Source organism: Paenibacillus liaoningensis (assembly GCF_059609455.1).
Genome location: NZ_JCAALU010000007.1, coordinates 230,687 through 346,029, shown reverse-complemented (window position 1 = coordinate 346,029; position 115,343 = coordinate 230,687). Strand labels below are relative to the sequence as shown.

At 48.1% G+C, this 115,343-nt stretch carries 92 protein-coding genes, 3 pseudogenes and 1 riboswitch (2 of these 96 running past the window's edge); of the genes and pseudogenes, 78 read left to right on the top strand and 17 right to left on the bottom strand.

The window, feature by feature from the left end:
• The 18 genes and pseudogenes from AC6B99_RS12740 to AC6B99_RS12655 form a co-directional block, all read left to right on the top strand.
• Positions 1-668, top strand: partial view of an SDR family NAD(P)-dependent oxidoreductase gene (locus tag AC6B99_RS12740; protein ID WP_494879172.1) — the 3' portion only. It extends 73 nt beyond the left edge of the window; only the last 668 of its 741 coding nucleotides appear in the window; its start codon lies beyond the left edge, outside the window; it ends in the stop codon at positions 666-668.
• Positions 669-761: 93 nt separating this feature from the next.
• Positions 762-1,463 (top strand): SDR family oxidoreductase, encoded by a 702-nt coding sequence (locus AC6B99_RS12735; RefSeq protein ID WP_056040528.1) that lies wholly within the window; start codon positions 762-764, stop codon positions 1,461-1,463.
• A gap of 40 nt (positions 1,464-1,503) precedes the next feature.
• Positions 1,504-1,773 (top strand): muconolactone Delta-isomerase family protein, encoded by a 270-nt coding sequence (locus tag AC6B99_RS12730; RefSeq protein ID WP_056040526.1) that lies wholly within the window; start codon positions 1,504-1,506, stop codon positions 1,771-1,773.
• 203 nt (positions 1,774-1,976) lie between these two features.
• Complete coding sequence (locus AC6B99_RS12725) at positions 1,977-2,114, top strand: hypothetical protein (protein ID WP_200931669.1); 138 nt, start codon at positions 1,977-1,979, stop codon at positions 2,112-2,114.
• Positions 2,115-2,165: 51 nt separating this feature from the next.
• Positions 2,166-2,414 carry a hypothetical protein gene (locus tag AC6B99_RS12720; RefSeq protein ID WP_496663476.1) on the top strand — a complete coding sequence of 83 codons (249 nt, stop codon included), beginning with the start codon at positions 2,166-2,168 and terminating at the stop codon, positions 2,412-2,414.
• Positions 2,415-2,447: 33 nt separating this feature from the next.
• The gene (locus tag AC6B99_RS12715; protein ID WP_496663494.1) at positions 2,448-2,672 is read left to right on the top strand and encodes a hypothetical protein; all 225 of its coding nucleotides are present in this window, start codon (positions 2,448-2,450) and stop codon (positions 2,670-2,672) included.
• Positions 2,673-2,684: 12 nt separating this feature from the next.
• A pseudogene (locus AC6B99_RS12710) lies at positions 2,685-4,981 on the top strand (Tn3 family transposase); the annotation flags it as partial.
• A 357-nt stretch (positions 4,982-5,338) separates the two neighbouring features.
• Positions 5,339-6,547 (top strand): MFS transporter, encoded by a 1,209-nt coding sequence (locus AC6B99_RS12705; protein WP_496663475.1) that lies wholly within the window; start codon positions 5,339-5,341, stop codon positions 6,545-6,547.
• Between the two features lie 70 nt (positions 6,548-6,617).
• A complete protein-coding gene (locus tag AC6B99_RS12700) occupies positions 6,618-7,952 on the top strand; it encodes an ATP-binding protein (protein WP_494860239.1) in 1,335 nt (444 codons plus the stop codon).
• A complete protein-coding gene (locus AC6B99_RS12695) occupies positions 7,949-8,593 on the top strand; it encodes a response regulator (RefSeq protein ID WP_496663474.1) in 645 nt (214 codons plus the stop codon). Before AC6B99_RS12700 ends, AC6B99_RS12695 begins: the two co-directional genes overlap by 4 nt.
• Before the next feature lie 120 nt (positions 8,594-8,713).
• The gene (locus AC6B99_RS12690; RefSeq protein ID WP_063892642.1) at positions 8,714-9,169 is read left to right on the top strand and encodes a thiol-disulfide oxidoreductase DCC family protein; all 456 of its coding nucleotides are present in this window, start codon (positions 8,714-8,716) and stop codon (positions 9,167-9,169) included.
• On the top strand, positions 9,159-10,094 hold the full coding sequence (locus AC6B99_RS12685) for a DoxX-like family protein (RefSeq protein ID WP_496663473.1): 936 nt from the start codon (positions 9,159-9,161) through the stop codon (positions 10,092-10,094). Before AC6B99_RS12690 ends, AC6B99_RS12685 begins: the two co-directional genes overlap by 11 nt.
• Before the next feature lie 19 nt (positions 10,095-10,113).
• Entirely contained in the window at positions 10,114-10,791 is a 678-nt protein-coding gene (locus AC6B99_RS12680; RefSeq protein ID WP_494879178.1) for a DUF4166 domain-containing protein, read from the top strand.
• 96 nt (positions 10,792-10,887) lie between these two features.
• Positions 10,888-11,181: a DUF3817 domain-containing protein gene (locus tag AC6B99_RS12675; RefSeq protein ID WP_056040512.1), complete on the top strand. Its 294-nt coding sequence runs from the start codon at positions 10,888-10,890 to the stop codon at positions 11,179-11,181.
• Positions 11,182-11,546: 365 nt separating this feature from the next.
• A complete protein-coding gene (locus AC6B99_RS12670) occupies positions 11,547-12,536 on the top strand; it encodes an HD-GYP domain-containing protein (RefSeq protein WP_162241933.1) in 990 nt (329 codons plus the stop codon).
• A 29-nt stretch (positions 12,537-12,565) separates the two neighbouring features.
• On the top strand, positions 12,566-13,456 hold the full coding sequence (locus tag AC6B99_RS12665) for a GGDEF domain-containing response regulator (protein ID WP_496663472.1): 891 nt from the start codon (positions 12,566-12,568) through the stop codon (positions 13,454-13,456).
• 60 nt (positions 13,457-13,516) lie between these two features.
• The gene (locus AC6B99_RS12660; RefSeq protein WP_162241932.1) at positions 13,517-15,283 is read left to right on the top strand and encodes a sensor histidine kinase; all 1,767 of its coding nucleotides are present in this window, start codon (positions 13,517-13,519) and stop codon (positions 15,281-15,283) included.
• Positions 15,283-16,965, top strand: a complete 1,683-nt coding sequence (locus AC6B99_RS12655; RefSeq protein ID WP_496663471.1) for a thiamine pyrophosphate-binding protein — start codon at positions 15,283-15,285, stop codon at positions 16,963-16,965. Before AC6B99_RS12660 ends, AC6B99_RS12655 begins: the two co-directional genes overlap by 1 nt.
• 550 nt (positions 16,966-17,515) lie before the next feature.
• Here the strand turns inward: AC6B99_RS12655 and AC6B99_RS12650 are convergent.
• On the bottom strand, positions 17,516-19,495 hold the full coding sequence (locus tag AC6B99_RS12650; RefSeq protein ID WP_496663470.1) for a methyl-accepting chemotaxis protein: 1,980 nt from the start codon (positions 19,493-19,495) through the stop codon (positions 17,516-17,518).
• 558 nt (positions 19,496-20,053) lie between these two features.
• Between AC6B99_RS12650 and AC6B99_RS12645 the strand changes: the two genes are divergently transcribed.
• The 4 genes from AC6B99_RS12645 to AC6B99_RS12630 all read left to right on the top strand — a co-directional run bounded on the left by AC6B99_RS12645 (position 20,054) and on the right by AC6B99_RS12630 (position 23,573).
• Positions 20,054-21,028, top strand: coding sequence for a ring-cleaving dioxygenase (locus AC6B99_RS12645; protein ID WP_496663469.1), 975 nt, complete (start codon positions 20,054-20,056; stop codon positions 21,026-21,028).
• A gap of 96 nt (positions 21,029-21,124) precedes the next feature.
• On the top strand, positions 21,125-21,373 hold the full coding sequence (locus tag AC6B99_RS12640; RefSeq protein WP_494860260.1) for a hypothetical protein: 249 nt from the start codon (positions 21,125-21,127) through the stop codon (positions 21,371-21,373).
• Positions 21,374-21,776: 403 nt separating this feature from the next.
• On the top strand, positions 21,777-22,910 hold the full coding sequence (locus AC6B99_RS12635; RefSeq protein ID WP_496663493.1) for a rhamnogalacturonan acetylesterase: 1,134 nt from the start codon (positions 21,777-21,779) through the stop codon (positions 22,908-22,910).
• A gap of 204 nt (positions 22,911-23,114) precedes the next feature.
• The gene (locus tag AC6B99_RS12630; protein ID WP_056040494.1) at positions 23,115-23,573 is read left to right on the top strand and encodes a GNAT family N-acetyltransferase; all 459 of its coding nucleotides are present in this window, start codon (positions 23,115-23,117) and stop codon (positions 23,571-23,573) included.
• Between the two features lie 147 nt (positions 23,574-23,720).
• Here the strand turns inward: AC6B99_RS12630 and AC6B99_RS12625 are convergent, their stop codons facing one another.
• Entirely contained in the window at positions 23,721-24,677 is a 957-nt protein-coding gene (locus tag AC6B99_RS12625) for a DMT family transporter (protein WP_056040493.1), read from the bottom strand.
• 195 nt (positions 24,678-24,872) lie between these two features.
• Between AC6B99_RS12625 and AC6B99_RS12620 the strand changes: the two genes are divergently transcribed.
• Positions 24,873-26,231, top strand: a complete 1,359-nt coding sequence (locus AC6B99_RS12620; protein WP_496663468.1) for an aminotransferase-like domain-containing protein — start codon at positions 24,873-24,875, stop codon at positions 26,229-26,231.
• Between the two features lie 20 nt (positions 26,232-26,251).
• Here AC6B99_RS12620 and AC6B99_RS12615 read toward each other — a convergent pair whose 3' ends face one another.
• From AC6B99_RS12615 to AC6B99_RS12595, 5 genes are all read right to left on the bottom strand, one after another.
• On the bottom strand, positions 26,252-27,034 hold the full coding sequence (locus AC6B99_RS12615; RefSeq protein ID WP_496663467.1) for an N-acyl homoserine lactonase family protein: 783 nt from the start codon (positions 27,032-27,034) through the stop codon (positions 26,252-26,254).
• 23 nt (positions 27,035-27,057) lie between these two features.
• Positions 27,058-27,870 (bottom strand): ABC transporter ATP-binding protein, encoded by an 813-nt coding sequence (locus AC6B99_RS12610; protein WP_496663466.1) that lies wholly within the window; start codon positions 27,868-27,870, stop codon positions 27,058-27,060.
• A 1-nt stretch (position 27,871) separates the two neighbouring features.
• Positions 27,872-28,672: an ABC transporter permease gene (locus tag AC6B99_RS12605; RefSeq protein WP_056040484.1), complete on the bottom strand. Its 801-nt coding sequence runs from the start codon at positions 28,670-28,672 to the stop codon at positions 27,872-27,874.
• A gap of 91 nt (positions 28,673-28,763) precedes the next feature.
• The gene (locus AC6B99_RS12600; protein ID WP_494879186.1) at positions 28,764-29,804 is read right to left on the bottom strand and encodes an ABC transporter substrate-binding protein; all 1,041 of its coding nucleotides are present in this window, start codon (positions 29,802-29,804) and stop codon (positions 28,764-28,766) included.
• Between the two features lie 113 nt (positions 29,805-29,917).
• Positions 29,918-30,021, bottom strand: a riboswitch (guanidine-I (ykkC/yxkD leader).
• Positions 30,022-30,294: 273 nt separating this feature from the next.
• On the bottom strand, positions 30,295-32,547 hold the full coding sequence (locus tag AC6B99_RS12595; RefSeq protein ID WP_496663465.1) for a heavy metal translocating P-type ATPase: 2,253 nt from the start codon (positions 32,545-32,547) through the stop codon (positions 30,295-30,297).
• Between the two features lie 197 nt (positions 32,548-32,744).
• On the opposite strand from AC6B99_RS12595, the gene AC6B99_RS12590 reads away from it, so the two are divergent.
• From AC6B99_RS12590 to thrS, 4 genes are all read left to right on the top strand, one after another.
• A complete protein-coding gene (locus AC6B99_RS12590) occupies positions 32,745-33,092 on the top strand; it encodes a hypothetical protein (protein WP_056040479.1) in 348 nt (115 codons plus the stop codon).
• Between the two features lie 259 nt (positions 33,093-33,351).
• Positions 33,352-34,560, top strand: coding sequence for an MFS transporter (locus AC6B99_RS12585; protein ID WP_056040477.1), 1,209 nt, complete (start codon positions 33,352-33,354; stop codon positions 34,558-34,560).
• Positions 34,561-34,623: 63 nt separating this feature from the next.
• The gene (locus tag AC6B99_RS12580) at positions 34,624-34,842 is read left to right on the top strand and encodes a hypothetical protein (RefSeq protein ID WP_155973426.1); all 219 of its coding nucleotides are present in this window, start codon (positions 34,624-34,626) and stop codon (positions 34,840-34,842) included.
• Between the two features lie 93 nt (positions 34,843-34,935).
• Complete coding sequence (thrS, locus tag AC6B99_RS12575) at positions 34,936-36,894, top strand: threonine--tRNA ligase (protein ID WP_496663464.1); 1,959 nt, start codon at positions 34,936-34,938, stop codon at positions 36,892-36,894.
• Positions 36,895-37,002: 108 nt separating this feature from the next.
• Here the strand turns inward: thrS and AC6B99_RS12570 are convergent, their stop codons facing one another.
• From AC6B99_RS12570 to AC6B99_RS12555, 4 genes are all read right to left on the bottom strand, one after another.
• Complete coding sequence (locus AC6B99_RS12570) at positions 37,003-37,767, bottom strand: MerR family transcriptional regulator (RefSeq protein WP_056040471.1); 765 nt, start codon at positions 37,765-37,767, stop codon at positions 37,003-37,005.
• 222 nt (positions 37,768-37,989) lie between these two features.
• Positions 37,990-38,481, bottom strand: coding sequence for a DedA family protein (locus AC6B99_RS12565; protein ID WP_056040469.1), 492 nt, complete (start codon positions 38,479-38,481; stop codon positions 37,990-37,992).
• Between the two features lie 7 nt (positions 38,482-38,488).
• Entirely contained in the window at positions 38,489-39,013 is a 525-nt protein-coding gene (gene pssA / locus AC6B99_RS12560) for a CDP-diacylglycerol--serine O-phosphatidyltransferase (protein ID WP_056040466.1), read from the bottom strand.
• Between the two features lie 174 nt (positions 39,014-39,187).
• Positions 39,188-39,574 carry a DoxX family protein gene (locus AC6B99_RS12555; RefSeq protein WP_056040464.1) on the bottom strand — a complete coding sequence of 129 codons (387 nt, stop codon included), beginning with the start codon at positions 39,572-39,574 and terminating at the stop codon, positions 39,188-39,190.
• Between the two features lie 181 nt (positions 39,575-39,755).
• Between AC6B99_RS12555 and AC6B99_RS12550 the strand changes: the two genes are divergently transcribed.
• The 20 genes from AC6B99_RS12550 to AC6B99_RS12455 all read left to right on the top strand — a co-directional run bounded on the left by AC6B99_RS12550 (position 39,756) and on the right by AC6B99_RS12455 (position 67,391).
• Entirely contained in the window at positions 39,756-40,748 is a 993-nt protein-coding gene (locus tag AC6B99_RS12550; RefSeq protein ID WP_494879190.1) for a Gfo/Idh/MocA family oxidoreductase, read from the top strand.
• A 257-nt stretch (positions 40,749-41,005) separates the two neighbouring features.
• Complete coding sequence (locus tag AC6B99_RS12545; protein WP_056040460.1) at positions 41,006-41,734, top strand: Crp/Fnr family transcriptional regulator; 729 nt, start codon at positions 41,006-41,008, stop codon at positions 41,732-41,734.
• Positions 41,735-42,018: 284 nt separating this feature from the next.
• Positions 42,019-43,086, top strand: a complete 1,068-nt coding sequence (locus tag AC6B99_RS12540) for a LacI family DNA-binding transcriptional regulator (RefSeq protein ID WP_056040458.1) — start codon at positions 42,019-42,021, stop codon at positions 43,084-43,086.
• Between the two features lie 12 nt (positions 43,087-43,098).
• Positions 43,099-44,955 carry a sensor histidine kinase gene (locus AC6B99_RS12535; RefSeq protein ID WP_056040456.1) on the top strand — a complete coding sequence of 619 codons (1,857 nt, stop codon included), beginning with the start codon at positions 43,099-43,101 and terminating at the stop codon, positions 44,953-44,955.
• 31 nt (positions 44,956-44,986) lie between these two features.
• Positions 44,987-46,495 (top strand): response regulator transcription factor, encoded by a 1,509-nt coding sequence (locus tag AC6B99_RS12530; RefSeq protein ID WP_496663463.1) that lies wholly within the window; start codon positions 44,987-44,989, stop codon positions 46,493-46,495.
• Between the two features lie 134 nt (positions 46,496-46,629).
• A complete protein-coding gene (locus AC6B99_RS12525) occupies positions 46,630-47,508 on the top strand; it encodes a carbohydrate ABC transporter permease (RefSeq protein ID WP_056040451.1) in 879 nt (292 codons plus the stop codon).
• Between the two features lie 3 nt (positions 47,509-47,511).
• The gene (locus AC6B99_RS12520; protein ID WP_056040449.1) at positions 47,512-48,348 is read left to right on the top strand and encodes a carbohydrate ABC transporter permease; all 837 of its coding nucleotides are present in this window, start codon (positions 47,512-47,514) and stop codon (positions 48,346-48,348) included.
• 76 nt (positions 48,349-48,424) lie between these two features.
• A complete protein-coding gene (locus AC6B99_RS12515; protein ID WP_496663492.1) occupies positions 48,425-49,351 on the top strand; it encodes a glycoside hydrolase family 113 in 927 nt (308 codons plus the stop codon).
• Between the two features lie 15 nt (positions 49,352-49,366).
• Positions 49,367-50,611, top strand: a complete 1,245-nt coding sequence (locus AC6B99_RS12510) for an AGE family epimerase/isomerase (RefSeq protein WP_496663462.1) — start codon at positions 49,367-49,369, stop codon at positions 50,609-50,611.
• A 52-nt stretch (positions 50,612-50,663) separates the two neighbouring features.
• Positions 50,664-51,869 carry a glycoside hydrolase family 130 protein gene (locus tag AC6B99_RS12505; protein ID WP_099520321.1) on the top strand — a complete coding sequence of 402 codons (1,206 nt, stop codon included), beginning with the start codon at positions 50,664-50,666 and terminating at the stop codon, positions 51,867-51,869.
• A 133-nt stretch (positions 51,870-52,002) separates the two neighbouring features.
• The gene (locus AC6B99_RS12500) at positions 52,003-53,325 is read left to right on the top strand and encodes an ABC transporter substrate-binding protein (RefSeq protein ID WP_056040445.1); all 1,323 of its coding nucleotides are present in this window, start codon (positions 52,003-52,005) and stop codon (positions 53,323-53,325) included.
• 174 nt (positions 53,326-53,499) lie between these two features.
• Entirely contained in the window at positions 53,500-56,085 is a 2,586-nt protein-coding gene (locus tag AC6B99_RS12495) for a beta-mannosidase (protein WP_496663461.1), read from the top strand.
• 218 nt (positions 56,086-56,303) lie between these two features.
• Positions 56,304-58,622: a glycoside hydrolase family 88 protein gene (locus AC6B99_RS12490; RefSeq protein ID WP_494860297.1), complete on the top strand. Its 2,319-nt coding sequence runs from the start codon at positions 56,304-56,306 to the stop codon at positions 58,620-58,622.
• 209 nt (positions 58,623-58,831) lie between these two features.
• Positions 58,832-60,697: a 3D-(3,5/4)-trihydroxycyclohexane-1,2-dione acylhydrolase (decyclizing) gene (gene iolD / locus AC6B99_RS12485; RefSeq protein WP_496663460.1), complete on the top strand. Its 1,866-nt coding sequence runs from the start codon at positions 58,832-58,834 to the stop codon at positions 60,695-60,697.
• A gap of 40 nt (positions 60,698-60,737) precedes the next feature.
• Complete coding sequence (gene iolE, locus AC6B99_RS12480; protein ID WP_496663459.1) at positions 60,738-61,631, top strand: myo-inosose-2 dehydratase; 894 nt, start codon at positions 60,738-60,740, stop codon at positions 61,629-61,631.
• Positions 61,632-61,783: 152 nt separating this feature from the next.
• A complete protein-coding gene (iolC, locus tag AC6B99_RS12475) occupies positions 61,784-62,791 on the top strand; it encodes a 5-dehydro-2-deoxygluconokinase (protein ID WP_056040435.1) in 1,008 nt (335 codons plus the stop codon).
• 27 nt (positions 62,792-62,818) lie between these two features.
• A complete protein-coding gene (locus AC6B99_RS12470) occupies positions 62,819-64,270 on the top strand; it encodes a CoA-acylating methylmalonate-semialdehyde dehydrogenase (protein ID WP_496663458.1) in 1,452 nt (483 codons plus the stop codon).
• 54 nt (positions 64,271-64,324) lie between these two features.
• Complete coding sequence (iolG, locus tag AC6B99_RS12465; RefSeq protein ID WP_056040431.1) at positions 64,325-65,350, top strand: inositol 2-dehydrogenase; 1,026 nt, start codon at positions 64,325-64,327, stop codon at positions 65,348-65,350.
• Between the two features lie 32 nt (positions 65,351-65,382).
• Positions 65,383-66,213, top strand: coding sequence for a 5-deoxy-glucuronate isomerase (gene iolB, locus AC6B99_RS12460; protein ID WP_496663457.1), 831 nt, complete (start codon positions 65,383-65,385; stop codon positions 66,211-66,213).
• A gap of 164 nt (positions 66,214-66,377) precedes the next feature.
• A complete protein-coding gene (locus AC6B99_RS12455) occupies positions 66,378-67,391 on the top strand; it encodes a LacI family DNA-binding transcriptional regulator (RefSeq protein ID WP_496663456.1) in 1,014 nt (337 codons plus the stop codon).
• A 33-nt stretch (positions 67,392-67,424) separates the two neighbouring features.
• Here AC6B99_RS12455 and AC6B99_RS12450 read toward each other — a convergent pair whose 3' ends face one another.
• From AC6B99_RS12450 to AC6B99_RS12440, 3 genes are all read right to left on the bottom strand, one after another.
• Positions 67,425-68,519 (bottom strand): GerAB/ArcD/ProY family transporter, encoded by a 1,095-nt coding sequence (locus tag AC6B99_RS12450; protein WP_056040425.1) that lies wholly within the window; start codon positions 68,517-68,519, stop codon positions 67,425-67,427.
• A complete protein-coding gene (locus tag AC6B99_RS12445; protein ID WP_494879202.1) occupies positions 68,516-69,685 on the bottom strand; it encodes a Ger(x)C family spore germination protein in 1,170 nt (389 codons plus the stop codon). The genes AC6B99_RS12450 and AC6B99_RS12445 overlap by 4 nt, the downstream gene beginning before the upstream one ends.
• A gap of 129 nt (positions 69,686-69,814) precedes the next feature.
• Positions 69,815-71,254 carry a spore germination protein gene (locus tag AC6B99_RS12440; protein WP_494860313.1) on the bottom strand — a complete coding sequence of 480 codons (1,440 nt, stop codon included), beginning with the start codon at positions 71,252-71,254 and terminating at the stop codon, positions 69,815-69,817.
• A 196-nt stretch (positions 71,255-71,450) separates the two neighbouring features.
• Between AC6B99_RS12440 and AC6B99_RS12435 the strand changes: the two genes are divergently transcribed.
• From AC6B99_RS12435 to AC6B99_RS12385, 11 genes and pseudogenes are all read left to right on the top strand, one after another.
• Positions 71,451-72,011 carry an NAD(P)H-dependent oxidoreductase gene (locus AC6B99_RS12435; protein ID WP_494860315.1) on the top strand — a complete coding sequence of 187 codons (561 nt, stop codon included), beginning with the start codon at positions 71,451-71,453 and terminating at the stop codon, positions 72,009-72,011.
• 49 nt (positions 72,012-72,060) lie between these two features.
• Positions 72,061-72,654, top strand: a pseudogene (locus tag AC6B99_RS12430) (hypothetical protein); the annotation flags it as partial.
• A 338-nt stretch (positions 72,655-72,992) separates the two neighbouring features.
• A pseudogene (locus tag AC6B99_RS12425) lies at positions 72,993-73,076 on the top strand (hypothetical protein); the annotation flags it as partial.
• A 132-nt stretch (positions 73,077-73,208) separates the two neighbouring features.
• A complete protein-coding gene (locus AC6B99_RS12420; RefSeq protein ID WP_496663455.1) occupies positions 73,209-74,912 on the top strand; it encodes an ABC transporter ATP-binding protein in 1,704 nt (567 codons plus the stop codon).
• Positions 74,909-76,654 carry an ATP-binding cassette domain-containing protein gene (locus tag AC6B99_RS12415; RefSeq protein WP_494860321.1) on the top strand — a complete coding sequence of 582 codons (1,746 nt, stop codon included), beginning with the start codon at positions 74,909-74,911 and terminating at the stop codon, positions 76,652-76,654. Before AC6B99_RS12420 ends, AC6B99_RS12415 begins: the two co-directional genes overlap by 4 nt.
• A 54-nt stretch (positions 76,655-76,708) precedes the next feature.
• Positions 76,709-77,689 carry an ABC transporter substrate-binding protein gene (locus AC6B99_RS12410; RefSeq protein WP_494860323.1) on the top strand — a complete coding sequence of 327 codons (981 nt, stop codon included), beginning with the start codon at positions 76,709-76,711 and terminating at the stop codon, positions 77,687-77,689.
• A 77-nt stretch (positions 77,690-77,766) separates the two neighbouring features.
• Positions 77,767-78,753 (top strand): patatin-like phospholipase family protein, encoded by a 987-nt coding sequence (locus tag AC6B99_RS12405; protein WP_494860325.1) that lies wholly within the window; start codon positions 77,767-77,769, stop codon positions 78,751-78,753.
• 192 nt (positions 78,754-78,945) lie between these two features.
• Entirely contained in the window at positions 78,946-79,923 is a 978-nt protein-coding gene (locus AC6B99_RS12400) for an alpha/beta fold hydrolase (RefSeq protein WP_494860327.1), read from the top strand.
• Between the two features lie 204 nt (positions 79,924-80,127).
• Positions 80,128-80,802, top strand: a complete 675-nt coding sequence (locus AC6B99_RS12395) for a response regulator (RefSeq protein WP_494879208.1) — start codon at positions 80,128-80,130, stop codon at positions 80,800-80,802.
• Between the two features lie 406 nt (positions 80,803-81,208).
• Positions 81,209-81,439: a hypothetical protein gene (locus AC6B99_RS12390; RefSeq protein ID WP_155973424.1), complete on the top strand. Its 231-nt coding sequence runs from the start codon at positions 81,209-81,211 to the stop codon at positions 81,437-81,439.
• Positions 81,440-81,454: 15 nt separating this feature from the next.
• Positions 81,455-81,757 (top strand): hypothetical protein, encoded by a 303-nt coding sequence (locus AC6B99_RS12385; RefSeq protein ID WP_056040405.1) that lies wholly within the window; start codon positions 81,455-81,457, stop codon positions 81,755-81,757.
• Between the two features lie 350 nt (positions 81,758-82,107).
• Here the strand turns inward: AC6B99_RS12385 and AC6B99_RS12380 are convergent, their stop codons facing one another.
• Positions 82,108-83,127: a zinc-dependent alcohol dehydrogenase gene (locus AC6B99_RS12380; RefSeq protein WP_496663454.1), complete on the bottom strand. Its 1,020-nt coding sequence runs from the start codon at positions 83,125-83,127 to the stop codon at positions 82,108-82,110.
• A 283-nt stretch (positions 83,128-83,410) separates the two neighbouring features.
• On the opposite strand from AC6B99_RS12380, the gene AC6B99_RS12375 reads away from it, so the two are divergent.
• The 3 genes from AC6B99_RS12375 to AC6B99_RS12365 all read left to right on the top strand — a co-directional run bounded on the left by AC6B99_RS12375 (position 83,411) and on the right by AC6B99_RS12365 (position 86,680).
• Positions 83,411-84,082, top strand: a complete 672-nt coding sequence (locus AC6B99_RS12375; protein ID WP_056040404.1) for a response regulator transcription factor — start codon at positions 83,411-83,413, stop codon at positions 84,080-84,082.
• Positions 84,079-85,146 carry an ATP-binding protein gene (locus tag AC6B99_RS12370; protein ID WP_494879210.1) on the top strand — a complete coding sequence of 356 codons (1,068 nt, stop codon included), beginning with the start codon at positions 84,079-84,081 and terminating at the stop codon, positions 85,144-85,146. The genes AC6B99_RS12375 and AC6B99_RS12370 overlap by 4 nt, the downstream gene beginning before the upstream one ends.
• Positions 85,147-85,417: 271 nt before the next feature.
• The gene (locus AC6B99_RS12365) at positions 85,418-86,680 is read left to right on the top strand and encodes a cytochrome P450 family protein (RefSeq protein ID WP_496663453.1); all 1,263 of its coding nucleotides are present in this window, start codon (positions 85,418-85,420) and stop codon (positions 86,678-86,680) included.
• Between the two features lie 96 nt (positions 86,681-86,776).
• Here AC6B99_RS12365 and AC6B99_RS12360 read toward each other — a convergent pair whose 3' ends face one another.
• On the bottom strand, positions 86,777-87,373 hold the full coding sequence (locus AC6B99_RS12360) for a TetR/AcrR family transcriptional regulator (protein WP_496663452.1): 597 nt from the start codon (positions 87,371-87,373) through the stop codon (positions 86,777-86,779).
• A gap of 616 nt (positions 87,374-87,989) precedes the next feature.
• Here AC6B99_RS12360 and AC6B99_RS12355 point away from each other — a divergent pair.
• From AC6B99_RS12355 to AC6B99_RS12315, 9 genes are all read left to right on the top strand, one after another.
• Positions 87,990-89,852: a non-ribosomal peptide synthetase gene (locus AC6B99_RS12355; protein WP_496663451.1), complete on the top strand. Its 1,863-nt coding sequence runs from the start codon at positions 87,990-87,992 to the stop codon at positions 89,850-89,852.
• 31 nt (positions 89,853-89,883) lie between these two features.
• Entirely contained in the window at positions 89,884-91,293 is a 1,410-nt protein-coding gene (locus tag AC6B99_RS12350; RefSeq protein ID WP_056040393.1) for a glycosyltransferase, read from the top strand.
• A complete protein-coding gene (locus tag AC6B99_RS12345; protein ID WP_496663450.1) occupies positions 91,286-96,865 on the top strand; it encodes an amino acid adenylation domain-containing protein in 5,580 nt (1,859 codons plus the stop codon). The genes AC6B99_RS12350 and AC6B99_RS12345 overlap by 8 nt, the downstream gene beginning before the upstream one ends.
• A gap of 26 nt (positions 96,866-96,891) precedes the next feature.
• Positions 96,892-97,086 (top strand): MbtH family protein, encoded by a 195-nt coding sequence (locus AC6B99_RS12340; RefSeq protein ID WP_056040389.1) that lies wholly within the window; start codon positions 96,892-96,894, stop codon positions 97,084-97,086.
• Positions 97,087-97,579: 493 nt separating this feature from the next.
• Complete coding sequence (locus tag AC6B99_RS12335; protein ID WP_496663449.1) at positions 97,580-98,713, top strand: serine hydrolase domain-containing protein; 1,134 nt, start codon at positions 97,580-97,582, stop codon at positions 98,711-98,713.
• 26 nt (positions 98,714-98,739) lie between these two features.
• Positions 98,740-98,946, top strand: coding sequence for a glycosyl hydrolase family 95 catalytic domain-containing protein (locus AC6B99_RS12330; RefSeq protein ID WP_496663491.1), 207 nt, complete (start codon positions 98,740-98,742; stop codon positions 98,944-98,946).
• A 129-nt stretch (positions 98,947-99,075) separates the two neighbouring features.
• Positions 99,076-99,555: a VTT domain-containing protein gene (locus tag AC6B99_RS12325; RefSeq protein ID WP_494860345.1), complete on the top strand. Its 480-nt coding sequence runs from the start codon at positions 99,076-99,078 to the stop codon at positions 99,553-99,555.
• A 142-nt stretch (positions 99,556-99,697) separates the two neighbouring features.
• On the top strand, positions 99,698-100,381 hold the full coding sequence (locus AC6B99_RS12320) for a response regulator transcription factor (RefSeq protein ID WP_056040384.1): 684 nt from the start codon (positions 99,698-99,700) through the stop codon (positions 100,379-100,381).
• Complete coding sequence (locus AC6B99_RS12315) at positions 100,371-101,459, top strand: sensor histidine kinase (protein ID WP_155973422.1); 1,089 nt, start codon at positions 100,371-100,373, stop codon at positions 101,457-101,459. The genes AC6B99_RS12320 and AC6B99_RS12315 overlap by 11 nt, the downstream gene beginning before the upstream one ends.
• 418 nt (positions 101,460-101,877) lie before the next feature.
• Here AC6B99_RS12315 and AC6B99_RS12310 read toward each other — a convergent pair whose 3' ends face one another.
• A complete protein-coding gene (locus AC6B99_RS12310) occupies positions 101,878-102,417 on the bottom strand; it encodes a class I SAM-dependent methyltransferase (protein WP_056040382.1) in 540 nt (179 codons plus the stop codon).
• Positions 102,418-102,813: 396 nt separating this feature from the next.
• Here AC6B99_RS12310 and AC6B99_RS12305 point away from each other — a divergent pair, with 396 nt between their 5' ends.
• From AC6B99_RS12305 to AC6B99_RS12270, 8 genes are all read left to right on the top strand, one after another.
• The gene (locus AC6B99_RS12305) at positions 102,814-104,577 is read left to right on the top strand and encodes a sensor histidine kinase (RefSeq protein ID WP_056040380.1); all 1,764 of its coding nucleotides are present in this window, start codon (positions 102,814-102,816) and stop codon (positions 104,575-104,577) included.
• Positions 104,552-106,186 carry a response regulator transcription factor gene (locus tag AC6B99_RS12300; RefSeq protein ID WP_056040377.1) on the top strand — a complete coding sequence of 545 codons (1,635 nt, stop codon included), beginning with the start codon at positions 104,552-104,554 and terminating at the stop codon, positions 106,184-106,186. Before AC6B99_RS12305 ends, AC6B99_RS12300 begins: the two co-directional genes overlap by 26 nt.
• 263 nt (positions 106,187-106,449) lie before the next feature.
• Positions 106,450-107,880, top strand: a complete 1,431-nt coding sequence (locus AC6B99_RS12295) for an extracellular solute-binding protein (RefSeq protein ID WP_056040375.1) — start codon at positions 106,450-106,452, stop codon at positions 107,878-107,880.
• A gap of 186 nt (positions 107,881-108,066) precedes the next feature.
• The gene (locus tag AC6B99_RS12290; RefSeq protein ID WP_056040373.1) at positions 108,067-109,764 is read left to right on the top strand and encodes an extracellular solute-binding protein; all 1,698 of its coding nucleotides are present in this window, start codon (positions 108,067-108,069) and stop codon (positions 109,762-109,764) included.
• Positions 109,765-109,836: 72 nt separating this feature from the next.
• The gene (locus AC6B99_RS12285) at positions 109,837-110,742 is read left to right on the top strand and encodes an ABC transporter permease subunit (RefSeq protein ID WP_494860724.1); all 906 of its coding nucleotides are present in this window, start codon (positions 109,837-109,839) and stop codon (positions 110,740-110,742) included.
• Positions 110,743-110,763: 21 nt separating this feature from the next.
• Positions 110,764-111,648: a carbohydrate ABC transporter permease gene (locus AC6B99_RS12280; protein ID WP_056040371.1), complete on the top strand. Its 885-nt coding sequence runs from the start codon at positions 110,764-110,766 to the stop codon at positions 111,646-111,648.
• Positions 111,649-111,675: 27 nt separating this feature from the next.
• Positions 111,676-114,756: a glycosyl hydrolase gene (locus AC6B99_RS12275; RefSeq protein ID WP_496663448.1), complete on the top strand. Its 3,081-nt coding sequence runs from the start codon at positions 111,676-111,678 to the stop codon at positions 114,754-114,756.
• Positions 114,757-114,767: 11 nt separating this feature from the next.
• Positions 114,768-115,343: the beginning of a family 78 glycoside hydrolase catalytic domain gene (locus AC6B99_RS12270; RefSeq protein WP_494860360.1), read on the top strand. 2,082 nt of this gene lie beyond the right edge of the window; 576 of the gene's 2,658 nt are visible here — the first part of the coding sequence; it begins with the start codon at positions 114,768-114,770; its stop codon lies off the right edge, out of view.

Sequence of the window (115,343 nt, the reverse complement as noted above, 5' to 3'; positions counted from 1 at the left end):
TTCACAAACTTGGAAACAAAGTTATTATCTCAGGACGGAGTAAAGAGCGTCTAGAGGAGACCATTCAAGCGAACCCTGGCATGTCTGCAGTGGAGCTGAATATACAAGACCCCGCAAGCGTAAACTCAGTTGCCCAGCACTTAATGAAGGAATACCCAGATCTTAATGTATTGTTTAACAACGCCGGTATGTATACGCCTGAAGATCCGTCGGGGTTGGTTGACGAAGATATACTGGTTCAAACAGTCACCACCAACCTGCTTGGTCCAATCCGTATGGCGGCTGCATTGCAGGAACATTTGAAATCCAAAAAAGAAGCTTATATCATCAATACGACTTCAATACTCGGATTCGTACCCGTGGCGCAGGGGGCTGTATATTCTGCGACAAAAGCAGCGCTTCATTCCTATACACTCACCCAGCGCTACATTCTGAAAGACACATCGGTGAAAGTACTGGAGATTGCGCCGCCATTGGTTCAAACACAAATGATCAATTACGATCCCAATGCGATGCCACTTACAGCATTCATTGAAGAAACGATGAAGGTACTTGGTACAGATACGAATGAAGTTCTGGTGGAGTCAGCGAAAATGTATCGTAACAATCCGGGCCCGAACGAGAGCGTTCTTGTAAACCAAGTTAACGATATGCTGTCTGGTCAGTAATTTACTTGTATGGTAAAGCACGCAGATGTATACAATGAAGGCGTGCACAAAAATTCAAGAACGATAATTCTAAAAACAAAGGAGAAATAAAAAATGAATATTTCAAAACAAGTTGCTATTGTCAGTGGTTCAAATCGTGGTTTAGGTAAACAATTGGCTCTTGAGCTTCTAGCAAGAGGAGCCAAAGTATACGCTGGAGCAAGAAACCCAGCATCAGTCGATCTGCCAGGTGCTATTCCGCTGCAGCTCGATATTACTGATCCGAAATCCGTCATGGCAGCGGCCGAGGTAGCTGGGGATGCAACCCTTCTGATCAACAATGCTGGTACCGCAACGGGTGCTTCCCTTTTCGCAGGTGAACTGGAAGATATTCATGTTGAATTCAACACCAATGTTTTCGGCACAATTTCAATGGTTCGTGCTTTTGCACCCGTTATTGAAAAAAATGGAGGAGGCTCGATCCTGAATATCCTATCTGCATTATCTTGGTTCAATACCGGTGATTCAGGCGCGTATTCAGCAGCAAAATCTGCTCAATGGGGAGCAACAAATGCATTACGCTTGGAGTTAGCCCCTAAAAACATTAAGGTTGCCGGATTGCACGTAGCGTTCATGGACACGGATCTGACAGCTGGTATCGAAGCACCTAAGGCTAGTCCAAAGGAAATCGCCAAGATCGCGATTGATGGAATCGAAGCTGATCTATACGAGATTATTGCTGATGATACGAGCCGGAATTTACAACAAGGCCTTGCCGGAGGAGTACCTTCCCTATACCCGCAATTGTTTCAATAGAATTTTCAAGTAGTAAAGTAATGCTTAGGAGGGATACAACATGCGTTTTCTCGTTCATGTCAAAATTGATCCAGCAGCATCAAAGGAAGAAATTGCTGAACTGTTACCTGCGGAACAAACACGATTTGCCGAATTAGTGGAACAGGGGCTGATCAACACGTTTTATCTCTCCCACACAAGGGATGAGCATTGGTCCCTTTGTATTGCTGACAGCGTTGACGAATTAAAAACGGCTTTGAAATCATTGCCGTTATATAAATTCATGAAAATAGAACATACCCAACTGATCGACGATACGAACCAGGCGTAAACGAAAGTAGTACCGGAATCAGACTTTTTAAAAGAGCCATAAATAATGCCTAATCTCTCAGTTTAAACTAGTTGCAACATATGAAGTTGAAAAAAATTTAGAATCTAATTAATGACCGCTAATTAAGATTAGCGGTCATTTGATGTTTTCAGAGCCTATAGTTGATGTCCGCTAATGTAAGTCAAGATTTGGAGGCTTTGCTAATGAGAGAGGCGACCGGGATTTCGGAACAGGGCGAGCAGACGATTCAGGACTTTATTCACGCTCTCACCACCCACGAAGATTTGAATCCCAAAACATTGAAAGAGTACGCAAGCGACTTGAAGCATTTTATTGGCTAGTTTGAGACAGCCGACCACCAAGAGGAAGAGGTCATATTTCAAATTGAAGATGTGGCTACTCCAACATTAACACGATACCGGGAAGCTGCACAAAAAATAATGGAATTGAAACCGACGACCATTAACCGGCGGCTTATAACCCTGAAACGTTTTTTCGAGTGGGCCACGCAGGAATCCAAAATTCGTCGCGACCCTTCGAAGCCAGTCAAATTGGTCCCGGAGGAAAAGGTAAGCCCTAGACAGATGACAGACAAAGCAGACAAAGAAGAAGCTGCACTGATCGCTGCGGCTGAATACTGAGGTTCTTTACGGGATCAGACGATTCTAATCGTGATGTTTCACACCGGCTTATGGACAATGGAAGTGTGTGACCTGGCTCCAGGAGATATTCAAATCGGTAAACGCAGCGGCCAGCTTACGGTCCGCTCCGGAAAAAGGAATAAACAGCGAGAAGTTTCTTTGAACGCTACGTGTAGAACTGCTTTAGAAAAATATCTGCAGAACTCACTCCGGACAGTCATTATCTGTTTCCATCGGAGAAAACCGGTGATCGATTAACCGAACGTGCTTTACGTCTCGAGCGAGTATCGTTCTTTGTGCAAGCGTCTTTTTAGCCATGCCATGGCAAACGGTAATCCCCTACACCTGATTCAGCTCGCACTCGAAGATTTACGTAAACGTAAAATCATTCTACCCTCAATGGCCACGATTGAAAGAGCAGTTTGGCAAACTCGCAAACGGGCAGAAGAAAAAATATTCAGGATGCTCAGCAGTTCATTGACAGAATTACAAATTGTTAAGCTGGATCGCGTCTTAACCACCATGCCGGAAAGCAGCAAAACATACTTGGCATGGTTAAGGGAAATCCCAGGTGCCAGCTCTCCGGATTCCTTTTTGAAGGTTATTGAAAAGCTTGAATACATACGGGATTTGCAGCTGCAAGTCGATACGAAAGGCATCCATCCGAACCGGCTGCGGCAGCTTTCTAAAATTGGTACGCGTTACGAACCCCATTCCTTCCGCCGCTTTAATGATCCAAAAAAGTACGCAATTTTAGTAGCGTACCTATTGGAATTAATTCAGGATTTGACAGACTTGTCTTTCGAGATTCACGACCGGCAAATCATGATACTGCTTTCCAAAGGGAGAAAAGCCCAAGAGGAACTTCAAAAACAAAACGGTAAATCGATCATCGAAAAGGTTGTTCATTTTGCCGATCTTGGAGCCGCTCTTATTAAGGCTCGAAGTGAAGGTATTGATCCGTTCGTTGCGCTTGATGCCGTTATGCCGTGGGAGCAGATCGTCGCATCTGTAGAAGAAGCTAAACGGCTGGCGCGGCCCGTAGATTACGACTATTTGGACTTGCTGGAAAAGAAATTCTATGCGCTCCGGAAATACACGCCAACGCTGCTAAAATCGTTGGCGTTTAGGTCAATCAAGTCGGCAGAGCCGCTAATGAAGGCGGTCGATATCATCCGGGATATGAATGAAACCGGAAAGCGAAAGGTTCCGGAAGGCGCACCGCTGAACTTCGTATCCAACCGCTGGCAAAAGCACGTTTACGACGATGACGGAACGATCAACCGGCATTATTACGAAATGGCTGTCCTGACAGAGCTGCGGAATTACGTTCGTTCCGGGGACGTATCCATTGTCGGAAGCCGTCAGCATAAGGACTTCGAGGAGTACCTTGTACCGAAAGCGGATTGGAATAGCATCAATCCTAACGCTACAAAGATTGCCGTTAGTTTGTCCGCAAAGGAATATCTTGAAGAACGGACTGAATCACTTCTTCAAAGATTAAACTGGGTTTCGGACCATATCGACGAGCTGGATGGCGTTAATTTGGAGAATGGGAAATTGCACATCGACCGATTGGTGAAAGATTCTCCCGATGAATCCCGGAATTTCAGTCTTTCTCTCTACGGACTACCTCTTCATCTGATGGAATGCGTGTCCAGATCGGTGTTTCGGCGCTTCATGCAGACGCCAACCCCCACTATGGGACCGGAAAAGGAGCTACGATTTATCGATTCGTAAGTGATCAATTCTCCACGTTTTACACGAAAGTCATCAATACGAACGCGCGGGATGCCGTACATGTCATCGACGGTTTGCTCCACCATGAAACGGATTTGGCCATCGAGGAGCATTATACAGATACAGCCGGTTACACCGACCAGGTCTTTGGTTTAACGCATTTACTTGGTTTTCGCTTTGCGCCGCGTTTACGTGACTTGGCTGATTCCAAGCTCTACTCTATCGGTAAACCTTCTGATTTCCCCAAATTGGAGAAATTGCTGCGCGGACAGATCAAAACAAGGATCATTCAGGAGAACTACGACGATGTTCTCCGGCTGGCTCACTCCATCCAGGAAGGAACCGTTTCGGCATCACTCATTATGGGGAAAATCGGTTCCTACGCAAGACAAAATAGTTTGGCCACCACGCTCCGCGAAATGGGCCGAATCGAAAAAACAATATTCATCCTGGATCACCTTTCAAGTGAGGCACTACGTCGAAGAATCCACCGGGGGTTGAACAAAGGGGAAGCCATGAACGCTCTTGCCAGAGCGATCTTTTTCGGCAAACATGGAGAGCTACGAGAACGGGCGCTTCAAGACCAACTCCAAAGGGCAAGTGCGTTGAACATTATCATCAATGCAATTAGCGTTTGGAATACCGTCTATCTCCAGCAAGCAACAGAACACCGCAAAAAGCAAGGAAAGCTTCAGGAAGAACTACTAAACCACATTTCTCCACTCGGATGGGAGCACATCAATTTCTTAGGCGAATACAAATTCAATTTCAGGCAGAGTACGTCTCTCAATTCATTACGACCGCTGAAACAACAGGAAGTTGAATGACCGGTTGGTTCGGGTTATGCCGCCCGGACTATTGGGCTTAGAGTAAGAAAAAACGCTAAGCCAGTCAGATCCGAAGGCTTAGCGTATATTTTCGTTAAAATGTTGGCGGGACCCCATCGAGGACTAACGCAAGCTATTGCTTTTTGCCAATCATATAGCCACACAACGGCAAACTGCCGCTATGACCGAACAGGTCACAGCGGCAGTTTTTTTGCATTTAGCGGGCAAATTTGACGGGGTGACGATAACCAGCTAAAACAAAGTTATTGACTAAAACCAAACTAAATAATATCATGTCTAATTAATAGACAAACAAAACTTAATTTTGTCTAATAAAAATCTAGAGGAGTTGCAAAGATGTTTAGTAATCGATTTTTCCGTACGATCATCCTGTCCAGAGTTTTGCTCCAATTGGGTATTTGGATTAGGAACTTTGCGATCTTGCTGTATGTGACGGAAGTCACGAACAACGATCCCTCAGCCGTATCGCTTATTTCGGTGGCAGAGTTTGCGCCGATTTTTGTCTTTGCCATCATTGGCGGCACGTTTGCAGACCGCTGGAAGCCTAAACGGACGATGATCGGCTGCGATTTCTTGTCCGCTTTTTCCGTCCTCGGCGTATGGATCGCATTGCTTAGCGGCTCATGGCAAGGACTGCTGCTGACGACGCTAGTTTCGGCCGTGCTGTCGCAATTTTCCCAGCCATCAGGCATGAAGCTGTTCAAGCAGCATGTACCACAAGATCAGCTGCAAGCTATGATGGGCATGTATCAGACCATAATGGCTGTATTTATGGTTATAGGACCGCTGCTCGGTACATTTGTATATCAGCACTATGGCATTGAGGTGGCGATTACGGCTGCAGCGGCGCTGTTTTGCGGCTCAGCAGTCATATTGATGCTTCTGCCGCGCGATGCACAATCAGAGCGTACACAGCAGGCAGCGAGCTTCAGGCAAGAGCTTACGGCGGGACTTCATTATGTATGGGGCCAGCATGCCCTGCGCTCTCTGGGACTCACGTTTGCAGCAACCGGCCTCGCTTCTGGACTTACCCAGCCGCTGGCTTTGTTTATTGCTATCGATAATCTAGGACAGGATAAGTCGTTTTTACAGTATTTATTAGTGGTTAGCGGGGCGGCGATGCTAGTTGGCGGAGGTGTGGTTATGTCGATCGGGAAAAAGGCAAGTACGCGCAAGCTGCTCCTATTCGGCTTGTCGGCAAGTGCACTGGCTACGCTGGGCACCGGATGGTCGGAGAGCATTCCGCTAACGCTCGCTTCTCTTATGGTCGGCGGCTTCTGTGTTCCGCTTATTCAGGTGGGCATTAACACCATTATTCTTCAAAATACCGATGCAGCCTTCATCGGCCGGGTAGGAGGAACGATTACGCCCATGTTTACCGGCATGATGGTCATCGGAATGTCGCTATCCGGCGTATTAATGGCAGCCTTGACGCTGCCCCTTGTTTACAGCATAAGCGCGTTCATCTTTGTTATTGCCGTCTTTACGGTAAAACTCGGGAATAGGGCAAGGCCAAGTGTTTCAAAAGCGTCAACGCAGGTTTGAAAATAGGACCTTAATCGATGAATTATGGTAAAATAAAGCGATCACACGCTTTTTTGGGGAAGGATACCGTATGCTTTATTATTTTGCAGCGCTGCTTGCCGCTGCTTTACTGCTGCTGCTGACAAATCCGAGGAGCGAGTCGAATCGCTGGGCCGCTTTTTTTCTCGGATTTGCGTCCATAGGCGGGCTGGCAGATACGCTTGCCGCAGCAGAAATGAATACGTTAGCGCATCTCGTTCAAATGATGAATCACACGTTCACGCCTTACGGCGTACTGGTATTCAGCATCGTTTATTCCGATAAAGTGGCGAACGAGAAGATGCGCCTGCTGCTTAAAGGACTGCTGCTGCTTCCTGTAGTCGGCATGCTGCTGTTCACGCCGATCACTCCAAGGCTGGAGCTGGATTACCCTATATTGCTAGCCTGGACAGCGCCTTATTATTTAGCCTCCTGCTATTTGCTGCTCGTCTCGCTATGGAGCGAGGAAAATAGCCGCCGGAAGCGGAATCGCTTTATAATTGCCCTTATTATGGTGCCGACGCTGCTGGCGGTGCTTGTTCTTATTAATGTAGCGAACGTCATTTCGCCTGCATTCGATTATTTCCGTTACATTTCGCTCTTCATCTTTTATTCGCTTACTGTAGCTGTGTTATGTACATTTGCTTATGGCGTGCTTGGCGTCAAGCTGCGGTTTGAACGCGATCAGTGGGAAAGCACTCGCAAGGCGGTCAGTTCCGGGACGACGATACTTAACCATACGATTAAGAACGAAATCGGGAAAATCGCGATCAGCACAGAAAATTTAAAAAGCGAGCTATCAGCCCAATCGCCTGAGGCAGCGGAGCAGCTGCGCATCATTGAAACGGCTTCAAGCCATATGCTTGCGATGGTGACGAGCATTCACAGCCAGACTAGAAGCATTGTGCTGCGCGAGCAGCCTGTCCGTTTGGATGAGCTGGTCGAGCGCTGCTTGCAGCAGCAGCAGGTGGAAGGAAGGCCCATTCGGCTCAAGCTGCATTCGTTATGTAGGCCAACCGTGCTGTGCGATCCGCTTCACCTGCTGGAAGCCATGAATAATCTGGTGCAAAATGCGATTGAAGCGATTCCCGAAGGAATAGCTGGAGAAATAACCGTGACGCTGAGCTCGCACAAAAAGGCGGTGCGACTCCTCGTGAGCGACACAGGCACTGGAATGAATGAGGAACAGCTGAAGCAAGCGCTGGAGCCTTTTTATAGTACGAAAAACCGCAGCCGCAACTTTGGACTGGGGCTCGCTTATGTGTATAATGTCGTACACCAAAGCGGATGGACGATCGAGCTGTCCAGCATTCTTAATGAAGGAACAGAAGTGCTGCTGCATGTTCCTGCCCGCAAAGTGATGGAAATCAAGGAGGGAATTCGATGAGCCATATACGGGTGCTGCTTGTAGAGGATGATCCCGATTGGGTGAAGGCGATGACGCTCTTCTTGAACAAGGAGGCGGATTTGCTCATAGTAGGGGCGGCTTCTACGGCGGAAGAAGCGCTTAGCCTGGCTCGAACCTTGTCGTTTGATGTCGCATTGCTTGATATTCAATTAGCTGACCATCAGCAAAATGGAATCTATACGGCCGTAGAAATGCATCGCATTCACGCCGCCAAAATCATCATGCTAACCTCAATGAGCGAGGAGGAAGTGATGACCCAGGCGTTCACGGCTGGAGCGATTAATTATATTGAAAAAACAAATTTTCGCCAACTGCCGGAAGCGATTCGCAGCGCTTATCATCATCCTGCACCGATGGAGGCGCTGCTTAAGGAATTTGCCAGGTTAAAGCGTGAGGAGCAATTAAAGGATTTAACGTCTGCCGAACGGGAAGTATTCGAGCTGATTGAGCAGGGCTATACGCAGACGCAAATCGAGCAGAAGCTGTATAAGGCGGAGAGCACGCTGAAAAATCAAGTGAACAAAATGCTCAAGAAGCTTGGCGTCCGCAGCCGCAAGGAAGCGGTGGAGAAGGTATGGCGCAAAGGGCTGACCGCCGGCATGGAGGAATACAAAGAATAACCGCATAAACGAGGGGAGGGTACTACGATTTGTAGTACCCTTTTTCGTATGCCCGCTACAAAAGTTAGCACTGAGCAAACTTCGCTTTTACTACTACAATGAAGTAAGAACGGAGGGGGCATGATGCAGGCGCCTAGAAAAAAACAACCAGGACGAGCGCTGCTGCTCGTTGACGGACAATGCCAGCTGTGCAGCAAAATCTCGCAATTCGTTATTGCACGTGATCCGGAAGCCTACTTTCGCTTCGCTGCGCTGCAATCGCCAGCAGGGCAATATGTGCTGGAAGCGTATTTGCTGCCTCCGAGCGACTTGGACACCTTCATCATGATCGAGGATGGCTGCTGCTACACAAAATCGGAAGCAGCACTGCGCGTCTTGCGGCAATTAAAGGGACTTTGGCCACTGTTATATGGCCTAATAATCCTTCCTGCTTTACTGAGAAACGTTGTTTACGATTGGATTGCGGCTAAGCGCTATGGTTGGTTTGGAGAAGTGGAGCATTGCTTGCTTCAAAATGCAGATCAGCGATTCCTTTTAATAGAAGAAAGAGAGGAGGCAGCTCCCTATGTCAAATAAGCGAAGAGATAAGTCGATCTATGTCGAAACGACCATTCATACCGATCTGGATACGCTTTGGAACTACACGCAAATTCCGAGCAATCATGTACAGTGGGATATGCGCTTTACAGAAATTTTATATTTGCCCCGCCATACGGAAGAAGAAATGCAGAAATTTCATTATCAAACACGCATCGGCTTTGGACTTGCGATAGCGGGCACAGGAGCGACTCGGGCAAGGTGGATAGAAAAAGAAGAAAATCAAACCCGCCTGTCTACCCTTTCCTTCAGCTCGGAGCAGAAGCTGTCGCTGATTAGCAAGGGAAGAGGCTACTGGCAATATACCGAGCAAGGAGACGACGTCATTTTTCTCACCCGCTACGATTATCAAACGCGCTTTGGAGCTGCCGGTCAAATGTTTGATCGCCTCCTATTTCGCCCGTTATTCGGCTGGGCAACCGCCTGGAGCTTCGATGTGCTCAAAATATGGCTGGAGCAGCACATTCCGCCTGCGGCAACGATTCAGCGCGCACTCATTCATTATGTGAGCCTGGCGCTGCTCGCTGTTCTATGGCTTTATCAGGGCATTGTGCCCAAGCTGCTTTACCCGGAGACGGGAGAGCTTGCACAAATACACGCCTCGGGGCTATTTTCAGGCTGGGAGCAGCAGGCGCTCGTCCTTCTTGGGCTCGGTGAAGCGGCGCTGGCCATTATTTTCGTTGTATTTCATCGTTTTCCGATCCTTTATTGCTTGCAGCTGGTCCTGCTTCTGCTCTTGCCGGCCGTTGCTCTGGCGAACAGTCCAGAACTGCTGCAAGCCTCCTATAATCCGGCAACCATAACGATTCCGATGATTGGCCTATGCTTTGTAGCGTGGAGGACATGCAAGGATCTGCCCAATGCGTCGCGCTGCTTACGCAAACCTAAGGCAAAAGCTAAATAATAGAAGGGGGACATTTACGATGGCTTCGATTTATGAGCAAGTGTTAGGAGCGGACTTTGCAAAGCTGCATCCCCGCATTCAAGAGCGGTTTGGCTTTAGCAGTACGGAAGGCATTGCTTCGATTGGCGTAGGCGTCATGGAGGAAATTTGGTACAGCAAGCGGGTAGCCATCCCGCTTTATATTGGCAGCTCGCGCCATATTATGTTCCCGCAGGGAGGCAGACAGATTCCGTTTACGATTGGGAATTATGCCTATGCAGACCGATTCGGCCGGGAAACGGTAACATGGAACAGAACCTTCAAATTCCCGCAAAAAATACGAAGATTCGACGCTACGATGATTTATAGTCGAAAAAACAATAAAATTGTCGATTATTTAGGAACGAAACAGCATCTCGCTGTAGACCTCGATATTTCTGCCGTACCGGGAGGAGGCATTCGCATCCGTTCAGGCGAGCAGCGCTTCTATGAGCGATTTCTGCAGTTTCGTTTTCCGCGCCTGTTTACTGGCGAAGCCAATGTAACGGAGTGGTATGATGATGAGCAGGAGAAATTTCGAATTTCGGTGCAGGTGGACAATCCGCTGCTGGGTACGATTTTTCGTTATACGGGCTCCTTTCAGGCTTATTTCATCGATACCGGCAAGCAGCCGATTCCGCTTGATGCGAAGCCTCTGCGCGAGGAGCGCAGGGAGTAGATTCACAACTTGTTCAAAGTATGAATGCGTATTTCTCCCGCCTTGCTGGTATGATTAGGATGTGTCTGAAGATCATTTCGCCAGGAGGTAACACAGATGTCAACCCATACGATGAAAACAGCGATCGGACGGCTGCGCCTGTTCGGCATAACGGAAGGGATTTCGTTTTTGGTGCTGCTCTTTATTGCCATGCCGCTAAAGTACGGTGCAGGCATTGACGAAGCGGTTGCAATTACAGGGATGCTGCATGGCTGGCTGTTTGTCATCTATCTAATCGGCATAGCCAACGCTTTTTTCGTCAAGCAATTATCCTTCTTTCATTCTTTTTTGGCAGTTGCTGCTGCCTTTGTACCATTTGGCCCATTTCTACTGGATCGCAAGCTGCGTTAATAGAGGTAAATGCGATAAATGTCTCATTTGTACATGCAGTCTGGTGCCCCGCACTCGGGGAGCCAGACTTTTTCTTATATGCCGTGCACTTTTAGTAAAATTTTTTGAAAAACGGTGTCTTAAGCACTAGTACGATTAAACCGAGATATGCTATGTTATTTCTATGATTCATCCAACTCCCAATAGAGAACGAAGAAGTATTTTTTGGAAATACATCCAAAAGAAGAGGATTTCGCTAAATCGTGTGGAAACTTACTTAACCAGTATTTGAGACATGACGAATAAGAATCCGAGGTAAATGAATGCAAAATTCAGTATTTTTCAAAAGTGTGATAAACTCTGATTCGATCTTGGATTCTATTGGGTTGTTAGGGCAATACCTGGAGACATTGATCGGTTGCCAGCATATTTGTTTATTGCTGCCGCACGATAATGGGCGAAATAAGCTTATACCATATTCTTTCAAAATCAATCAAACGGATCTGAAGCTGCTGCAGCAAATGGCGATAGACACCGATTTATTTTCAGACATGTCCTCGGGCATGCACCTCTGTATAACGATGAGCAGCGCCAAACCTGCGATTAAACTCCTGTCCATGACAACTTTCCAATCGCTATATACCTTTCACCTAAACCGTTCTGTCTATGGCGCAATTTTATTGTGCTTCCGTTCCCCAGTTCAGTTGACAGACGAGCAGCTTCACATCTGCCAGATGGTTACAATGCAAATGGAACAGTTAATCGAGAAAATTTATTTTCGCAAACAGGTGTTGAAGCAGCAATCCTACGAAAATTTGGTCAACACATTGCGGATGAAGGATGGCTTTACGCTTAATCACTGTTATAATGTGGCCTTCTACGCATCTTTGTTGGGCGCCAAAGTAGGGGTTGATGCTGAGCAGCTGGAGCAGCTCAAAATCTCGGCACTGCTGCATGACATTGGTAAAATTGCCATACCGGATTCGATACTGCTCAAGCCTGATCGACTGACGGATGACGAATTTTCGGTCATCAAACAGCATCCTGCAATCGGTTACGAGCTGCTCAAGGATTTGCCTGATGTTCAGAAAATATTGCCTGTCGTACGCTGGCATCATGAGCGTATTGATGGCAGTGGCTATCCGGACGGACTCAGCGGGGATGATATTCCTTTGCTTGTGCGGATTGTCAGTCTGGCAGACGCCTTCGACGCCATGACTTCCACGAGAGTGTACAGGCACTCCCTGCCTGTCTTCGAGGTTCGCAGGCAGCTGGAAATCAACGTAGGCAAGCAGTTTGACGGGCGGCTTGTGCAGGCATTTCTGCAAATGCTTGATGATCATATGATTATGGACAGATTGGTTTGGGATGAGTGATTTTATAGTGAAGAAGGTTGGGGACATATATGCGCAAGAGGATTTTTATTGTCGACGATGAGCCTCACAACATCCATATACTCCGTGTTTTCTTGACATCGCTGAATTATGACATTTATGTAGCCGAGAACGGCAGGCAGGCGGTGGAAATGATTGACGCTGTTGCGCCGGACTTGATTTTACTGGATGTTATGATGCCGGATTTGTCGGGATTTGAGGTTTATAAACGCTGGCTGGACAAAGATGATTTTGATGTGCCGATCATTTTTCTGTCTGCCAATGTGCAGAAGAAGGCGATGCTGGAAGGCCTTCAGCTGGGCGCATTCGATTATTTAACCAAGCCTTATGATCTCGATTTGCTGGAGATGAAGGTGTCGATTGCCTTGCAGCAAAAAATGAAGCTGTTCAATTTGAAGAAGGATAATGAGCAGCTTGCAGAGCTGGCTTATGTGGACGCACTAACGGGGCTTTACAATCGTACATATTTGGAAGTGGTCGCTCAGCAAATTAAAGACGGAGATAAGCATTATGAGTCCGTTCTGATGATCGACATGGATAATTTTAAAACGATTAACGACACCTTCGGCCATATGATCGGCGACCAGACGCTTCGCGACATTGGAAACATCCTGTACCAGGTGCTGTCTCCTTATGTGCATGTGACTTTCCGCTATGGGGGAGATGAGTTTCTCGTTATATTGCAGGATAGCGGGGCAGCGCTCGAGGCGGCGGAAGCCATTATTGCGGCTGTTGATCAAATACAGGTCGGCCATCCTTCTCAAAAGCAGATTCAAGTTTCCGTTAGCATCGGAGTGTCACACAGCTTAGACTCTAGCACCCTTCATCAGATGATATCGCAAGCGGACTCTGCATTATTAGGCTCAAAACGAGGCGGCAGGCACCAAATAACGGTGAAGTAATCTACGATGAATGGATGATGTGAAGTGATGGAATTAAAGAGCTTCAAGAAGCTTTTCCATATGACCAAGATTATTAACTCGCAATATGAGCAGTCCGAAATTTTACAAGTGTTTGTTGATGCAATAGCGAGCGAGATTACCCAGGCCGACCTTGTTGGCTTTTTTCTCAAGCAGCCGGATGGAACGTACAAGGGCTATAAAGGCAATAAAATGCCTGTCGATATAACAGAGCTAATCATTGATCCATTGAAGGACGCTTTCGTTCACGATATTATGGAGAATCGTACGATTGGCTACATTCCCGATACGAGCAAAGACAATCGCATTGACGATACGAAAAAAAATCTGCTGAGCATCAAGTCGATTCTCGGGATTCCGGTTATTGTCGATGATAAAATATTCGGCCTTGTGTTCGTTCATGACTTTGGCAAGCCTATGAATTTAACGCAGGAGCAAATGGATGTAACGGAAGCGTTCGTCAATATGGCCAGCGTGGCGATCCGCAATTTGCAAATGTTCGAGCAGTCGCAGGAGCTGCTGGAGAAGCAGCAATTGCTGCTTGATGCAACGAAGTCGCTGTCCAAATCGCTGTCCGTGCGCGAAGTTTTGAAAACCTGCTTTTATTATATGCAGCGTGCCAGCGGCTCCGATGATGTTGCCATTCATCTGTTCAATGAGAAGGATCGGACAGTCGAGCCTTTCCATCTCTCTTCTCTGAATGTGAAGGAGGAGGACTGGCGCGGGAAGCATCGTGATGTAATCAAGCTGAACATCGACAGCGACAAGCTGTTTTACGAAGTCATTATGCACAAGAAGGCGATTTTCATTCCGGATGTTTTTGCGGACGAGCGTCCTAATCATAAAGCGTGTGAAATGTTTGGTATTAAAAGCTTGCTCGCGATTCCGCTTGTTGCCAAGGGCAGCGTATTCGGCATTATTGCTATTCCGTCAATTCATAAACCTACAGCATATGAGGAAGGCAAAATAGAGTTTTGCCATTCCATTGCTGATGTAACGGCAACGGCTTTGTCTAATGCTCTGCATACCGAGCATTTGGATCAGGCGGTGAGCGAGCGCTCGATGGAGCTGCAGCAGGCGAACTTCAAGCTGGAGGGGCTTGTCAAGGAACTCGAATACTTAAACGAACTAAAAAATGATTTCATTGCAACGCTGTCGCATGAATTGAGAACGCCAATCACTGCAATCAAGGGCACCGTCGATATTTTGGGCAAAGGGCTGCTTGGTCAATTAAACGATGCGCAGCATGATTTGCTTGATACGGCGGGCAGATCCATTGAACGTTTATTAAATCAGGTAAACGAGCTGCTTGATTTTGCCAAGATGGAAAATGGGAAATTTGAGCTCAGCTACAAGGTTGCCGATTTCAATGATTTAATTCATGAGGCTGCACGGATCGTCCAGTCGCTGGTCAATAAGAAGAAAATCAACCTGGAAATAGAAATCGAAGAGACGGCCGACATGATTATTCAGGCCGATCGGGAACGCATTTTGCAAATATTGCTGAATTTGTTGTCCAATTCGGTGAAATTTACGCCGCAGCAAGGCCAAATTACGATCCGTGCTTCTTCTGACGATGAACATTTGAAGCTGGAAGTATGCGACAATGGCATCGGCATACCGCTTGAGAAGCAAAAAAATATTTTCACGAAATTTTACCAGGTTAACAATCAAATTAATGGCACGGGGCTGGGGCTTGCTATCTCCAAGCAGCTGATCGAACTGCATGGCGGTCAAATCTGGTTTGAAAGTAATGAAGGAGCAGGCTCCATATTTACGTTTATGCTGCCAAAAAGGGGGCGGAGATAATGCGTGCTATCGAAGCGGGTCTGCGCTTTTTGATCAAGCAGGGGGTTAAATATATATTTGGCATTCCTGCGGGTTCGATTAATGCCCTTTACGATTGTTTATATGATTTGCCAGAGCTGCAGGCGGTAGTCGCCAAGCATGAGACAAGCTCGGGCTATATGGCGGCAGCTTATACGCGAATCACCGGCATCCCGGCAGTTTGCGTGGGCTCCAGCGGCCCGGGAGCGACTAATTTGGTGACACCAGCAGCGAGCGCATGGAAAGAGAAGCTGCCCGTCATCTTCCTCACTGGCTCGGTACCATCGACGAAGCTGGGCAAAGGAGGCGCACAGGAGCTCGGAGCTGATCCGATTTTTGCGCCTGTCACAAAGCTCAGCCGAATGGTAACGAATGCGGAGGAGCTGCCAGCGGCTATTGCCGAGGCGTATTGGACGGCGATTAGCGGGGTTCCGGGACCCGTGCACCTGTCAATCCCTATCGACCTGCAAATGGCTGATATAGGCGAAATGGTACTGCCTCAGCTGCCATTAATACAAGAGCAGATGGAACCGGTAAATAAAGTGCTCATCAACGCGGCCTTGCAAGCCGTGCTGCAAGTTGGCGAGCGGGGAGCAATCTTGCTCGGACATGGAGCGAAAAGCGCCCCGGCGGAAGTGCTCGAATTTGCGGAGCGGGCAGGCTGGATGGTCGCCACGACGCCGCGGGGCAAAGGAGCGTTCCCTGAGAACCATCCGCAATCGCTTGGTGTGTACGGACTGGCCGGCAATGATAAAGCGGTTGAATTTCTAAACAGCGATGGCCATAAGCTTCTTCTGGTGCTGGGGTCAAGCCTCGGCGAGCTTGCAACCTGCAATTGGGAAGCACGGCTGGCCGCAGGCAAGCAGCTTATTCATGTTGATTATGATGAGCGGGAGCTTGGACGCTGCTATGAAGCGGACATTGCGCTGCATGGTGAAATTGCAGATGTATTGCGCGAACTGAGCGCAGGGCTTGCCCACGCCGGAAGCGGTTTGACCGCAGAGAGAAAAATGCTGCTGGAGCAGCTGCATCTTGCACGGTTAGAGGCGGCGGCGGATGCTTCGGCGATGGAGACGTGGAATACACGTACAGCGATCCATCTGCTTGGGGCAAACGCTCCGGAGCAAACCCGCTTTTACATCGATATCGGCGAATTCATGACCTATTCGATTCAAAATTTGCTTATTCGTGAGCAGCAGCAATTCGATATTAATATTAATTTTGGCGGTATGGGTTCAGGCATAGCGGGCTCGCTAGGTGCGAAGCTTGCAGAGCCTGATCGTCCCGTGCTTTGCATAACGGGGGACGGCTGCTTTTTCATGCATGGCCTTGAAGTAATGACGGCGAAAGAATACGGTTTGCCAATCGTTTTCGTAGTCATTAACAATGCTCGACTGGGCATGGTATACCATGGTCATATGCTGCAATACGAGCGTTGTCTCAGCGATTTCTCGCAGCAGCGCGTCAGCATTGCAGCAGTCGCACAGTCGCTTGGCATCCGCCATGTGCAAGTTGAATCCACGGAGCAGCTTCAAGCCGAGCACGTGCAGCAGTGGTTTGCTGAAGGCAAAAGTGGACCTATCGTCGTAGAAATTATCGTGGATGGCAATGAAATTCCGCCAATGGGCGAGCGAGTGAAGTTTTTGCAAGGCGCGACGTATTAAGGCTCAAACAGGAAATGGTCAATCTGAAAATAAAAACGCTAAGCCATCGGACGATGAGGGCTTAGCGTTTTTTATTGTGGACTAGGGTGTGTATTCAAACCGGAGTCAGCCTGCAACTCCTTGCTCTAAGCTTATTCGCTGCTGGAGAACCGATGCCAAACTCATCTGGTGACTCAAAAATTAGACTTGAGAACCAAAACATGCGATTGTTACTGAAAACACGATTGCTTAGACCACACAGCTACTTGGGGCCGCTCCCCCTTTTTTGGCGGACTGAGGTTCCGCTATTCTGGATTTTGGCCCGGTTTCAGGCTTTAAGCGGACAGGAAAGCCTTAATCCCTCTCATTATCCCGTCAAAATGGTCATGTACAGCGCAATAGCGGCTCCTGAGTCCGCAGCCTGTGCCTTAACCCATGATTCTGTTGAAATAGCGGCTGCTGTGTCCGCCAAATCTATCTTTGTTCAGGGTATATTCACTAGCAGAGGCCAAACGTTTGACGCTAAATTTGATCACGATCTGGCTTGCTTACGTTTGCATACACGCCCTAGCTAAATTTTAAACTTTTTCACTTCTTCAAAGAGTGCATTGGCATGCTGGGTCAACTCATTTGATCGCTCAGAAATGCTCGAAATAAATTCAAACTGCTCCTGCGTCGAGGAAGCAACTTCTTCCGTCGAAGCTGCGCTTTGCTGCGACATGGCTGCTACACTGGCTATGACCTCCGAAATTTTGCCGGCATTATCGTCCAGCTCCATCGTCGAGACAGAGACGGCTCGAATTTGGCTGCCAATACCGTCAATGGATTGTTGAATTCGCTCGAACGAATCCCGCGTCTCATTTACCGCTGCTACTTGTTGCTCCACAAAACCTTCCGCATGCGACACCTCGCTTACACTCTGACGGCTAGCCGCCTGAATTTCATCCAGCAGCACAATGATGTCGCCAGCGGAGCCAGTAGACTGCTCAGCAAGCTTCCTGACCTCGTCTGCCACGACTGCAAACCCTCGTCCGTTCTCGCCAGCCCGCTCTGCTTCAATAGCCGCATTTAAGGCAAGTAAATTCGTTTGGGAGGCGATGCCGCGAATAATACCGACAATAACTTCAATTTTTTGCGATTTATCTACAAGCAGGGCGATAGACTTGCCAACGCGATCAATCGACTGGCGGTTGTCTGCTGCAAGCTTCACCTGATGATCCACGGCCTGCAGGCCTGCATTCATTGCGCTTCCTGCTTCATTTATCATCGCGACGGATTGTTCCACACTGTGGCTGATGCCGCGGGCAGATTCGCTCATTTCAGACAGCCGCTCGGAGCCTGCATAGACGGAATCGGCCTGCGAGCTTGAGCCTTTCGCCAGCTCTTCCGTTGCCAAGGCAATTTGCTCAGATATCCTGCGCGTATTATTCGTATGCTCGTCCATTTCAATGGAGACGCTGTGAACTTGGCTCGCAGACTCGGCAACCTGCTTGAGCAGGACACCTAATTTATCTGACATGTGGTTAAAGGCTGTGCCCAGCTCAGCAAATTCATCCTTGCCTTTTAAAGTCACCCTCCCGGTAAAATCGCCTTCCGACATTTGCTGGGACGTTGCCCGCAGCCTTTGCAGCGGTTTGACGAAGCGCGTGGCTATAAAGTAAGATGCCGCCAAGACGATAAGCAATGTAGCAAAAATAATGACAATATATTGATTACGAAGCTTGTAATAATCGGCAAAAGCAACCTTTTCTGAAATGACGGAGCCTACAATCCAGCCGGTACTAGGTATTTGGTTGTAGTAAAGCAAATAGGTTTCACCTTCAAAGCTGAAGGTCTGCTGGCCCATTTCATTAGCTTGCATGCCTGCAAGAAACGGCTTCAGCTCCGCATTTTCCGCAGCAGATGTATTGACCTGCTGTTCATCAGGATGTGCTAAAATCATGCCCTTCTTATCCAGCAGAAAAGCATAGCCAAGATCATCCAAATTAATTTTTTCTACCGTTTCCGTAATAGTCGAAAGCAGCAGGTCGCCTGCAACGATGCCTTGGATGCCGCCATTTTTGCCGCTTACCGGCATAGCAATCGATACGGCGAATTGTTTGGTCATCGTATCCTGATACGGATCAGTAAAGATGAGCTTGTTCGCTTGTTTGGCCTCTATATACCATGGACGCTGGCGAGAGTCGTAGCCAGTATTCGGCGACCAAACAGCGCCATTCATGAATGTTCCGTCCGATTCGCTGCCAAAGTAAAAGTCAGACATGTTTTCTTTGTTCGTACCGAGATTCATAATTGAAAAATAATTTTCAGTGAGTTCGCCTTCGGGAATGCCTTCCTGAATTGCAAAACCGAGCGTTTCTACTACTTTTGCATTGCTGCTCAGCCAGCTGTCAAGTTGGTTGGCAGCGGAAGCCATTGCTCCATCGAGCTTGGCATCTACCCCGCGGGCAGCCTGCTTCTCAATTTGATAAAGCCCCACCGCAACTAATGGGGTGGCAGCAAAAAGGACTGTTATCGCAAACATTAACATTAATTTCATTTTGAGTTTCATTCAGTCACCTCTATTGAATTGGTAAATTTGTGAATTTGTTACTTAAGGACTATATCGTCAAAGCATGCAATAATATTAATACTAATTTTGCAATAAAATAAATTTTCATTAAAAATCTAATGAAAAATCCGTGTAATAGGATGCTTGATCCATTATTGGAATACTTAAGGTAACCACTTTCTGAAAGCAGGGTCATATTGACCACAGCTGCCGCATACATATAAAGTGGGAGCGAAGTTTCAAGTCACTTGCAGAGGAGAAGCCGGAACGAAGGAGCATTTTGAACAGCAATGGAGGTATGAAAATGAGCGCTGAGCTACTCATTCAATTACTCGTGCTTGTCATCATGATCATCGGGCTGGCGAACAAATCGGGAAAGTCCTGAATGCAAAATGCATAAGGAGGACGGAAAGCCGGAGCATGCGAACGTGCTGCTCCGGCTTTTTGACGTGTTTATTAGCAAGCGGGCATGGGCAGCGGGGAAGACTTGCTTTTCTAACCGAAAGGTTATATACTTACAATTATAAAGTTACAATATAACTCGAAAGGGTGTTTATAATGAACGTAAAAGGAATCCACCATCTATCTGCCATGACAGGCAGCGTATCCTTAAACTATAGCTTCTACACGCAAGTGCTTGGCATGAGACTGATTAAGAAGACGGTAAATCAGGACGATACCTCGGCTTACCATCTCTTTTATGGCGATGAGAGAGGCAATCCGGGTACGGAATTGACGTTTTTTGATTTCCCCGGCATTGGCAGCAATCGTCCAGGCGTTAGCAGCATCTCCGGTACATCGCTGCGTGTAGCAAGCGACAAGGCGCTGGAATATTGGCTTGAGCGTTTTGACCAGCACGAGGTTAAACATTCGGAAATTACGCCATTTGCCGGTCGCAGCGTCATCTTTTTTGAAGATCCAGAAGGGCAGCAGCTTGCTCTTGTCTCGGATGAAACGAACAGCGGGGTTGCAGCCGGAACACCTTGGGATCGAAGCCCTGTGCCGGTAGAATACGGAATTACCGGTCTTGGTCCTGTAAAACTGACCGTCCGCAAGCCTGATTCAACTGTTGACGCACTTAAGCTGCTGGGCTTTGAAGAAACAGGCCGCGTTCCTGCTCTCGTCGAAGGACAGGACGATATTATTATTATGCAGGCTCATGAGGGTGGCTCTGGCTCTGAAATACAGGTAGAGCCGCGCAGCGATTTATCCGTTGCTGGCCTTGGCAAAGGCGGTGTTCACCATGTTGCCTTCCGCATAGAGGATAAGGAAGAACTAATGGCGTGGATCGACGTGCTGAATAAGGCGGGCTTGCAAAACTCCGGCTTTGTGGAGCGCTACTACTTCCGTTCGTTATATTTCCGCGAACCGAATGGCATTTTGTTCGAATTGGCTACAGACGGTCCAGGCTTTGTAACCGACGAGCCTTTCGAGACGCTTGGTGAATCGCTTGCGCTTCCTCCGTTTCTGGAACCGCGCCGCGAAGCAATCGAAGCACGGTTGAAACCGATTGATACGACGCTAAAGTCATAAGGCATAAGGCCTACTGAAATGAGGCTTGCTGAGTTGTCATTGTTCTCCAAATTCTTTTATACTAATGTGTAAAGCGAATGGAATGGGGGAAAAGCATTGAAGCTGACTGAAAATGCGGTACTGATCGTTGACGAAGAAGATGTTTCCGGAATGTATTGTTATCGTGATCGTGACGCTATAGATTTCGTTGATGGCTTTAAATTTGAAGTGAAGCTTCAGGACATTGTCGTTAAGCCAGGAAGCATTGCCTCTGTGCAGTTTCCAGAAGATTTGTACAATGAACCCGAAGAGATTAAGCAGGCTGTATATACGGCGATTAAGGAATTAGAACAAGAAAATGGGTAAATACTTGCCCAAAAGCTAATAAACACGCAACCCATTTATTAGGTTGGATGGAGCATTCGGAAGCTCTTCCGGATGCTCTATTTTATTTTGCGTTTAAATATAGGATCACCAGCAAAACGCAGAACTTGCCAAGTTAGTTGCCATTCCAGTTCTACAAGATGTCAATTTTACAGGGCTTAGGTCTGGGAAAAAAACTAGACTCGTAATAGCGGGGGCTTTTTGTCATATGGAGATAAGAAAATATTATATTTTTTGTAACCATGTAGAAAATGAAGGGTATTTATGGTAAAGTTCCTATAAGGTCCTTTTTGAATACGCTTCCATATCGTCGCATCTGTATAGGACAACCTATTAAAAAGGAGGAATTGAAGTGACAAAGAAACGCTGGTCAAAAGCTTTTTTAATGTGCTTGGCATTTACTTTGCTGCTTGGGGGGATAAGCTTGGGGCAGGGGGAGCAGGCTAGCGCAGCGGACAATTATAAATTTGATTTCGGCAATGGCGGTGTGGCCTCTGGCTACATTGGCGTCTCCGCTACGCTCGGCTATTCGGCTTCGACCGGTTATGGCTTCAACACACCAGCCAATATGCAAAATGTAAGCGCTTCCGGTACGGGTATAGGCAGTGATGCAGTACGCTTCCTGACATTCGGTACGAAGAGTACAAATACATTTAATGTAGATTTGTCGAACGGCCTGTACGAAGTGAAGGTTATGCTCGGCAATACGTCGAGAGCGAGTGTGGCCGCAGAAGGCGTTTATCAAATTATGAATATGACAGGCAATAATGCGACGGACTCTTTTCAAATTCCAATTACCGATGGTCAGCTTAATATTTTGGTAACGGAAGGCAAGGCGGGTACTGTTTTTACGCTTAGCTCGCTGGAAATTACGAAAATCTCGAACAATCCGGTAACGAACCGGACGATTTATATTGGCGGCGACTCCACGGTCGCGAATTACTATCCACTGGCAAGCAGCGTACAGGGCGGCTGGGGGCAAATGCTGGAGCAATATGTAAACGGCAGCACGTTCAAGGTGCGGAATATGGCGACAGGCGGGCAATTCGCGCGAGGGTTCCGGGATGATGGACAGCTGGAAGCGATTTTAAAATATATTAAACCGGGCGATTATTTCATTCTCCAGTTCGGCATAAACGATACGAATGCGAAAAATGAAACGACCGAAGCTCAGTTCAAGGAAATTATGCGCGATATGGTTACTCAGGTCAAGGCGAAGGGAGCGACCGTTGTCCTTTCCACGCCGCAAGGCCGCGCTACTGATTTTAATGCGAGCAATGTTCACAGCTCAACGGGAAGATGGTACAGAGCCGCGACAATGGCGCTGGCTGCCGAGGAAAATGTGACGCTCGTTGATCTCAATGTGCTGAGCTCGGCCTATTTCACCTCCATTGGCCCTGCAGCGACTTTGAACCTATACATGAGTGGCGATTCGCTGCATCCAAACTACGCAGGTGCCCAGAAGCTCGCCCAGCTTGTGAAAAACAATCTAAGCAGCCAAGGCTTGAGCGGTTTTTAAGAAAATAGCCGGTGTGCAGCGAGAAATTCGCGGCATGCCGGCTATTTTTCATTTAAAATAAAGGAAAGTATATAATTTTTCTATTCTTTCTCTATATTCCACCCTCGAAACGGTAGCTTTGCCGCCAAAGGTCGGCGAAAGCCGTTTACGCTTGTTTTCTCCTGCATAGAGATTTGATATACTACTCAGACAGGAGGCTGAAAAATGGAAAATACTTATGTTGTTGAGCAAGCAGGGATAGAGCAGTTGGATGAAGCGGCTATGTTATTTGATTTGTACCGTATGTTTTATGGACAAGCCCCGGATGTGCAGGGAGCGCGCCGCTTTTTATTCAATCGCTTTGAGCAGCGGGATTCGGTCATCTTTATGGCCAAGCATTCCGGGAGTGGGGAGGCAGCCGGCTTTACCCAGTTGTATCCTGTATTCTCCTCGATATCAATGCAGCGTTCCTATATTTTAAACGATCTATACGTTTTGGAATCCCACAGAAAGCAAGGCGTAGCCCAATTGCTGCTGGACCAGGCAAGAAGCTATGCCAGCCTGCTGCAAGCGAAAGGCATTGAGCTGTCTACCGCTGTTATGAATGTGCAGGCTCAGCGGCTGTATGAACGCAATGGCTATACACAAGATGCAGAGTATAAGCATTATTATTTAACGTTATAAACTAATTAGTTAATGCCATGAATTATTTATACAGATTCGCCAAGCAGCTTGTTTTTGCCTTATTTAGGCTTGAGGCACTAGCACAGCCGCTCTGGCGGATTTTTTAATATAAGAATGTATAAGTTTCACCCTTATAATCGCCTTATATTACACCCTCGAAACGGTCGCTTCGCCGCCCTCTGGCGGCGACAGCCGTTTACGCTTGCTGCCCAGCAGATTAGTGCCGACAACCCCCGCAATAATGAACAGCGAACCGATGACATGATACATCGTCAGCTCTTCCCCGAGGAAAAGGGCACCGCCCGCCATAGAAACGATCGTCGATAAATTGGTAAACACACTCATTTTCGAAGCTTCGATCCGTCCCAAAATGTAATTGGACGTCAGAGAAGTGATGAGCGAGGAAATAACGCCCAAATAGAAGATGGATAGCAGGAATGATCCGCTGCGCAGCGGCGTAAGGAAGCTGTCCATCGTCCCTGCAGTCGTGTGCTGCACCAATGATATAGAGAGAAACACGCCAAAACCAATTCCAAGCATTAAATACGTAAGTTCAGCTGGGCTAAAATGCTTGGAAAGCGAGCGTGCAAGCACGCTATAGCCGGCAAACGCGAAGCAGGTCAGAAACAGCAGGGAAATGCCAAGCATATTGGATAAGTCGATGCTGCTGCCCTTCATCATGAAAATGAACACAACGCCAAATACCGAGAGGAAAATCGATAGCTTTTGCAGCAAGGACGTCCTTTCTTTCAGAAAGATGGAGGCGATGATCATCGTCACAACGGGCGTAAAGGCATATAAAATGCCGCCTTCAGCGGAACTTGCATGCAGCAGGCCAAAAGCCTGAAGGGTGAAAAAGCCGAGCGGATACATCGCTGCGAGCAGCAGCGCTTTAAAAAGGGGCTTGCCGCGATAATTCAGCTTAATCATGCCCAGTGCTACAGGGATTGTCATGATGAGAAACGAAAATGCAAACCGGAACGTGAGCGTGTCTAGCGGCTGGGCGCTTCCGAGCGACAGCTTGGCGAATAAAAAGGAGAATCCGATAATGACGGCATTTAATACAGCGAATATATAGGCGAGCTTAATACTTTTATCTTTCATAGGTATGACTTCCTTCCTAAGGTTAAGCGAGGTCGTGTTCGCGAACGGCTCATCTGTTAATTTAAAGATAAACCATTCGGCAGTGCCGCACGATAGCTGATTTTGCGAACTGTATCAATACAGTTGGGAGATATACGGTATAATCATGGGAGAAGGAAGACAGCTAGAGCAGTAACAGGAGCAGGGAGGGACAGCATGAAAAAGTATTTTGCGATTTTGTCCGACATGGAAGGGAAAATTCGCGACGGGCATTACCGTCCAGGCAGCAAGCTGCTGTCTGTTCGCAAAGCTGCGGAGCAGTACGGATGCAGCACAAATACGATTACCCGTGCGTATGCAGAGCTGGAGAAGCGCCATGCGATTTATTCTATCCCGCAGAGCGGCTATTATGTGGTGGACAAGGATGGCGGCGGAAGCGGGAAAAATGAAGTCGACATTCAAAGAGAGGGCATCGATTTTTCATCGGCATCGCCGGATTTGTTTGTGTTTCCGTATTTGGATTTTCAGCATTGCTTGAATAAAGCCATTGATACGTACAAATATCATTTGTTTACGTATGGCGATCCTCAAGGAATGGCTGAGCTTCGCGAAACGCTCGTTCGCCATTTGGCTAATGATCAGGTGTTTGCGAAAACCGAGCGGATTTTCGTGACGTCAGGCGCTCAGCAGGCGCTGGAAATATTGGCGAAAATGCCTTTCCCAAACGGCAAGCATACCATTCTCGTCGAACAGCCGACTTATAATCTGTATTTGCGATTTCTGGAAATCGAGCAGCTGCCGACAGCGGTCATTGCCCGCACCACGGCTGGGATCAGCTTGCAGGAGCTGGAGCGGTTATTTCGCAACGAGGATATTAAATTTTTTTACACGATGTCGCGTTATCATAATCCGCTGGGCACCTCCTACACAACCGAGGAACGGAAAGCAATTGCTGCCTTGGCGAAAAAATACGATGTCTACATTGTCGAGGACGACTATATGGCAGATCTAGGGGTGGAACGGGGGTTTGATCCGATTTATAGCTATGATTTGACGGAGCATGTCGTTTATTTAAAAAGCTTCTCGAAAATCATTTTTCCCGGCTTGCGCCTTGGGGCTGCTGTATTGCCGGAACAGCTCATTGAAACGTTTTACCGCCATAAAAAATACGGAGATACGTCATTCCTCTCCCAAGCGGCATTGGACATTTATATTAAAAATGGGATGTATGAACGCCATAAGCGCGCCATAAGCAGCCTGTACACCTCGCGAATGCTGTTGCTGAACGAAGCGCTCGATCGGCATAATGGAGCAGGGCTTATTCAAGCTTCTGGAGTGAGTTCGGGCATCTACACCCAATATAAACTGCCTATTACCGTCAATATGGAACAACTCATGGAACGGCTATCAGCAAAGCATATTCGGACTGTCGACGGGAAAGGCTTTTATTTGCCAGGGTATCTGGAGCGGGAGAAGTTTTTGCGAATCAGCATCTCCCGGGCCAGTGAAGGGCAAATCGATGAGGGCATAACGGCTATTGTGGAGGAAGTAAAGCGGGCTAATCATTTTTATTAACACGAATGAGCTATATTCCTCTATTCATAATAGAGTGGGGCGAGCTTAACACCTTGAATAAAGACGGGATCATGAAAGGGAAAAAGCATGCTCCCAGGCTGTTTGGCCAGCTCATTCAGCCTGCGGATGGAGGCGAGCGCCGCCTCGTCGCCACCGCTTGCTGAGCCCGGCAGCTGTTCCTGCTCAAAGTTTTCGAGGAAATCGCCAGCATCGAACGTGAGCACGAGCCTTGTCCCGCTTGGAAGCGTTGCGACAGCAGATTGATGGCCCGGCGTATGTCCGGGTGTTGAAATGATTTGCAGGCCAGGCACCAGCTCGGCGTCGCCATCGAAAAGCTGCCAATCGATATCTGGAAAGTCATAATCCTCCGTAATATTGCCCAAGAAGGGCGGCGTCTCCGTGGCGAAAATATACTCTGCGCGTTGAACGTACACTTTGGCATGCCGGAAAAGCTTCAAATAACCAGTATGATCGGCTTCCATATGAGAAAGAAACACGCGGGTAACATCGGCTGGCTGAACACCAATGGCGTTCAACTGATCCAGAAGCGAGTGGGCGGGACGGACGACAGGAAGGGCGCTCCAGCCGCGGCTCGTATAAAATTGCTTCGCGAGCTCGGGATCGCGGAGCCTCGATTCATCTAAGCCTGTATCCATTAAAATCCATCCTGTATCGGTATCAACCAAATAACAGCATATCGGCTCTGCAATCATAATGCGGCTATCGCCGCCTCGCAGCGACAACGACTTGGGCACCATTTCATATCCTACTAGCAGGACATAGAAGCGTTTAATTGATGTCATTAAAGATCCTCCTTTTTCATCGGTCAGGCATGAAGCAAATCTACAATTTCCCGTTTTAATTGAATGAAGGGCTCTGAATCTCGGAGCGCTTTATTTTGGCGCATAGCAGCCGGAATTTCAATTTCGCGGACGATGCGCCCCGGGCGGCTTTTCATCACATATAGACGCTCAGATAGAAAGATGGCCTCATCAATATCATGCGTAATAAACAAAATAGTGGCGTGCTCATGCTTCTGAATGTTCATGAGCAGCTCCTGCATATCGCTGCGTGTCTGGGCGTCCAGAGCGGCAAAAGGCTCATCCATTAGCAGCATTTCCGGAGAATTGGCTAATGCTCTGGCGATGGCGACGCGCTGCTTCATTCCGCCCGACAGCTGCTTCGGATAAGCATCAGCAAATTTCGTCAAGCCGACCAGCTCCAAATATTTATCCGACACTTCGCGCCGCTGCAGCTTGGGAGTTCCTTTCAGCTCCAAGCCAAATTCAATATTGTCGCGTACGGTGAGCCAAGGAAACAGCGTATAGGATTGGAAAACAACGCCGCGGTCTGCGCCAGGCCCGGTTATTCGCCTGCCCGCTATGGAGGCGCTGCCGGAGCTTGCTTCCTCAAGGCCCGCAAGCACCCGGAGCATCGTTGATTTGCCACAGCCGGACGGGCCAACGAGCGTCACGAATTCATTTTCTAAAATATGTGCCGAAACTTGATCCAGCGCAGTAAAGCTGCCGGATTTGGTTGTGTAGGTTTTGGACAGGCTGTCGATGATAATTTTGCTGGATCTGGCTGCTTGGCTTGCGCTGGCTGTATGCGGCTCCGTTTGCAAGGGGAAAGTATTCATCTTAGCGACCTCCTTCTGCCCATGGAAATAGCTTCTTGTTGAGTAAAGCAAACAAACGATCAATGATGAGTCCGAGCATGCCGATAACGAGTATGCCCATGAAAATCATATCCGTCTGCAAATAGCGCTGCGCTCTAATAATCATGAATCCTAGCCCGGAGCTGGCGGCAAATAGTTCGGATGCGATGAGGTAAGACCATGCCCATCCCATTATAAGGCGCATCGTATTCATAAGCTCCGGCAGCAGTGCAGGGAGGAGCACCTTGCGAAGCACCTGTAGCTTATTGGCGCCAAGCGTATAGGAGGCCTGCAGCAAATCATTGGATACTGCGCGGGCATTGTCGGCAACCATCAGCAGCATTTGAAAGAAGCAGCCTACGAAAATGACCATAATTTTTGCGGGCTCCCCAAGCCCAATCCAAACAATAATGAGTGGAATAAAGGCAGTGGCGGGCATATAACGAATGAATTCGGTAAGCGGTACAAGCACAGCTTCAGCAAATTTAAACGTACCTGCCAAAATGCCGAGTGGAATAGCAAGAAGGCAGGTGAACAAATACCCCATGAGCACCCGGTAGGAGCTAATGCCGACGTAGCTCCAGAAATCAGCGCTCTGGACGCTGCTCCAAAAGGTTTTGCCGACTGTGCCAGGCGTTGGCAGAAAGGTCGGATCGACCAGCTGAGAGTAGCTTAATAAACTCCACACCACAAACACGGCGGCGAAGGTACCGACAACAGTAGCCAAATAAGCTTTACGGCTCATCTCCCCACGGATTTTAAAAAGGTTGGATAAGGTGTCCATCAACGTTATTCCTCCTGCTTATGCGAACAGGCGGCAGGCGGATTCGTCCGACTGCTGTCCATTCGCATCGATATTTTACATAGCTAGCTGTTTATTTAAACAGGAAAGGATTAATGGCACCGCTTGTGTCAAGCGACTCGGTCAATATTTTTTGTTCGATAAAAAATTGTACGAATTCAGACATTTGCTTCTCCCAAGCTGTCTGATCCTCCATGAGCATTTTTTGGGAATCCGCAAGTGTAGCTAAATCAAGCGTTGCTGCTGTACTTTTAACAGCCTCGAGGTCCATACCAAGCTCATCGCCAACAAGCTGCTTGCCTTCGTCTCCATTGTTGAACAACGCAAGGCCTTCATCAAAGGCTTCCGCCATTTTTCTCAGCTCATTTGGATATTGGTCAATGATGCTTTTCTTGGTTACGAGAGTATCGACAATGAGATCAGGTGCATCAGCTGTGGAGTAGAGCAGATGTCCATTTTTTTCTACCGCCTGAGATAGGTAGGGCTCCCATGTTACCGCTGCGTCAACTTGTCCGGACATGAAGGTCGAGCCGGCAAGGTTGTTGTCCATATTTACAATTTTGACATCCGATTCTTGCAATCCAACCGTATCCAAGGCGTGGAGCAGCAGAAAGTGGGCGAGAGAGCCAATGGATACGGCTACGCTTTTGCCTTTAAGCTCGGCCAAAGAAATAACGGACTGACTGGCAATAATGCCGTCTGCACCTTTGGATTTGTCGACGACCGCAATAATTTGGATCGGGTCATCAGCCTTTTCCTTCGATTTCATCTGCACGACAGCATCGAGCGACTGCACGACTACATCCAGTTTGCCTGACATAAAGGCATCCTTTGTGCTGCCTTCCATTTTTACAAATTCGACGTTAACGCCTTTCTCCGCAAAAAGGTTTTTGGCTTGGGCGATGATCGCCCCTGCAGAGCCGATCCAGGGACTATAGCCGAAACGAATCGTTTTGGAGCCGCCTTCGCTGTTGTTACCCGCGGTTTGTGCGCCGGATGGGGAAGCTGTAAGAGCGGGGGATTGGCTAGGTGTGTTATTGCTTCCGCATCCAGCAATGAGGAGCATTACGGAGAAGAGAAGTGACAGCGTTGTAAACATATGCTTTTTTGTCATGGGTGATTCCTCCAAGTGTTCGTTATCGGCTTGCTTATCCAATCGTTCTAAAAGACTGAAGCACAGGCACCTCCCTAATAAAAATAAAAACCCGGGAGATTATTTATGAAATAATCTCCCGGGTTTTTATCCCTCCGTGTCACTGACGCATTAAGGTAGCGGCAGCGGTTTACTCTCGGACCTGACCCAAATTGGCGGAACCCTAGTAAACTGTAAAACCGTTATTCAGTTAATGTAATGTATACTAACATTTAAAAGTTGATTTTGACAAGAGTTTTTATGAAATATTAAATTTATTTAAGAGAATAACCAATTAGTTAACTCAATATGTTATCTATAAGTTATGTTTTGCGTTGGATAATTTCGTTGTTTTTCTATATTCATAACGAAATAGGAGAGAAAAAAGAGAAAAGGCAGAGGAGAGGGCCTTGCGCGCCCGTTCCTCTGCCTTTTTAAAAATGGCCAGCCAATCAACAACGAAAATTTGTCTCTATTTCAGCGGCTTGCTGCTGCTTAATTTTACCGCATGAGCTTTGCGCAGCGGGATGAGAATAGTCAAGCTGACCAAGGTGACGAAAATAGTGGCGCCCATATCGGATAAAATGGCAATCCACAGCGTGAGCCAGCCTGGTATGGTCAGCAGCAGCGCAAGCACCTTAAGCCCGAGTGAAACCGCAATGTTGAAGCGAATCACCCGGTTTACCTGCTTGGCAACGGATATAGCCTCGGGCAGCTTGCCCAAATGATCCTGCATGAGCACAATGTCCGCTGTTTCAATAGCGCTGTCTGTGCCCTTGCCCATGGCAATGCCAAGCTGGGCAGAGGCAAGAGCGGGAGCATCATTGATGCCGTCACCGATCATAGCGACTTTGCCGCTTTCCCCAAGCTCTTTAATGCGCGCTACTTTATCCTCAGGGAGCAACCCTGCGTAGAAAGTAGATACCCCGACAGCCGAAGCTACCTTATCGGCCGTTTTTTGGTGATCGCCCGTCAGCATGACCGTACGTTTAATGCCCTGCTGATGAAGCGCAGCAATGACCGCACGGCTTTCCTCGCGAATTTCGTCAGCGATTCCGAACACGCCAAGCACTCGATTGGCATTTGCAACAATGACGAGCGTGAGTCCAGACGCTTTCATCTGCTCGATCGTGTGGCGCACCTGATCAGGAAAACTTAAATGCGCGATGCTTTTCTCATTGCCGAGCCAGTAGCGCTCTCCATCAATGACAGCTTCCATTCCACGGCCGGCTACATTGATCATTTCCTCTGGCTCTGGCAAGCTGACTCCGCTCTCTTGCACAGTCTTCATAACCGCTTTAGCGAGCGGATGGGAGGAGGAGCGCTCCATCGCGCCGGCAACCTTATAGAAAAGTGCATCCTCATAAACTTCCACCTGTACGACATGCGGCTCACCTTTGGTTAAGGTGCCTGTTTTATCAAAGGCAATCGTATCGATTTTACCAAGCTGCTCCAAATATACGCCGCCTTTAATTAAAATGCCGTTTCGGGCATTGCGCGTAATACCCGAAACGATGGCAATGGGCGAAGAGAGAATAAGGGCGCATGGGCAGCCAACAATCAGCACAGAAAGGCCTTGATAAAGCCATTTTGTCCAATCCCCTTGCAGCAGCAGAGGAGGAAGCAGAGCCACAAGCAAAGCAATGGCCATAATAAGCGGCGTATAATATTTGGCGAATTTATTAATAAACAGCTCGGTTGGCGTCTTTGTTTCCTGGGCTTCCTCAACCAAATGCAAAATCTTCGCTAGCGAGGAATCCTCATAGGCTTTATCAATTCGAATGATCAGTACGCCTTCATTGTTAATGCTGCCGCCAAATACGGTATCCCCAGCTGCTTTGTCGACCGGAAGCGACTCGCCAGTAAGGGCAGCTTCGTTGACCGAGCTTTTCCCCTCCGTAACAGCACCGTCCGATGGGATTTTCTCGCCCGGCTTGACGCGGACGATGTCTTGCGCCTTCAGCGAGGTAATGGGAATAACCAATTCCTTTCCATCTATCAGCTTGGTCGCTTCCTTTGGCGCTACCTGCAGCAGCGTCTCCATTGAACGCCGCGCCTTCTCCATGCCGTAGCCTTCCAGCCATTCATTGACGCCGAACAATACGGCGACGAGCGTCGCTTCCTTCCACTCGCCGATGGCGATGGCGCCAACAAGCGCAATGGTCATTAGCGTATCAATGTTGAATTTTAACTTGAACAAATTGCGCAGTCCGCGCCAAAAGGTCGTATAACCGCTGATGGCAATGGCTGCCAAGTATAAAGCGATTAACAGTGGTGCGCTTAGCGCCTGCTCCAGCAGCAGCGCTCCGCCATAGAGTACGCCGGAAGCAAGCAGCAGCTTCAGCATATGGGAGTTTCCGCCTCCATGGCTATGATCATGTCCATGGTCGTCGTGAGCATGGCTGTCGCCATGCGAATGAGCAGCTTCCTCATGGCAATGACCGTCATGGCAAGCGTGGTCATGAGCCGAATGAGCATGAGAATCAGCGCTATGGGCCGATCCCGATCCTTTAACGGCAGCGGGAGCAGAAAGCTTCTCTAAATAAGCGCCTTCCGACTTCAAAATTTGTTCAACCTTCTGCATCGAAATTTGCGCATTGACAAGCAGCTTGCCCGAATTATAGCTGAGCTTGGCATCTTCGCCAAACGTCAATTTTTGAATTTCCGTCTCCATCGTATGGGCGCAATGGCCGCAGGTCAGACCTTTAACACGATACTCAACCATGATTCAGCCCTCTTTCCTATCAATGTATGAATAAGTGCTCATATATAAATAATATGCCTCGATGACAGCATCTGTCAAACCTATCTTTGCCAATTAGCTCCAGAATCATGAGGCAAAGCTGTTTAAAAGCAGATTATGCAAGACATGGAGCGGCGTGTCTAATGCATATAAATAGGGAGTAGAAGGAGCGTGATGAATTGAACGAGAAGGTGAAGAAATATTACCAGCTTAAGCAGAAGCAAAAGGAACTGGAGCAGGAGCTGGCTGGCCTGCGAACGGAAATTTTAGCTTATTGTGCAGAGCAGGAAGCAGGGGAGCTGACTGTAGGGCGCTATAAAGTAAAAATTGTCGCACAGGAGAGGCGGGAATACGATGAGGCGAAACTGCTTGCAGCACTTCCCGAGCCCGATGCCTGGCGCCTCGTTTCCAAAGTGGACCCAGCAAAGGTATCCAGCCTGCTGCAGCTAAACGTCATTAGTGAAACCAGTCTGCAGGATACCTTTACAACGAAAAAAATCTCTTTATTGCAGGTTGATAAACTATAATTTCCACCCAAAAAGGCGATTGCAACCGTTGGACTGAGATTGTTTATGCTCAGACTGCCAACGCTGCAAACGTCTTTTTTTATTTCTTTTCATAAATTAATTTCCATATATATCATAATGTAAATGGATTGCACGATTAAATAATAATCCGTTTAGCGGTATTTAGAATCCGTTTTAAGGTAGCCGCTATTTTCGCATTGGATTACGCTTTAAGCAGAGCAGCGCCAAAACAACAGCTGCGAAAGGAGAAGTGGTGAAAATGGTACGAATTAGACTCAGTATATTTTTTAGCGTTTTTGTTGCCATGGTTGGATTGATGATTATAGCTCCTGTCATGCCGCCGCTTATCCGCGAATTGGGACTAAGCGAAACACACTCGGGCTTAATTATTTCCTTAGGTTCCATTGCCATGGCCGTGATGGCTCCGGTATGGGGGCGAAGAAGCGATTCGTTAGGGCGGAAGCCGGTCATTTTAATCGGTTTTATAGGCATGTTTGTCAGCTACATTTTGTTCACGGTCATCATGTATGCTGGGCTGTCGAAAATGATAAATGGAACGCTGCTGGTTGTGCTGCTGATCGCAGCGCGTGCGATGGTTGGACTATTCATTCCAGCCGTACCTTCGTCGGCACAAGCTTATATGGCGGATGTGACCGATGAAAAGGGGCGTTCGGCCGGCATGGCCTTAATCGGGGCTGCCAATGGGCTGGGACTGGTGCTCGGACCGGCAATTGCGGGTGTTTTTGTCCTGATTGGGCTGCTATGGCCGTTATATATCGGTGCTGCGCTGCCGCTTATTGCCTTTGTTGTCGTCCTCTTGTTAATTCCCGCTCAAAAACCGGTCATTCGAGAGAAGCCGCCCAAAGTTAATCCGTTCGCCAAAGGGCTTCGTCTGTATTTGTTTGCTGGACTTGCCACGATGCTGAGCATCGTCACTTTGCAAGTCATTGGCGGCTTTTATTTTCAGGATCAGCTCGCTTTGACGACGCAGGAAACCGCACGCGTGGTATCGCTTGGCCTCATATTTAGCGGAGTCGCGATGATTATTACCCAAGGGCTGCAAATGAAAAATACAAAATGGCAGCCAAAGCCGCTCATTCTTGCTGGCGCTTTGCTTTTGCTCGTCAGCATGGCTATTTTTCTTTTTGCTATGAGCTTAATTGGTTTTTATACGGCTTTCTTTATATTCGGAATTGGTGCGGGATTGATGATGCCGGGCTTTATGGCGGGCGCTTCGCTTTCCGTTTCACCAGAGCAGCAAGGCGGCGTCGCAGGCATGGTTGCATCGGTTCAAGGAGTGTCCGCTGTGATCGCGCCGATACTAAGCACGACCTTATATCAGGTGGATAAACATCTGCCTTTTATCGCGGTTGCCGCGATTGTGCTCATTATGGGAATTACACTGCTTTCCGTGAAAAATAAAGCGGCTGCAGGCCAGCCAGCCTCCGAAAAACATTTTTCTACTTGACTTTTTTAAACCAGCAGTCGTAATATAATACCTACATCTTCATAACTGGCATTGACCAAAGACATGATTCCAATTTCGGGCCGCCCAGAGAGAGAAGCGATTGCTGCAAGCTTCTTCGGATACCGGATATGGTTTTACCCCTTTGCAGCCGTGCTGCTGAACCCGCTCCCTTGTGCGAAAGTAAGCTTCACCGCTTTATCTGCGATAACGGATACCAATAAGGGCCTTTTATCCGGGGCGCTGCAGCAAGGGCTGTGGCAAGCTGGCGATAAGGTCGAATAAGGGTGGAACCACGAGCCGAACGCACTCGTCCCTTTCCGGGATAGAGGCGTTTTTTTTTGCGTTCATAAATAGGCAGAAGTGGAGGCTCAAGCGATGAAAAATCAAAGCGAAAATCAAAATCACATACAAATCAAGCTGCCGGATGGCGCAATTAGAAGGTGCCCAGTTGGGACAACAATGGAACAGCTCGCTGAATCAATCAGTCCTGGGCTGCGAAAAAAAGCCGTCGCTGGCAAAATCAATGGGGAAGCTGTTGATTTAAGCTATTCCATAGAGGCAGACAGCGACGTGGAAATCATTATTTTGGACAGTCCGGAGGGGCTGGAAATTTATCGGCACAGCACAGCGCATCTTTTGGCGCAGGCATTGAAGCGGCTGTATGGCAAGCAAGAGGTTCAGCTCGGAATTGGGCCTGTCATCAGCGACGGTTTTTATTATGATATTGCCATTGCAAGCCCGCTGCCGAATGAACAGCTCGCCGTCATTGAGCAGGAGATGGCCCGAATTGCAGAGCAAAATCTGCCGATCATTCGCCGTGTTGTCAGCCGGGAGGAAGCGCTGCAGCTATTTGAGCAGCTAGAGGAGCCGCTAAAAGTCGAGCTGATTCAAGCTTTGCCGGAAAATGCTGTTATTTCGCTTTATGAACAGGGCGAATTTATCGATTTATGCCGCGGGCCGCATTTGCCAGCAACTGGCTGGATTAAGGCGTTCAAGCTGCTGCACACAGCGGGAGCCTACTGGCGTGGTGATTCCAATAACCAAGTGCTGCAGCGCATTTATGGCACAGCGTTTCGGAAAAACAAGCAGCTGGAGGAGCATCTCCATATGCTCGAAGAAGCGAAAAAGCGCGATCACCGCAAGCTGGGCAAGGAGCTAGGGCTATTCATGTTTTCGGAGGAAGCGCCTGGCATGCCGTTTTATTTGCCGAATGGCATGATTATACGTAATGAGCTGGAGGAACTGGAGCGCGGCATTCATCGCGAACGGGCCTATGATGAGGTTCGTACACCGCTGATGCTGAACAATCGGCTATGGGAGCAGTCCGGTCATTGGGAGCATTACAAAGACAATATGTATTTTACACATGTTGATGACGCGGTTTTTGCCCTCAAACCGATGAATTGTCCGGGACATATGCTTATATTTAAAAATGAGCTCCGTTCTTACCGAGATTTGCCGATCCGCCTTGCCGAGTATGGACAGGTGCATCGCCATGAGTTTTCAGGGGCGCTCAATGGGATGATGCGGGTGCGGACGTTTTGTCAGGATGATGCGCATTTATTCGTCCGGCCCGATCAGATCGAGGAGGAAATCGCTAAAGTAATGGCGCTCATTGACGATATTTATTCGATCTTTGGCTTTACTTATCGGGTGGAGCTGTCCACTAGGCCAGCCGATTCCATGGGCTCGGCACAATTATGGGATCAAGCGGAGGAAGCGCTCAAAAATGTGCTGGTCCAGCAAAATGTCCCTTATATGCTCAATGCAGGAGACGGCGCCTTTTATGGGCCGAAAATCGACTTCCATATTCGCGATGCGCTTGGCCGCAGCTGGCAATGTGGAACAATCCAGCTTGATTTTCAAATGCCTGAAAAGTTTGATTTGACTTATATCGGCGAGGATGGAGGAAAGCACCGACCTGTCGTCATCCATCGTGCCGTATATGGCTCCATTGATCGGTTTATGGGCATATTGACAGAGCATTTCAGCGGCGCATTCCCGCTGTGGCTCACACCCGTACAGGTGAAGCTGCTTCCTGTTTCAATCGTACATTTGGATTATGCCCTGCAAGTCAAGCAACAGCTTCTGAAAGCAGGCCTTCGTGTGCAAGTCGATGCTCGCAGCGAAAAGCTTGGCTACAAAATTCGGGAGGCGCAGCTGGCGAAGGTGCCTTATACGCTCGTAATCGGGGACCAGGAGGCGAGCGAAGGGACGGTTTCGGTTCGCAGGCGCGGCGTGAATGAGCAGCAGGGGATGTCTATTGCGCAGCTAGTGGAGCAGCTTTCCCGGCAAGTTGCAGCTAAAGAGCTGAACGCTAACGAGAGCGTATAGCGGACTTGTGCTGCCGGACTTTCTACTGGCGATAAGCTAAAAAGCAGGAAAGAGCTAAAGGACGGCATCCAGGCTATAAAGCTTGGTGTGCCGTCCTTTTTCATTGGATTAAGAGGGCTGCCTTGTGTAAACGAGCACCGCATCGCGTAAAAATGCAGCAGAACCGGGCTGCTTCTCATCATAATAGGCAGTGAAGCGCTCATCGTCAACGTACATTTGGGCAACGCCAGCATGCGCTTCCTTCGAATAGCTGCCCCAGTAGAAGCTCAGCCATTGCTTGTGCAAGTCAGCTGCTTTCTGTGCCAGCTCGCCCGCAGGATCACCTGTCAGGAAGGCTGCCGCCAGCGTCGTCAGCACATCCTCGCCGAGCTTTTCCACTTCAGCGTGCTGCGCTTCTGTCATATTTTTAATAGCATCGTTTGAGCGGTTGACGGCTGCTTCCCCATATTTGGCCCTGATTTCTTCGCCATACTTGGCCTCATTGTCATCCAGCAGCTGCTGCTTGAAGCCTGCGAACTTTTCTTTATCGTTCATCGTTTGTTTCCCTTCCTTCTGCAATAATGTTTGGTCGAGATTGGCAATGAGCTGATCGAGCTGCTGCCTGCGCTCAAGCAGCTTGCTGCGATGCTCCAGCAGTGCCGCATGAACGTCGAAATTAGGCGACGTAATAATCGCTTTAATTTCCTCCAAGGTGACGCCAAGCTCCTTGTAAAATAAAATTTGCTGGAGCAGCTCTACCTCGCTCAGTCCATAAATCCGATACCCTGAAGAGTTGATGCGTGCCGGCTTCAATAGGCCGATTTCATCATAATAACGCAGCGTTCTCGTACTAACGCCAGCCAAATAGCCTAGCTTCTGAATGGTGTATTCCATATGCTCACCTCCTGACAAATTTATCGTACACGTTGACGGCGCGTGAAGGTCAACCGTTATTTTTCCCTGATGGAGAAGGACACTTAAAAAGCATCTGAATCCGCTATAATGAAGAGGTAATGGGAAGATTTACTTGGCCTGAAATACAACCAAAAGCCCCGTCAGAAGAGAGTGTTCTTCTGATGGGGCTTAATCGTTTTGATTTTACATTTATGTTTTGATTTAAAATTTAATGCTGGCGCCTAGAAAGTAGCCGATCGTAACAAAAATAAGCACCCATGTAAGTGAGCCGAGACTCGTAATGAGCAAATACTTGCGGAAAGGCATTGAAGTAATGCCGGAAATGTAGCTGGTCATGCTCCTAACACCCGGAATGAAATAGCCGAAAAACAGCGTCCATATGCCAAAGCGGGCAAACCAGCCCTTTACCTTTTCAAAACGTTTGGTTGTGAGTCCGACCCACTTGCCATGCTTGTCGATTAAAGGCTGTCCAAATGTTTTGCCCAGCGTGTAGCTTAAAAGCATGCCCGTTATAGCTCCCGTGAAACTAACCAGCAAGGAAATGGAATAATTTAACACCATAATCGAACATAAATATCCGATAAATAACATTAATAATTCGTCTGGAACCGGAAGCCCGATAATGCCGAGAGCAAGCAGCCCGAAGACGGCGTAATACCCGTACTGAGAAATCATTTCTATGGCAAAAGTCATAACCGGCTCACTTCCTTGCGTAGTCTTTTTTGAAGGCGGGAAATGGAATTCGGCTGACCATTAAGACAGAAAGCAGACCCATTAAGGCGAGAGCAGCAGCAGGCTTCATTTGACTATTTAAAAAAGGAGCAAGCGCCAAAATAACCCCGGCGGCTGTAATCGGCAAACCAACAAAACCTTTCACTTGGCCTTTTATATTGAATCTTGCCAGACGCAGCGCGCCGCAAGCTAGAAATAATACAGCGGCAATCGGCCCTAGCCACAATGAACCGTCGAGCTTGTACAGCAGGACCAGAAATACAGGCGCGATTCCAAAGGAGACCAGATCAGCCAGCGAATCCAGCTGTTTGCCGAAGTCGCTTGCACAATGAAGCCATCTGGCAAGCAGTCCATCAAGTACATCCCATAAAGCTGCCGTCATAACCATGGCGAAAGCAAGCTTATACTCGGCTTTTATCGTAAAAAGTAAAGACAAAGTCCCGGCTCCCAAATTCAATAATGTACAGAGGGAGGGCAGCCAGTTTTTATTCATGTCAATCAGCCCCTTGATGAATGAAATCCTTTTTTTACTTGCAGGTTAATAATGTAACAGGCGGCTGTGACTTTTATGTGTCCACTTGTCCCTCTTTTATATCTTTAACGACAAAATCCCTATTAATTCACTTTATTAAACGACAATGTTAAATTTTAATGTCGATTTTCATCTTTACATAAATGAATAGGCGCCTCCGCCAGCAAGGGCGACACCAAGCAGCGATGCCATCATCACTAAATTGTACTCAAACCCGCCGTTAACCGACCAGAGTCCTTTGCTGCCATGTACTTTGACGATGGCAACAATCATCGTCAAAATCAGCAGCACTGCACCCGCCACAACCGATAGACCGGAAGCAAATAATACTCCGCCGATCAGCTCGGCAAGTCCAGCGCATACGACCATCATTGCGCCAGGACGGAGGCCAATCGCCTCAAAAAAACCAGCTGCTCCTTGAATCCCTTCGCCGCCGAACCAGCCGAACAGCTTCTTGCAGCCATGGCCAATCATAAGGAGTCCAATAACTAAACGGATTATTAATAACCCTAAATCTAACATTTATAAATCATCCTTCCTCGTATACATACGCCATTACACTCGTTCTAAGGAGCAATCATACTGAAATCTCATTTTTAAGTCAATATCGTGCAGAAAATAATTTATTTTTTCCGCTTGCTTGTATCAGAGTATGGAAATGTGCTAATGTCGTTGTCGATATGATGAACAGGAGAGATAAATGATGAGCCAAGCAAAACTTTGTTTTATCGGTGCAGGCTTTCATGCCTCGACGAATATTTTTCCATCCGCAGTAGAAGCAGGAGCTGAAATTGCAGCAGTATCCACCCGAAGCCTTGAGCGTTCGCAAGCCGCGCTTACACGCTTCGGCAGCAGCGGGACACCGTATGATGACTACAAGCAAATGCTGCAAAATGAAGAGTGCGATGGCGTTATTGTTGTAGCCCAGCCTGGCGATCAAACGGAAATCGTTATGGACTGCATTAGAGCGGGTAAACATGTATTCGTCGACAAGCCGCTAGGCTGGACTGCCGAAGAAGCGGCAGCCATTGCGGAAGCAGCTGAGAAGGCTGGCGTCGTGCTGATGGTCGGCTTTATGAAACGTTATGCCCCGATCTATCTGAAGCTTCAAGAGCTGATTGAGTCTGGCGAGCTCGGAGCAGCGCGCTCGTTCCAAATTCGTTTTGCCTGCGATAGTACAGGCTTTAGCAAAAACGAGGAGCAATTCCTGAAGCTTGCTGCCATCCATCTCGTTGATCTCATGCGCGGCTTGTTTGGCGAAGTGGCGCAAGTTGCAGGGTTTAACAACAATTTGGGCGAAAATATATCCCAGTCGTTTTCTTTGAAATTCGACAACGGTATTTCCGGCAGCGTTTATTTTGCAGGCATGACCGCTTGGTCGAGCGAAAGTGAAAGCGTGCTGGTTACCTTCGACAACGGCCATGTCGTAGCCGAAGATTCCAAAAAGCTGTCGATTCACAAGTCGCTTATGTCTGGCTCCTCGTCGTACCAGACGCTGTCCGAGGAAACAACGGTGCTGACGCCGTCGATTTCCACGATGTCCGGCTGCTTTGGCGACCTATATACGCGCGGCTTTGTCGGTGAAATGGCCCATTTCATCGCCTGCTGCAAGCAAAATTTGACGCCGAATTCGAGTGGTCGGGACAACATTGGCACAATGGATTTATGTGGCCGCATTTTGAACGCACTGAACTAGTATTAATCACTGTAAATCTGCGAGGATCACCAGCATGAACGCTTCCAGCTCCGTCTAAAAGTTTGAAAAAGCCTTGATTGCCGCGATGATTCGCGGCTTTTTTGCTGTCTTTTTGCCATGCAGGCCTCAGCATTCAGTATGAGAGCAAGTGACGGCTGAAAAAACTTTGCCAAAAAGGACATATGTCCTTTTTAAAAGGGTAAAATAGGTTTACATTTAAGAAACTGAGGATGAGCGACAGCAGAGAAGGTGCCATATTGCGTACAGAATTGCGTACAGATACAGATTCCATTGAACGGATCATTCAGGGACATGGCTGGCTGAAGGAGATGTTTGAGGAGCTTCCGAAGCAGGTGCAGAACTGCTGGGAAGTGCGCCGCTTTCATCCGGGCGAGACAGTATGTGATCAAGCCAGCGACATGGTCTATGTGTATATTTTGATTTCCGGCGAGCTTGCCGTAGAACGAAAGCTATCTGACGGAAAAATGTTCCGGCTCGCCATGCTGATGCCAGGTGACGTTATTGGCGATATTGAGATTAGCCTAGATATGCCGTTTATTAATCAGGTCGAGACGACACGCGAGTCTACGCTGCTTGCCCTCGATAAGCAGCGCTTCAAAAAGTGGGTCATCAACAGTCCCGCTTTTCTGCACCGATTGAACGATCAGCTAGCGAATAAGCTTTTCCAGCAGGGGAGAAAGACGCTTGAAAACAGCTTTTATTCAATGGAGCATAAGCTGCTGGCCTATTTTTACGAGGCATTGGGCCATGCTGATTTTCAGAAAAAGCCCGTGTTTGAGCTCTTTGCCACTCGTGAGGAAATGGCGCGGCAGCTTGGCGTAGCGGTGCGCAGTGTCAATCGAATTATGAAAATGCTGAAAGAAGAGAAGCTATTCGTCGTAAAAAAAGGGCGATTGCTGTTTACCCAACAAAGCAAGCAGTCGATTGAGCAAAAGCTGAACAGCAGCAACCGCGCGATGTTTTAATAAATGGGGATAGCACAGAATGGACGGCGTTAAATGCTGCTAGCATTTAGGCTTGCCATTTGAACAGTGTGCGACGTGTTTCTTCTATATATAATAGAGTGCTGTTAGAGAGGCCTAATTTATCATTTTGATCTGCTGAAAGATCCGCTGCTGAAGCGGGTCTTTTTTATTTTGCAAACAAGCTTTTCAGGAAGTCGTTCGTATGCTAATGTTAGCTTATAAATGATTAACGAAACCTAACAAAACTAACCGATATCTCTATTTTAACTAAAGGATGTGCAGCTATGGCTAACAAGGTGACGATGCAGCAAATTGCTGACTATTTAAATGTTTCAAAATTCGCTGTTTCTAAAGCGCTTTCAGGAAAGCCGGGCGTTAGTGCGGAGACGCGCGAGAAAATAGTCAGCGTTGCCACGCAGCTCGGCTATTTTTCCGGACAGAAGCTCAAAGCTCCTTCCGCCAGCTTAAGCGGCGACAAAGCAAGCGAGCGTCAAACACGCGATACAGTCATTTTGCTTGTGCCTAACGTGAGATACCAGACGCGGGACTCTTTTTTCTGGGGCAAAATTTTGGATGGCATTACGATGGAGCTGGAGGAGCGGGAAATTGGCACGATGATGATTACGGAGCAGTTCAAAAATCATTTCTCGCAGTTCATTAACCCGAGCAGCATTTGCGGCATTATTGGCGTTGGCCAAATCACCTCGCAAATGCTGCTTGAAATTAGAAGTCTGGGCATTCCTTTCGTGCTGGTGGATCATGAAGACCCGCTGATTCCGTCGGATACGCTCTTTATGAACAATATGGAGTGCATGCGCAGAGTGACCAATTATTTAATCGGCTGCGGTCACCGCAAGCTGCAATTTGTCGGCAACACTCACTATTCGCGCAGCTTTCTTGACCGTTTTCTCGGGTATAGCTCCATGCTGGAGGAGCATGGGCTTGTGCAAGAGCAGGAGTCTGAGCTGTTGACGTTCGAGGGAAATAACCGATCAGAAATGACAGAGGCACTGGAGCTGATTGTGAAAAAAATGGTCCAGGAAGCAGCGCTGCCGACCGCCTTCATTTGCGCCAATGATTCCATTGCCATCTGCATCATGACGGTGCTGGCTAAGCTACATGTTGCCGTTCCTGGCGAATGCTCCGTTGTCGGCTTTGACAATATTGAGGATGCGGCTTGGTCAAAGCCTACGCTCAGCACCGTCGATGTGCAGAAGGAGGCTTTCGGCCGCCGTGCTGTGGAAATGCTGCTGCGCCGGCTGAAGCACCCGAGCAGCCCGCAAGAGAAAATTTTGCTGTCGGGCGATTTCGTCATGCGTGAATCGACTTCCAGCTCCATGACGCAAAGCTAAGGGGCGAATGCGATGGGAGACTCGAAATTTGGGCTGCGGCGCTGGACTTTCTTTCCGGCAACCCGCATGGAAGCAAAGCTGTTTATCGTGTTCGTACTGCTGATCATTATTCCGGTTGGCGGGCTTACTTATATTTCTTCGCTGCGTTATACGAATACGATTGAGAAAAATACAGTTACCTATGCAGCGGAAATTTCCGACAAAATGGTCAGCAAGCTCGACGACTATACGAAGGATATGAAAAAAATTTCGATTATACCTTCCTATCTCGGCGAAATTCAGGAGGGGCTTAAGCTCTCTAATCATTATTATTCGCAGGTGGAAGCCGAAACAGGAGGCAACCCTAATCTGCATGACGGAAAAAATATACAAATGAAGCTGCAAATCCAGCGCAAAATCGAAAGCAGCATTTATTTTATGAACAATATTAAGGAAGGCGCCAGCAGCGTCTATTTATTTGATGCGTACGGCAATCCCTATTATGTCATGAAGAGCGGGGGCGCCCGCGCCAATCTGCCTGAGTTTTATAATCGCTGGCATGAAACCGCTGCTGCTGCAAATGGCAAGCCTGTGCTGATCAGCACGCAGGAGGTAAGCGGCGATACGAATCGCAAGCGGTATGTATTCACGATCGTACGCAATATTATTGACAGCACCTACCACTCCGTCGGCATAATTGCGGTCGATGCCAGCATTGAAGTCATTGAGAACGTTGTGAATGATCTGGATGAGACGACGAAAGGCACAACGCTCATATTGGATGAGGCGGGTACCGTTATTTATGACAGCGAGCAAGCCTTTCTTGCTGAAAATTTATCCGGCGATGCGCTGCTCCAGCAGGCAGAAGGACAAAACGGCAGCTACATCGTCGATAAAAATGGCAAGGAGCAGCTCGTCATTTATCGTAAATCCGAGGAATCCGGCTGGCTCACTCTTATTCTCATTCCGAAGGAGCAGGTGGAGGCCGAAGCGATTCAGACGCGTAATTACACGGCAGCGGCAGCAATCGCCATTATGACGCTGGCTCTGCTCATTTCGATTGTGCTGATTTTTGCGCTGACGAAGCCGATGCGCGAAATGGTGAAGCTGATGAAGCAGGTACAGGCGGGCAATCTCGATGTCGCCTTTCCGGTGCGCCGCCGCGATGAAGTCGGCATGCTTGGCAATGCCTTTAACCGCATGATGGTGAGAATCCAGCTGCTGATTGAAAACATTTACCGCATGGAGCAGCGTAAAAACCAGATCGAGCTGGAGAGCTTGCAGCGCCAGATTAATCCTCATTTTATATACAATACGCTGGAGTCGATTCGGATGACCGCTGTGCTGAACGATGATCCTGAGGCAGCTGAGATGGTCCAGCTTCTTGGACAGCAGCTCAGGTACAGCATTCATGCAGGAGATGAAACGGTGACGGCCAGCCAGGAATTTGAGCATTTGCGCATGTATATGCGGCTGATTAACGACCGCTTCGGCGATCGGTTTCAACTGGAGCTTCCGGAGGGAGAAGCAGCCTGGGGCATAAGGGTTATGAAGCTGCTGTTCCAGCCCATTGTGGAAAATGCCGTCAACCATGCGTATGAGGATTCACGGGAAACGATGCTCATTCGCATTGACTGGGGAATCGTCGGCAGAGAGCAGTGGTTTACCGTTGCCGATGATGGCTGCGGGATGGAGGAAGCACAGCTGCTTCGGGTACGCAATGCCTTGTCTGCTGCCGAGCCGCTAGAGCCAAACGGAAGAGGCATTGGACTGCGCAATGTGCATGAGCGCCTGAAGCTGCGTTTTGGCGTCAGCTATGGCTTAACGATCGACAGCGAGCAGGGGAAGGGAACACGGGTAACGATTCGGATGCCGCTGGAACAGGAATGAAAAGCGCAGCGAAAAGGAAGGAGTGGCAACGATGAATATAGTTGTTGTAGACGACGAGGAACGAATTAGGCTGGGATTATGCAAGCTCATTGAGCAGGCAGGCGAGGAATACCGAATTATTGGCGCATTTGGCAGCGGGCAGGAGCTGCTTGACCAACTGGATCATCTTAATCCCGATTTTGTGCTGACGGATATAAAAATGCCGCAGATGACAGGGCTCCAGCTCATTGCCAAAGTAAAGAAGCTAGGTAAAAATATTAAATTTGCTGTGCTGAGCGGATTTAATGATTTCGAATTTGCCAGAGAATCGCTGCGGCAGGGAGCAGAGGATTATTTGTTGAAGCCAGTAAACCTGGATGAGCTCATTCGCCTGCTCGCCAAGGTGAACAGCAAGGTGAAGCAGGAGCGCAGCCGCAGCCGCCTGGAGTCGGGCGATTTAATCAGCCTGCTGCTTTACGCGGATGAGAAGCAGCTCCCTTCCTATGTCGTGGAGGATGTGTGCGGAACGCTTGATCAGCTGCCCTTGTTTCTCCATCACTACGCGGTGCTGCTATTAACGACTTCCCCTGAGCTGGACGAAGTTCGGTTGGAGCGGTTTATGGCTGACTGGCTGCGTGAGCGAATGATTATTACTGGTGAAGGCGGCAGACGGATTATCCTCATCGCCATTCACGATTCCGACCATGCCGAGACCGTCAGGGAGCTCGCTGTTATACTGCTTCAGCGAATGCCAGCCTTTACGCGTGCAAAAGTAGGCTTTAGCAGCATTTTTCGCGGCAGCAGCTGGCTGACAAATGCTTATAGCGAAGCTTTTTCCGCCTATCAGCATGCTTGGTATAATACGGAGCCGCGCTGGTGCTCCGGCGCTGTTAGCCGTGTTGCACCTGTTGATCATTTGCTGCGTTTGACGCATATTGTGGGCAAGGAGCTGCTGCCGGCACTGCAAATGAATGATTTCGCCTTGGCGCAGACTGCATTTGACAGCTGGCTGCAGGAGGCTGCCGCCCAGCGCATTTGCTGGAAGGAGCTGCAGGAGGCATGCTTTGGCATTAGAGCACTCATTGCCGAGGAGCTGAAAAAACGCAGCGTTCAGCTTGCATATGGGCAGGTGAATATGCCGATCGACCCGGAAGCTAGCGAAAATTGGGAAGCTTTCGCCCAAAGTATGCGGACGGGCATGGAGGAAATTAGCGCCTTGCTAAGCAGCGCGCGATCGGATAATAGAGCTATAGATAAAGTTAAATCGTATATCCAGCAGCATTTTACCGAGGAGCTTGAGCTGCAGCGCCTTGCGGATATTGTATATTTGACGCCAAGCTATTTAAGCAAGCTGTTCAAGACGGAGACGGGCGAGACGATTACCGACTACATGATTTCTGTACGGATTGAGGCAGCAAAGCAGCTGCTGCGGCAGGAGCAGGGGCTGAAAACGTATATGGTCGGTGAGCGGGTAGGGTATGCCGATCCGGCATATTTCACTAAAGTGTTCAAAAAAATGACCGGCCTAACACCGAAGGAATATCGCGATAAAGTTAGGTGAAGAAAGTTAGGTTCCCGTTATCCAAATTGAAGACAATAAAACATAACAAAGACCATTATAATCGGGCCCGGCATCTCCTATAATGATGAAAACGCTAACAACGGTGTTCATTAAAAGAAAGCGAGGGTGGCCTTATGCATCAGTTCTCTTACAAAACGCAGCGATATTTAATTTTGTTCGGGTTTTTGACAATTCCCGTCCTACTGTCGCTGACCTTCTCGTATTACCCGGCCGTATCTTTGCTGTATTACAGCTTGACGGATTGGAGCGGTCTTGGCTGGGATATGAATTTTATTGGCCTCGACAACTACAAGGAGATTTTCACCAAGCCCGAAGTATTCGGAGCACTTAAAAACAATGCTTATTATTTCATCGGTGGTTTAATACAAGTCGTCTTTTCCTTGTATTTTGCCGTCATATTGACTGGCAAGCTGCGGGGACGCAATGGGTTTCGGGTCATTTTGTTTCTGCCCTATGTGCTGCACAGCGTAGCAACGGTCATTATGTTCAAAAACGTTTACCATGTGGAATACGGCTCGCTAAACACGCTCCTTGGGGCCATTGGACTTGAATCATGGCAGCAAAGCTGGCTGGGCGATAAGCATTTGGTCAACTTCTCGCTTGCCTTCATCTCCATGTGGAAGTATATGGGGCTGAACATGGTTATTTTCATCGGCGCCTTGCAGTCGATTCCAGACGATTTGTATGAAGCGGGTTCGATCGATGGCGCATCGGGCTGGCAGAAGTTCAGATTCATCACGCTGCCAAGCATTCGCAAAGTGCTGGAGCTCATGCTTATTTTAACGCTGACAGGAGCGCTTGAAGCATTCGATATTCCTTATGTCATGCTGCTAGGTGCGAACGATACGTCAACCTTCGTCATCAAGACGGTGGATACGGCATTCAAATATCAAAACTTCGGCCTTGCCTCGGCGATGGCGGTTGTGCTGCTATTGATGGTTCTGCTCTTTATCGTTATCCAGCGCAAATTTTTGTTCAAAGGAGGGGAATAGAGGATGGGGCAGAGTAGAGAAGGTTCACCATTATTTACAATTTTCAAATATGTAACGCTGGTTCTTGCGCTGTTCGTCGTCTTATTCCCACTGTACTCCATTGTAACCGGGGCGTTTAAGACACAGGTCGAGTATTATCAATCCGGCCTTGCTTTGCCAGCAAACTTCTTGAATTTTGATAATTTTCAAAAGGTGTTCGACATCGGCAAGCTCGGGCTTGGCTTCCGCAATATTGCGATCATTTTGGTCATCGCTGTAGCGGGCAACATTATGTTCGGCACGATGGTGGCGTACGCGCTGGGAAGATTTGATTTTAAGCTGAAAAAGGGAATTATGGGCATGTACCTCGTGGCCCAAGTCATTCCTATGGTTACGACGCAGGTTGCTACATTTAGCGTCATTAAGTATTTCTCGCTTTACAACACGATGGGGGCGCCAATCATTCTTTATTTGGGAGCCGACGTGCTGCAAATCGTCATCTATTTGCAATTCGTCAACAGTATTCCGAAAGATTTGGACGAAAGCGCAATGATGGAAGGCGCATCGCTGTTTAAAATTTATCGCTCGATTATTTTCCCGCTGCTCGGGCCAGCAACAGCGACGCTCGTTATTTTGAAGACGATCTCGATTTACAATGACTTTTACACGCCTTATCTGTATATGCCAAGCCAGAAGCTAAAGGTTGTATCGACGGCTATTTATGCCTTTGTCGGGCCGAATGCCGCTCAACTGAACGTGATATCCGCGGGCATTTTAATAATTTTCATTCCGACGGTAGCGATTTTCCTCTCGATGCAAAAGTTTATTTTCGCCGGGGTAACGAGCGGTGCGGTCAAATAACAGGGCGATCCAATACAAGGTTAGCGAATTGAAGGGGGAAGCACATTTGCAGCAGTGGAATGAGCAGGTTTTTGGAATGACGTGGGGCTGGACGGGAGTTCGTGGTACGTGGGCGGGGCCTGCGGCGGCGGCTTCCATCGCTGAAATGGCCAAGCTGAACGTTAACTGGACGGCGATTGCGTTCGCAGCAGTTCAAGATACGCCGCAATCGACGGAAATTCCCTATTGGAGCGAGCCGACGGTTAGTGATGAGGAAATACGCTGGGCGATTCGCGAGGCGAAAAGGCACGGCATTAAAGTATGCCTCAAGCCAGTAGTCAATGTTGGAAATGGCACTTGGCGGGCACATATCGGCTTCTTCGACCAGGACACGCCAGGGGAGCCGAGCTGGGGGGAATGGTTCGCTTCCTACGGAAAATTCATTGCCTATTATGCAGCGATAGCCGAGGAAGAGGGCTGCGAAATGTTTTGCATCGGCTGTGAAATGGTCCAGACGGACAAACGCGAGCAGGAATGGCGCGATTTAATTGCTTTGGTACGGACGCTATACAGCGGACCTATTACTTATAACTGCGATAAATATCAGGAAGAGCGAGTGGGCTGGTGGGATGCCGTCGATATTATTTCGTCCAGCGGCTATTATCCGATTGATCAATTCGAGGAGCAGCTTGATCGTATAGAGGCGGGCATTGCGAAGTGGAATAAGCCGTTTTTCTTCATGGAAGCGGGCTGTCCGAGCCGTGATGGCTCGGCTGCAAAGCCGAATGACTGGTCGCTGCCAGGCGCGCCGTCTGAAATCGAGCAGGAGCGTTATTATGAAGCGATGTTTGCTGCTTGTGCCCAGCGCGATTGGATGCTCGGCTACATGCTGTGGGATTGGCCAGCTCAGCTTTACGATGCGAAAGATGCTGCCCGCAACGATGATTATTGCATGTATGGCAAACGTTCGGCAGCGGTCATCCGCGCTTACTATGCCAAGGGACAAGGACAGCCAGTAGGCTAGGGAGGCGAAAGAAAAATGAGCAACGTAACAGGAACGCAATACATGCTGGATTTCGTCCAGTGGCAAAAATCGCTGACGGAGGAAGTGCGCGAGCAAATTCTTGGCTTCTGGATGAAGCATGCGGTAGATGAGAAGAACGGCGGATTTATTGGCCATATGGCAAGCGACGGGTCCATTTCGGAAAATGCAGATAAGGGCCTCGTGCTCAATGCACGGATTTTATGGTCTTTCTCGTCGGCGTACCGCCTTTATAAGGAAGCGCCTTATTTGGAATTGGCAGAGCGGGCACTTGGTGCGCTGCGGGAACATTTTCACGATCAGGAGTATGGCGGTTTGTATTGGATGGTCGATAAGGACGGGCAGCCGGTTCAGACGAAAAAGCAAGTATATGGGCAGGCCTTCGTTATTTATGCGCTAGCGGAATATGTACGGGCTACTGGCAAGCAGGATGTGCTGCCGTGGGCAGAGGAGATTTACAGATTGCTGGAGAAGCATGCCTTTGATCCGGTTCATCTGGGCTATATTGAAGCGCTGGCGCAAAACTGGCAGGAAACGGATGATTTGAGCCTCAGCGGCAAGGATCTCAATGAGCGTAAATCAATGAATACGCATTTGCATGTGCTGGAAGCTTATACGAATTTGTATCGGGTATGGAAGCCGCAAGGGCTTCGCGACAAGCTGAAGACGCTCATTGAGCTGCATTTGGATTACATCATTGATCCGCAAAGTCATCACTTCAAGCTGTTTTTTGATGATGCATGGAACTCCAAATCCCGCCATGTCTCGTATGGCCACGATATTGAAGGAAGCTGGCTGCTGTGGGAGGCGGCTGAAGTGCTGGGCGATAAAGCGCTTGAGGAACGCGTGCGGGAGGCAGCTATTCAAATGGCGCACGTGACGCTTGCCGAGGGCGTAGATGCGGATGGCGGCGTTTATAATGAAGCCGACGGAGACGGACATCTGGATGCAGCGAAGGATTGGTGGCCGCAGGCGGAAGCGATGGTTGGGTTTCTGAATGCTTATGAGCTGACGCAGGAGGAGCGGTATTTGAATGCCGCTTGGGGCAGCTGGCAGTTCATTGCAGCTTGCGTATCCGATAAGGAAACAGGCGAATGGCACTGGCAAGTATCCCGTGAAGGTGTGGCAGACACAAGCTATCCAAAAATCGATCCATGGAAATGTCCGTACCATAACAGCCGGGCTTGCTTTGAAGCTATCGAACGCTTGGAACGAATTAAGATTAATGGCATTAATAATTAATGCGCAAAAATAAAGCAGACATAAATAAGACATGAATAATAAGGAGGCCCTTATGAATCAATGGTTGGAACAGCTTAAAGCAATATCGGATCGGCATGAGCAGCTGCTTCATGCGCCTAATAAACAAGTTCAGCAGTCCAATGGTGTATTTGCAAGATTCGAGCATCCCGTTATTACGAATGAGCACACGCCTCTGTACTGGCGTTATGATTTGGACCCGGAGACTAATCCGTATTTAATGGAGCGAATTGGTGTTAATGCCGCTTTCAATCCGGGAGCCATTGAGCTGGGTGGGAAGTTTTATTTGATGGTTCGGGTAGAGGGTGCTGACCGCAAGTCCTTTTTCGCAGTTGCTGAAAGCGACTCTCCCGCAGAAGGCTTCCGCTTCTGGGATTATCCCGTACTGCTGCCGGAAACGGAAGATCCGGATATAAACGTGTATGATATGCGGCTTGTGAAGCATGAGGATGGCTGGATTTACGGGTTGTTCTGCACCGAGCGCAAAGATCCGGAAGCGCCAGCTGGCGATACGTCAAGCGCGGTTGCCCAAGGCGGCATTGCCCGCACGAAGGATTTGCGCACCTGGGAGCGTCTGCCGGATCTTGCTTCTCCGTCGCCACAGCAGCGAAATGTCGTGCTGCACCCTGAATTTGTCGATGGTAAATATGCCTTTTATACGCGTCCTCAGGACGGCTTTATTAATACAGGCGCAGGTGGCGGCATCGGCTGGGGCTTGTCAGAGAGCATGAACCCAGCTGTCATCGCCGAAGAAACAATCGTCGACAGCAAGCTTTACCACACGATTAAAGAAGTGAAAAATGGACAGGGTCCAGCGCCGCTAAAAACGGCTGAAGGTTGGCTCCATATTGCTCACGGTGTGCGCAATACAGCGGCAGGACTTCGTTACGTCCTGTATGCGTTCATGACGGATTTGAATGATCCGAGCAAAGTTACGTACGCACCAGGTGGTCATTTGCTTGCCCCGGAGGGAATTGAACGGATAGGCGATGTATCCAATGTCGTATTTTGTAATGGCGCTGTCCAGCTTCCGGGCGGCGAAGTGTACATTTATTATGCTTCCTCCGATACAAGAGTACATGTTGCTGCAACGAGTATCGGCCAGCTTGTCGATTATGTGAAGCAAACGCCGCCGGATCATCTGCGTTCCCGGGCAAGCGTCGAGCAGCGCACGGAGCTGATCAGCCGCAATCTCCAATTGATGGAGCAGGCGGAATACGCTTTTCTGCGCCGCAGCTAAGCAAACTAACAAACGTTGACGCTGTTAGCATAATTCATGACAATAAAAACAAAACAGCGTCATATTATTTTGCTTTCATAGCGTATATGATTACGATGTAAGCGATACCAAATATGACTCAGGGGGAAACAAAATGAAAAAAAGCTTGGCTTTATCTTCCGCAATTTTATTGATGACTTCCATTCTCGCTGCCTGCGGCGGCAATAATACGCCGGCCGAAAGCGCTCCAGCAGCCTCTGCTTCGGCAAGCCCTAGCGATTCCGCGGCAAGCCCGGAAGCAAGCGCAGCTAGCGAGCTGAGCGGCAAAATTAAAGTTTTGACGCATCGTACCGATTTTCTCAACGATGGGACGCTAGATAAATACGCAGCAGCTTTTAAAGAAAAATATCCGAAAGCTGAAATTGAGTTTGAAGGCTTGACGAACTATGCGACAGACATCCAAGTTCGCCTAACAACGGGCGAAGCAGGCGACGTATTGATGCTTCCGGCTGGACTTGCCGTTTCGGAATATCCGAAATATTTTGAACCGCTGCCGGATGATTTTTTCACCAATACTTTTTTCGCTGACCTGTCGCTGTTCGATGGCAAACGTTATGGATTGTCGACCGGCGTAAATACGCAAGGGATCGTGTATAACAAAAAAGCTTTTGCAGCAGCAGGCATCGATAAAGTTCCAGCTACGCTTGATGAGCTGTATGCGGATGCGGAAAAGCTGAAAGCTGCAGGCATCATTCCACTTTATATGAACTATGGCGCACAATGGCCAATGGGCAACTGGGGTGACGGCTCTGCATGGTACGTTGCGGGCGATCCGCAGTTTGTATCCAAGCTCGTAACAGATGAAGCACCATTCAAAGTGGACAACGCTTGGGGTATTCTTGCCAATATCGGCCGTACTTTCATTGAAAAAGGCTGGGTTGAAAAAGATCTGTCGACAAACAACTGGGAAATGTCGAAAGGCGAGGTTGCATCGGGTAAAGCGGCTATGTACTTCCTTGGCAACTGGGTCATTCCACAAATCGTAGGCGCTGGCGCATCGTCAGACGACATTGGCTTCTTCCCGCTTCCATACGACAATAGCGGCAAATACAATGCACCGCTTGGTTCGGATTATTTGGTTGGCGTAAGCAAAGACAGCAAAAACAAAGAGCTTGCGACAGCTTGGGTCAACTTCTTCGTGAAAGAGTCCGGTTATGTAGAGCAATCCGGATTCATGCCAATCGACAAGTCGGCACAGTCGACAATTGCTCAATTGGCTGAGTTCCAAGCAACTAACCCAACACTGCTGGAAAGCGAAGCTACAGATCCAAAATTCAATGAAATTGCCAATAAAGCGCAAATCGGCATCGGTACTGGCAACTATGTACAAGAGTATCTGGTTGCTGACGATCTGCAAGCAGCTTTCGACAAGCTGAATGCGAAATGGAAAGAAGCTAAAACAGCTTTGGGCTACTAAGTATAGCAGCTTCCACTAGCTGATTTATCTTAATAGAGCAACACAAGTCATAAACAATATATTTATTAGTGTTAAATTAGCGGTAAAATGCATGGCAACCTTGCTTCGGCGGCTCAGTCCCCGGAGTAAGGTTTCATGTGTTTAGCTGACTTTTTTCATTTTCAGGAGGATACGATGAAAGAGCAATGGACGATTGGGAATTGGAGATTTAAGGAACAAGAGCAGGGAGAATGGCTGCCTGCTGCCGTGCCAGGCTATGTACATACGGATTTAATTCAAAATGGCCGGCTGACAAATCCTTTTTACGGAACGAATGAGAAGGACGCGCAGTGGGTGGACAAAAAAGACTGGGAATACGTATCGAGCTTTCAGCCTTCACCGGAGCAGCTTGCTGGGGCGAAGCAGGATCTCGTGTTCGAGGGCCTCGATACATATGCGGATGTGTATTTGAATGGTTCACATGTACTGGCGGCAGATAATATGTTTCGTACGTGGAGAGTTGATGTTACGGACAGGTTGACAGCTGGCGACAATGAGCTGCGTATTTTGTTCCGCTCGCCGATTAAAGAAGATTTGCCGAAGCTGGCTCAGCTTGGTTATGCGCTGCCGGCACCAAATGATCAATCCGAAGTAGGCGGACTTGACGATAAGAAGATTAGCGTATTTGCCCGTAAAGCCCCCTACCACTACGGCTGGGACTGGGGCCCGCGTTTCGTAACGAGCGGTATTTGGCGTCCCGTATATTTGGAGGGCTGGTCCTATGTCCGGATTACCGATGTATACATCCGTCAGGATGAGGTGCGGGCAGAGCTAGCGAAGCTTACAGCCGTCATTGAACTGGAGGCTGAGCGCGAATGCGATGTCCTGCTGAAGCTGGCAGCATCCGATAATGGCATGTTCAGCGGGCATTCTGCTTCTTTAGCCGCAGGCAAACAGATGATTGAAATTCCGTTTGAAGTTGAAAATCCGCGCCTATGGTGGTGCAGAGGTCTGGGCGAGCCGGAACTGTACACGTTCCAGATCGAATGCTGGCATAGCAATAACGAAGTTCGATATGATTCGCAAAAGGTAACGACGGGACTTCGCACAATCCGGCTCGTTAGGCAGCAGGGCGATGTCGGCACTTCCTTTTATATGGAGCTGAATGGGGTTCAGGTTTTCGCCAAAGGCGCGAATCATATTCCAAATGACAGCTTTACGACGAGAGTCGGCTACGACCGTTATAAACATGAAATCGTAAGCGCCGTACAATCAAATATGAACATGCTTCGTGTCTGGGGCGGGGGCTTTTACGAGGAAAAAGCCTTCTATGAGTTGTGTGATCAATATGGCCTCCTCGTGTGGCAGGATTTCATGTTTGCATGCAGCATGTATCCGGGTGACGAAGCGTTTCTGCGCAGCGTGCAGCTGGAAGCTGAAGATAACATTAGGCGTCTGCGCAATCATCCGTCGATCGCCCTATGGTGCGGCAATAATGAAATCGATACCGCATGGTCGCATTATATTCCAGATGGCGGCTGGGGCTGGAAAAAATCGTACACGCAGGAGCAGCAAACGAAACTATGGGCAGACTATGAGGCGATTTTCCATCGCATTTTGCCAGAAGCTGTAGCGTCCTTGACGGTAGGAATCGATTATTGGCCTTCCTCGCCAATGGTTGATTTGACCGGCGACCTTACGCAGCACTCGGATTCTTCCTCGATTAGCGGAGATATTCATTATTGGGGCGTCTGGCATAATGTAGAGCCATTCGAAAACTATAATCGCTACGTCGGGCGCTTCATGAGCGAATATGGCTTCCAGTCGTTCCCGGAATACAAATCGGTGCGCAGCTATGCGGAAGAGGCGGATATGGAGCTGGAATCCACAGTCATGCTCGCCCATCAGAAAAATGGCGCCGGCAACCGACTCATTAAGCAATATATGGAGATGTATATGTCCGAGCCGAAGGATTTCCCTTCGTTTTTGTATATGAGCCAAATATTGCAGGCAGAGGCGATGAAAACGGCTATTGAAGCACATCGCCGCCGCAAGCCGTATTGCATGGGCTCCTTGTATTGGCAGATGAATGATTGCTGGCCTGTAGCCTCCTGGGCGGGCATGGATTATTACGGTCGCTGGAAGGCGCTGCAATATTATGCAGCACGAAGCTTCGCAGACTGCCTGCTGTCGGTAGACGATCGCAAGGAAGCAGGGGAAATCAGCTTCCACATCGTATCAGATCAGCTTGTTCCCGTACGAGGCCAGCTGCGCCTGCGCCTGTACAGCTTTAGCGGTGAGCTGCTGGGCGAGCAAAGTACTCCTGTCCGCGTAACAGCAAATACTGCGGCTAATGTGCTGACGCTTCAGCGCTCCGAGCTGCTTGGAGCTGCCGACACCGCGGCAAGCGTATTGCTGGCAGAGCTGCTGGATGAAGCAGATGGCCACACTCTGGCAAGCGAGCTGCATTATTTTGAGGCAATGAAGGACATTACGCTGGCACAGGCCGAGCTCAAAATAACAGAGTCCGAGCACAACGGCGTTGCACAGTGGACGCTGGAGACGAATACGCTGGCCAAAGGCGTCTGGCTGACATGTGAGCGTGAAGGCCGCTTCAGTGATAATTTCTTTGATTTGCTGCCAGGCACGGTGAAAACGGTCACGTTTATACCGCATGAACTGGGAGATTTCAACGCAGGTGCAAGCACGGGCGGAACAGAGCAGGATAGCCGCGTGACGGCCCGTTCAATGGTCGATTTTATTGTTCAAGCGAATGAATAAATAGCCTGAGCAAAAAAATAGCGGCGTTTTTTTTAAAAAAAGAGATGACAGAATGAAGCGCTTTCAGCTATAATGGCTGCATAAGGTTTAAATTTCAATACCGCGTCATGTAAATTGCCCGTTCATTGGCGATTGCAAGCGCGGTTCATTTTCACCAAGTTAAGCGCTATACCTAATCGCTTTTTCATAAAATAGATTAACGGATAGCAAGCTACGCCATGGAAAGGATTTGTGATCATTCGATGTCGATTTATTTTCAAGCAGAGGAAAGTGCACAGCATCGTTTTGGCGACAAAGATACCGCTATTTTGAAGCTGCTGGCCGACCGTTATGTGGGTGCGAATCCGCAGGCAGGATTTATTTTCCGCGCTTTCAACAAAAATGGCGTTTTGCAAAATGCAGAGGGACTGTATGAGCTGGATCTTGCTTCACGGTTTCCTGAGGCAAAACCTGGGCAGCTGAGCTATGGAGCAGGGCTCGTATGGAGCGATGAGGAGCGCAGCTTGGATATTAATGTACGCTGCCTTGGTCCTGTGAGACTGTATTTCAATGGCGAGCTAGTTTTTCGTTCGAATGTAATAGAGGAAATTAGCCCGGATGCAACGGTTAAGCTGAGTCTAGTATTTGCAAAGGGCTGGAACAGCTTATGGCTGTCGATGACTTGCACGCCAGCGGGCTTCGGCTGTCAAATCGGCTCCGACGAGGCCAAAGTAAGGATCATGAATGTTCGTGCACCATTCGAGGAGCGTTATGGGCAGTCGGGATGGATTTTCTCGCAGCCGGTTGATTCAGCCCTTGAGGCCGGCAAGCGGGTAGAAGTGGCGCAGCCGGATTTAATGGGATCACAGCAGCAGGAGCCGGGTCTGGACTGGCTGCCGGTTATCGATTGGACAGAGGAGGAGCGCAGCCTTGGCCAGCTGGAGCGGATTTTCGGAGAGCAGCATGGCAAAGCTGCCTATGCGTGGACGACATTGTATCAGCCGCAGCCTGGGAAACAAGCAGTCGTGCTTGAAGGCGAGTCCTCTGGCGAGCTTACCTTGTGGCTTGAAGGAAAACAGGTAGGTGAAAGCACAGCGGCAGGATCGTTTCGCATTGAGCTTTTGCTGGAAGCTGGCAAGCATCATTTCGTAGCTCGCAGCGTGTGCGGCCAGCAGTCTTGGGGCTTTGAGCTGACGGCGGCTAACGCCAATGATGGCAGCGCTGTCACAATGAGCCTGCCGCAGCAAGTGCATGGTTCGGGAGCAGGACAATGGCTATATGTCGGGCCGTTTGAAGCTGGGGCGGCTAACCCTACATGGGAGCAGCTTGTTCGCACGGATTGCCTATATGCTCTAAACAAGGCATCGCAGCCTGTTCAGCAGGGACAGATGTTGCACACCTACTGGCAGCTCGACCAACCGAACACTTGGGTACGTCCTTATTACGAAAATGCCATGCTAAGCAATAAATGGACAGTCGGTACGGTATCCAATTATGCGCGGTGGGATTATCCGCTTGGCGTCACGATATACGGCTTGCTGCAAACCGGTCGTTTTCTGGATCGTCCAGATATCGTCAGCTATGCGACTCAGCATGTTGAGGCATGTACGGAAATGTACGACTATTCCTTCTGGGATCGTGAGCAATATGGGTTCCCAGCCATTAATCAGCAGCTCGTCATGATGAAAATGCTCGATAATTGCGGCTCATTCGGCTCGGCTATGCTGGAGTCTAGACAAGGGCTCGCTACTGCAAGCGTAGAGCCAATTGCCGAGCGCATCGCTGATTTTATGCTAAATAAGCTGGAGCGCAAGCCCGATGGCGCATTTTATCGCACCTGCGAGGGCGAGTATGCTGCCAATACGATGTGGGCCGATGATTTGTACATGAGTACGCCATTTCTGTGCCGCTATGCTCGCTTAACGGGCAATCGGGAGGCGCTGGATGAAGCGGCGAAGCAATTTTTGCGCTTCAAAAACTATTTGTTTATGCCCGGTGAGAAGCTAATGTCCCATGTGTATGATTTTAAATATGACAGGGCGACAGGCATCCCTTGGGGGCGGGGCAATGGCTGGACGATTTTTTCACTGACAGAAGTGCTGGAAGCTTTGCCTGCGGCTCATGAGCTGCGCGATGAACTGCTGGACTTCTTTAATGAGCTATGCGAAGGCTATGCCGCTCGTCAATCAGATCGCGGCTTATGGCATCAGGTAGTCAATCGTCCAGATACTTATTTGGAGGCGTCCTGCACGGCAATGTTTGCTTATGGCTTCGCTCGGGGCGTTCGCTTCGGCTGGGTGAAGCAGCCAGCCGCTATCACGAATGCTGCGTTCCGCGCCTGGGACGGCTTGACGCGTTACGCCATTGACCGGCAGGGCAATGTGCATGGCGTATGCAGCGGCTCGCGCTACGCTTTCACAGCGGATTATTATGATCAGGATTTGCGGACGGTTGTCAACGACAATCACGGTATCGGCATTATGATGCTTGCCGGCACAGAAGTTGCCAAGCTGAAGCGGCATTTGCAAACGCAAACAAACGACGATAACGCAAAATAAGATGTGGTAAAAGCAAGGCCAAAAGAAAAAACTTGTCAGCGGCTCTATGTTGTAGTAGCCTATGGGTGAAGCGCTTAATCTAAAACATTAGGCGCCATTCCTCTGGTGAGTTAAGCGCTTAATCCAAAGCGTAAAACGAGCAGAAGGCAACTTATTATAACTGTGGTGAAAAGGATAAAATCATACATTTGCGATAGGAGGAAATGGGCATGACGACGATTCGACTGACGATGGCGCAAGCGCTGCTGCGGTTTCTGGATCAGCAATACATTTCGGTAGATGGCGAGGAAACGAAGTTCGTTGAAGGGGTATTCGGCATCTTCGGTCATGGCAATGTGACCGGCATGGGAGAGGCGCTGGAAAGAAGCGCAGGCCGCTTAACCTTTATTCAAGGCAAAAACGAGCAGGGCATGGTGCATACAGCAGCAGCCTTCGCCAAGCAGCGTAACCGCAAGCAGATTTATGCCTGCACGACCTCGATTGGCCCAGGTGCCCTGAACATGGTAACGGCTGCGGCAACAGCGACCGTTAATCGCATTCCGGTGCTGCTGCTGCCCGGCGATAACTTCGCTTCGCGCCAGCCGGACCCGGTGCTGCAACAGCTTGAGGTAAGCAGCGACTATACCCTTTCGGCTACGGATTCCTTCAAGGCCGTCAGCCGTTACTGGGACCGCATCGTTCGTCCAGAGCAGCTGATTACCGCAGCGCTGCAAGCGATGCGCGTGCTCACAGATCCGGCAGAGACTGGAGCGGTTACGCTCGCGCTGCCGCAGGATGTGCAGGCGGAGGCTTATGACTATCCAGAAAGCTTCTTTGCAAAACGCGTGCATTATGTTGACCGCCGCGAACCGACGAAAGATGCGGTAGCCCGTGCAGCAGAGCGCATTGCAGCGAGCAAGCATCCGCTTATCGTAGCAGGAGGCGGCGTCTTGTATGCGTCTGCGACCTCCGAGCTGCAAGCCTTCGCCGAAGCTTTCGGCATTCCGGTTACGGAAACGCAGGCCGGAAAAAGCGCATTCGATTGGCGCCATCCGCTGTATGCAGGAGCCATTGGCGTCACCGGCGCGCTGGCAGCGAATGAATGGGCCAAACAGGCTGATCTGGTTATTGGCGTCGGCACGCGCTACTCGGATTTTACAACCGCCTCCAAGTCCGCATACGCGAACCCGGATGTGCAGTTTATCAACATTAACTTAAATGGCGCTGACGCAGCGAAGCTGGGCGGTGAAGCGGTAATTGCCGATGCCCGAACTGGTTTGCAAGCGCTGCAAAGTGCGCTGCAAGCAGCGAATTACAAGAGCAGCTACACCGATGCGGAAGTGGCGCAGCGCAAAGCGGCTTGGGATGCAGAGGTTGATCGTCTTTATAAGGAAGAGCATGAAGGCGGCTTCTCCCAAACCCGCGCGCTCGGCGTTATTAATGAAACGATTGATTCGTCTTCCGTCGTCGTTGGCGCTGCCGGAAGCCTGCCCGGCGATTTGCACCGCTTATGGCGTTCGACCGAGCCGAAAACATATCATATGGAATATGGTTTTTCCTGCATGGGCTACGAAGTTAGCGGCGCTTTCGGAGCAGCACTCGCCGAGCCGCAGCGCGAGGTGTATGCGATGGTTGGCGATGGCAGCTACTTGATGCTGCATTCCGAGCTGGTGACGAGCTTGCAGGAACAGCGCAAGTTTACGATATTGCTTTTTGACAATCATGGGTTCCAGTGTATTCATAACTTGCAGCGCGAGCATGGCAGTGATGGCTTCGGCAATGAGTTCCGCTACCGCGAAGCGAGCACAGGCAGATATACCGGACAGCCGCTGCCGATTGATTTTGCTGCCCATGCCCGCAGTCTTGGGGCCAGTGCATACAAAGCAACCAATGCGGAGGAGCTGCGTGAGGCTTTGCTTCTGGCGAAACAGGAAGAGCGCACGACGCTGATCGAAATTAGCGTATTGCCGGGCACGAACTCCGGCGGCTATGAATCCTGGTGGCATGTTGGCGTTCCTGCTGTATCAGAGAGCGACAAAGTTCTCAAGGCGCATGAAGCGATGCAGGCAAAGCTCAGCAAGGCAAAGCAGCTGTAACAGGTTGATCCTATTTTTGAATAAGGAGCTGGGGTAAGCGATGAAGCCATTTACATTTTCACTCGGCATTCACCCGATTAACTGGGTTGGCGAGGATGTACGGGAGCATGGGGCGGATACGACCTATGAGCAGATTTTGGATGATATTCAGCGGCTGGGGCTGACCGGAACGGAAATGGGGCGCAAATATCCGGCCGACACTGCCGTATTGCGCGAGGAATTGGGCAAGCGAGGCATTCAGCTCGTGTCCCAGTGGAAATCGGTGCTGTTCTCTGATCCCGCTTACCGCGAGGCTGAGCTTGAGGGCTACCGAAAGCATGCCGAGTTTTTGCAAAGCATGGGGAGCAAGGTCATTAGCACGGCTGAGGTTGGCGGCTCGCTGCATTTTGATCCGCGGCGTACGCCGAATGAGACGGAAGTGCTGCGGCTGGATGAAGCGGGCTGGCAGTCGCTGGCGACAGGCCTTAACGCTGCCGGAAAAATAGCGGCTGAATACGGCTTAAAGCTGGCTTACCATCATCATGGCGGAACCGTAGTTGAGCAGCCGGAGGAAATCGACAAGCTGATGGAGCTGACGGACCCGGCCTATGTGCACCTGTTGTTTGATACAGGTCATGCTTATTATGGCGGAGCGAAGCCGCTGGATGTGCTGAATAAACATTATGACCGCATCGCATATATTCATTTGAAAGATATTCGCCAGTCAGTACTCGATGAAGCCCGCTCAGAGCAGGCCGATTTCGTCACTTGTATTCGCAAAGGCGTATTTACGGTGCCGGGTGACGGCTGCCTTGATTTTGCGCCAGTTATTCAGGAGCTCACGGCTCGCGGCTATAACGGCTGGGCGATGCTTGAAGGCGAACAGGACCCTGCGACTCATAATCCATATGAATATGCGAAGAAAGCGATTCGTTACTTAACTTCGTTAAGGTGAAACGGCTGTCACCGTCCTTTGGCGGCTAAGCTACCGTTTCGAAGGTGAAATATAAGCAGATGATACGTGTGAAACTTATACATGCTTATATTTTAAATAAATCTAATTAAGTATTTCATAACATTAAATAACTTTAGGAGGTGGGCCCTCGAATGGCTTATATCACTTATGACGCAGCGAAGCCCCTGGATTTTACGGCCATTGGCCGCTTGTGCATCGATCTGAACGCGAATGAAGTTAATCGCCCGATGGAAGAGACCATGACGTTTACCAAATACGTTGGAGGCTCTCCGGCGAATATTGCGATTGGCATGTCCCGTCTCGGGATGAAAACATCGTTTATCGGCAAGGTTGCCGATGACCAAATGGGCCGTTTTATTACGACGTATTTGGAAAATAATCAAATTGCCACCTCGGGCGTCGTTACGGATGACAGCGGTGCAGTGACAGGGCTTGCTTTTACCGAAATTAAAAGTCCGTCGGAATGCAGCATCTTAATGTACCGCGACAACGTCGCTGACCTGTTGCTTAAGCCGCAGGAGGTTAGCGAAGAGCTGATTGCCCAGTCTAAAATGCTCCTTATCTCGGGTACGGCGCTGGCGCAAAACCCTTCACGCGAAGCGGTGTTCCTGGCCATCGATTATGCCCGCAAGCATGGCGTCGTTATTGCCTTTGATCTTGACTACCGTCCATATACGTGGAACTCGCCGGAGGAAACGGCGATCTATTACAACCTGGCTGCTGAAAAATGCGATATTATTATGGGTACTAGAGAAGAATTTGACAATATGGAAACATTCGAGCCTAATCCGGAGCGTGATGACCATGTGACCGCAGCGAAATGGTTTAATTATGCCGCACAAATTGTCATTATCAAGCATGGCAAGGACGGCTCCATTGCTTACACGAAGGATGGCGCTTCGCACCGGGCCAAAAGCTTCCCTGCCAAAGTCATTAAAACGTTCGGAGCAGGCGATTCGTATGCGGCAGGCTTTTTGTACGGCAGCATGCAGGGCTGGTCGATTGAGAAAAGCATGGAGTTCGGCAGCGCCGCTGCTTGTATCGTCATTTCCAGCCACAGCTGCTCTGACGCTATGCCGTCCGCCGAGCAGGTTCAAGACTATATTGACCGCTGCAACCGCGGCGAAATCATCATTTAATTTTAAAACAGAGAGGATTGAGTGGATATGACAGCAACATTAAGCAATTGGATTGGTGGAAAATGGGTAGCCTCCGTATCACAGCAGACAGAAGCCGTTTACAATCCGGCAACGGAAGAGGTGCTGGCTTATGTGCCGCTATCTTCGAATGAAGATGTGGAGCAGGCTGTAGCCAATTCGAAGGAAGCATTCACTTCATGGAGCCGCACACCTGTACCGAAACGGGCACGCGTATTGTTCAAATACCAGCAGTTGCTCGTTGATCACTGGGAAGAGCTGGCACAGCTTGTAACGAAAGAAAACGGCAAAAGCTACGCCGAAGCTTATGGCGAAGTGCTGCGCGGCATTGAATGCGTTGAATTTGCGGCGGGTGCGCCTAATCTGATGATGGGCAAGCAGCTTCCTGACATTGCGACTGGACTAGAATCTGGCATGTACCGCTATCCGATTGGCGTAATCGGCGGTATTACACCGTTTAACTTCCCTATGATGGTGCCGTGCTGGATGTTCCCGCTTGCGATCGCCTGCGGCAATACGTTTGTGCTCAAGCCATCGGAGCGGACGCCGCTGCTCGCGAATCGTCTTGCTGAGCTTTTTCAGGAAGCGGGTCTTCCGGATGGCGTGCTGAACATCGTTCACGGTGCGCATGATGTCGTTAACGGCTTGCTGAAGCATCCCGATGTAAAAGGCATTTCCTTCGTTGGCTCGCAGCCGGTAGCGGAGTATGTCTATCGCACAGGAACGGCGGAAGGCAAACGCGTTCAAGCGCTCGCTGGCGCGAAAAACCATTCTATCGTTATGCCGGATGCCGACCTTGATCTGACGGTTAAAGAAATTACGAACGCTGCCTTCGGCTCGGCAGGCGAGCGCTGCATGGCTTGTGCGGTTGTCGTCGCTGTCGGTGACGTGGCTGACAAACTCGTAGCCAAGCTTCTGCAAACAGCGGATTCGCTAACGATTGGCAACGGTTTGGAGGAAGGTATTTTCCTCGGTCCGGTCATTCGTGGACCACATAAAGAGCGGACGCTTCGCTATATTGAAATCGGCGAGCAGGAAGGCGCACAGCTGCTGCGCGACGGACGCAAAGATGCTGCGGCTGCGGCAGATGCGAAGGGCTATTTTGTCGGCCCGACCTTGTTTGACGGCGTACAGAAGGAAATGACGATCTGGAAAGATGAGATTTTCGCTCCGGTACTGGCGATTGCACGGGTTGCGACGCTGGAAGAAGCGATTGAGCTTGCCAATGCGTCGGAGTTTGCAAATGGCGCCTGCCTATTCACGAAGGATGGCAGCAACGTCCGTACATTCCGCGAAACGATTGAAGCGGGCATGCTCGGCGTCAACCTTGGCGTACCAGCGCCAATGGCGTTCTTCCCTTTCTCTGGATGGAAAAAATCATTCTACGGCGATCTGCATGCCAACGGCACAGATGGCGTCGAATTTTATACGCGCAAAAAAATGGTGACCGCTCGTTGGTAGCCTGATAGGTAGCTTATTGAAAAACGGATAATCGCATAAAGGAGACCAATCAAAATGGTACAAAAAATTAAAATCGGCATTATCGGCGCAGGCCGCATCGGAAAAATCCATGCCGACAACTTGCTGCGGCTCCCGCAGGTGGAAATTGCCGCAATCAGCGATTTGTTCGCAAACGCGGAGCTGGAAGCATGGGCTGCTGAACGCGGCATCGCTACCGTTACGAAAGACAGCGCTGCGCTTATCGCAGACCCAGCAATTGACGCCATTTTCATTTGCTCTTCAACAGATACACATGTGCCGCTTATTAAACAAGCTGCGGAAGCAGGCAAGCATATTTTTTGCGAGAAACCGGTCAGCATGACGCTTTCACAAACAGAGGAAGCAGTCGAAGCGGTACAGAAAGCGGGCGTAAAGCTGCAAATCGGCTTTAACCGCCGCTTTGACCACAACTTTAAACGGATTCGCGAGCATGTGGAACAGGGAACGATTGGCGAGACGCATATTATAAAAATTACGTCGCGCGATCCGAACCCGCCTCATAAAGATTACATCAAGGTGTCCGGCGGTATTTTCATGGATATGATGATTCATGATTTTGATATGGCCAGATTTTTGGCAGGCAGCGAGGTTGAGGAAGTTTTTGCGCAAGGCAATGTTCTCATTGATCCTGTATTCGCGGAATGCGATGATCTCGATACTGCGATTGTGACGCTGCGCTTTCAAAACGGGGCGCTTGGCGTAATCGACAACAGCCGTCAAGCCGTATATGGCTACGATCAGCGTGTCGAGGTATTCGGCTCCAAGGGCAGTGCCGCCGCAACGAATGATCACCCGAATACAGCGGAAATTAGCACAGCCGAGGGCATTGTGCGGGATAAGCCGCTGCACTTCTTCCTTGAACGTTACAATGCTGCTTATGTAGAGGAAACCCAGTTGTTTATCGAAGCGCTGCTGCTGGATAAGAAGGTAAAGGTCGATGGTCACGATGCGCTGCAAGCCGAGCGGATTGCAAGAGCGGCGAAGCTGTCAGTAAAGCTTAGACGGCCAGTGAAGCTAAGCGAGCTGCACGAGCTTACGTAAGTAGACGGATACAAGAAAGGTTGTGTGCGCAAGTGTCTGATTTAATCGTAAAACCAAGCGCTGCTCCGGGCGAGCAGGGCGAGCTCATGAACATAACGCCGCAAAGCGCAGGATGGGAGTATGTTGGTTTTCGCATCGTCCATCTGGAGCCGGGCGAGCAGCTTAAGCAGAATACGGCTGAAAATGAAGTATGCCTCGTGCTGCTGAGCGGACGCGCGGATGTGCGCACTCAGAAAGAAGAGTGGAGCAACATCGGCCAGCGGATGAGCGTATTTGAGAAAATTCCGCCATATTCGGTTTACGTGCCCAATGATGATTTTTATGAAATTGAAGCCGTAACTGCGCTGGATATCGCCATTTGCTCTGCTCCTGGCCAAGGCCAGCATCAAGCGAGACTGATTGCCCCGGATGCTGTAGGTGTAGAGCAGCGCGGATATGGCAATTTGGAGCGGCAAATCCATAATATTTTGCCAGAAACAGCGCCAGCGGACAGCCTGCTCGTCGTTGAAGTGTTTACGCCAAGCGGACACTGGTCCAGCTACCCGCCGCATAAGCATGACCGGGATGCGCTGCCGGAAGAATCGCTGCTGGAGGAAACGTATTATTTTCGCGTAGAGCCTGAGCAGGGCTTCGCCATTCAACGTGTGTATACGGACGACCGCTCGCTTGACGAGACGCTTGTCATTCGCAATGGGGAAGCGGTTCTCGTGCCGCGCGGCTACCACCCTGTAAGTGCGCCTCCTGGCTATGAGGTGTATTATTTAAACGTGATGGCTGGACCTACCCGCATTTGGAAATTTCATAATGATCCGGACCATGCCTGGATTATGACGACGCCTGCTGAAGATACGGCTAAAGCCTAGAAAGCAGCGCCGTTTTACAAGGGCAACAACTAATAGTAGAAACCAGCTTTCGTTTTGCGGAGGCTGGTTTCTATCATTTTAAGCCAATTACACCAATTTCATTGCAAGATAACATGCTGTGATACATAATAAGTCTACCAGTTCAAAAGTAACGGAGGTCGTTTATGAAAGCTACTATTTATGATATCGCCAGAGAAGCGGGCGTCTCCATTGCGACGGTCTCCCAAGTCATTAACGGCAAAGGGAAAATCAGCGAAGAGCGGCGAAATGAAGTGATGCGCATTATGGAGCGGCTTAACTACCAGCCTAGTGTAATCGCTTCCGCGCTTACCGGGAAGCGGACGTATACACTTGGCCTGCTCGTTCCAGACATATCCAACCCCTTTTTCGCTGAAATTGCCCGCGCCGTTGAGGATCAGAGCCGCCGATTAGGCTACAGCCTCGTCATATGCAGCACGGACAATAAAGACGAGCGGGTAGAGCGTTATTTGTCGCTGCTGCGGCAAAAAAGCGTGGACGGCATCATTATCGGTACCGGAATCGATAACGAAGATATTATTAAGCCGCTGCTGACACAGTCCATCGCTGTAGCGCTCATTGCGCGGGACATGCCTGCCCTGGCCGTGCATACGGTCATCGTGGAGGATTTTAAAGGAGGAGCGCTTGGCGCCCGGCATTTGCTTGAGGAAGGGCATCACCGGGTCGCGGTGCTTGCCGAGCATATGAAGGTCAGCAGCAGCCGCGAGCGGGTTAGCGGATTTAGAAGTGTCGTCGATGCAGCGGGGCTGCCTTGGTCCGACGCCTCCGTCAAGTTTTGCGACTATACGCTGGAGGACGGCAAGCGCAAAGCGCTGGAGCTGCTGAAGCTCACGGAGCGGCCAACCGCATTGTTCTGTTGTAATGAGCTGCTCGCCATCGGCGCGCTGCAAGCAGCGAAGGAGCTTAAGCTTCGTATTCCACGTGATGTATCGGTTATCGGCTTTGATAATACGATTTTGGCCTCGGTAAGTGATCCGCCGCTGACGACGATTGCCCAGCCTATTGAAGCGATGGGGAAAAAGGTTGTTGATTTGCTGGTAGAAACGTTGCAGGACAAATCAGCTGCCGCAAAAGCAGAGCGCATTGTTTTGGAGCCCGAGCTGATCATTAGGCACTCTACAAGCTCCATTCATGTATAACATTGGATCATGTTTGTCTTAAGGGTGAATCGCTCAAGAAGAGGAGCGGCTCGCCCTATTTTTAATCATAGCCCAAATAAAAATGAACGTCATTAAGCCTCCTTCAATAATGAGCGATACGAGCGGAAACCAATAGCTTAAATAACGATCAACCATGCTGCCTTCATTGCTGTACGGAAACATAGGGCTCAACACAAGTACGGCACCGAATACATATACCCATGGTTTATGTGACTTCAACCCAAGCCACTGCGCAGTTCCTTCCGTAATCGCGTAATACAAGGTTGAGATGGTAATGAACGATCCGGAAATGAAGATGAGCAGCAGCAGCACCTCGATCCTCTCGAAAATAATAAACTGAGTAATTCTCGACAGGATATAGATTGGATTTTCAAAATGCGCTGCCATCACGGGTCCCATCACCACTATGCTGTACAATAAATAAATTGTCATGATCGAAGTGCCAAGCACAACGGCGTAAACCTTCATTTTTAAAATGCTCTTTTGTTGTTTGATATGCGGCATCAGCATCCCCATCATTATGCAAATGCCAAACCAGCTGCCGGGATAGATGGCACCTTTTATGGCGGGAAAAATGCCGTACTCAAAGGGCGGGAGCAGATAGTGCAGCTGGATATAAGGAATGGAGCTGGTAAATAAAACAATGGAGGTTAACAAAATAATGACGCCAATAATTTGGCTCAGTCTTGCAATCGCCTCCACACCTTTTATGGCAGCCAGCCCGGCACATATCGTCATCGAGATCGAGAAGACCAGGCGAGGCGTCTCAGGCATAAGCGTCCGAGACAAAAAATCACAATAAATCCACATCGCCGTAACCATCACTCCGAGAAAAAACAGCAGGAAAATGAGGCCGACAACCTTGCCCGCTTTTCCTAAAATGGAGCGTGTATATTGAATTAACGATTGGCCAGCGTACAATCTGCCCAGCCGATAAAGCAGAATAGCAACATAAATATCGATTAAAGCGCCCAAAGCCATCGACAGCCACAAATCCTGCTTAACCTTAGCGATCAGCAGGCTCGGAACCGAGAAAAATGTGAGCGAGGTAATCGATACAAAAATGATGAAAAAGAATTCACCCGATGAAATTAGACTCTTTTTCACTGTGCATCATCCTTTTTTATATTGCTGTCAATTAGCAATCCGGATTTTACAATCTCAATCGAAATGCTGCTCTGTACCTTAATATTAGCAAGCTCCTCGTTCCAGCCATCTTTCAGCGTTTCCCAGCTTTTTGGGGCTTTGCGATGGATCGTTTCTCCAAAACCGACAGCGTCGCTCTTGTAGGAGCGAAAGAGCTTATACAGGGTTTTCTCTATGGATGCCGTAATCGCGTTGCTCAGCTCTGATTTGATTAAGTCTGTCGTCTTCTTATCCGTCAAATCCAGCGTATCGGTGGACGTCTTAATGGAAGCATTGGACTTCATACGTACGTTCATTTGCAACTGTCCGTTTTCAAATGTTGGCTTCATAGCAATATGGATGTTTTTCAAATCAAAAATGATTGATTTCTTATCCTCGGTAGTCATTTGGAATAAGCCCTGCGCGGATAGCTGGGTCAACCAGCTTACAACCTGCGTTTCCTCGCTGTTCAGCCAGCCTACCATCAGATTATTGCGAAAGACAGCAAGGTCCGTAATTTCCATCACGATATCCTTAGAGCCTGAATTGTCAACCTTAAGCAATCCAGGCACTGCTACTTGAAAGCTTGACTGCTCCAGTCTAGGCAAAAATTGATAAAGCTGGATGCCGCCGCTTGTCGGCTTGTAGGTTTTATTTTTAAAATAAGCTTTCCATTCGTCGGCGGCTACAGCTTGCAGCTCTTTGGAATCAGTCAGCACTTCCTTGACAGGACGCCGTGAAACCATCACCCAGCAGTTGAAATTCTGATTCGGCTCCCGCCAGAAGAAATCCATCTTATGATCCAGGCCTTGTCTGGCTAAACGTTCTCCAATGAGAAGAACCTTCGTCTGGGAGAAAAAGAGGCTTTTCTTCGCCTGCTTGCGAATCGTCTCAAGTGCATCTTCAACTGTTAACCCGCTTGCCGAATATGTGGCAATCGCTCTGCGCTGCTGTCCGCCTCCACCAGCGGCAACGGGAAGTGTCGGATTCACGAGCTGGACGGTAACCTGGAGCTGCCCCTGTTTATTTACATCCAAACCAATGGCTGAAACAACGGTCAATTGATCAAAATTGATTTGGCTCCAGCAGCCGCTAAGCAGCAGCAGCATACTAAGGAAACAGGCATATTTACTAAGGTGGAGAAACACATAGTAGTCCCCCTTTTTTAAAATATAGGAAAGGATATGATTTTTCCATCCTTTCTCTCTATTTCTCGGATTGAAACGCGCGGCGCCGCCAAAGGACGGAGGGCAGCCGTTTCACCTTGGACTTCAATTTTAACGTTTATTGCGAAGTGTAAACCAAGGAACACGAAATATAGCTTTCTCGGCTTCTTTTTTCTTAAACGGAGCGAATGGCGATAAATAGGGCAAACCCACCGATTGAATGGAGGCAAGCTGAACTCCCAGCATAAATAGCCCAATAATAATGCCGTAAAGCCCTAATAGCGAAGCGAGCAGCAGCATGAAAAACCGCAGCATCCGAATCGTTCCCGACAGAGAAATCGAAGGTATCGTGAACGAGGCAATCGCTGTGCCGGCAACAATCATGACCGATGGGGAAGAGATTATACCTGCTTGTACTGCGGATTCGCCAATAACGAGCGCTCCTACAATACTGATGGCAGATCCGATAGACCGCGGCATTCGAATGCTGGCCTCGCGCAGCCCCTCAAAAATGACTTCCATAATCAGCGCCTCCATCAAGACGGGGAAAGGAACACCATCTCGTGCAGACAATATGCTGCTTAGCAGCTGTGGGGGAACCATTTCCGGGTGGTAAGTCAAAATGCCGACATAGGTAGAGGGCAGCAGCAGCGTAATGAAAAAACCGGCATAACGAATCCACCGAATGAAAGTAGCCACAGGGTAAGCCAAATATAAATCCTCGGTCGTCTTGAGCAAATGAAACAGCGTACAAGGCAGGGCGAGCACAAATGGAGTGCCGTCGACCACAATAGCTACACGCCCATCCAATATAATGCCAGCCACATCATCAGGCCGCTCGGTACTGTATACCGTCGGGAAAAAGGAGGTCGGGCTGTCTTTAATAATTTCTTCAATATAGTGGGACTCCAATACCGCATCGATATCGATCGACTGCAGCCGTTTGCGTATTTCGTCAACGGTTTCCTTGTCTGCCCGGTCATGGATATAGACCATCGCTATTTTGGTATGCGACAGATTGCCAACCGTCAGCGTCTCCACACGAAAAGCCTTGTCGCGAATACGCCTGCGAATGAGCGAAATGTTAACGCTTAAAGATTCCACGAAGCCATCTCGCGGCCCGCGGATGACACTGGACGAAGCTGGTTCATCAATGCTGCGGGTTTCAAGGCCTTGCGTATTGACAGCAATGGCTCCTTCGCTGTCCTCTACTAAAATAATCGTCCAGCCGCTAACAAGCAAAGGCACGCATTCATCAGAGGTATTGACCATTTTCACATGATTTGCTGTCAGTATATAGCTGCAAAGGAGCTCATGAGGAGGCTCGCTTTGATGAAGAAGCTTAAGCTGCTGGGTTCCTGAAATAAGTGGCGAAATGACATCGGCATTTAAATTTTGCTTGCTAACGAGTCCATCAATCCAAATGACGGAGGCAGAAATACGCTCCTCGCCGATTAAGCAGTTTCTCGTTGATAAATCTGAGCTGTTGCCAAGCTCGGTCACTAGCTCATTATAAAGGTCGCGCGTCGTGTTTACCTTGCTCTTGGGCATTTTTCTGCAGCTCCTTTTGCTAAAGCTTGTCATTTTCGTACGGATCACATAGTTATTGTGGCTAAAATTGGCTATATTATTCGATGAACGCAGAGCGTAATTTGAATGGAAAGCTAGTCAATATTTTGGAAAGCAAGTAAAATGGTATTTAAGTTAAAGATCGAATCAAGTGTTGCGGAGAAAGGGGCTAATTAAAATGACAAAAACAATTGGACTAATCGTAGGAAGCTTGCGAAAAAATTCATATAATCGAATGGTGGCGCAGACGCTGAGCGAACTGGATGCTTCTATTGCATTTAAGTGGATTGAGCTACAGGAGCTTCCTTTGTTTAATGAAGATTTGGAGGCGGGAGACGGACCAGAGGCGGTACAGGCGTTTAAGGCGGCTATTCAAGCAGTGGATGGCGTTATAATTGTATCGCCAGAGTACAATTCCGGCATTCCGGGCGTGCTCAAAAATGCAATTGACTGGGCGTCCAGGCCATCTCGCGGCTCCGTGCTGCGCAGAAAACCATTTGGCCTCATTGGCGCAACGCCGGGCGGCATGGGTACCGTTCATGCCCAGCTACAAACCCGGCATATCCTAGAGTCCGTCCAGGCGCAGGTGCTTCCTTTTCAGAAGCTGCTTATTTCACAAGTTCACACGAAAGTAGATGCGGAGCAGCATCGCCTAACGGATGAGAAGACGAAGGAATATTTGCAGGCTTATTTGCAAAAGTTTGTGCATTGGATCGATCATATCCCTGCTTTAGATTAAAGAACAACTATAAAATTTCGACACCAGCCGTGGGAGAGGGGCCCAATGAATGGAATCAGCAGCAGAAAGATGGTATGAAATTGCCAATACGGTAAATCGAAACTGCACTTTAGCGGATAATTTGAATCAGCTGTATCGTTCCAGCTCCTCAGAACAGAGGATACATATGCCGGAACAGCTTGGACGCGGTTACTGGCAGCTCAATCAGATCCATTCGTCCATGGAGCTTGTCATATGTGACGCCTCATTCCATAAGGCTACTTCCTTGCAAAGCCTGGAGCGGAACAACAGCTTAAAACTAAGCTTTTGTCTTGGGGAAAGGCTTCAATGGAATGAAGAAGAGCTTGGAAAAGAATATCAGCTGGAGCACGGGGAGGTTTCAGCCTTCGGACATCTTCCCACAAGCAGCAGCTGCCAGTTTAACGTCAATCAGCATATTCGTGGGGTAACTCTCAAGCTGGATCGCCTAACGGAGATTGGCGCTTTACAGCAGCTGCCGCTGCATAAAATTTCATCCATATTGACAGAAAATCGCGAGCCTTTTCATCATTCCTCGATGACGCCGGAGATGAAGCGAATTACGCAACATATTTTTCACTGCAATTATCAGGGAGCGATTAAACAGCTTTATTTAAGCGGGAAGGTGCTTGAGCTGCTTGCCGTTTATTTCAATGAAGCGATTTTGCAAGAGCAACCACAGCCACGCTTGTCAGGATTATCCCGCACTGATATTGACAGCCTGCACCGTGCCAAACAAATCGTCGATGCGCAATTAGTAACGCCTCCTAGCTTGGAAGCATTGAGCAAGCTCGTTTGCTTGAATGAATTTAAGCTCAAAAAAGGCTTCAAGCTGCTGTTCGGCCTGCCTGTTCATGCTTATATTATTAATCGAAGATTAGACGAAGCCTATCGCTTGCTTGAGGAAGGGAAGCTGATAATACCGCGGCGGCGGCAGCCGTCGGCTTTAGCAAAGCAAGTCATTTTTCAGAACAATTCAAACGAAAATACGGGATCAACCCCTCTGAATATTTCAAATTCTATCCGCTAAAAGGAAACCGCCGCTAAAAATCCGCTTAAAGAACCTTTTACTCCCGATTTGGGTATCAGCCCAAACCCAATATATGCGATATTAGCTTATACATCGCGCTTTATGTATGAGAATGATTTTTAATATCAATTATGTTGGGACGGAGTGAAATGAAGACGAAATCTGAAATATCCGGTTTAGTTCAAATTGCCGGCGAGCGGAAAGGGCTGTTAGTAACAGCCAGCATATTCTCGACCCTTTCGAGCCTGCTGCAAATTGTACCGTTTATTGCGGTATATAAAATCGTCCAGGAGCTGCTCATTCATGCGCAGCAGCCGGCCAATATGAACAAAGAGCTGCTCATCCATTGGGGAATCGTTGCTTTTGTCTCCTTGCTTGCCATGCTTGCAGCGATGTATGTAGGGGGATTGTGCTCGCATATTGCCGCTTTCAACATTCTTTATGAGCTTCGGGTGCGGCTTGCAGAGCATGTGGCGAAAGTGCCGATGGGATACCATACGAAAACGGCAACGGGAGAGCTCAAGAAGATTATTGAGGTTAGCGTGGAAAAGATTGAAAAGTTTATTGCCCATCAGCTGCCCGATCTCATTAGCGCAATCGTCATTCCAATCGTGTTAATCGGTTATTTGTTTTGGCTGGATTACCGAATGGCACTCGTATTACTGCTCCCAATTGCCGCAGGCGTGTGGCTGCAAACCAGATTGTTCGGCATCACCGCAAATTCATTTCTGACGTTCAAGCAAGCCTTTATGAAATACCGCGATGTTTCTTTGAAAATTACAGATATCTGCAAGACGTCGTACAGCCTCTTTTTTGTCATCATTATTTCGCTGTTTACATTCGTCGTGCCGATCGGCCTATTGCTGTTCAGCGGTCAAGCAGGCAGCCAGTCCTTCGCCATTACGTTTATTTTGTTCCTCATCGTTACGCCAAGCCTATCGGCACCGCTGCTGAAGCTAATGCATCTAGGAAGCGGGCTGCGTGAAATTGTCGAGGGACATAAGCGGATTGAGGCTGTATTTGCCGAGAAGCTCGCTCTAGAGCCGGCGTCGCCCCAAATGCCTCATCATTACGATATTGCCTTTCAAGACGTGTCCTTCGCTTATGAGCAGACGGAAAGCAAAGATTTTAAGCCAGTCCTGCAAAATGTAAATTTTGTAGCGCATGCTGGCGAGCTCACTGCCCTAGTGGGTCCATCAGGCGGAGGGAAATCAACCATTGCGAGCTTGCTGCTGCGATTTTGGGAGGTGCAGGAGGGCACCATTTCGATTGGCGGTATTCCCATTCGCGATATTGGAACAGACAAGCTGATGGAGCTCGTACCCTTCGTTTTTCAGGATGTACACCTCTTTTACGATACGATTGAGAAAAATATTCGGATGGGCAACAAGGCGGCCACCAGGGATGAAGTGCAAGCAGCTGCAAAAACGGCCTGCTGCCATGAATTTATCGAGAAGCTGGATCAAGGCTACGCTACCAAAATTGGACAAGGCGGTACGTATTTATCCGGCGGTGAGGCTCAGCGCATTGCGATTGCCCGAGCCTTGCTTAAGCGCGCCCCGATACTCGTACTCGATGAAGCAACAGCCTATGCCGATGCTGAAAATGAATACAACATTCAGCAGGGCATCGCCCAGCTGGTGAAAGGCAAAACGGTCATCATTATCGCCCATCGCCTCTCCACCATCCGTTCGGCTCAGCAGATTCTAGTCGTCCAGCAAGGCAAAATTGTCGAACAAGGCACCCATGAACAGCTGCTCAAGAAACAGGGGCTGTATGAGCAAATGTGGCTGGCCCATCAAAGCGCGGCTTCATGGAAACTGGGCGTTAGAGGAGGGGAGCCTCAGCTGTGAGAAACTACTTTTATAACATTTCCGGCGGTTCGCCTAAAAGCTTATGGCCGTCTGCTATTGCTGCTATTTTGGATGGCATCGCGAAAATCATTCCTGCCGCGCTGCTTGTAGATCTTTTTAATACGATTTACATGTCGTTTGCGCAGCCAGAGCTTGGCCTGAATACGAACCGCATGTGGGTCGTGTGCATAGTACTGTTCGCTTGGCTGCTTGTGGAATATGCAGCTTACGCTTCCCTTTACGATAAAACGTACCGGGCGGCCTACAGCCTCGCTGCATCAGGGCGATTAAAGCTGGCTGAGCATATTCGCCATCTATCGCTCGGTTTTTTCGGCAAACGAGATCCTGGGGACTTGACGAATCTTATTTTGAGTGATTATGGACAGGTGGAGCATACGATTTCTCACAATGTGCCGCAGCTCATCAGCGCTGTCGTGCTGCCCATTATGGCGCTAACCGGTCTTATATGGCTGGACTATCGAATGGCGCTGGCGATGTTTATCGCCGTTCCGCTTGGCGTGCTGTTATTGTGGCTGACGGATAGGCTTCAAGCACGGCTGAGCGAAAACCACGTGCAAGCTAAAAATGAGGCGGCCAGCCGTCTTCAGGAATATTTGACGGGCATTCGTGAAATTAAAGCTCATCATTTGGGCGGCGAACGCTTTGAGCGGCTGCGCCTTTCGTTTGACCGACTAAAACAAGCATCAATCCGGCTGGAAGCGATTATGGGACCGATGATTATGGGGGCGATGCTGCTTGCCCGATCGGGAATGACGCTAATGATTTGGACCGGCAGCTATTTGCTTGTCGGCGGCAGCTTGTCTTTGCCTGTCTTTCTGCTGTTTCTGCTCGTCGGAACGAAAATCTTTGAGCCCTTGACGATTGTGCTGATGAATTACGGAGAAATGCGTTATTCCGCCTACAGTGCCCAGCGCATTATGGATGTGCAGCAGGAGCAGACGCTGGAGGGGAGCGCAAATATTGCGGAGGCTCATCCCAGCATTATTTTTGACCAGGTGACCTTCGGGTATGAGGCGAAGACGCCTGTGCTCAGCGGCGTATCCTTTACGATTAAGCCAAAGACGATTACGGCGCTTGTTGGGGCATCGGGGAGCGGGAAAAGCACCATTACTCGTCTAATCGCGAGATTTTGGGACATTCAGGCGGGGACGATTCGCATCGGCGAGCAATCAATCCGCTCGATTGCTCCTGAAAAACTGCTGCAGCACATTTCTATCGTCTTTCAGGATGTTTATTTGTTTCAAGATACGATCGGAAACAATATTCGGATTGGAAAAATGAATGCCAGTCAAGCGGAAATTGAAGCAGCGGCGAAGCGTGCATGCTGTCATGATTTTATTTCCAGACTGCCGCAAGGCTACAACACGCCAGTTGGGGAAGGCGGATCAACGCTGTCAGGCGGTGAAAAACAGCGGATATCGATTGCACGCGCGCTGCTGAAGAACGCTTCTATTATTTTACTCGATGAGGCTACCGCTTCTCTTGATCCTGAAAATGAGGCGGCTGTCCAGCTAGCGATTAATGCGCTGGTAGCGGATAAAACGGTGATATTGATCGCCCATCGCTTAAAGACGATTCAAAACGCAGATAACATTATCGTGCTCGATCAAGGGCGTTTGGTCGAGGAAGGAACACATGACCAACTGCTGGGCGGACAGGGTATTTACTCCCGTTTATGGCATTTGCAGCAGCAGGTCGAGGGCTGGCAGGTTAAAACCTGAGCTAAGACAGCTGGCTAAAAATCTAGCTTATACATTTTGAGAGGAGAAACAACGATGAAAAAGGCAGTTGTGATGTTGGTGTTAAGTTGTATGATCATATTGGCGGGCTGTGGCAGCCAGCCAGCGAATGGGACGGGGGCGACTAGCCAGCCTGAAACGACGGCAAGCAACGAAGCGGCAAAAACAACGAAAACGGTGAAAAACCCGAATGGAGAAGAGGTTGTTATTCCGCTCAAGCCTCAGCGCATTGCTGATCTTTCTGGAGCAACCGAGGAGCTGCTGCTGCTCGGCAATGAACCTATTGCTACTGCAAATGCAGATTATGGAAATCAAAGCGAGCTGTCGCCGACCATTAAAGACCGGATGAGCAAGGATACGATTAATCTGGACTGGTATGCAGAGCCTATCAATATTGAGCTGGTCACAGCCGCAGATCCGGATTTGATTATTTTGGGAGCCACGTTTAATACGGAAATGTATGAGCAGCTTAGCCAGATTGCTCCTACCATTATTATTCCGCATGCCTATTATGAATGGAGAGAGCGGTTCAGCTTCTTGGCCGAGCTATTTAATGAAGAGGAAAAAATGAAGCAATGGATAGCCGGTTATGATGCAGCAGCAACGGAATGGAAAGAAAAGCTAGCGCCGGTCATCAAGGATGAATCCTTCGGGATGGTTGAAACGTATCCGAACAACATCGTTGTTTACTCTACTACGGGATCGGCGGAGCTTATCTACAAAGATCTAGGCTTGAAACGTACGAAGGGCATACCTGATCCCGAGGATTGGGGCGGCAAGCAAATCAGCTTGGAGGGCTTGTCCGCGATCAATCCAGATCATATGCTTTTAATGGAAAATGATGAAAATAAAATGGAGGACAGCAACGTATGGAACAATATAACAGCGGTCCAAAAAGGCAACATCTATAAAATTTCGAATGTCGATAACTATAACTATTCCTATACGGCCATAGGCCGACTGGAGCTGCTGAACCGGGTTGGCCAGCTTATTTTGGACCATCATAAGGATTCATAATTTCAGGCATAAAACAAAATGCGAAGAAGCAAAATACTCCTATAAGCAGAAATATGCACAGGAGGAGATTGCTGAAAATGAAGGCCGATGCTGTTTTTGAAGGCGGTGGTGTGAAGGGCATCGCTTTTGTAGGCGCAATTGAAGCTATGGAGGCTAAGGGCTATACGTGGAACAAGCTGGCGGGAACTTCAGCTGGAGCGATAGTCGCGGCTTTATTAGCCTGTGATTACACGAGTTCCGAAATTAAACAACTGATGCAGTCTCTAGATTACGTAAAATTACTCGGGCGCACAGGAATGAACAACTTGCCCATTTTGAACAAGACGATTCCTTTGATGGTGAAGTCCGGTATTTATAGCAACCATATTTTGGAGCAGATTATGACGGAGTGGTTAAAGAGAAAGGGAATTGAAACGTTCGGAGATCTTCCCGAAGGGAAGCTGTCCATCCTTGCATCAAACATAAGCAATGGAAAAATCGTTGTGTTTCCTAATGATTTGCCCCACTATGGTTTATCAGCTGCTGCTTTTCCGATAGCGGCGGCTGTAAGAATGAGTACTACGCTTCCTTTCTTTTTTCAGCCTTACTTGTGGCAAACCGCAATTAATAAGAAGCCCTATTACATGCTTGATGGCGGCATGCTCAGTAACTATCCAATTTGGCTGTTTGATGTGCAAGGAATTCCGCGGTGGCCAACTTTTGGTTTTCGTTTATCGGAAAAACGCACTTATGCGCAATCCCAGAACATTAATGGTCCAGTGTCGATGCTCAAAGCTATATTTAAAACGATGCTGCAGGCTCATGATCAGCGGCATGTGGATGAACATTCGGAAGAGCGATCGATTTTTATACCAACCGGAACGGTAACGACGACAAAGTTTGATTTAACGCAAAACGATAGGCAATCGTTATTATTGTCAGGCCAAGTGGCGGCGGAGAAGTTTTTAGAAAAATGGGATTTTGAACAGTATAAACATAAGTTTAGAGACAAAGAAAATGCTGCTGCTATGTCGCTGCAGCCAGATGACAGTCAGCGACATGGGGAAACAACGGTGTATCACTAAACAGTAAATGTAGGTAAACAGGCTGTGGCCGCTGCAGAGCATGATTCTGCGGCGGCCACAGCTTATTTTTTGAATAAGAATAGCTAGTTGGATCGTATGGCAGGTTAGCAGAATAAACAATTAAGCTGGAATTAAGATAGAGTTTTCTCTTACATAAGATTGAACCGCTATAATGTGACTATGACAAGGGGAGTGGGACAGACGAGAAAATGGGTTAGACGGTTAGGGAAGACAGTAGCTTTTGGTTTGCTTGCTATCGTTGTGCTATTGGGAGCAGGAGCCGTATATGAACAAGCAAGCATCCGAAATGATTTGAAATCTTACACACCTAGCGGTAAGCTTTACAAGGTGCATGGGGAAAATATGCATGTATATACGGGCGGCCAAGGGGATGTAACCGTTGTGTTTGCCTCCGGTTGGGGCACCGCCAATCCCTATGTGGATTTTTCTCCGCTATATGAGAGGCTCGCACCTCATGTGAAATTCGCCGTTTACGACAGATTTGGCTATGGCTATAGTGATACAACAGATAAGAAGCGTGATATCGATACGATAACGGATGAAATTCACGAATTGCTGGAGACATCTGGTCAAAAGCCGCCTTATCTGCTTGTGGCACATTCGTTGGGATCGCTGGAAACCATTCGATATGCACAGAAATACCCAGACGAAGTTCAAGGAATTGTGATGCTGGATGGCGGAAGTCCGGAATATTATTACAACGATTCTGAAAAGCCAGTAAGTAGCACCCTCAGTAAGCTCCTGATCAAAACGGGTGTGATTCGATTACTATTTCAATCCGACAGCGTTATCGAAAGCTCGCTTGCTGCTCGCAACGGATTGAAGTTTGTGTCCGATGACTTAAAGAAGATTGATCATACAGCATCGTTGCTTAAGCTTGAAAATGCCAATATAGAGGACGAACTGCTGCGTTCACAGGCTAATGCAAAGGTCGTATTGGATGCGAAACAGCCGTTTCCTTTTCCGCTTACAATATTGACGGCTGATTATTTAGGGGCGAGCGAAGAGCTGTGGACCAAAACCCAAGCAGCGTTTACATCCTGGTCCTTGCAGCCGAAGCAAATCGTTGTTAAAGACACCGAGCACTACATTCATCAATACCAGCCGGAGCTTGTTGCAGAAGAAATATTGGCTTTGGCTAAGCGCTAGACAAATAAAGGAGATCGCCCTGGTTCGGGCCATCTTCTTTTTGGCATTTGTACTGTATCGCGAGCCTTCTTGTTACTCAAGCTATGCCTCAAAATATCGTCAATTTCCTAGCATCATGATGCAGGAAGAATAGGACAATCCCCATTTAGTTGTAGTATAATGGTTACTTCAATAAGAGATGGAAAATAGGAAAAGAGGGACCGAATGCTTACAATACTGGTTGCTGACGACGATGCGAACATTCGCGAACTTGTCTGTTTATTTCTACGCAACGACGGATTCGCAACAGTTGAAGCTGCGGACGGCAAGGAAGCTCTGGACGTCTACGCTTCGACGCATGTCGATCTTGTTGTACTCGATATTATGATGCCGATAATGGATGGCTGGACGTTATGCAAGGAGCTCAGAAGAGCCAATCCTGATCTGCCGCTGCTTATGCTGACTGCACGAGGCGAAACATGGGAGAAAGTGAAGGGGTTCGAGCTAGGGACGGACGATTATTTGACGAAACCATTCGATCCGTTGGAGTTGACGGTACGGGTTAGGGCATTGCTGAAACGATACCGGATTGGCTCCACGCAGACGATCCAGTTTGGCAACGTCATCCTTGATCGGCAGTCCTATAAGGTGATGAGAGGGAGCGAGTCGCTGACTTTGCCGCTCAAGGAGTTCGAATTGCTGTATAAGCTTGCTGGAACTCCCGGGCAAGTGTATACGCGCGAGCAGTTGATCGATCAAATTTGGGGGATCAATTACGCTGGGGATGATCGAACAATAGACGTACATATTAAGCGTCTGCGCGAACGGTTCGGGACTACACCGGAATTTCGCATCGAGACGGTGCGCGGACTTGGCTACCGGCTTGAGGTTTATGAATGATCAGCTCAAGTCTTACCATCTTCAAATTTATGATGAAGCAGACTAATTCCAGTCTTACGGAATGTTAAATGGGCACAATCCTGCCTCTGTAACGATGGAACAAGTAAATAAAGTGCTCAGCGGAGAAGTGATTTAAGTAAATCCGAGGGGTCATCGTCGCACTACACATAATTCGGATTGTCCAAGCCGCAGTTGCAGGAGAATTCACTCAATGTCTTAAGCTCTTGTCCCTAGCTGGGGCAAGGGCTTTTTTTAAAAGCAGGACTCTCATTTGGAAAGCATCGGTATCAATAACTCGATTTAGCCGACAAAAAATCAAAATTTTGTTGTCTAACATAAAATGAATAAAAAATATCTAAGGAAACAAAATAAGGTGGCAAAGATTTTAGGAAAGGGGACTAGCAAATTGTATATTTTGTTAGCGATTTTAGGAATAGTGGCTTGTGTTTACGGGGTGTTCGGATCAATCATGGTTTCCCGAAAGCTGCAAGTGAAAAATACGACCCTTGACAAGGATGTAAGTTTAACAACGGTCAAGCATCCGATCATCGCGAATCCAATCTTCATGATATATGTAATCGCCCCTGTGATAACGATCGTGCTTGCAATGATATGGATATTCCTGAAGGAGTCATAAGAGGAGGGCACGCGCATGGAGAAGCAAAAATATTATGTTTCAGTTCAATCCAAAACTATAATGACTAGGCAAGGAGATGCCTCATACGAATTCGAAATCGAAGCAACGTCGGAGGAATTGCAACAGTTGTTGTATTTGTTTGAAGAAATGGAAAATTTCGATAACGAAAGTTTGTTAAGAAACTCCATTCCAGGAATTCCATATCATCACGATCTCGAGAATGACGGATATGATTACTATCTCAAAGAAATATACAATACAATAGGGCATCTAGGAACGGCAGAGACAAAAGAGCATATCCAGTCAATGAATCTATAATGCCGACTTTGCTTTTTGTAAAAAAACTGTAGAACAAAGGTCGAGTATTCGAGATGGATGGCGCTTTAGTAAAGTCAGAATCAAACAAGATGTCAAAAATGTAATCGCTCGCATATCCGACGTGTGCATTGGCATTTCTCTACAGGATCAGAAGCGTATATTCGAACGTTTTTTTAAATCCGATCGTTCTCACAGTTTCAAATGGCAGGATTGGAACTTTCCTAACTGGAGCAGGGGGTGAGATACGTTCCTTGAATAAGACAAGCTCTTGTCCCAATAAAGGACAAGAGCTTGTCTTGTATTTACACTGGCTTCTCAAAGGAAAAGCTTCAGTGATTACATGATAGATTTTATGTTAAATCGACAACCACTTTAACCGTACCTTTAGCTTCAATGGCTTTAGTAAAGGCTTCCTGAATATCATCAAGCTTATAAACCTGCGTAATAAGGGTGGACAACTCATTTTTGAATGTAGAAAGATGCTGGGCTACCTTGGAAAAATCCTCATGTGTATACCCGCTGGAGCCTTTAAGCTGTACTTCTTTGGACATGACCTGCTGCAAGCTAATCGGCACATCGGTTTTATAAACTGCAATAATTGAAATTCTGGCTTTAGGCTTCACGATTTTCATGATGGCTTCAAACAAAACGGGAGCACCCGCCGCATCTATAAATACGTCTACGTTGGGTACTTCAACACCATATACGTTCACGGTGCCAAAATGTCCAGCCAATCCCTCCTCAAGTGTCGTTTCAGCCGTATTGACGGTCAATGCCCCTAATCCAGCGGCTTTGGACAATCGCCATTCGTCAATGTCGGCCACACACACGTGCTTCATACCTTCAGCAATCAAGCTGGCAGCTGCGAGAAGACCGATAGGACCTCCACCCATAACGACAATCCGATCTTCAGGCTGCGGGTTTGCGCTGAAAGCACCATGTCGTCCGACGCTCATCGGCTCGATCAGTGAAGCTACCTCCACTGGAACACTTTTATCTATTTCATATAAGTTATAGTTAAGTTCAGCTTCTTCTATTAAGACATACTGTGAAAATCCGGAACACTCCAGCGATTTGCGCCTCCCGACTTTTTTGGCTGTAATCGGATTAATGCCTACACGCATTCCCATTTCAATCTGGGAAGAAACTTCGGACCCTATTTCCACAACATCGCCGACCATTTCATGTCCAAATTCCGAACCAAGAGTAATCCCCATATTGCCTGCACCGACTTTGACAATATTAATATCTGTACCGCATATGCCGCCACGCAGATTTCTTACGAGAACATCCTTTGGGCCTACAACAGGAATCGCTTTTTCTTCAACTCGAATGTCATTTTTGCCAGAATAGATCGCTGCCTTCATCATGTAACTTCACTCCTCATGAATGTTAATCGCTCAACCGCTTTTTCGCATCTGTTAAGTCGTAATCGGATAGACTAAATACTTACAACAGATTCCAATGATCGATTGGATGTCCTAATCATGCAATAATAATGTTTCAAAGTTGTTAAAATAATGTTTATGAGATATTAATCGTGAAAATAAGAACGATTCAGGCCTCATGTTACTTGATATCGCGGCTTAGCTTAAACAATTTTTTAACAACTATCTATTATGATGATACTAATGCGTCAGAAAGGATGTTTTTATGATCAATATACTTGTAGTGGAGGACGATACAAAGCTTAACCAAATTTTTTGCGCCTATTTGTCCAAAAATGGTTACAACGCTAAAGGTTGTCTGAACCCACGTGAAGCTTATGATTTAATGTATAACCATATCTATGATCTTCTCATTTCCGATGTTATGATGCCGGAGATCGACGGTTTTGAATTTGCAGAGACAATAAGGGGGATCAATAAGACCATTCCCATTCTTTTTGTTACTGCCCGTGATGATATATCCTCCAAACAAAAAGGTTTTTTTGCCGGCATTGACGATTACATGGTTAAACCGATTGATTTGGATGAACTGGTTCTGCGGGTGGGTGCCCTGCTTCGAAGAGCGAATATTGCCCATGAAAAAAAACTGAGGGTAGGAAGCCTGCTGATGGACGCAGACGATATGACCGCTACAGTAGATGGCAAGGAAGTACCCGTGACGGTTCGAGAATTCAACATCCTGTACAAAATGCTTTCCTATCCCAAACATACCTTTTCGCGTGCCCAGCTTATGGACGAGTTCTGGGGCATTGAAAGTCAAACCAGCCTGCGCGCTGTGGACGTATATATTGTCAAGCTTCGGGACAAGTTTTCCTGCTGTGAAGGTTTCAAAATTATGACCGTGCATGGGCTAGGCTACAAGGCAGTGCTGCAATGAATAAGAAACAGAAACCAGATGCGAGAATGAAGTCACCTCTTTTTTCATGGAAAGAATTTGTGGTCACTTATTTAGTGTTGTCTACGCTAACTGCGGGACAAGCGCTAATCTATGATGCTTATCGGCCAATAGAACACGTGCCGTGGCCATACATTTTCGGAATCTCGGGCTATTGGATTATCGTTAGCCTTATTTTTTGCCTGGTTACCGCAAGGCAGAAGTACAAATCCTTTGACAAGCCCATGCGAAAACTCAGCGAGGCGGCCAAGCAGGTATCAGAAGGAGACTTTTCGGTCTATCTCGAGCCTATACACAGAGCGGATAAGAAGAACTATGTGGATGTGATGTTCGAGGATTTCAACAAGATGGTCGAGGAACTGAACAGCATTGAAACGCTGAAAAACGACTTCATTTCCAATGTATCCCATGAAATCAAGACACCACTGTCCGTCATTCACGGTTACGCTACAGCACTGACGCAGGACGATTTGCCGCCGGAGCTGCGGAAGGATTATACGGCTACCATCATTTCTTCCACCAATAAGCTAGCAACACTCGTCGTTAACATCCTTAAGCTGAACAAATTGGAAAATCAGGAGATTGTGCCTGTGGCCGAGCCCTACGATCTGTGCAGGCAGCTATGCGATTGCGCGCTATACTTTGAAAATGCATGGGAAGAAAAAAAGATCGCATTTATGGTCGATATAGAGGATCGTGCCATCATTCGCGCTGAAGAAAGTATGTTGGAGATCGTGTGGCATAATCTTTTCTCCAATGCTTTAAAATTCACATCTCCCGGGGGAACGATCACCCTAAAGCAAATTTCGGATGAACATGCGATCACGGTCATGGTATCAGACACAGGCTGTGGGATGGACGAGGAAACGATGAAGCATATTTTTGATAAATTTTATCAAGGCGATCCTTCCCATCATGCGGAGGGGAATGGCCTCGGTCTTGCTCTTTCGCTCCGCGTAATTGAATTGGTAGGCGGTGTCATTTCGGTTAAGAGCGAACCTGGAGAGGGCACAACCTTTACAGTCCAATTAAAAGTTGAAAAGTAATCAGTGCGCAGCAGGGCAGCCTGGATTCGAACAATCGAATTCAGGCTGCTTATTTTGTTTAGCCGTATGGGAGCAGCAAGGGGTAGGGGGAAAACGCTTGTATTTGGTTAAAGTTGACAAGAGGAGAGTTCTCCGTTTAATCTTAAGAAGAGATTATGTGGAAAACTATCCACTTAATCTCAATAAAAGGAGGGGAGCAGGATAACGTAAGTCTCCATTTATATAACCCATTTTCATTAAAATAAAAGGCAGTAGCGAAAGGATGTTTAAGATGAATGATTCCGATAATAGTGTATGTGAAAAAGCAGCGCTTAGCCTGTTTAGTAGTGACAGTCCTGAAAACCCATTTCCGATTTTCGCGCAGCTGCGTGAAACGGGAGCTGTTATTCCTATTACTGTGCCTATGGGTGGCACAGATCGCCAACAATGGTTGGTCACGCGAATGGAAGAAGTGTCTCAGGTACTTAAGGATCATGCCCACTTCACTGTAGACCCAGAAACGATCGGTGGCAGCAACGAATTTAAAAAAGCCTTTATGGAAAACGCAGATGCATCCGCTCCAGATACCTTTTTCACCGGAAAATCCATGCTATCTGTCGATGATCCTGATCATCGGCGGTTACGCAGGCTGGTCTCCAAAGCCTTCACGCCCAAATACATGGAAAGCCTTCGACCGCGTGTGCAGAAGATTGCGGATGAATTGCTGGATAAGGTGCAAGCTCGCGGTGAGATGGACCTTGTCAAAGATTATGCCTATCCTTTACCCATTCACGTAATATCCGATATGCTTGGGGTACCTGAAGCAGACCGCTCGCAGATCCATGACTGGTCTAAAGCGATTTCACATGGTTTGGGTCTTGGTGTGCGCGCACCGGGAGTAGAGGAACATTTGCGTGCTTTCGGTGAATACACGGCGGAGCTTGTTGCTGACAAACGCAAGCATCCAGCTGATGACTTGATCAGCCAGTTAATCGCCATCGAAGAAGAGGGGGACAAGCTGAGTCAGCCAGAGTTGATCTCCATGATTACCCTATTGATCTTTGCAGGCCATGAGACGACCTCAAATCTCATTGCCACAGGAACATTGATGCTGTTAGATCATCCGGAGCAGCTGGAGAAGCTCAAAGCTGATCTTAGTCTGGCTCCGTCCGCCTTCGAAGAGCTGCTTCGTTTCAATGGACCAGCTACCATGTCGGGACCTCGCTTTGCAACGCAAGATATTGTACTTGCTGGTCAGCTGATTAAAAAGGGAGATATGCTGATTCCTTTATTAAAATCTGCAAACCGGGATGAATGCCCGTTCGCACAAGCAGAAGAACTGGATATAACTCGTACGATTAATCGCCATCTTGCTTTCGGTCATGGCATCCATTCCTGCTTGGGCGCGCCACTAGCTCGTGTAGAGGGAGACATTGCATTTCAAACGCTGCTGAGACGGATGCCCAACCTGCGGCTCAGCATTCCTCGGGCAGACATCTCCTGGCATTTCGCGCTGAGCTCACAGAGTTTAGCTGCCCTGCCAGTCGTTTTTTAGGGAAAAGACTACAAAACATGCTTCATTCAAAACAAGCCTAATTCAAACGGCAGATTGCCGTCGATGAATTAGGCTTGTTCTCATGAATGTGATGTATTAAAGAAATGTCTGGCATAGCTGCTCCAAAATCCGGTCGGGCGAGTTGCCGCGCACATTTTTTTGAAACAGATACGAATCGCTGCTGAGGGCGTTCATAAGCATATCTGTTTTGAATAAGCTGAGGGGCTGTGGTTGGTTGGTTTCTGCTATCCATTCTTCAATCAGCCCAAGAAGCAGCTTATGAAATTTGTCATAGATGGGACTTTTCGTTCTGGGGTCCGGCACATTATTAGCTGAATTCTCGACACCGGCAAGCAGCTGCGCATTTTTCTCTCTGAACTGAATAAACACAGCAAGCAGCCCACGCAATCGGTCATTAGGCGGGTGGTAGGCGTTCTCCTGCAAGTATTCCTCAATATCCTCAAACAACACCGTCACGTTGTCTTTGATTAAATGCATGCACAGATCACTTTTGTTGCGGTAACGCCGGTACAGGGTTCCCGCTCCGATTTGCGCTTCGACGGCGATCTGGTTCATGCTGACCTGCTCGACGCCGTGCAGCTGAAATAACTTGTTAGCCGCATCCAGAATACGCTGGCGGTTCTCGGCGGCATCACGGCGCTCTGATCGGTAGGTTGCATTTGTCTCATTCACTGTTTATCACTTCCCATCCTTCATCTGAGCCCCTATTTACAAGTGGAGAGTTATCCGCTTAATCCTAGTAAAAAAGAGAGGAATGTGCTGACTGAGGAAGTCTGCATTGAAACAGTAGCAGTATTTTTTCTATGAGTCAACATCTAATGCAAGGTGGAGTAAATATTTATTTGTACAAATAAGATCGAAAAAAATAAAAAGAAAATAAGAATAAAGTGAAGGGATACCTAATAGATATAAAACGGCTGCTTGATATGAAACTTTTTTCTTCTTTAACTTAAAGCAATAAGAATAAGAACACAACAAGCCGACGGATGACCTCTTGAATCTGGAGTTCATCTGTTTTTGTGAGGATGTGGAATGACTGAACTGTAAAATAGATGCAATATTTACAAATAAAACAAACCCTCTAAAGCCTTCCCATCCACGGAGGCTTCTTGTTGTGTGGCTGGAATTTGCTAATGTCTGAGAGATTGCCGGAAAGGGTCATTCTAGCGTTAAAGTAGAGTTAAAGAAGTCATCCCAGCATTAGCGCTTTCTACCATATTCAAGTAGGATATTCTATGCACATGTTTTAGCATTATCGTGATGGTCACTACATATGAGGAGTGATTGAATGCAAGCAAAAAGCTTGGTTCACCAGTTATTCGAGCAGCAGGCGGAACGTACGCCTAGTCGTGAAGCTGTTAGATTTGAAGAGAAGTCAGTAACGTACGCCGAGTTGAACCGCCGCGCGAATCGGCTAGCGTATCGCTTGCGTGCGATCGGTATCGGGCCTGACGTGCTGGCAGGCATCTGCATGGAGCGTTCGATTGAATTGGTCGTCGCGCTGTACGGCGTCCTAAAGGCAGGGGGCGCTTACGTGCCGCTGGATCCAGATTATCCGAAGGATCGGCTAGCCTACATGATTCAGGACAGCAAGGTAAGACGAATCATTACGCAGCGTCAATTCGCGGAGCAGTTCGCTGGGTTCGACGGTGATGTACTGATTTTAGACGAGTCAGAGCCATTGGACGGATATGTAGAGGAGGAAAACCCGAATATTGCCTTGCATGAGGGCCATCTGGCTTACATGTTCTACACCTCCGGATCGACGGGGAGGCCAAAGGGGGCGATGAATACCCACGCAGCCATTCGCAATCGGGTTCTCTGGCTGCAGCACACTTTCGAAATGGAGGAAAATGATAAGCTTCTTCAGAAATCTCCTTACAGCTTCGACGTATCGGTATGGGAATTTTTCTGGCCGCATATATGCGGAGCATGCCTTGTCATGGCCAAGCCCAAAGGCCACCTTGACAACGAATATATGTGGGAGGTCATCAAGCGCGAATGTATTACGTTCGTGCAATTCGTTCCGACGATGCTCCAGACGTTCTTGAGTGCGGAGCAGGCTCAGGACCTCCCCTTTCTGAAACATGTTTTCTTATGCGGGGAGCCGTTGTCTGCCGCGCTGAACGAACGGTTCTGCCGTACGATGTCCGCGCAGCTTCACAACTTGTATGGTCCGACCGAGGCAGCGGTATTCATTACCAATTGGACCAGCGATCGCAGCTTGAACCGTTCGGTCATTCCAATTGGCAAGGCTATCCCTGAGAATGCTATGTACGTATTAAACGACCGCTATGAACCGGTCGCACCTGGTGAGATTGGCGAGCTCTTCATCAGTGGCATCGGGCTCGCGCGCGGTTATTACGGCAGACCGGACCTGACGGCCGAGCGATTCGTGCCCGATCCATACAGCAAGGAACCGGGGGCACGGATGTACCATACCGGAGATCTCGGGCGCTGGCTTACGGACGGAAACCTGGAATGTCTGGGCCGCAACGACGATCAGGTGAAGGTACGGGGCTTCCGTATCGAGCTGGGCGAAATTAGCACGGTGCTTGAACAGCATCCAGGAGTCAATCAAGCTGTGACGGTTGTCTGCGAGGATCAGCCCGGAGACCAGCGCATTACCGCCTATTTCATTCCAAATGCTGAGTTCGCTCCCTCGATCAGCGAGCTGAGGAGCCATCTACAGCAGCATTTGCCAGACTATATGGTCCCTTCTTATTTCGTTGAGATGGAGGCCTTCCCACTTACCCCTAGCGGCAAGACGGACCGCAAGCTCCTGCCGAGTCCGACGCTGTCACGCCTGATGATTGGCCAGGCGTATGTTCCGCCGGAAACCTATATCCAGAAGGAGCTTGCCGTGATTTGGTCAGGTTTTTTCAGTTTCGATCAGCTCGGGCTTGACGACGATTTCATCGACTTGGGCGGCCATTCGCTCGTCGCAACTCAAATTCTTGTCCGGTGTGGACATGTTTTCGGCGTGAAGGTATCGCTGAAGGATATGCTCACACAAGGAACGACGATTCGCGCCCTCGCGTCAATTATTGAAGCCAATCTGCTTGCGGAGACTGACGATGCCGAGATCGAAGCGCTGTTGAGCGAGATGGAGCACCTGTCGGAAGAGGAAATTGAGGCGCTGCTGAAGTAACAGTCAGTAGATGATCAGGAGGAGACGATTCGTGGCAAATTTCGTTCTTAGCACGCATATGACGAACGGAGATGTACTGCCGTTTCTGCGGTTAGCGTCTGCACTTCGCCGGCGTGGACACCAGGCAACCCTGGTGACTCACGGCGTATTTGCGCCGCTGGCCGAGAAGTCCGGCATCGCTTTTCGCGGCATCGATAAACCAGAGGAATACACCGAAATCATGAAGGATCTATACATGATGGAGGATCCGCTGAACAAGCCCGACCTCTATGAAGCTTACCAACGCAAGTATTATTCGAAAGAGAAATTCCAGCAGGAGTATGACATCCTGACGGAGCTGTGCCAAGCGGAGGACTCCGTGCTGATCTGCAAGGAGCGTGACGGCTTCGTTGCCATGATCGTATCTGAGATGATGCATGTGCCAATCGTCACGGGCGTACTCGCGCCCAGCTATGTGACGCAGCTGCATATATGGGAAGAGCTTGGACTGGACTTTGCGATATCACTTATTAACACTTTTCGCAGCGATCTTGGACTTACGCCAGTCTCAAGCTGGACATCATGGATGGGCGCCGTGAAAAAAAACATCGGTTTCTGGCATGAGAGCTTTGATGCTGCTGTGGAAGCACCAGAATGGGCGCTGAAGGTGGATACCGTCGGATTTCCGCTGGCCGATGCGATCGAATATGAGCCTTTGCCAAACGACCTGCTAGATTTTATCCGCGCCGGCGAACCGCCTCTCTTGATTACGGGCGGGACAGGGAAAATGATTAAGCCGAATTTCTACCAAGCGGCAATCGAGGGCGTCAAGCTGCTGGGGCAGCGAACCATACTTGTTACGAGGCATGAAGAATTCATTCAAGGCGAGCTGCCGGATCATATTCGCTGGTACAAGATTTTGCCGCTCGCCAGTGTATATCCGCTAATCAGCAGCGTCATCCATCACGGCGGAATCGGTACGATTACGGGAGCCATGACCGCCGCTGTGCCGCAGCTGGCGCTCGCAGCCGATACGGATCGTCCAGATAACGGAATGCGGATCAAGCATCTGGGCATAGGTGATTATTTGCCGCCGCTTCAGTGGGAGCCCGCGCTGATCGCAAATGCCATAAAAGGCATTCAGACAAGCACAGTGAAAGAGCGCTGCCGCCAGTTGGCAAGGGTTATTGCGGAGCATGATACGATGGCAGCGGCCTGCACGGCCATGGAATCGGTAATCGGCAAGCCCGACTGCGCCATTGCCTCGGATCAGCTTATTGCTGATTACGTTGCAGCGCAGCGCCAGCAGTCCTTGCGAAGCGCAGTGACCGCGCCTGATCATCGCCTGGATGAGATCAATCAGTCACTATCAGCAGGCAAGCGTTCACTGTTATCGCAGTGGCTGGTGCAGCGCCAGCTCGGAAGTCATCCCCTGCCTTTGAAGGAGGCGCACTATGAGTAAAACGATTGATCGCATCGAGCAGCTTTCGCCCGAACGACGGGCGCTCCTTGCCCTGAAAGCCAAACAGAATAAGGCAAAGGCTGCCGCAGCTTCGTCGGTAATCCCAAAGCAGCCTAGGCAAGCAGGGGCTAACAAGTTTCCTCTATCATTTCCGCAACAGCGAATTATGTTTTTCGAAGAATATATGCCGGGGACGGAGCGGTACAATTTTGCCAACGGCTACAAGCTCATCGGCAAGCTGAATGTCTCTGCCCTGCATCGCACGCTGAACGAAATGATCAAGCGTCATGAAATCATGCGCGCTGTTGTTGCTTATGAGAACGACGATTACGTGCAGATCATTCGCCCCGAGCTGACGATCGACCTCCCAATTATCGAGTTGGCTGATGAAAACAAGGTCTATGAGCTTATGGAGAAGGAAGCCACGGCACCGTATGATTTCCTGAACGGGCCGCTTGTGAAGGCAATGCTCTTCCGCTTGGATCCCGAAAAGCATGTTCTCGTCTGGATGACGCATCACTTAATCTATGATGGCTGGTCAGCCGACGTGTTCGACGAAGAGCTCGCCGCGATTTATCGTTCCTTTGCCCTGGAAGAGCCGCTTTCCCTTCCGGAGCTGCCGATTCAATACCCGGACTTTGCCGTCTGGCAGAGGCAGTGGATGACAGGATCGGAATACGAAGAACAGCTGCGCTACTGGAAAAATAAACTGATGCCAGCACCGGCGACGCTGGATCTGCCGACGGATTACCCGCGCCCCTCGATTCAAGTTGAGCGCAAAGTCGGTTTCTTCAGCCTGACGCTCGATCCATCATTCTCGCAGCGTATCCGCGAAGCGAGCAAGCAGCTCGGCTGCACGTCTTTTGTCCTGCTGCTAGCCGCTTACAAGGTACTACTCGCAAGCTACAACGGCAAGCAAGAAATCGTTGTCGGCACGCCCATGGCGAATCGAGGCAAGCAGGAAATCGAGAAGCTTGCTGGCTTCTTCGCGAATACGGTCGCGCTTCGCTCCGCGATTGATATGGGCAGCAGCTTCAGCGACTTTATCTCGGCAGTCCGCGAGACGGTGCTGGAGGCGAATGATCATCAGGATTTGCCATTTGACAGAATCGTCGAAGAGATGAATCCAGATCGTGTTATAGGCCATGCGCTATTTTTTGATACCATGTTTCTGTTCGAACGGCATGGGCAGGCGCTGAGAGAACTGCCTGACCTTGAGATTGTACCGTTCGTGGGTGATCGTACGCGAGGCGGGATGCTGGATCTGACGATGACGGTATTCGAAAATCAAAAGTTAGGCATGGAAGTTACATTGACGTATCGCCTAGATCTATTCCGCGAGTCGACAATCCAGCAAATGGCGGAGCATTACTGCATGATTTTGGAACGCGTAATAGACAATTCCGCGATGCCGATATATGCAGTTGCAGCTCTCTCGGGCGAACAGCTGCAGAAGGTTCTGGTCGACTGGAATGCTGGCGAGTCTACCGGTACAGAGCTCCAATTGCCGCATCTTCTCGTGGAGCGTCAATCGGCTCTTACACCTATGGCCGCAGCTGTATGCTCAGAGGGGCGTACACTTACCTATCTTGAGCTGAATGAACGGGCTAACCGCTTGGCGCACCATCTGCGTGGTATGCAGGTCGGACCTAATACAACCGTCGGCCTTTACATGGAGCGCACTGTCGATATCATCGTCGGCTTGGTCGGCATCTTGAAGGCAGGTGGTGCCTATGTGCCGCTTGATCCTAAGCTGCCGGTGGAGCGCTTGCGAATGATTGCGCAGGAGGCTGAGGTATCGGTCATCGTGACCGAGGAAGCCTTCGCCGATCTGCTGCCGCAAAACGAGGAGGCAGCGTCGGCGCCCATACGCATGGTTTCGCTCGACCGGGATTGGGATAAGATAGCGCAAGAAGATGCGAATAATCCCGAAGTAATCTCAAAGCTGGACGATCTTATGTATGTGCTGTTCACGTCCGGATCAACGGGGAAACCGAAGGGCGTGGCGGTGGAGCACCGAAGTTATGCCAACTATTTGGAAGGCATTATGCAGCGTTTGGCGCTGCGGGAAGGCCTCCATTTCGCCATCGTCAGCACGCTTGCTGCCGATCTTGGAACGCCGATGATCTGGGGGGCATTCGGAACAGGAGGCACCCTGCATGTCATACCGTATGAGCGTGCTGCTGATCCCGATGCTTTCGCCGCTTATTGCGAAGCGCATCCGATCGATGTTATGAAGATCGTTCCAAGCCATATGGAGGTGCTGCTCGGCGTAGCAAATCCCAGCGTCATCATACCGCGTGAATGCTTGATTCTTGCTGGCGAAGCCTCGCATTGGGGGTCAATTGCAGACATTCGGCGCCTTCGTCCGGGCTGTCGGATTCAAAATCATTATGGTCCTACGGAGACAACCGTTTCCGTACTCACCTATGAGGTGCCAGTAGGTGGAAGCGAGCAAGATCATCTTGCAGTGCTTCCGCTTGGACGTCCGATACCGAACGCGCCGGTCTATGTGCTTAACGCTAATTTGCAGCCGGTTCCAGCTGGCGTCATCGGCGAGTTGTACATCGGCGGTAGCGCCGTGACGCGCGGCTACTACGGCAGGCCAGATCTGACGGCCGAGCGATTCGTGCCGAATCCGTTCACAGATCGACCGGGAGAACGGATGTATCGCACGGGCGACCTGGTTCGCCATTTGCCTAACGGCATGATTCAGTTTATTGGACGAATGGACCAACAGGTCAAAATCCGCGGCTATCGGATCGAGACTGGCGAGATCGAGCATGTTCTGCTGCAAATGGGAGGATTACGCGATGCGGTCGTGACTATTCGCGAAGATGAACCGGGAGACAAACGGCTGGTTGCCTATTTGGTACCGGAGCAGCGCTTGTTACCAGACGCTCAGGAGCAGGCTGTACGTGGAGCGCAGCTTGATGTAAGCGCGATTCGAAAACACATAAAAAGCATTTTGCCCGACTATATGCTGCCTTCGGCCTTTGTCGAGATCGAGCGGCTGCCGCTTAACGCGAACGGCAAGCTGGACCGTGCAATGCTGCCTGCGCCAAGCGCTGCAAATCGAGCGGGAGACAATGGCTTTGCTGCGCCGGAGACCAAGGAAGAGCATGAAATCGCCGCTGTTTGGCAGGATGTATTGGGGCTCGAACAGATCGGCATCAACGATGAATTTTTCGACCTTGGCGGTGATTCATTCAAGGCGATTAAGGTCGTACGCAAGATGGGCAATTCCTTTAGCGTAATGGACCTCTTCCAGTATCCGACGGTGCGTGAGCTGGCCGAGCATCTCGCATCCGGCGCTACACGGAGCGACGATCTTCTGATCGAATTCAAAAAGGCATCGAATATCGGGGGCAAAGCGATTACGCTAGTCTGCGTGCCGTATGGCGGCGGCAGCGCAATTACGTTCCAGCCAATGGCGAAGGGATTGCCTCCCAACTACGCCCTGTATGCGGTCGAACTGCCCGGGCATGATTACAGTCGACCTAGCCAGTTGCTGGCCTCGCATGAGGAAACGGCGGCTCGGATTGCTCAAGAAATCAAAAGCAAGGTCAAGGGTGAGGTTTATCTCTACGGCCATTGCTTAGGTGGGGCAATGGTGCTCCGCACCGGGTTGCTGCTGCAGGAAGCAAATGTAGAGGTAAGCGGGATTTTTATGGCGGGCACCTTCCCGGGAGCAAGATTGCCATTCAAGCTGACGGAATGGTGGCATCGCTTGTTTCCGCGGGAGAAGTGGACGTCTGATAAGTTCGCACGCGACATGCTCCGCGCCTTTGGCGGCTTCGATGACGAGATCTCTCCGGAGGAGCAGAAGTTCGTTCTGCGCAACCTGCGGCATGATGCACGGGAGGCGGAGGATTATTACACGGCGCTCTACGCATTGCCGAATAAGCCGAAGCTGAAGGCACCTGTAGCTTGCATCGTGGGTGGCGCTGATCGAATGACCGAGTTCTACGAGGAGCGTTATATGGAGTGGTATGATTTCAGCGAGGATGTGCGATTGCATGTTGTTGAGCATGCCGGGCATTATTTTCACAAGCATCAATCGGACCATGCCGCGAAAATCATGTCGCAGCAGATTCGTGCATGGGAGGAAGAGCGTGAAAACGGGGAAAGCCGAACGACAATGAGCCCTATTTCTCAGACTGCTTCTGCTCCTCAGCAAGTACCAAAACTTGCGATGGAGCACAAGCAAAAGAAGAAGGATATTCAGCCGAGCGTGAAATCTTTTCTCACGGTGACGCTGTGCTTAATCATCGCTACAATTGGCACGTCACTGACCGGATTTGCGCTTGGCATCTGGGTATTTCAGCATACCGGGTCGATTTCGGATTATGCGACGATCTCGCTTTATGCGATTTTGCCCACGCTGCTGCTGCTTCCGGTGGCCGGTGCGGTTGTGGACCGCTATGATAGACGAAAGGTAATGCTGGCGGGACAAATGTTAGCGTTAGGCTCGGTAATTTTCCTCGCGACTATGCTCTATCTGGATGCGTTGTCACTATGGGCGATCTATGTGGCTGCAGGTATCGGATCAATCTCAGGCGCTTTCACGATGCCAGCTTATCAGGCAGCAACAGCGCAACTCGTGCCGAAAAGGTACTTAGGACATGCAAACGGATTAGGACAGCTTGTCATGTCCTTGAACGGGATTATGGCACCAGCGCTAGGAGGAGCTTTGGTTGTATTGATCGGTCTGCAAACCATTGTTGTTATCGATCTAGTGCTGCTGAGTTTATCTATAGTCATCCTTTCACTGATCCGATTCCCTAACCTGATGTTCAAGAAACGTGAGGAACCGATGAGCAGGGAAATCGTCGGAGGGTGGAAGTACATTATTCAAAGGAAGAGCATGGTCGCCATGGTCGTGTTTTTTATCGTTGTCAATTTTTTCATGAGCTTATATAACGTGCTGACAACGCCGTTTCTGCTGCAGTTCATGACTGCTGACAAAGTAGGCATCGTTATCGCGTTTGAGGGTGCAGGACTATTTATCGGCTCGATCCTTATGACGATATGGGGCGGGTTCGACCGCCGGGCGGACGGAATGGTCGGTTTCGTTATGCTGACCGGTTTATCGATAGCGGTTGCCGGGATCTATCCTTCGCTTGTAACGGCAGCCATCGGCTTGTTCGGCTTTGGCTTTGCGCTGGCGCTTATCAATACGCACTGGCTGGCACTCATACAGACGAAGGTAGGGCTTGAGCTGCAAGGCCGCGTATTGGCAACGAACCAAGTTATGGCCTTCAGCATGCGTCCGCTTAGCTTCCTCCTTGCAGGACCGCTTGTTGCATCTGTTTTCGTTCCGCTTGCATCGGCGCTGCCAGCTGGTACAGAAGCTGCCGGGCTGTTTGGATCGGGAGGCGGAATGGGTATCGGGCTTTTGATCACTTCGATTGGCGCCATCTTGTTCATCTGGGGATTGCTTGGCATGCGTTATCGGCAGCTGCGTCATATGGAGACAATTTTGCCGGATGCCGTGCCGGATGCCGTTATTATACGAGATAAGGATCAGTTGCAGCAAATAGCAGACCGCCAGATGGGCGTCAGAATTTAATTGTGGAATAGGGGAGGTTACTTTTGATGGAGAACGAAATACTAGAATTCAGCTACAAAGTAGTCGTCAATGGCGAAGAGCAATATGCGATATGGCCATTGCATCTGAGCAATCCAGAAGGCTGGAGCAATGCCGGCAAGAGTGGGACGAAGGAAGAATGCCTAGCTTATGTGAAGGAAGTATGGAGCGACCTGACGCCCTTAAGCCTGCGTCAAGCATGAAGTTGTTCCAGCCATCTGTGCGTTGCGCATGGATCGGCGTTCGGTCCAAGAAGAGCTTGAGCGTATTGCCCGCCTGCTATTGAAGTAGTAGAGCGAAGGGTTCCCAATTACACAGCTTTGCCGGGCGTTGTTCGTAAACAGGGAGCATCATGCATTGTACAGCGAGCCTGTTAATGAGCACGTTCGGATGTTCTATTTGATTGGGATGGGCAAAAAGGTTAGGGTTAGCCATTTCGAATGGTTAACCCTTTTTAATGCAATTGTCGACTATGGATTTGGGTAACTATGATTCAATAACAATTATTATGTTAACAAAGGGATGCTAATCAGATAAATGATAGAGAATCATCTCCTAGGTTACCTATGAGATGTACGATTGATGGTGGTCATTACATGCGAATGGTCGTATATTATTAGTATGTGGATTATGAGAGAGAACATGGACCACATTACGCAATGATAAACGATTCTACATAGAAGGAAGGGGAAAAAAATGGATTTTCAACCGCTTGTTTCATTTGTTGACCGTATCACTTCCTGGCGAGTTCCGTGGGCAGAGGTACTGGTGATGTATCAAAATGATACCGTTTTCCGTTACCGTAGCGGCTATGCTAACCTGGAGGAACAGACGCCAATCGGTGATAGAGCGATCTTCAATCTCTACTCCATGACGAAAATAATGACCTGCGTGGCGGCGCTTCAACTGGTGGAGAGAGGCGATATGCTGCTAAGTGATCCGGTTTCCGACTATCTGCCGGAGTATGCCGAGATGACGGTGAGGAAAACTTTGCCGAACGGGGAAATTAGGCTTGAAAAAGCAACCCGTCTCATTACGGTACGCGACTTATTTACGATGACTGCGGGGTTCTCCTATGATATAGGTACTCCAACTTTTAAGGAAGCTGTGCATAGCACGAACGGAACATTACCGACACGTGATTTTGCGAAAGCGCTTGCCAAGGACCCCCTTTTGTTTGAGCCAGGCACGCATTGGAACTACAGCATGTGCCACGATGTGCTCGGGGCATTGGTGGAGGTTGTCAGCGGAAGACGCTTTGGTACGTATCTGCGAGAAGAAATCACCGGACCACTTGGCATGAACGATACAGCGTTCGATCTGAACGATGAACAGCGGACCCGACTAATTCCGCAGTATATGTACAATGACGAGCTTGAAAAAGCCGTACGTATGGATGGAAACGGGTACCGGATTGGTAGCGAATTTGAGAGTGGTGGCGCCGGATTGTTGTCCACAGTTAGTGATTACTCACTGTTCCTGAACGCACTGACTGGGTACGGCACGAGTCCGGAAGGCGTGCGGATTCTGTCACAAGCCTCGGTGGAACTGATGCGCAAGGACCATCTGAACGAGCAGACCCGCGGCGATTATTCATGGGATCACATGAGTGGATACGGGTATGGCCTTGGTGTCCGTACTCATGTCTCCCAGTCATTAAGCGGCTCACTGAGCCCGCTCGGCGAATTCGGATGGAGCGGCGCTGCCGGGTGCATGGCTATCATTGACCCGGATTCCAAGCTTACCGTTATGTATGCGCAGCACCTTCTGAACAATCAGGAGCCTTACGTTCAGCGACGCTTGCGAAATGTCGTGTACTCCTGCTTGTAATGTGGAAGCTGGAGTCTTAGCGCGGCATATCGTTTGATTCGTATCGCGGGACAAGAGTTTGGTTACCGACCATTGTCATTCAAGACAAGACGTTCGATGTTTTCTCTGAAAACTTGAACGAGATAAGAAAGCCCCTGCAGGGTTATGCCAATTTATTTGATGCGCATCCTCCGTTCCAGATTGATGGAAACTTCGGTGTGACATATGACAAAGCACTTCTAAGCCAGGTTTAATGACCTGTTTAGAAGTGCTTTTTGATTAGTAGCAGCCTTTCTTCAGAATTTCTTTAGAAAAATTCTTATAGGTTCCTTAGTTTTGACTGGTATTCTTCATCTATGGAATTTGAGATGAGGAGGGTCAACATGATCAGCGAGACATTCATGCATTTAATTGATCAATATGGGTATTTTATTTTCTTAGTTGCCTTTTCTCTAGGGCCTTTCGGAATCCCAATACCAAACGAAATATCAATATTAACTGGCGCTTTTCTGAGTAGTAAAGGTACCTTAAATCCTTGGGTAACCTATTTAGTTATATTGCTTGGACTGTTAATAGCTGTAACCGTGTCTTATTTCATGGGAAAAGTCTTTGGGAAACATTTTAAAGAAAAAATAGAAAAAAACCGTTACTTTCAAAAAGCTCAAACCATCTTGCAGCGACACGGAAATTGGGCAATGGTCATTGGTTTTTTCCTTCCTGTGGTCAGGTATATTATGCCTATGCTTGTTGGGTTAGGTAATGTCAAATTCAGAACATTCATTCTCATTTCCTATTCGAGTGCTTTATTGTGGACAGCGACGTTTTTTGTTATCGGAAGATTTTTCATCATCCCATTATTATAAATTTGAGTCAGTTGAAAAATCGTTTATCCGAGAAGTTCAGTTTAGGCAGTATCGATTTTGTCCTCCTTAATTTCCCGCGTGCTTTCGTTTATACTTGTCGTAAAGAGCAAAAAGATAACCATGAGAAAGGGAGCAATATATAATGAACACGGTCCTTATTGTAGATGATGATTCAGAAATTCGAGATATCATACATGTTTATCTCCGCAATGAAGGGTATTTTGTTCTTGAAGCGGAAAACGGCTTAGAAGCGCTACATGTCATCCAAACAAACTTAGTCCAGTTGGTCATTTTGGATGTTATGATGCCTAAACTAGATGGCATTCACACTTGTCTCAAAATAAGGGAGTCTTATGACGTTCCCATCATTATGCTTTCGGCTAAGCAGGAAGATATTGATAAGATTACAGGGCTTACAACAGGGGCAGACGATTATATGATTAAGCCTTTTAACCCCTTGGAATTACTTGCAAGGGTCAAGGCGCAATTTCGGCGAAGTTCAATGAAAAATAAAGAAGAAATCCAAGCTGTCACTCACCTCAAGGATCTCGTCATTGATAAAGTCAAACATTCCGTATTGTTAAGAGGAAAAGAACTTTCGTTAACTCCGTTGGAGTTTGGCATTCTAGAATTGCTCGCAAGTTACCCTGGACAAGTATTCAGCTCGGAAAAAATTTACGAAAGTGTGTGGAAAGAACCGTATGGTTATTCAGATAATACTGTGATGGTCCATATTCGCAACTTGCGGGAGAAAATAGAAATAGTTCCAAGAGCACCTCAATATATTAAGACGGTATGGGGAGTTGGCTATAAAATTGACAAATAAAGTACATAAAAGAAAAAGTAAAATTCAGATCAATATTTTATTGAATTCCGTTTTTAGTTTTTTTATTTCCATTATCCTAACATCGGTTCTGCAGTACTGTGCTTATCTTGCTAGTGTAGCTGTAAGCGAAATATTAGCATACCTTACTGTTCCAATGTTTACAGGAATTTTCGTTTCTACTTTTTTTATTTTGACACGGCGAATTGTCTCAGATCTTATTACATTGGAGAAAGGGCTTCAAATTATTTCGGAAGGAGATTTAGATTACCGGGTACCTGTCGTTCGAAAAGATGAGCTCGGAAGGGTTGCGCTAAATATCAATTTAATGGCTGAACGTTTACAACAGCAGATCGCTAAAGAGAGGGAGGTTGAAAGATCTAAAATGGAATTAATCTCCGGCATTTCTCATGATTTGCGAACGCCTCTTACTAGTATTATTGGCTATATTGAATTGTTACGAAACGATTTATTTCAATCAAAAGATGAATATCGGCGATTTATTCAAAATACGTTTAATAAAGCCATTCATTTAAAGAGCATGCTCGACGATTTGTTTGAATACACTAGGCTTACTTCGAGTGAAACGCGTTTGGATCTTAAAAGAATTAATGTGTGTAAACTTCTGGAACAATTGCTTTTTGAGTTTGAACCGATCGCTCAAGAAAATGGAATAACGGTTGCAAAAAAAATCGGGAATCCTCCTATTTTCACTCTTCTTGATAGTGAGAAAATCGCCAGAGCCATTGATAATTTGCTTATGAATGCCCTTAAATACTCTTTAAAACCTGGAACTGTTAGCATTAACATAGAATCAGACGCTTCAAACGCTTTTATCGCGATAGAAAATAAAGGGAATCCACTTACACCAGAACAAGAAAACAATTTGTTTGAACGTTTTTATAAAGTTGACGAAGCTCGTAGTACAGAAGGTATTCAGACTGGAGCTGGATTAGGTCTTTCCATTGCCAGAAACATTATTGAATTGCATGGGGGAACCTTAAAACTCAATCATAAAGATGGCAACTTCAAGTTTATCTTAGGACTGCCTATAAATAATTATTCCGATAATGAACAATAAGATTTCTGAATAATTACCTCCCGACTAGAATGATAATGTTCTATGTCCCGTAAGACTCATTGTTCAAAATAGCCTAAATCTAGGAGTCAATAACAGGTAAACCTCACTTTCGAGTAAAGTGGGGCTGTTTAACGTTTTCTGAATAAACATCGCATCAATTCATCTGATGCCATGGAATCTTTACTGGGGTAATACTTTGAGGAATTACGTATGTAAAGGTCAATGCTCACGTATATGCGTTTAATGATGGTTCTGCAGCATTACATGAGCATCTAGGCTTCGTTCATGAGGGAATCCAAGGCTTACCGCTATTTTTATTATTAGGAAAGTCAATATTAGGTAGTTTCATTTTACAAGCCGCCAACTAGCGGCTTTTTTTGTTAGGGAAAGTATGTTGAATTTGCGTTTAGCTGACTTCTTATTTCTTTCGAAAAATATAAACAAATGATGGAGGGAAATTCCAGCGAACAAACTCACTTTTTTCGAGGATCAGTTGCTCGGCAAATTTCTTTTTCATTCGACGAGAGCAATGATAGGCAACTAAATATCCGCCTGGCCTGAGTGCTTTAATAATCTGATGTAGTATATTTTCCTTGATTCCATTTGAAAAATTAGAAAATGGTAATCCAGAAATAATACAGTCAAGCTGATGAACGCTTTCTTGATTCATTTTTTTTATTAAATAGGATGCATTAGAATGGAACATGGAGCCCGGGTATTTTACTTTTAGGTTCTCCCTCATTTTTTTGTCTCTTTCAAACAAAAACAACTTTGCGGAATCAGTTAGATGTGTATTAATGTGCGTTGTTATGGCACCAGTGCCTGATCCAAGCTCTGCGATTGCCTTAACTTCATTCCAAGGTATGGACTGTACAGTTTTAGCTGCAAGAAATCTTGAACTGGGAAAAATACCTCCTACTCGCTTTGGATTTTTAAGAAATCCTTGAGTGAAGTGCACTCCTTAGAATAGACCTTGGAATAAACCCTTGGTTTATCCGATTAAATTCTAAGGGGTGCACTTTTATGTAAGCAAAAAAAGGACAGAAGTTAAACATTTTCCTAAGTTACTGAAACAGAATGCCATTCTGGTGCTATCGAAAACCGTAGAACATTTAGGCGTACAAGATAAAGGTCAAATTAAGATTTGGATGAGGAAATGTAGTGAAGGCGGTCACGAAGCATTTGAAGACAAGCGAGGAGAAACTCATTAGCTGATTACTGGGCTACGTTCTTTCGGGATTCTGTAATATACATAAAGTCGGAATCATGCTAGTCAAGTCGGAATTTTAGCATTGTTTTCATAGGTTGGAGTAAGCTATAATCAAAAATTAAAATAAGCGCAAGGGGGCTAATTATGAGACCGTCTCATCGACAATGGCAGTTTTCCATTTATAAGCGGTTAATCATAGCCTTTATCATTGCCACCATTCCAATTTATATTTTGGCAGGCATCTTGTATAGCTGGGCGACGGGCATGCTTAGACAGGATATCGTAAATTCGGCTGAAACGCAGTCCGAAAACTACATTAGGGAGCTAAATGGCACGTTTAAGCGGTTTAATTCCCTGCAATACGATATGATGAACGACATGTATTTGGTTCAGCTCGTTAATGCGTATGATATTTTAGAATCGTATCGAAAAATTGAATTGATTAACTTTCTCCGCGCAAAGCTTGTCTCCATTCGGAACAGCAGTGACTTGATCTTTGACGTCCGGTTGTATTTATCATCGATACATGTGGAAATATCGGCGGTAGACGGGTATGGTGAGCTCAAGAAAAACGCGGTTCCGGCAGAAAAACTGAAAAATCCTTATAATGTGATCTCGTACAAAAACAAGCTGCTTATCGTCGCTTTTCCGCTTGATAGCTCACTCAGCGGGACACCGGAGCTTGTCGTGGAAATCGAATTGCGGGCTACTGAGTTGAAACGGAGTCTAAAGGCTGCAGCAGAACGCGACTTTACGGGAGCAATGGTGCTTGGCCTCAGCAGCAGTTCAGACAGGATCATATCTGTCAAAAAATCAGAGCTTTCTCGATTAATGGAACAGAGTTATGCTTCTAACGTGGATGCGGAGAAACTGACGGAGGGTTCATTTTCCGACAAGGCTGAAGATTATATTTATGTGCGCTCAGTTGACAAGGAAAGCGGCATTTTTTTGGATCATTTTCTGTACAAGCCAACCATGTTTCGATCTGTCATTCCGTATATTCAATGGTTTTGGTTGTTTTTTGCTGCCACCATTATTATGGTAGGGCTCTATCTCTTCTATATTAACCGGGTCATAAACAAACCATTGGTTAAAATCGTGCGCGCGTTCAAACGAGTAGAGGAAGGGAACCTTGATCTGAATATTAGGCATCACAAGGATGATGAGTTTGGTTTTTTGTACGAACGCTTTAATGAAATGCTTGTTAATCTCCAAATATCGATTGATGAAGTGTACAACCAGCAAATCCATCGGCAGAATGCGGAGTTAAAGCAGCTGCAATCGCAAATCAATCCTCATTTTCTCTATAATTGCCTGTTCAGTATTATTCGGTTGATCAAGATGCAAAAAGAGGATGAGGCCGTGCAGTTTACAAATCAGCTCGCGAAATATTTTCAGTTTATTACACGTAATACAAGGGATACGGTCCCTTTAGAGAATGAAGCTGCACATGCTCGAAACTATGTCATGTTACAGCTAGCACGTTTCTCTGACCGGGTGACCATCGATTTTGGAGACATTCCGGAGAGGCTGAAGCCCATATCCGTACCGCGCCTGATCATACAGCCGCTTGTCGAAAATGCATTTGTACACGGACTTGAAAATGTGACAGAGGGCGGTCTTCTGCGGGTTTCTTTTGTTGAGCAGGCTGGTAAAGCGATCATTGTGGTTGAAGACAACGGGGAAGCTAGCGAGGAAGGGCTGGAGAAGCTGCAGGCATTACTATCAGAGGAGCAGGAGGCTGCGGAGGTTACGGGAACATTAAATGTGCATAGAAGATTGAGATATAGCTTTGGGCTCGGAAGTGGTTTGCAGGTAGAAAGAAGTGAGCTTGGCGGCCTAAAGGTTAAAATGATCATTGAGTGGGACGGAGAGATGGCGTATGTACCGAATGCTGATCGTAGATGATGAAAAGCTGCTGCTCGATGGCTTGTATGAATTGTTTTTGGAGTCTGAAGGGCATCGCCTTGAGCTTTATAAAGCCTCTAGCGCCATTGATGCATTGACTGTGATGTCGCAGCAAAGAATCGATATTTTGATGTCGGACATCAAAATGCCGAAAATGACTGGTTTGGAGCTGGGGGACCGAGTAAAGCAAAGTTGGCCGGAATGCAAGCTGATTTTCCTAACGGGCTTTGACGAATTTGACTATGTGCACCACGCCATAAACAATGGAGCCCAAAATTATATATTGAAATCCGAGGGAGACGAAGCGATCGTAGAGGCAGTTCGCAATACGGTGGCGGAGCTTGATGAGCAAATGGCTGTTGAAACCCTGCTCAAGCAGGCTGTGGAAACGCAGCGACAGCAGGCCGTTCATCATCGCTCCTTGATGCTTTCTGATGTGCTTGATGGACTTCAGCCTTTAGAAGAGCTATCTCAAACAACGATTGATCTGTTCGGAATCAGGCTAATGGCGAATAAGCCGCTTATTATGGTGGCTGCGCGGCTGGATCTGGCGTCGAGTGCCTTGCGGTTTTCTGAGAAAGAGCTGATGTTGACCGCGCTTCATTCGGTCTGCGTTCGGTATTTATCAGGCTATGTAAATATGATGGATGTCGTTTATAATCGGGAATATTATGTATTGTTCCTGCAGGCGCAAGAAAATACGCCCCCTCATCCCGAGGGATTGAGGACATTTTTGCAAGGCTCGCTGGAGACCATTCAAAAAACGGTGGAAAAATCAACCGGGCGTACCTTTTCTTTTGCGTACACAGATAACGCAGTCGATTGGGAAGGAGTGGCAAGGCAATTCACTACTCTGAAAGCGCTGCTCTCCCAATATTACGCGGAAAAGCAGATTATCGTTACGGACAAAAATCTGCCGTATGATGCTCAATCGAATGATGAGGAAGTACGCGGCTTCATCGATGTTTTTCACAAAAAAGCAAATGCGCTTGATCTCTATTTGGAAACAGGCAAGCGAGAGGAAGTACAGGCAATCGTTGCTGAGCTGAGCATGTATTCAAGCTGGCCTGCCATCGATGAAATCAGATATATAGAGCTGTATTCTGCAGTCGCGCTGCGTTTTTTGTCGGCTGCAAACAAATACGGCCTGGATCGCGACCCGCTAGCAGGGCCGCATGTCTCTAAGTTGCTTCATTCAGCAGCACTTCCTGAGCGAAGTGACGGCATTATTTTGCTTGAACATATGATTAATGTTTTTGAGAGCCATCATAATGCACAATCCTCCCGCTTGCGCGGCGATGTGCTCGGAGTGGTTCATACGTACATTGAGATGCATTTGGATGGCGATCTGTCCATGACGCACTTGGCGGAATTGGTTTATTTGAATCCGGATTATTTATCTCGTTTATTTAAGCAAGCCAAAGGCATAACGATTAGTGAATACATTGCCGTTCTGAAAATTCAAAGAGCCAAAGAGCTGCTTTCCGAGCCGCAATTGCTTATACAGGATATAGCCAAGTCGCTGGGCTTTACGTCAGCTGGCTATTTCAGCCGCTTCTTCAAGAAGGAAACAGGTCAAACGCCGCAGGAGTTTCGGACAAGCGGGTAAAACAGACATCAAACGGCGCAGACGAAAGGTGAAGGGAATTGGTTTATTTGAATAAAAGATTAGCCCGTGCGGTTCTAACTCTACTCATCATGTTGATTGGTTTATCGGCTTGTAGCGGAATCTCAGTGACCATAGACAAAAGTGAGGACCCAAGCGAGAATGGTCATGAAGCTGCTCCTCTCATAACTCTGACAACTGGCGTCGGAATAAGCGATGTGATTGCGTCGGAGTTTTCGGAATCGAAGTGGGAGAATAGTGTTTGGTTGCAAGCGTACCGACAGGAGCTGGGAATTAATGTGAAAGCGGCATGGTATACCAAAGGTATGGAAGCCGCCAGACAAAAAGTCAGCGTCGCGATAGCTTCGGGCAAAATACCCGATGTGATTGCCGTTAATCAAGAACAGCTGTCTGCCTTATCCAAAACAAGCTTGTTTACGGATTTAACGGATATATTCGAGCAATACGCATCGCCGCTAACGAAATCGATTATAAGCGCAGATGATCTACGGGGCTTGGAGTCAGCGACCTTTGATGGAAAGCTTATTGCGATTCCTGGGCTAAACTCAGCCATTGACGGTGCTTCTTTCCTATGGATTCGCAAAGATTGGCTGGACCGGCTCGGGTTGCAGGTGCCTAGTACGACAGAGGAGCTCTATGATGTGATTCGTGCTTTTACACTGCGGGACCCGGATGGCAATGGCAAGCAGGACACGGTGGGTCTAGCGCTCAGCAACTCTTTTTTAAATACGGGTTTGGCTGAGGCGATTGGCCTATTTAATGCGTTTGATGCGTATCCTAAAATATGGGTTGAAGGGGAGAAGGGGAAACTTGTTTATGGGAGTGTACAGGCGGAAGTAAAGCCTGCGCTTGCCTTTCTAAACAAGCTGTTCGAAGAAGGGCTGATGGAGACGGATTTTGCCGCAAAGGATTCCGGAAGAGCAGGCGAGCTTGTAGCCAGCGGGAAAGTTGGCGTTATGTTTGGCTCCATGTGGAACGGGATGTATCCGATGCAGTTGACTAAAGACAATGATGCGGATTCCGACTGGCGGGCATATCCGATCGTTTCATTGGATGAGCAGCCTGCCAATCCGCAGGTCAAGCTCAATGTAGAGAACTATTATGTCGTACGCAGCGGCTATGCTCATCCGGAAGCGCTATTGAAATTGATCAATTTCTGGACGGAGCTTAATTACGGTGATACAACCCAAGAAAGATTTGACCATTTCCTTGGACCTTTACCTGCTCCAGGGCATCATTATGCGGTGGCAAAGGTATGGAAAGTAGAGAAAAACCTCCAAGCCCATTTGAAAATTATGGAGGCATTCCAGACAGGAAATCATACCATTTTGAACGCTGAAGAAAAAGGTTATTACGATAATATTCTCAAGTACCAGGCAGGGGATAATTCCAAAGCCCAATATGAGAAAGTATTTGGCAGCACAGGCTCTTACGCGGTCATGAATGATTACAAGCAGCGAAATCTATTTAAGATGGATGAATTTTATGGAGCTTCAACAGATGCCATGAATACCCGACTTCTAACGGTGGATCAGTTGGTAGAAGAATATTACACAAAGGCAATAATGGGAGTAGAGTCCCTCGATGGGTTTCAAGCCTTCATCGCCAAGCTGAACAAAATTGGTTTGGATGACGCAACAAGAGAAGTGAATAAGTGGAAATCTGGTAAGCTATAACATGTGAGTAAGGAAGAAGCTGGAAGCGTTCTCGAGATAAGAGGCTCAGCTTCTTTTTTTTGCGTTCACAGCGATTAGGAAGTCGGTAGAGTGCAAGAAATCTCGGAATTTTGAAATCGTTTTCTTTTTGTGCGAAGTGTAAGATGAACTTGTAAGCATTTCGCGATAAACAGAGGGGGAGCAAGCATGATGAAGAAAAATAGGAATGTGTATTCTACAGCAGCAGTCGTACTTTTAAGTGTATCTCTTCTAGCAGGGTGCACGGGTAATGGCAGCAATACGGCTAATAACGGACAGGCAACAAACGGGGGCAGTAATGGGGCTGCAGTAGACAATACGCCCGTAGATCCGACAGCAAAGTTCGATCCTCCTGTTGAACTTACGGTTGGCGTGATGATTGGTGATCCAATTGCCGACGGTTTTACAGAGGAGAAATGGGAAAACAGCGAGTGGATCAAAGCCTATCGCGATGAGCTTGGCATAGAGATCAAGCCGCTATGGTATACCAAAGGTGCTGATGCCGGTAAACAGAAAATAAGCGTAGCGATTGCTTCTGGCGATATTCCGGATTTGCTGGCCGTAAGCCAAGAGCAGCTGGCAACGCTTTCCAAGACCGATATGTATGAGGATTTAACGAATATTTATGATCAATATGCTACACCGCTTACTAAGGAGATTATTACGGAGGAAGGCAATTCCGCATTGGAATCCGCAACCTTTGGCGGCAAGTTGATTGCAATTCCCGGAACAAACTCGGCCATCGACGGCGCTTCCTTCTTGTGGGCCCGTCAAGACTGGTTGGATAAGCTAGGCTTGCAGGTTCCGAAAACGACAGATGAGCTTTATAAAGTAATGAAAGCGTTTGTTGAGCAGGACCCGGACGGCAATGGCAAGAAGGACACAGTGGGCATGATGCTGAACAGAGATTTCTTGATGCCAGGCGTAGCTGAAGCACTTGGTATTTTCAACGCATTTGATGCTTATCCGAAAGCTTGGGTTCGCGGAGCTGATGGCAAGCTTGTATACGGAAGCGCACAGCCGGAAGTGAAGGACGCACTCGTTTATTTGAACAAGCTGTATAAGGAAGGATTGATTGAAAAGGATTTTGGAGCGAAGGATTCAAGCAAAGCTGCTGAACTTGCCGCTTCTGGCCGTGTTGGCATTAATATTGGGGCGATGTGGAATGGGATGTTCCCACTGCAGCAAACAATCGATAATTTTCCGAGTGCCAACTGGCTTGCACATCCGATTGTTTCCAAGGATGACCAACCTGCTAATCCGCAAATTAAGCTGAACGTGGAAAACTATTTTGTTGTACGCAAAGGGTATGAGCATCCGGAAGCTATTATGAAGCTGTTGAATTTCTGGACGGACTTGAATTACGGCGATACGACACAAGCGGAGTTCGATAAATTTATGGGACCTGAGCCTGCTCCCGGCCACCACTATGCGGTTGCAAAAGCATGGAAAGCGCAGAAGAACTTGCAGGCGCATCTTAAAATTGTTGAAGCGTTCAAAACAGGCGATGCCTCTAAGCTGAATGCAGAAGAAAAAGGCTACTATGATAATATCGAGAAGTTTAAAGCGGGTGACAATGCGAATGCTCAATTTGAAAAGGTGTTTGGCGAGACAGGCTCCTTCAAATCGATGAATGAGTACGTAGAAAACAACTTATTTAAAATGGATGAATTTTACGGCGCTTCTACAGATGCGATGAAAAACCGATTGAAAACCATTGAACAAGCAGTAGTAGAGTACTATACGAAAGTGATTATGGGCTCGGATTCGGTAGACAATTTCGAAAAATTTGTTGAGCAGCTAAATAAGCTGGGGTTGGAAGATGTGACGAAGGAAGTTAACGATTGGGACGCAGCTAAGAAATAAATGAAGGCGGAGGGGCAACTCTAGTCCCTCCTTATTTTTATTCAGATGGATGGAGTGTATGCAATTATGGAAATGAAAGGAATCCGCAAACGCCGGTTTTCCACTGGTGCTTATCATATGATGCTTTTGCCAGCGGTCATCCTTGTGCTTATTTACAGCTATGGACCAATCATGGGTATTGCCATCGCGTTTCAGGATTTTGTTCCTTCTCGCGGCTGGTTTGGTTCAGAGTGGATTGGACTCGAAAATTTCAAATATGTGTTTGGGATGCCTGACACGATGAAGGTAATCGGTAATACTTTACTGATTTCGTTTATGAAAATTATCGTAGGCATTATTTTTCCGCTGACGCTTGCCATATTGTTAAATGAAGTGAAAAATGTCTTATTCAAAAGATCGGTTCAAACGATTGTCTATATGCCTTATTTTCTATCTTGGATTATTTTATCAGGCATCCTCATTGATATTCTTTCGCCGTCAGGTGGCATTATAAATAACTTCCTTCAATTTCTGGGTATGGAGCCTATCTATTTTCTCGGTGAAGGGGGCTGGTTCCGTTTCATTATTGTAGCCTCTCATATATGGAAGGAATTAGGTTTTGATACGATTGTTTATCTTGCTGCTATATTGAGCATCGACAAGTCGTTGTATGAAGCAGCAGCCCTTGACGGGGCAGGTCATATGAAGCAAGCCTGGCATATTACACTGCCGGGCATGAGGCCAATTATCGTGCTGCTAAGCGTGCTTAGTCTCGGAAATGTTTTGAATGCCGGCTTCGATCAGGTATTTAATTTATATAGTCCGCAAGTGTATTCCAGCGGGGACATTCTGGATACTTACGTGTTTCGGATCGGGATGGAGCAAATGCAATATGGCGTAGCGACCGCTGTTGGATTATTTAAATCGGTCGTGTCGCTCATCTTTATATGTGTTTCTTATTTGCTGGCCTACAGAATTGCCAACTATCGCATCTTTTAAAGAAAGGGAGGTACTCTCACGATGATCGAACGGCGCACGCCTTCTAGAGTTTTATTTTTGTACGCGAATTATGCTTTTTTGACGCTATTTTCACTAACTTGCCTCTTCCCTATCCTTCATATGGCGGCGATGTCGCTGAGCAGCAACTCAGCAGTCACGGCTGGTTGGGTGACGATTTGGCCAGTTGGCTTTAACCTCGATTCATACAAATATATATTTGGTAATCATATCTTTCTACAGACGGTGATTGTCTCTTTTGAGCGTTTGTTTCTAGGCGTATCGATTAGCCTCATTCTCACCGTACTGGCTGCTTATCCATTATCTAAGTCAAACTTGAAATTCCGTTCGAGAACGATTTATTCCTGGTATTTTGTTATCACGATGATCTTCAATGGCGGATTAATCCCGACCTTTATGGTTGTCAAAGAGACAGGTCTTATGGATTCCATTTGGGCACTTGTTATTCCTTCAGCAGTAAATGTATTCAATATCGTGCTCATGCTCAATTTCTTCCGTACGCAGCCGATTGAGCTGGAAGAATCTGCTCAAATGGACGGAGCTGGTGTATGGCGGACGCTTTGGAGCATCTATTTGCCGATCTCGAAGCCTTCCTTGGCTACGATCGCATTGTTTACAATCATTTTTCATTGGAATTCTTGGTTTGATGGCATGATTTATATGAATTCACCTTCTAATTACCCGTTGCAAACGTATTTAAGAACGGTCATCGTCGCTAGAGATTTAACGAATATGAATGCAAGCGATCTCTCGTTAATCGCCAATATTTCAAATCGGACGGTGCTTGCAGCACAGCTATTTGTTTCCATGCTGCCAGTCCTTTGCATTTATCCTTTCCTGCAAAAATATTTTGTTAAAGGTCTTGTTCTGGGAAGCGTGAAAGGTTAGCCAATTTTGTAACGATAGAGGTGCGAGATGAAACGGGATGAATTGAAAGCATCATTCCAGAATCCGGGTATCGATTACCGATCGGTACCTTTCTGGGCTTGGAACGATGAGCTGAAGCAGGAGGAATTGGACCGTCAAATTGAGGGGTTTCATGCGCAGGGGATGGGCGGATTTATGATGCACGTCCGAGAGGGACTCGAGACGCCTTATCTCAGTGAAACGTTTATGGATCGTGTAAAAGAGTGCGTCGCCAAAGCGAAGGAGATCGGTCTTAAAGCATGGCTTTATGATGAGGATCGATATTCCTCTGGTATGGGAGGAGGGATGGTTCCACGGCTTGGCGGTGACGCAGTGCGGGCTAAGGCACTGACACTTCATATATGCCGGGATTATCGTCCAGGCGCTAACCTCCGTTTTGTTTACCGAGCCGTCATCAAGGGAAATCATCTTTACTCGCTGGTACAACTATCCATAGATGAACCAAGCGAGTATCTTGAAGCTGCTAACGAGGTTTATCTTGTATTCGAACAACGGATTGCTGCCAAAAATGACTGGTGCCATGGCGATACGTATACAGATTTGATGAATCCCGAAACGACCCGCTTGTTTATTGAGGCCAATTATGAGCCTTATCGCCAAGCTGTTGGAAAAGAGTTCGGCAAGACGATTCCTGGTATTTTTACAGATGAGCCCACGGTTAAAGGTTTTTCAGAACGTTTAAATGACCCGGAGCTGACCTCGATGACTTGGAGTGAAGTGATAGAGCAATCGTTTGAACATCGAAGAGGATATCCAATCGGAAGCCTGCTTCCCTATCTTTTTTTTCAGGGAGAGGGCTCGGAGCAGATCAGACATGATTACTGGCTCACGATAACGGAAACGTTCAGCGAATCGTATACGAAGCAAATTGGCGCTTGGTGCAGAGAGCAGGGAATCCAATTCACTGGACATTTCCATTCGGAGAGCAGTCTAATCGGTTCCACTTTGAACAGTGGTGCAGTAATGCCGCATTATAGGTATTTGGACATTCCCGGTGTCGATACCTTATGCGAGCAAACGGATGAGCATCTTACGATGAAACAGGCATCCAGCGTTGCAAATCAACTTGGGAAAAAGAGAGTCATAACCGAAACGTATGGCGTAACGGGTTGGGATCTCACCTTTGAGACACGTAGATGGATTGGCGATTGGCAATTTGCGCTGGGTGTCAATGTACTGACGCATCATCTTTCCTGGTATTCGCTGCGCGGCTGCCGGAAGCGCGATTATCCGCCATCCTTTAATTATCATACGAACTGGTGGGAGCACAACCGCGGCATGGAGGATTATTATGCCAGATTAAGCGCCGTGCTGAGTGAAGGCAAGCTAACTCGTGATCTATTGGTTATTCATCCCTCTACATCGGTGTGGACGAGGCTAGGGTATGACGTGAAGATAACCGATTGGAAAAACAGTGCCGGCAACGAGCAGGAGCTTCAAAAATATGACCGTGATTTCAACCTATTCGTGAATCGGCTTGTCCAGCTTCACCATGATTATGATCTAGGCGATGAACTAATCATGAAGGAATTCGGCAAGGTGAAGGGGGACCACATCGTTGTGGGAGAGGCCATGTACAGCTATGTTGTGCTGCCTTCACTAACGAATTTATTATCCTCTACCTTGGAGTTGCTGCTTGAGTTTATGAGTCATGGTGGTAAAGTAGCTTCCTACGGTGAGCAGCCTTCGCTAATTGATGGCAAGACATCAGACAAGCTGGCTGCACTGCTGCTGCACGAAAGATTTACGCAAGCAGCCGATTTGAAAGAATTGGAGAGGCTGCTCGATAATGAGACAAAGCGTTCTCTCCGCATTCAGGAGCATCCTGGATCGGAAGCCCCATTCTTTATTCATATGCATCGTTCACTTGAGGGGCAATCGATTGCGTTCATCGTCAATAATGATCGTGAAAGAGGCTCTGAGGTTCAAATTATACTAGAAGGCGGCAGCTACTTGCAGGAGTGGGATGCTTGGACAGGTGAGATTAAAACGATTGAAACCGAAGCGACAGAGCATGGGGTCAGCTTTCGAGCTTCATTTGGTCCTGCTGACTCGAAGCTGTTTGTATTATTTTCGAATAAGCCGGAAGATGAAGCCGGGCAGATAAAGATATTTCCAGCAGGAAAGACAGACCTTCATTTGGAGCCTATAGGCTTCCAGCGCACAGCGTCCAATGCATTGATATTGGATCAATGCCAGTATCGTTTTGGAGAAGAGGTATGGACAGAGACGATGGAGGTTTGGAAGGCTCAGCGCCTAATTCGGGAACGTCTGGGGATGCGGCAGGTGTTTCATTCCGGTAATTTACAGCGCTATTTCTGGATTCATGAGCCGCATTCGGGGAATGGAACTCCTATTTCGCTACGGTTTACCTTTAACGTAAAAGTTTTGCCGAGCAGCGATGTGTTTTTTGTGTTTGAGGATGCGGAACGCTTCAGCTTTACTCTTAACGGAAAGGAAGTGCCTGCAGAAGCCGAGGGTTATTATTTGGACGTCAGCATGAAGAAGCTTAAGCTGCCTGCACTGACTGTTGGAATTAACACAATAGACATTCAAATTTCGTATCAAAATGATATGGAGCTTGAGAATGGATACCTCATCGGCGACTTTGCTGTTAATGAGCATCGAGAGCTGATAAATGAACCATTAAAACTAACGTATGGAGATTGGCGCAGCCAAGGCTATCCTTATTATTGCGGAAGCATGAATTACCTCTTCGAGATGGAACATCCGCCGGAGCATAGCACAGGATGCAGGCTCGAGATTGGCCAGTACCAGGCTGTTTTGCTGGAAGTAAAGGTGAATGAATCCGCAAGCAAAACGGTTCCTTGGCGAAGCGAAGCGTTCATAGAGCTGGATACCATACTGAAGCCAGGCTTAAATGCTATAGCCATTAAAGTCGTGGGCAGTCCTCGCAATTTGTTTGGGCCGCTCCACCTTGCTGATCCTCGGCCTAGCTGGATGGATTGGTGGTCATTTCATCCGGAGGAGGGCGAATATACGCCCGAGTACCAGGGCAAGCCTTATGGACTTATGGAACCGCCAAAATTAAAGTATGGTCTTAAGTAAATATCAGGAGAGTGAACATCATTCGGCCTATTCATTTGCAAATTAAAAACTATGACTCCCCTCTTGCGATCGATACGGATTGTCCGATATTTGCTTGGCAGCTGGAAAGCAAAGATCACGGAGAACAGCAAGCATATTATCGTATAGTGGTTGCTGAATCGGAGGAGGCCTTGTTAGCGGAAACAGAATTATGCTGGGATAGCGGCAAAGTGAGCTCCTCCGAGCAGTTGAATATACATTATGCGGGGCAGCCGCTCCAGAGCCTTACTGTTTACTATTGGAAAGTAGCCGTTTGGAATCAGGCGGGCAAGCAGGCATGGAGCGAGCAGCAGCTACTGTTGACAGGCTATTTGCATGTAACGGAATGGAAGGCAAAGTGGATCGGCAGCGGAAGAAAGCAGCCTTTCTATGCCCGTCATGAATTTCAAATATTAAATAAAGTAAAACGGGCTTATGCTGTCGTTTCAGGGTTGGGTCATTTTAAGTTGTTTATGAATGGCAGCAAAGTAGGCAACCATGAAATGGACCCTGGCTGGACGAATTATCACCAGTCCGTGCAATATGTGTGCTTTGATGTAAAGGATCAT

What these genes read in the sequence shown, in the direction of transcription:
- AC6B99_RS12655 (WP_496663471.1), top strand. Translation starts at nt 15,283, where the DNA reads ATGCGTGCTATCGAAGCGGGTCTGCGCTTTTTGATCAAGCAGGGGGTT.
- AC6B99_RS12600 (WP_494879186.1), bottom strand. Translation starts at nt 29,804, where the DNA reads ATGACAAAAAAGCATATGTTTACAACGCTGTCACTTCTCTTCTCCGTA.
- AC6B99_RS12280 (WP_056040371.1), top strand. Translation starts at nt 110,764, where the DNA reads ATGATCGAACGGCGCACGCCTTCTAGAGTTTTATTTTTGTACGCGAAT.
- AC6B99_RS12620 (WP_496663468.1), top strand. Translation starts at nt 24,873, where the DNA reads ATGAAAAAGTATTTTGCGATTTTGTCCGACATGGAAGGGAAAATTCGC.
- AC6B99_RS12570 (WP_056040471.1), bottom strand. Translation starts at nt 37,767, where the DNA reads ATGGAATACACCATTCAGAAGCTAGGCTATTTGGCTGGCGTTAGTACG.
- pssA (WP_056040466.1), bottom strand. Translation starts at nt 39,013, where the DNA reads ATGAATAAAAACTGGCTGCCCTCCCTCTGTACATTATTGAATTTGGGA.
- AC6B99_RS12510 (WP_496663462.1), top strand. Translation starts at nt 49,367, where the DNA reads ATGAGCAACGTAACAGGAACGCAATACATGCTGGATTTCGTCCAGTGG.
- AC6B99_RS12275 (WP_496663448.1), top strand. Translation starts at nt 111,676, where the DNA reads ATGAAACGGGATGAATTGAAAGCATCATTCCAGAATCCGGGTATCGAT.
- AC6B99_RS12290 (WP_056040373.1), top strand. Translation starts at nt 108,067, where the DNA reads ATGATGAAGAAAAATAGGAATGTGTATTCTACAGCAGCAGTCGTACTT.
- AC6B99_RS12530 (WP_496663463.1), top strand. Translation starts at nt 44,987, where the DNA reads ATGAATATAGTTGTTGTAGACGACGAGGAACGAATTAGGCTGGGATTA.
- AC6B99_RS12660 (WP_162241932.1), top strand. Translation starts at nt 13,517, where the DNA reads ATGACCAAGATTATTAACTCGCAATATGAGCAGTCCGAAATTTTACAA.
- AC6B99_RS12700 (WP_494860239.1), top strand. Translation starts at nt 6,618, where the DNA reads ATGCTTTATTATTTTGCAGCGCTGCTTGCCGCTGCTTTACTGCTGCTG.
- AC6B99_RS12730 (WP_056040526.1), top strand. Translation starts at nt 1,504, where the DNA reads ATGCGTTTTCTCGTTCATGTCAAAATTGATCCAGCAGCATCAAAGGAA.
- AC6B99_RS12345 (WP_496663450.1), top strand. Translation starts at nt 91,286, where the DNA reads ATGAGTAAAACGATTGATCGCATCGAGCAGCTTTCGCCCGAACGACGG.
- AC6B99_RS12440 (WP_494860313.1), bottom strand. Translation starts at nt 71,254, where the DNA reads ATGCCCAAGAGCAAGGTAAACACGACGCGCGACCTTTATAATGAGCTA.
- AC6B99_RS12490 (WP_494860297.1), top strand. Translation starts at nt 56,304, where the DNA reads ATGGAAAGGATTTGTGATCATTCGATGTCGATTTATTTTCAAGCAGAG.
- AC6B99_RS12580 (WP_155973426.1), top strand. Translation starts at nt 34,624, where the DNA reads ATGATTCCAATTTCGGGCCGCCCAGAGAGAGAAGCGATTGCTGCAAGC.
- AC6B99_RS12630 (WP_056040494.1), top strand. Translation starts at nt 23,115, where the DNA reads ATGGAAAATACTTATGTTGTTGAGCAAGCAGGGATAGAGCAGTTGGAT.
- AC6B99_RS12690 (WP_063892642.1), top strand. Translation starts at nt 8,714, where the DNA reads ATGATGCAGGCGCCTAGAAAAAAACAACCAGGACGAGCGCTGCTGCTC.
- AC6B99_RS12650 (WP_496663470.1), bottom strand. Translation starts at nt 19,495, where the DNA reads ATGAAACTCAAAATGAAATTAATGTTAATGTTTGCGATAACAGTCCTT.
- AC6B99_RS12375 (WP_056040404.1), top strand. Translation starts at nt 83,411, where the DNA reads ATGATCAATATACTTGTAGTGGAGGACGATACAAAGCTTAACCAAATT.
- AC6B99_RS12395 (WP_494879208.1), top strand. Translation starts at nt 80,128, where the DNA reads ATGCTTACAATACTGGTTGCTGACGACGATGCGAACATTCGCGAACTT.
- AC6B99_RS12335 (WP_496663449.1), top strand. Translation starts at nt 97,580, where the DNA reads ATGGATTTTCAACCGCTTGTTTCATTTGTTGACCGTATCACTTCCTGG.
- AC6B99_RS12535 (WP_056040456.1), top strand. Translation starts at nt 43,099, where the DNA reads ATGGGAGACTCGAAATTTGGGCTGCGGCGCTGGACTTTCTTTCCGGCA.
- AC6B99_RS12305 (WP_056040380.1), top strand. Translation starts at nt 102,814, where the DNA reads ATGAGACCGTCTCATCGACAATGGCAGTTTTCCATTTATAAGCGGTTA.
- AC6B99_RS12675 (WP_056040512.1), top strand. Translation starts at nt 10,888, where the DNA reads ATGTCAACCCATACGATGAAAACAGCGATCGGACGGCTGCGCCTGTTC.
- AC6B99_RS12715 (WP_496663494.1), top strand. Translation starts at nt 2,448, where the DNA reads ATGTTTCACACCGGCTTATGGACAATGGAAGTGTGTGACCTGGCTCCA.
- AC6B99_RS12325 (WP_494860345.1), top strand. Translation starts at nt 99,076, where the DNA reads ATGATCAGCGAGACATTCATGCATTTAATTGATCAATATGGGTATTTT.
- AC6B99_RS12365 (WP_496663453.1), top strand. Translation starts at nt 85,418, where the DNA reads ATGAATGATTCCGATAATAGTGTATGTGAAAAAGCAGCGCTTAGCCTG.
- AC6B99_RS12420 (WP_496663455.1), top strand. Translation starts at nt 73,209, where the DNA reads ATGAAGACGAAATCTGAAATATCCGGTTTAGTTCAAATTGCCGGCGAG.
- AC6B99_RS12455 (WP_496663456.1), top strand. Translation starts at nt 66,378, where the DNA reads ATGAAAGCTACTATTTATGATATCGCCAGAGAAGCGGGCGTCTCCATT.
- AC6B99_RS12555 (WP_056040464.1), bottom strand. Translation starts at nt 39,574, where the DNA reads ATGTTAGATTTAGGGTTATTAATAATCCGTTTAGTTATTGGACTCCTT.
- AC6B99_RS12540 (WP_056040458.1), top strand. Translation starts at nt 42,019, where the DNA reads ATGGCTAACAAGGTGACGATGCAGCAAATTGCTGACTATTTAAATGTT.
- AC6B99_RS12595 (WP_496663465.1), bottom strand. Translation starts at nt 32,547, where the DNA reads ATGGTTGAGTATCGTGTTAAAGGTCTGACCTGCGGCCATTGCGCCCAT.
- AC6B99_RS12320 (WP_056040384.1), top strand. Translation starts at nt 99,698, where the DNA reads ATGAACACGGTCCTTATTGTAGATGATGATTCAGAAATTCGAGATATC.
- AC6B99_RS12355 (WP_496663451.1), top strand. Translation starts at nt 87,990, where the DNA reads ATGCAAGCAAAAAGCTTGGTTCACCAGTTATTCGAGCAGCAGGCGGAA.
- AC6B99_RS12585 (WP_056040477.1), top strand. Translation starts at nt 33,352, where the DNA reads ATGGTACGAATTAGACTCAGTATATTTTTTAGCGTTTTTGTTGCCATG.
- AC6B99_RS12405 (WP_494860325.1), top strand. Translation starts at nt 77,767, where the DNA reads ATGAAGGCCGATGCTGTTTTTGAAGGCGGTGGTGTGAAGGGCATCGCT.
- AC6B99_RS12705 (WP_496663475.1), top strand. Translation starts at nt 5,339, where the DNA reads ATGTTTAGTAATCGATTTTTCCGTACGATCATCCTGTCCAGAGTTTTG.
- AC6B99_RS12500 (WP_056040445.1), top strand. Translation starts at nt 52,003, where the DNA reads ATGAAAAAAAGCTTGGCTTTATCTTCCGCAATTTTATTGATGACTTCC.
- AC6B99_RS12685 (WP_496663473.1), top strand. Translation starts at nt 9,159, where the DNA reads ATGTCAAATAAGCGAAGAGATAAGTCGATCTATGTCGAAACGACCATT.
- AC6B99_RS12610 (WP_496663466.1), bottom strand. Translation starts at nt 27,870, where the DNA reads ATGAATACTTTCCCCTTGCAAACGGAGCCGCATACAGCCAGCGCAAGC.
- AC6B99_RS12505 (WP_099520321.1), top strand. Translation starts at nt 50,664, where the DNA reads ATGAATCAATGGTTGGAACAGCTTAAAGCAATATCGGATCGGCATGAG.
- AC6B99_RS12370 (WP_494879210.1), top strand. Translation starts at nt 84,079, where the DNA reads ATGAATAAGAAACAGAAACCAGATGCGAGAATGAAGTCACCTCTTTTT.
- AC6B99_RS12385 (WP_056040405.1), top strand. Translation starts at nt 81,455, where the DNA reads ATGGAGAAGCAAAAATATTATGTTTCAGTTCAATCCAAAACTATAATG.
- iolG (WP_056040431.1), top strand. Translation starts at nt 64,325, where the DNA reads ATGGTACAAAAAATTAAAATCGGCATTATCGGCGCAGGCCGCATCGGA.
- AC6B99_RS12695 (WP_496663474.1), top strand. Translation starts at nt 7,949, where the DNA reads ATGAGCCATATACGGGTGCTGCTTGTAGAGGATGATCCCGATTGGGTG.
- AC6B99_RS12550 (WP_494879190.1), top strand. Translation starts at nt 39,756, where the DNA reads ATGAGCCAAGCAAAACTTTGTTTTATCGGTGCAGGCTTTCATGCCTCG.
- AC6B99_RS12380 (WP_496663454.1), bottom strand. Translation starts at nt 83,127, where the DNA reads ATGATGAAGGCAGCGATCTATTCTGGCAAAAATGACATTCGAGTTGAA.
- AC6B99_RS12605 (WP_056040484.1), bottom strand. Translation starts at nt 28,672, where the DNA reads ATGGACACCTTATCCAACCTTTTTAAAATCCGTGGGGAGATGAGCCGT.
- AC6B99_RS12515 (WP_496663492.1), top strand. Translation starts at nt 48,425, where the DNA reads ATGACGTGGGGCTGGACGGGAGTTCGTGGTACGTGGGCGGGGCCTGCG.
- AC6B99_RS12645 (WP_496663469.1), top strand. Translation starts at nt 20,054, where the DNA reads ATGAACGTAAAAGGAATCCACCATCTATCTGCCATGACAGGCAGCGTA.
- AC6B99_RS12725 (WP_200931669.1), top strand. Translation starts at nt 1,977, where the DNA reads ATGAGAGAGGCGACCGGGATTTCGGAACAGGGCGAGCAGACGATTCAG.
- AC6B99_RS12680 (WP_494879178.1), top strand. Translation starts at nt 10,114, where the DNA reads ATGGCTTCGATTTATGAGCAAGTGTTAGGAGCGGACTTTGCAAAGCTG.
- iolC (WP_056040435.1), top strand. Translation starts at nt 61,784, where the DNA reads ATGGCTTATATCACTTATGACGCAGCGAAGCCCCTGGATTTTACGGCC.
- thrS (WP_496663464.1), top strand. Translation starts at nt 34,936, where the DNA reads ATGAAAAATCAAAGCGAAAATCAAAATCACATACAAATCAAGCTGCCG.
- AC6B99_RS12735 (WP_056040528.1), top strand. Translation starts at nt 762, where the DNA reads ATGAATATTTCAAAACAAGTTGCTATTGTCAGTGGTTCAAATCGTGGT.
- AC6B99_RS12565 (WP_056040469.1), bottom strand. Translation starts at nt 38,481, where the DNA reads ATGACTTTTGCCATAGAAATGATTTCTCAGTACGGGTATTACGCCGTC.
- iolD (WP_496663460.1), top strand. Translation starts at nt 58,832, where the DNA reads ATGACGACGATTCGACTGACGATGGCGCAAGCGCTGCTGCGGTTTCTG.
- AC6B99_RS12410 (WP_494860323.1), top strand. Translation starts at nt 76,709, where the DNA reads ATGAAAAAGGCAGTTGTGATGTTGGTGTTAAGTTGTATGATCATATTG.
- AC6B99_RS12470 (WP_496663458.1), top strand. Translation starts at nt 62,819, where the DNA reads ATGACAGCAACATTAAGCAATTGGATTGGTGGAAAATGGGTAGCCTCC.
- AC6B99_RS12635 (WP_496663493.1), top strand. Translation starts at nt 21,777, where the DNA reads ATGTGCTTGGCATTTACTTTGCTGCTTGGGGGGATAAGCTTGGGGCAG.
- AC6B99_RS12615 (WP_496663467.1), bottom strand. Translation starts at nt 27,034, where the DNA reads ATGACATCAATTAAACGCTTCTATGTCCTGCTAGTAGGATATGAAATG.
- AC6B99_RS12495 (WP_496663461.1), top strand. Translation starts at nt 53,500, where the DNA reads ATGAAAGAGCAATGGACGATTGGGAATTGGAGATTTAAGGAACAAGAG.
- AC6B99_RS12525 (WP_056040451.1), top strand. Translation starts at nt 46,630, where the DNA reads ATGCATCAGTTCTCTTACAAAACGCAGCGATATTTAATTTTGTTCGGG.
- AC6B99_RS12625 (WP_056040493.1), bottom strand. Translation starts at nt 24,677, where the DNA reads ATGAAAGATAAAAGTATTAAGCTCGCCTATATATTCGCTGTATTAAAT.
- AC6B99_RS12300 (WP_056040377.1), top strand. Translation starts at nt 104,552, where the DNA reads ATGTACCGAATGCTGATCGTAGATGATGAAAAGCTGCTGCTCGATGGC.
- AC6B99_RS12520 (WP_056040449.1), top strand. Translation starts at nt 47,512, where the DNA reads ATGGGGCAGAGTAGAGAAGGTTCACCATTATTTACAATTTTCAAATAT.
- AC6B99_RS12665 (WP_496663472.1), top strand. Translation starts at nt 12,566, where the DNA reads ATGCGCAAGAGGATTTTTATTGTCGACGATGAGCCTCACAACATCCAT.
- iolE (WP_496663459.1), top strand. Translation starts at nt 60,738, where the DNA reads ATGAAGCCATTTACATTTTCACTCGGCATTCACCCGATTAACTGGGTT.
- AC6B99_RS12435 (WP_494860315.1), top strand. Translation starts at nt 71,451, where the DNA reads ATGACAAAAACAATTGGACTAATCGTAGGAAGCTTGCGAAAAAATTCA.
- AC6B99_RS12285 (WP_494860724.1), top strand. Translation starts at nt 109,837, where the DNA reads ATGAAAGGAATCCGCAAACGCCGGTTTTCCACTGGTGCTTATCATATG.
- AC6B99_RS12340 (WP_056040389.1), top strand. Translation starts at nt 96,892, where the DNA reads ATGGAGAACGAAATACTAGAATTCAGCTACAAAGTAGTCGTCAATGGC.